At 32.8% G+C, this 115,343-nt stretch carries 102 protein-coding genes and 7 tRNA genes (1 of these 109 only partly in view); 43 read left to right on the top strand and 66 right to left on the bottom strand.

Annotated features, from left to right (window positions below; all coding sequences use genetic code 11):
* Positions 1-1,522, bottom strand: partial view of a TonB-dependent receptor gene (locus ACKTTV_RS10310; protein ID WP_408030764.1) — the 5' portion only. The gene continues 710 nt to the left of window position 1, outside the view; only the first 1,522 of its 2,232 coding nucleotides appear in the window; the start codon lies at positions 1,520-1,522; the stop codon falls past the left edge of the window.
* Positions 1,523-1,636: 114 nt separating this feature from the next.
* On the opposite strand from ACKTTV_RS10310, the gene ACKTTV_RS10315 reads away from it, so the two are divergent.
* Positions 1,637-2,305, top strand: coding sequence for a metal-dependent transcriptional regulator (locus tag ACKTTV_RS10315; protein ID WP_408030913.1), 669 nt, complete (start codon positions 1,637-1,639; stop codon positions 2,303-2,305).
* 18 nt (positions 2,306-2,323) lie between these two features.
* Positions 2,324-3,160, top strand: a complete 837-nt coding sequence (locus tag ACKTTV_RS10320) for a ZIP family metal transporter (protein ID WP_408030765.1) — start codon at positions 2,324-2,326, stop codon at positions 3,158-3,160.
* A gap of 117 nt (positions 3,161-3,277) precedes the next feature.
* Here the strand turns inward: ACKTTV_RS10320 and ACKTTV_RS10325 are convergent, their stop codons facing one another.
* A complete protein-coding gene (locus tag ACKTTV_RS10325) occupies positions 3,278-4,231 on the bottom strand; it encodes a carbon-nitrogen hydrolase family protein (protein WP_408030766.1) in 954 nt (317 codons plus the stop codon).
* Positions 4,232-4,435: 204 nt separating this feature from the next.
* On the opposite strand from ACKTTV_RS10325, the gene ACKTTV_RS10330 reads away from it, so the two are divergent.
* From ACKTTV_RS10330 to ACKTTV_RS10355, 6 genes are all read left to right on the top strand, one after another.
* A complete protein-coding gene (locus tag ACKTTV_RS10330) occupies positions 4,436-7,567 on the top strand; it encodes a UvrD-helicase domain-containing protein (protein WP_408030767.1) in 3,132 nt (1,043 codons plus the stop codon).
* Between the two features lie 49 nt (positions 7,568-7,616).
* Positions 7,617-8,810: a glycine C-acetyltransferase gene (kbl, locus tag ACKTTV_RS10335; protein ID WP_408030768.1), complete on the top strand. Its 1,194-nt coding sequence runs from the start codon at positions 7,617-7,619 to the stop codon at positions 8,808-8,810.
* 120 nt (positions 8,811-8,930) lie between these two features.
* Positions 8,931-10,289, top strand: a complete 1,359-nt coding sequence (locus tag ACKTTV_RS10340; RefSeq protein ID WP_408030769.1) for an OmpA family protein — start codon at positions 8,931-8,933, stop codon at positions 10,287-10,289.
* A gap of 179 nt (positions 10,290-10,468) precedes the next feature.
* Entirely contained in the window at positions 10,469-11,980 is a 1,512-nt protein-coding gene (gene atpD / locus ACKTTV_RS10345) for a F0F1 ATP synthase subunit beta (protein ID WP_408030770.1), read from the top strand.
* A gap of 39 nt (positions 11,981-12,019) precedes the next feature.
* The gene (locus ACKTTV_RS10350) at positions 12,020-12,313 is read left to right on the top strand and encodes a F0F1 ATP synthase subunit epsilon (RefSeq protein WP_408030771.1); all 294 of its coding nucleotides are present in this window, start codon (positions 12,020-12,022) and stop codon (positions 12,311-12,313) included.
* Positions 12,314-12,410: 97 nt separating this feature from the next.
* Positions 12,411-12,692, top strand: coding sequence for a Sec-independent protein translocase subunit TatA/TatB (locus ACKTTV_RS10355; RefSeq protein WP_408030772.1), 282 nt, complete (start codon positions 12,411-12,413; stop codon positions 12,690-12,692).
* Between the two features lie 11 nt (positions 12,693-12,703).
* Here ACKTTV_RS10355 and ACKTTV_RS10360 read toward each other — a convergent pair whose 3' ends face one another.
* The 5 genes from ACKTTV_RS10360 to ACKTTV_RS10380 all read right to left on the bottom strand — a co-directional run bounded on the left by ACKTTV_RS10360 (position 12,704) and on the right by ACKTTV_RS10380 (position 15,710).
* On the bottom strand, positions 12,704-13,345 hold the full coding sequence (locus tag ACKTTV_RS10360) for an O-methyltransferase (protein WP_408030773.1): 642 nt from the start codon (positions 13,343-13,345) through the stop codon (positions 12,704-12,706).
* Between the two features lie 113 nt (positions 13,346-13,458).
* Entirely contained in the window at positions 13,459-13,719 is a 261-nt protein-coding gene (locus tag ACKTTV_RS10365; protein ID WP_408030774.1) for a hypothetical protein, read from the bottom strand.
* 3 nt (positions 13,720-13,722) lie between these two features.
* A complete protein-coding gene (locus ACKTTV_RS10370; protein ID WP_408030775.1) occupies positions 13,723-14,295 on the bottom strand; it encodes a sigma-70 family RNA polymerase sigma factor in 573 nt (190 codons plus the stop codon).
* A 15-nt stretch (positions 14,296-14,310) separates the two neighbouring features.
* Positions 14,311-15,234 carry a TolB family protein gene (locus ACKTTV_RS10375; RefSeq protein ID WP_408030776.1) on the bottom strand — a complete coding sequence of 308 codons (924 nt, stop codon included), beginning with the start codon at positions 15,232-15,234 and terminating at the stop codon, positions 14,311-14,313.
* Between the two features lie 2 nt (positions 15,235-15,236).
* On the bottom strand, positions 15,237-15,710 hold the full coding sequence (locus ACKTTV_RS10380) for a nuclear transport factor 2 family protein (protein WP_408030777.1): 474 nt from the start codon (positions 15,708-15,710) through the stop codon (positions 15,237-15,239).
* 126 nt (positions 15,711-15,836) lie between these two features.
* On the opposite strand from ACKTTV_RS10380, the gene panB reads away from it, so the two are divergent.
* The 6 genes from panB to ACKTTV_RS10410 all read left to right on the top strand — a co-directional run bounded on the left by panB (position 15,837) and on the right by ACKTTV_RS10410 (position 19,337).
* Positions 15,837-16,655 carry a 3-methyl-2-oxobutanoate hydroxymethyltransferase gene (gene panB / locus ACKTTV_RS10385; RefSeq protein ID WP_408030778.1) on the top strand — a complete coding sequence of 273 codons (819 nt, stop codon included), beginning with the start codon at positions 15,837-15,839 and terminating at the stop codon, positions 16,653-16,655.
* A 39-nt stretch (positions 16,656-16,694) separates the two neighbouring features.
* Positions 16,695-17,627 carry a 2-hydroxyacid dehydrogenase gene (locus ACKTTV_RS10390; RefSeq protein ID WP_408030779.1) on the top strand — a complete coding sequence of 311 codons (933 nt, stop codon included), beginning with the start codon at positions 16,695-16,697 and terminating at the stop codon, positions 17,625-17,627.
* 30 nt (positions 17,628-17,657) lie between these two features.
* The gene (locus ACKTTV_RS10395) at positions 17,658-18,122 is read left to right on the top strand and encodes a DUF1801 domain-containing protein (RefSeq protein ID WP_408030780.1); all 465 of its coding nucleotides are present in this window, start codon (positions 17,658-17,660) and stop codon (positions 18,120-18,122) included.
* Positions 18,119-18,508, top strand: a complete 390-nt coding sequence (locus ACKTTV_RS10400; RefSeq protein WP_408030781.1) for a VOC family protein — start codon at positions 18,119-18,121, stop codon at positions 18,506-18,508. Before ACKTTV_RS10395 ends, ACKTTV_RS10400 begins: the two co-directional genes overlap by 4 nt.
* Before the next feature lie 19 nt (positions 18,509-18,527).
* Entirely contained in the window at positions 18,528-18,839 is a 312-nt protein-coding gene (locus tag ACKTTV_RS10405) for a TM2 domain-containing protein (RefSeq protein WP_408030782.1), read from the top strand.
* 63 nt (positions 18,840-18,902) lie between these two features.
* Entirely contained in the window at positions 18,903-19,337 is a 435-nt protein-coding gene (locus ACKTTV_RS10410) for a hypothetical protein (protein WP_408030783.1), read from the top strand.
* Between the two features lie 67 nt (positions 19,338-19,404).
* Here the strand turns inward: ACKTTV_RS10410 and ACKTTV_RS10415 are convergent, their stop codons facing one another.
* From ACKTTV_RS10415 to ACKTTV_RS10435, 5 genes are all read right to left on the bottom strand, one after another.
* Positions 19,405-19,887 (bottom strand): acyl-CoA thioesterase, encoded by a 483-nt coding sequence (locus ACKTTV_RS10415; RefSeq protein ID WP_408030784.1) that lies wholly within the window; start codon positions 19,885-19,887, stop codon positions 19,405-19,407.
* A 51-nt stretch (positions 19,888-19,938) separates the two neighbouring features.
* The gene (locus tag ACKTTV_RS10420) at positions 19,939-20,538 is read right to left on the bottom strand and encodes a TetR/AcrR family transcriptional regulator (protein ID WP_408030785.1); all 600 of its coding nucleotides are present in this window, start codon (positions 20,536-20,538) and stop codon (positions 19,939-19,941) included.
* Positions 20,539-20,586: 48 nt separating this feature from the next.
* On the bottom strand, positions 20,587-20,958 hold the full coding sequence (locus ACKTTV_RS10425; protein WP_408030786.1) for a Fur family transcriptional regulator: 372 nt from the start codon (positions 20,956-20,958) through the stop codon (positions 20,587-20,589).
* A 325-nt stretch (positions 20,959-21,283) separates the two neighbouring features.
* Positions 21,284-22,429: a cystathionine gamma-synthase gene (locus ACKTTV_RS10430; RefSeq protein WP_408030787.1), complete on the bottom strand. Its 1,146-nt coding sequence runs from the start codon at positions 22,427-22,429 to the stop codon at positions 21,284-21,286.
* A gap of 135 nt (positions 22,430-22,564) precedes the next feature.
* The gene (locus tag ACKTTV_RS10435; protein WP_408030788.1) at positions 22,565-23,020 is read right to left on the bottom strand and encodes a DinB family protein; all 456 of its coding nucleotides are present in this window, start codon (positions 23,018-23,020) and stop codon (positions 22,565-22,567) included.
* A gap of 48 nt (positions 23,021-23,068) precedes the next feature.
* Here ACKTTV_RS10435 and ACKTTV_RS10440 point away from each other — a divergent pair, with 48 nt between their 5' ends.
* Positions 23,069-23,416, top strand: a complete 348-nt coding sequence (locus ACKTTV_RS10440) for an arsenate reductase family protein (protein WP_408030789.1) — start codon at positions 23,069-23,071, stop codon at positions 23,414-23,416.
* 51 nt (positions 23,417-23,467) lie between these two features.
* Here ACKTTV_RS10440 and ACKTTV_RS10445 read toward each other — a convergent pair whose 3' ends face one another.
* From ACKTTV_RS10445 to ACKTTV_RS10460, 4 genes are all read right to left on the bottom strand, one after another.
* Complete coding sequence (locus ACKTTV_RS10445; protein WP_408030790.1) at positions 23,468-25,900, bottom strand: DUF4114 domain-containing protein; 2,433 nt, start codon at positions 25,898-25,900, stop codon at positions 23,468-23,470.
* 385 nt (positions 25,901-26,285) lie between these two features.
* A complete protein-coding gene (locus ACKTTV_RS10450; protein ID WP_408030791.1) occupies positions 26,286-28,079 on the bottom strand; it encodes a helix-turn-helix domain-containing protein in 1,794 nt (597 codons plus the stop codon).
* A gap of 435 nt (positions 28,080-28,514) precedes the next feature.
* Positions 28,515-28,585, bottom strand: a tRNA-Gln gene (locus tag ACKTTV_RS10455).
* 92 nt (positions 28,586-28,677) lie between these two features.
* Positions 28,678-28,748: transfer RNA gene (locus ACKTTV_RS10460), tRNA-Gln, on the bottom strand.
* A 169-nt stretch (positions 28,749-28,917) separates the two neighbouring features.
* On the opposite strand from ACKTTV_RS10460, the gene ACKTTV_RS10465 reads away from it, so the two are divergent.
* From ACKTTV_RS10465 to ACKTTV_RS10485, 5 genes are all read left to right on the top strand, one after another.
* A complete protein-coding gene (locus tag ACKTTV_RS10465; RefSeq protein WP_408030792.1) occupies positions 28,918-32,040 on the top strand; it encodes a protein O-mannosyl-transferase family in 3,123 nt (1,040 codons plus the stop codon).
* Positions 32,041-32,043: 3 nt separating this feature from the next.
* Positions 32,044-32,682, top strand: coding sequence for a polysaccharide deacetylase family protein (locus tag ACKTTV_RS10470; protein ID WP_408030793.1), 639 nt, complete (start codon positions 32,044-32,046; stop codon positions 32,680-32,682).
* A 143-nt stretch (positions 32,683-32,825) separates the two neighbouring features.
* On the top strand, positions 32,826-34,460 hold the full coding sequence (locus ACKTTV_RS10475; protein ID WP_408030794.1) for a LodA/GoxA family CTQ-dependent oxidase: 1,635 nt from the start codon (positions 32,826-32,828) through the stop codon (positions 34,458-34,460).
* Positions 34,445-35,323 carry a LodA/GoxA family CTQ-dependent oxidase gene (locus ACKTTV_RS10480; RefSeq protein WP_408030914.1) on the top strand — a complete coding sequence of 293 codons (879 nt, stop codon included), beginning with the start codon at positions 34,445-34,447 and terminating at the stop codon, positions 35,321-35,323. The genes ACKTTV_RS10475 and ACKTTV_RS10480 overlap by 16 nt, the downstream gene beginning before the upstream one ends.
* A gap of 129 nt (positions 35,324-35,452) precedes the next feature.
* Positions 35,453-36,481 carry an NAD(P)/FAD-dependent oxidoreductase gene (locus ACKTTV_RS10485; RefSeq protein ID WP_408030795.1) on the top strand — a complete coding sequence of 343 codons (1,029 nt, stop codon included), beginning with the start codon at positions 35,453-35,455 and terminating at the stop codon, positions 36,479-36,481.
* A gap of 19 nt (positions 36,482-36,500) precedes the next feature.
* Here ACKTTV_RS10485 and ACKTTV_RS10490 read toward each other — a convergent pair whose 3' ends face one another.
* Positions 36,501-36,794, bottom strand: coding sequence for a thioredoxin family protein (locus ACKTTV_RS10490; protein ID WP_408030796.1), 294 nt, complete (start codon positions 36,792-36,794; stop codon positions 36,501-36,503).
* Between the two features lie 84 nt (positions 36,795-36,878).
* Entirely contained in the window at positions 36,879-38,102 is a 1,224-nt protein-coding gene (locus ACKTTV_RS10495; protein WP_408030797.1) for a metallophosphoesterase, read from the bottom strand.
* Between the two features lie 159 nt (positions 38,103-38,261).
* Between ACKTTV_RS10495 and polA the strand changes: the two genes are divergently transcribed.
* Entirely contained in the window at positions 38,262-41,090 is a 2,829-nt protein-coding gene (polA, locus tag ACKTTV_RS10500; RefSeq protein ID WP_408030798.1) for a DNA polymerase I, read from the top strand.
* 25 nt (positions 41,091-41,115) lie between these two features.
* Here polA and ACKTTV_RS10505 read toward each other — a convergent pair whose 3' ends face one another.
* The 11 genes from ACKTTV_RS10505 to ACKTTV_RS10555 all read right to left on the bottom strand — a co-directional run bounded on the left by ACKTTV_RS10505 (position 41,116) and on the right by ACKTTV_RS10555 (position 51,689).
* Positions 41,116-41,688, bottom strand: coding sequence for a uracil-DNA glycosylase family protein (locus tag ACKTTV_RS10505; RefSeq protein WP_408030799.1), 573 nt, complete (start codon positions 41,686-41,688; stop codon positions 41,116-41,118).
* A 338-nt stretch (positions 41,689-42,026) separates the two neighbouring features.
* Positions 42,027-42,389, bottom strand: coding sequence for a Na(+)-translocating NADH-quinone reductase subunit F (locus ACKTTV_RS10510; protein ID WP_408030800.1), 363 nt, complete (start codon positions 42,387-42,389; stop codon positions 42,027-42,029).
* Complete coding sequence (locus tag ACKTTV_RS10515) at positions 42,389-43,747, bottom strand: DEAD/DEAH box helicase (RefSeq protein ID WP_408030801.1); 1,359 nt, start codon at positions 43,745-43,747, stop codon at positions 42,389-42,391. The genes ACKTTV_RS10510 and ACKTTV_RS10515 overlap by 1 nt, the downstream gene beginning before the upstream one ends.
* Positions 43,748-44,543: 796 nt before the next feature.
* On the bottom strand, positions 44,544-44,927 hold the full coding sequence (locus ACKTTV_RS10520) for a hypothetical protein (protein ID WP_408030802.1): 384 nt from the start codon (positions 44,925-44,927) through the stop codon (positions 44,544-44,546).
* A complete protein-coding gene (locus ACKTTV_RS10525; protein WP_408030803.1) occupies positions 44,924-45,133 on the bottom strand; it encodes a hypothetical protein in 210 nt (69 codons plus the stop codon). The genes ACKTTV_RS10520 and ACKTTV_RS10525 overlap by 4 nt, the downstream gene beginning before the upstream one ends.
* 436 nt (positions 45,134-45,569) lie before the next feature.
* Positions 45,570-46,877, bottom strand: a complete 1,308-nt coding sequence (gene nqrF, locus ACKTTV_RS10530) for an NADH:ubiquinone reductase (Na(+)-transporting) subunit F (protein WP_408030915.1) — start codon at positions 46,875-46,877, stop codon at positions 45,570-45,572.
* Between the two features lie 2 nt (positions 46,878-46,879).
* A complete protein-coding gene (nqrE, locus tag ACKTTV_RS10535) occupies positions 46,880-47,650 on the bottom strand; it encodes an NADH:ubiquinone reductase (Na(+)-transporting) subunit E (RefSeq protein WP_408030804.1) in 771 nt (256 codons plus the stop codon).
* A gap of 69 nt (positions 47,651-47,719) precedes the next feature.
* On the bottom strand, positions 47,720-48,364 hold the full coding sequence (locus ACKTTV_RS10540) for an NADH:ubiquinone reductase (Na(+)-transporting) subunit D (protein WP_408030805.1): 645 nt from the start codon (positions 48,362-48,364) through the stop codon (positions 47,720-47,722).
* 2 nt (positions 48,365-48,366) lie between these two features.
* Positions 48,367-49,107, bottom strand: a complete 741-nt coding sequence (locus ACKTTV_RS10545; RefSeq protein WP_408030806.1) for a Na(+)-translocating NADH-quinone reductase subunit C — start codon at positions 49,105-49,107, stop codon at positions 48,367-48,369.
* 2 nt (positions 49,108-49,109) lie between these two features.
* Positions 49,110-50,333, bottom strand: a complete 1,224-nt coding sequence (locus ACKTTV_RS10550) for an NADH:ubiquinone reductase (Na(+)-transporting) subunit B (RefSeq protein WP_408030807.1) — start codon at positions 50,331-50,333, stop codon at positions 49,110-49,112.
* A 3-nt stretch (positions 50,334-50,336) separates the two neighbouring features.
* Positions 50,337-51,689, bottom strand: a complete 1,353-nt coding sequence (locus ACKTTV_RS10555) for a Na(+)-translocating NADH-quinone reductase subunit A (RefSeq protein WP_408030808.1) — start codon at positions 51,687-51,689, stop codon at positions 50,337-50,339.
* 160 nt (positions 51,690-51,849) lie between these two features.
* Here ACKTTV_RS10555 and ACKTTV_RS10560 point away from each other — a divergent pair, with 160 nt between their 5' ends.
* From ACKTTV_RS10560 to ACKTTV_RS10580, 5 genes are all read left to right on the top strand, one after another.
* Positions 51,850-53,076 (top strand): type IX secretion system plug protein, encoded by a 1,227-nt coding sequence (locus tag ACKTTV_RS10560; protein ID WP_408030809.1) that lies wholly within the window; start codon positions 51,850-51,852, stop codon positions 53,074-53,076.
* A gap of 53 nt (positions 53,077-53,129) precedes the next feature.
* Complete coding sequence (gene apaG, locus ACKTTV_RS10565; RefSeq protein WP_408030810.1) at positions 53,130-53,516, top strand: Co2+/Mg2+ efflux protein ApaG; 387 nt, start codon at positions 53,130-53,132, stop codon at positions 53,514-53,516.
* On the top strand, positions 53,516-54,631 hold the full coding sequence (locus tag ACKTTV_RS10570) for a DUF3667 domain-containing protein (protein WP_408030811.1): 1,116 nt from the start codon (positions 53,516-53,518) through the stop codon (positions 54,629-54,631). The genes apaG and ACKTTV_RS10570 overlap by 1 nt, the downstream gene beginning before the upstream one ends.
* Before the next feature lie 18 nt (positions 54,632-54,649).
* Complete coding sequence (locus ACKTTV_RS10575; protein WP_408030812.1) at positions 54,650-55,450, top strand: DUF6597 domain-containing transcriptional factor; 801 nt, start codon at positions 54,650-54,652, stop codon at positions 55,448-55,450.
* A gap of 146 nt (positions 55,451-55,596) precedes the next feature.
* Positions 55,597-55,977 (top strand): VOC family protein, encoded by a 381-nt coding sequence (locus ACKTTV_RS10580; protein ID WP_408030813.1) that lies wholly within the window; start codon positions 55,597-55,599, stop codon positions 55,975-55,977.
* A gap of 25 nt (positions 55,978-56,002) precedes the next feature.
* Here ACKTTV_RS10580 and ACKTTV_RS10585 read toward each other — a convergent pair whose 3' ends face one another.
* From ACKTTV_RS10585 to ACKTTV_RS10605, 5 genes are all read right to left on the bottom strand, one after another.
* Entirely contained in the window at positions 56,003-57,508 is a 1,506-nt protein-coding gene (locus ACKTTV_RS10585) for an alpha/beta hydrolase (RefSeq protein ID WP_408030814.1), read from the bottom strand.
* Between the two features lie 64 nt (positions 57,509-57,572).
* Positions 57,573-58,895, bottom strand: coding sequence for a hypothetical protein (locus tag ACKTTV_RS10590; RefSeq protein ID WP_408030815.1), 1,323 nt, complete (start codon positions 58,893-58,895; stop codon positions 57,573-57,575).
* Positions 58,896-58,902: 7 nt separating this feature from the next.
* Complete coding sequence (locus ACKTTV_RS10595; RefSeq protein WP_408030816.1) at positions 58,903-60,615, bottom strand: hypothetical protein; 1,713 nt, start codon at positions 60,613-60,615, stop codon at positions 58,903-58,905.
* A 97-nt stretch (positions 60,616-60,712) separates the two neighbouring features.
* Positions 60,713-61,384, bottom strand: coding sequence for a hypothetical protein (locus ACKTTV_RS10600; RefSeq protein WP_408030817.1), 672 nt, complete (start codon positions 61,382-61,384; stop codon positions 60,713-60,715).
* An 88-nt stretch (positions 61,385-61,472) separates the two neighbouring features.
* Positions 61,473-62,183: an NRDE family protein gene (locus ACKTTV_RS10605; protein ID WP_408030818.1), complete on the bottom strand. Its 711-nt coding sequence runs from the start codon at positions 62,181-62,183 to the stop codon at positions 61,473-61,475.
* Between the two features lie 127 nt (positions 62,184-62,310).
* Between ACKTTV_RS10605 and pruA the strand changes: the two genes are divergently transcribed.
* Positions 62,311-63,936, top strand: a complete 1,626-nt coding sequence (gene pruA / locus ACKTTV_RS10610; protein ID WP_408030819.1) for an L-glutamate gamma-semialdehyde dehydrogenase — start codon at positions 62,311-62,313, stop codon at positions 63,934-63,936.
* Between the two features lie 67 nt (positions 63,937-64,003).
* Here pruA and ACKTTV_RS10615 read toward each other — a convergent pair whose 3' ends face one another.
* From ACKTTV_RS10615 to ACKTTV_RS10625, 3 genes are all read right to left on the bottom strand, one after another.
* Entirely contained in the window at positions 64,004-65,107 is a 1,104-nt protein-coding gene (locus tag ACKTTV_RS10615; RefSeq protein ID WP_408030820.1) for an Omp28-related outer membrane protein, read from the bottom strand.
* Between the two features lie 175 nt (positions 65,108-65,282).
* The gene (trhA, locus tag ACKTTV_RS10620; RefSeq protein ID WP_408030821.1) at positions 65,283-65,909 is read right to left on the bottom strand and encodes a PAQR family membrane homeostasis protein TrhA; all 627 of its coding nucleotides are present in this window, start codon (positions 65,907-65,909) and stop codon (positions 65,283-65,285) included.
* An 82-nt stretch (positions 65,910-65,991) separates the two neighbouring features.
* A complete protein-coding gene (locus ACKTTV_RS10625; protein ID WP_408030822.1) occupies positions 65,992-67,062 on the bottom strand; it encodes an Omp28-related outer membrane protein in 1,071 nt (356 codons plus the stop codon).
* 159 nt (positions 67,063-67,221) lie between these two features.
* On the opposite strand from ACKTTV_RS10625, the gene ACKTTV_RS10630 reads away from it, so the two are divergent.
* Both ACKTTV_RS10630 and ACKTTV_RS10635 read left to right on the top strand, forming a co-directional pair.
* Entirely contained in the window at positions 67,222-67,701 is a 480-nt protein-coding gene (locus ACKTTV_RS10630) for a TlpA family protein disulfide reductase (protein ID WP_408030823.1), read from the top strand.
* 22 nt (positions 67,702-67,723) lie between these two features.
* On the top strand, positions 67,724-69,376 hold the full coding sequence (locus tag ACKTTV_RS10635) for a DUF6029 family protein (protein ID WP_408030824.1): 1,653 nt from the start codon (positions 67,724-67,726) through the stop codon (positions 69,374-69,376).
* Positions 69,377-69,412: 36 nt separating this feature from the next.
* Here ACKTTV_RS10635 and rsmG read toward each other — a convergent pair whose 3' ends face one another.
* The gene (rsmG, locus tag ACKTTV_RS10640) at positions 69,413-70,042 is read right to left on the bottom strand and encodes a 16S rRNA (guanine(527)-N(7))-methyltransferase RsmG (protein WP_408030825.1); all 630 of its coding nucleotides are present in this window, start codon (positions 70,040-70,042) and stop codon (positions 69,413-69,415) included.
* Between the two features lie 144 nt (positions 70,043-70,186).
* Between rsmG and ACKTTV_RS10645 the strand changes: the two genes are divergently transcribed.
* On the top strand, positions 70,187-71,278 hold the full coding sequence (locus tag ACKTTV_RS10645; RefSeq protein ID WP_408030826.1) for a fatty acid desaturase family protein: 1,092 nt from the start codon (positions 70,187-70,189) through the stop codon (positions 71,276-71,278).
* Between the two features lie 26 nt (positions 71,279-71,304).
* On the top strand, positions 71,305-72,510 hold the full coding sequence (locus ACKTTV_RS10650) for a pyridoxal phosphate-dependent aminotransferase (RefSeq protein ID WP_408030827.1): 1,206 nt from the start codon (positions 71,305-71,307) through the stop codon (positions 72,508-72,510).
* A gap of 54 nt (positions 72,511-72,564) precedes the next feature.
* Here ACKTTV_RS10650 and ACKTTV_RS10655 read toward each other — a convergent pair whose 3' ends face one another.
* From ACKTTV_RS10655 to ruvB, 6 genes are read right to left on the bottom strand one after another with little or no spacing between them, the layout of a single operon-like run.
* Positions 72,565-72,831 carry a heavy-metal-associated domain-containing protein gene (locus tag ACKTTV_RS10655; RefSeq protein WP_408030828.1) on the bottom strand — a complete coding sequence of 89 codons (267 nt, stop codon included), beginning with the start codon at positions 72,829-72,831 and terminating at the stop codon, positions 72,565-72,567.
* 10 nt (positions 72,832-72,841) lie between these two features.
* A complete protein-coding gene (locus ACKTTV_RS10660) occupies positions 72,842-73,222 on the bottom strand; it encodes a rhodanese-like domain-containing protein (RefSeq protein WP_408030829.1) in 381 nt (126 codons plus the stop codon).
* A gap of 4 nt (positions 73,223-73,226) precedes the next feature.
* On the bottom strand, positions 73,227-74,636 hold the full coding sequence (locus ACKTTV_RS10665) for an MBL fold metallo-hydrolase (protein WP_408030830.1): 1,410 nt from the start codon (positions 74,634-74,636) through the stop codon (positions 73,227-73,229).
* Positions 74,637-74,658: 22 nt separating this feature from the next.
* Positions 74,659-76,383, bottom strand: a complete 1,725-nt coding sequence (locus ACKTTV_RS10670) for a SulP family inorganic anion transporter (RefSeq protein WP_408030831.1) — start codon at positions 76,381-76,383, stop codon at positions 74,659-74,661.
* Between the two features lie 21 nt (positions 76,384-76,404).
* A complete protein-coding gene (locus tag ACKTTV_RS10675; protein WP_408030832.1) occupies positions 76,405-77,706 on the bottom strand; it encodes a hypothetical protein in 1,302 nt (433 codons plus the stop codon).
* Positions 77,707-77,720: 14 nt separating this feature from the next.
* Positions 77,721-78,743: a Holliday junction branch migration DNA helicase RuvB gene (gene ruvB, locus ACKTTV_RS10680; RefSeq protein WP_408030833.1), complete on the bottom strand. Its 1,023-nt coding sequence runs from the start codon at positions 78,741-78,743 to the stop codon at positions 77,721-77,723.
* A 328-nt stretch (positions 78,744-79,071) separates the two neighbouring features.
* Here ruvB and ACKTTV_RS10685 point away from each other — a divergent pair, with 328 nt between their 5' ends.
* Positions 79,072-81,750: a GEVED domain-containing protein gene (locus ACKTTV_RS10685; protein ID WP_408030834.1), complete on the top strand. Its 2,679-nt coding sequence runs from the start codon at positions 79,072-79,074 to the stop codon at positions 81,748-81,750.
* 39 nt (positions 81,751-81,789) lie between these two features.
* Here the strand turns inward: ACKTTV_RS10685 and ACKTTV_RS10690 are convergent, their stop codons facing one another.
* From ACKTTV_RS10690 to ACKTTV_RS10730, 9 genes are all read right to left on the bottom strand, one after another.
* Positions 81,790-82,164 (bottom strand): hypothetical protein, encoded by a 375-nt coding sequence (locus tag ACKTTV_RS10690; protein ID WP_408030835.1) that lies wholly within the window; start codon positions 82,162-82,164, stop codon positions 81,790-81,792.
* Between the two features lie 95 nt (positions 82,165-82,259).
* Positions 82,260-84,029: a cytochrome c oxidase subunit I gene (locus ACKTTV_RS10695; protein WP_408030836.1), complete on the bottom strand. Its 1,770-nt coding sequence runs from the start codon at positions 84,027-84,029 to the stop codon at positions 82,260-82,262.
* 33 nt (positions 84,030-84,062) lie between these two features.
* Positions 84,063-85,070 (bottom strand): cytochrome c oxidase subunit II, encoded by a 1,008-nt coding sequence (locus ACKTTV_RS10700; protein WP_408030837.1) that lies wholly within the window; start codon positions 85,068-85,070, stop codon positions 84,063-84,065.
* A 34-nt stretch (positions 85,071-85,104) separates the two neighbouring features.
* Positions 85,105-86,724, bottom strand: a complete 1,620-nt coding sequence (locus ACKTTV_RS10705) for a quinol:cytochrome C oxidoreductase (protein WP_408030838.1) — start codon at positions 86,722-86,724, stop codon at positions 85,105-85,107.
* A gap of 22 nt (positions 86,725-86,746) precedes the next feature.
* Positions 86,747-87,295 carry a c-type cytochrome gene (locus ACKTTV_RS10710; RefSeq protein WP_408030839.1) on the bottom strand — a complete coding sequence of 183 codons (549 nt, stop codon included), beginning with the start codon at positions 87,293-87,295 and terminating at the stop codon, positions 86,747-86,749.
* Between the two features lie 10 nt (positions 87,296-87,305).
* A complete protein-coding gene (locus ACKTTV_RS10715; protein ID WP_408030840.1) occupies positions 87,306-87,833 on the bottom strand; it encodes a DUF3341 domain-containing protein in 528 nt (175 codons plus the stop codon).
* Positions 87,823-89,223, bottom strand: coding sequence for an NrfD/PsrC family molybdoenzyme membrane anchor subunit (nrfD, locus tag ACKTTV_RS10720; protein WP_408030841.1), 1,401 nt, complete (start codon positions 89,221-89,223; stop codon positions 87,823-87,825). Before nrfD ends, ACKTTV_RS10715 begins: the two co-directional genes overlap by 11 nt.
* A 26-nt stretch (positions 89,224-89,249) precedes the next feature.
* The gene (locus tag ACKTTV_RS10725; RefSeq protein ID WP_408030842.1) at positions 89,250-92,408 is read right to left on the bottom strand and encodes a TAT-variant-translocated molybdopterin oxidoreductase; all 3,159 of its coding nucleotides are present in this window, start codon (positions 92,406-92,408) and stop codon (positions 89,250-89,252) included.
* 32 nt (positions 92,409-92,440) lie between these two features.
* Positions 92,441-93,748: a c-type cytochrome gene (locus ACKTTV_RS10730; protein WP_408030843.1), complete on the bottom strand. Its 1,308-nt coding sequence runs from the start codon at positions 93,746-93,748 to the stop codon at positions 92,441-92,443.
* A 218-nt stretch (positions 93,749-93,966) separates the two neighbouring features.
* Here ACKTTV_RS10730 and ACKTTV_RS10735 point away from each other — a divergent pair, with 218 nt between their 5' ends.
* On the top strand, positions 93,967-94,329 hold the full coding sequence (locus tag ACKTTV_RS10735) for an SPOR domain-containing protein (protein ID WP_408030844.1): 363 nt from the start codon (positions 93,967-93,969) through the stop codon (positions 94,327-94,329).
* A gap of 40 nt (positions 94,330-94,369) precedes the next feature.
* Here ACKTTV_RS10735 and ACKTTV_RS10740 read toward each other — a convergent pair whose 3' ends face one another.
* Together ACKTTV_RS10740 and ACKTTV_RS10745 are read right to left on the bottom strand one after the other, a co-directional pair.
* Positions 94,370-94,900 (bottom strand): CvpA family protein, encoded by a 531-nt coding sequence (locus ACKTTV_RS10740; protein WP_408030845.1) that lies wholly within the window; start codon positions 94,898-94,900, stop codon positions 94,370-94,372.
* A gap of 160 nt (positions 94,901-95,060) precedes the next feature.
* The gene (locus tag ACKTTV_RS10745) at positions 95,061-96,239 is read right to left on the bottom strand and encodes a T9SS type A sorting domain-containing protein (RefSeq protein WP_408030846.1); all 1,179 of its coding nucleotides are present in this window, start codon (positions 96,237-96,239) and stop codon (positions 95,061-95,063) included.
* A gap of 294 nt (positions 96,240-96,533) precedes the next feature.
* Here ACKTTV_RS10745 and ACKTTV_RS10750 point away from each other — a divergent pair, with 294 nt between their 5' ends.
* The 3 genes from ACKTTV_RS10750 to ACKTTV_RS10760 all read left to right on the top strand — a co-directional run bounded on the left by ACKTTV_RS10750 (position 96,534) and on the right by ACKTTV_RS10760 (position 98,686).
* Positions 96,534-96,893 carry a hypothetical protein gene (locus tag ACKTTV_RS10750; RefSeq protein WP_408030916.1) on the top strand — a complete coding sequence of 120 codons (360 nt, stop codon included), beginning with the start codon at positions 96,534-96,536 and terminating at the stop codon, positions 96,891-96,893.
* 195 nt (positions 96,894-97,088) lie between these two features.
* A complete protein-coding gene (locus tag ACKTTV_RS10755) occupies positions 97,089-98,468 on the top strand; it encodes a TlpA family protein disulfide reductase (RefSeq protein ID WP_408030847.1) in 1,380 nt (459 codons plus the stop codon).
* Positions 98,469-98,497: 29 nt separating this feature from the next.
* Positions 98,498-98,686 carry a hypothetical protein gene (locus tag ACKTTV_RS10760; RefSeq protein WP_408030848.1) on the top strand — a complete coding sequence of 63 codons (189 nt, stop codon included), beginning with the start codon at positions 98,498-98,500 and terminating at the stop codon, positions 98,684-98,686.
* A 49-nt stretch (positions 98,687-98,735) separates the two neighbouring features.
* Here the strand turns inward: ACKTTV_RS10760 and ACKTTV_RS10765 are convergent, their stop codons facing one another.
* The 3 genes from ACKTTV_RS10765 to ACKTTV_RS10775 are packed head-to-tail and all read right to left on the bottom strand — an operon-like array spanning position 98,736 to position 100,527.
* Positions 98,736-99,095 carry a YraN family protein gene (locus tag ACKTTV_RS10765; protein WP_408030849.1) on the bottom strand — a complete coding sequence of 120 codons (360 nt, stop codon included), beginning with the start codon at positions 99,093-99,095 and terminating at the stop codon, positions 98,736-98,738.
* A gap of 2 nt (positions 99,096-99,097) precedes the next feature.
* Complete coding sequence (locus tag ACKTTV_RS10770) at positions 99,098-100,084, bottom strand: S66 peptidase family protein (RefSeq protein WP_408030850.1); 987 nt, start codon at positions 100,082-100,084, stop codon at positions 99,098-99,100.
* Positions 100,084-100,527 (bottom strand): GNAT family N-acetyltransferase, encoded by a 444-nt coding sequence (locus tag ACKTTV_RS10775; RefSeq protein ID WP_408030851.1) that lies wholly within the window; start codon positions 100,525-100,527, stop codon positions 100,084-100,086. The genes ACKTTV_RS10770 and ACKTTV_RS10775 overlap by 1 nt, the downstream gene beginning before the upstream one ends.
* A gap of 288 nt (positions 100,528-100,815) precedes the next feature.
* Between ACKTTV_RS10775 and metG the strand changes: the two genes are divergently transcribed.
* Both metG and ACKTTV_RS10785 read left to right on the top strand, forming a co-directional pair.
* Positions 100,816-102,879, top strand: a complete 2,064-nt coding sequence (metG, locus tag ACKTTV_RS10780; protein WP_408030852.1) for a methionine--tRNA ligase — start codon at positions 100,816-100,818, stop codon at positions 102,877-102,879.
* On the top strand, positions 102,873-103,775 hold the full coding sequence (locus tag ACKTTV_RS10785; RefSeq protein WP_408030853.1) for a histone deacetylase family protein: 903 nt from the start codon (positions 102,873-102,875) through the stop codon (positions 103,773-103,775). The genes metG and ACKTTV_RS10785 overlap by 7 nt, the downstream gene beginning before the upstream one ends.
* A 1-nt stretch (position 103,776) precedes the next feature.
* Here the strand turns inward: ACKTTV_RS10785 and ACKTTV_RS10790 are convergent, their stop codons facing one another.
* Positions 103,777-104,346, bottom strand: coding sequence for a hypothetical protein (locus tag ACKTTV_RS10790; protein WP_408030854.1), 570 nt, complete (start codon positions 104,344-104,346; stop codon positions 103,777-103,779).
* A gap of 149 nt (positions 104,347-104,495) precedes the next feature.
* Between ACKTTV_RS10790 and ACKTTV_RS10795 the strand changes: the two genes are divergently transcribed.
* The 5 genes from ACKTTV_RS10795 to ACKTTV_RS10815 all read left to right on the top strand — a co-directional run bounded on the left by ACKTTV_RS10795 (position 104,496) and on the right by ACKTTV_RS10815 (position 111,657).
* Positions 104,496-105,980 (top strand): hypothetical protein, encoded by a 1,485-nt coding sequence (locus ACKTTV_RS10795; protein ID WP_408030855.1) that lies wholly within the window; start codon positions 104,496-104,498, stop codon positions 105,978-105,980.
* Between the two features lie 93 nt (positions 105,981-106,073).
* Positions 106,074-108,197 carry a Tex family protein gene (locus tag ACKTTV_RS10800; RefSeq protein ID WP_408030856.1) on the top strand — a complete coding sequence of 708 codons (2,124 nt, stop codon included), beginning with the start codon at positions 106,074-106,076 and terminating at the stop codon, positions 108,195-108,197.
* Positions 108,198-108,347: 150 nt separating this feature from the next.
* Complete coding sequence (locus ACKTTV_RS10805; protein WP_408030857.1) at positions 108,348-110,411, top strand: PAS domain-containing sensor histidine kinase; 2,064 nt, start codon at positions 108,348-108,350, stop codon at positions 110,409-110,411.
* A 106-nt stretch (positions 110,412-110,517) separates the two neighbouring features.
* Complete coding sequence (locus tag ACKTTV_RS10810) at positions 110,518-110,982, top strand: hypothetical protein (protein WP_408030858.1); 465 nt, start codon at positions 110,518-110,520, stop codon at positions 110,980-110,982.
* Between the two features lie 168 nt (positions 110,983-111,150).
* Positions 111,151-111,657, top strand: a complete 507-nt coding sequence (locus tag ACKTTV_RS10815) for a hypothetical protein (RefSeq protein ID WP_408030859.1) — start codon at positions 111,151-111,153, stop codon at positions 111,655-111,657.
* 104 nt (positions 111,658-111,761) lie between these two features.
* Here ACKTTV_RS10815 and ACKTTV_RS10820 read toward each other — a convergent pair whose 3' ends face one another.
* From ACKTTV_RS10820 to ACKTTV_RS10850, 7 genes are all read right to left on the bottom strand, one after another.
* Positions 111,762-112,856: a slipin family protein gene (locus tag ACKTTV_RS10820; RefSeq protein ID WP_408030860.1), complete on the bottom strand. Its 1,095-nt coding sequence runs from the start codon at positions 112,854-112,856 to the stop codon at positions 111,762-111,764.
* Positions 112,857-114,163: 1,307 nt separating this feature from the next.
* Entirely contained in the window at positions 114,164-114,658 is a 495-nt protein-coding gene (locus tag ACKTTV_RS10825; RefSeq protein WP_408030861.1) for a ribonuclease H-like YkuK family protein, read from the bottom strand.
* A 12-nt stretch (positions 114,659-114,670) separates the two neighbouring features.
* A tRNA-His gene (locus tag ACKTTV_RS10830) sits at positions 114,671-114,741 on the bottom strand.
* Positions 114,742-114,800: 59 nt separating this feature from the next.
* Positions 114,801-114,874, bottom strand: a tRNA-Leu gene (locus ACKTTV_RS10835).
* 5 nt (positions 114,875-114,879) lie between these two features.
* Positions 114,880-114,952 (bottom strand) — tRNA-Lys (locus ACKTTV_RS10840).
* 90 nt (positions 114,953-115,042) lie between these two features.
* A tRNA-Pro gene (locus tag ACKTTV_RS10845) sits at positions 115,043-115,115 on the bottom strand.
* Between the two features lie 78 nt (positions 115,116-115,193).
* Positions 115,194-115,265, bottom strand: a tRNA-Asp gene (locus ACKTTV_RS10850).
* Positions 115,266-115,343 lie beyond the last annotated feature (78 nt).

A 115,343-nucleotide genomic window follows, 5' to 3' on the forward strand; every position in this document is an offset into this window, starting at 1 on the left:
TTCCTGTTAAAGCCGCATGATCTTCCGTAAAAACATTTGCAACTCTAAATCCGTTCCCTAAACTTAATCTTATTACGTCAGCATTATTCTCAGAATTCCATTTATAATTTATTCTTGGAGAAAAAATTCCTCCATGTACGCTGTTATAGTCGTATCTAGCTCCTAATAAAAGCTTATTATTCGCAGCTAATGTTATTTCATCCTGAACAAATACACCTGGTAAATGTGTAATTGAAGGTTCATTATTTATATCATTCGCTGTTGCTGGTGTATTATCATCATAATAAGTATATCTATATGCTGCTCCAAAAAGAAGATTATGACTTTTACCTATAGAAGTATCCCAAAGTAACTGACCAAAACCAATATATTGATCTGCTTTATAAAAAGTATCTCCATAGTAAGAGTTTTGAGCATGACCATTTGCACTAAACTGAATACTTAACTTTTCATTTGTAGGCAAGTCATAGGTTCCAAAAGTTTCCCATCTACTTGTATAAATACTCTCTCCGTAAACTTCAGTTCCTCCTCTAAATTTAGGCGCCCAATTCATTTGACCTCCCCATCTATCTTCATAAACATAGCGTCCGGCAACTGTAAATACTTTATTATTCTTTCTGGGAAAAGAAAACTTATTAAATAATGAAATTCGATCTTGTAATGTCAAATCTGTAAATCCATCACCATTATTATCAATCGGGTTTTGGTAATTGAAATAATTAACACCTAATAAACCATTTGTTTCTCCTAAATTATATTTAAATCCTAGATCAGTATTAATTTCCCCCCATGAACTTCCAAAAGACTCCAATGCCAATTTAGGTGCTGTTTTAGCAGTTTTGGTAATGATATTAATCACACCCCCAACAGCCTCTGAACCATATAAAGTTGAAGCTGGTCCTTTCACTATCTCTACTCTTTCTATTAACGACTGTGGCAAACCCGTTAAACCATAAACTGTAGACAAACCACTAACAATAGGCATTCCATCAATTAATACGAACGTATAAGGTCCTTCCAAACCATTTATATGGATATCTCCAGTGTTACATACGCTACAGTTTACTTGAGGACGAACTCCATTAACGTTTGCCATAGATTCAAAAACAGAAGGTGCTGGGTTTTTCTTAAAAAAAACTGGTGAATACACTTCAACTGGAACTGGACTATCCAATTTTTTAACAGGCTTCATAGTTCCCGAAACGACTACTTCCTCTAAAGCCGAATTAGCCTCACTAAGTTGAAAGTTTAGATTCAAAGTTTGTCCTTTCTTTAATTCTATTCTTTTAATCCTAGTATTAAATCCAATTGAAGAAATCTCGAGCTTCTGTTTACCCGAAAGGTTCGTTTTTAAGTAATAATTCCCATTTTTATCAGACAAGGTTCCAACACTTGTTCCTTTTAGTATAATATTAGCCATCTCCAAAGGCTCTCCATTAAACGTCACCTTCCCTTTTATAGTACTCTGAGAAAACATGACACTCGAAGCGCACAGTAGCAGTAGTAGCGATAAACATTTCATTCTATTTGTTTTATTCTTAATTTTTGAGCAAAGGTAAAATAATTTTTAGATAAACCTAAAAATATGTTTATGTAAAACAAAATTTGTATGTTTGCATCAACCCAACAAAGCATAATGTTTAGTCAGTCTGAAGAAAATTATATAAAAACGATATTTCATTTAGGAGGAATATCAACCAAAGGAATTAGCACAAACGCCATTGCCAAAAAACTAAATACAAAAGCATCTTCTGTTACAGATATGGTTAAAAAATTATCTGAGAAAGAAGTCGTTCTTTATAAAAAGTATCAAGGAGTAAGTCTTACCGACTTAGGCAAAAAAACTGCAGTGAATATTATTCGAAAACATCGTCTTTGGGAGGTTTTTTTAGTGAATAAACTTAATTTTTCCTGGGATGAAGTTCACGAAGTTGCTGAGCAATTAGAACACATTAACTCTCCTAAACTTATAAATGAACTTGATGCCTTTCTCGACTACCCAAAAAGAGATCCACATGGCGATCCTATCCCTGATAAAGATGGAAACCTGCAAGTTGTTGAAAAAAGTTTATTAGCTACTTTAAATATCAATGAAAAAGGCATTTGTATAGGTGTGGAAGATAGTTCTTCTGAATTTCTTCAATTTTTAGACAAACATGAGATAGCATTAGGAAAAAGCATTGAAATTATTGAAAAGGAACCTTTTGACGGTTCATTTACAATAAAAATGGATGATAAGCTACTCAACATTTCAAATAAAACAGCAAACAATTTATACATTCAAAAAACACAAAAACAAGGTTAAATACATTAGTAAATATTTATGGACTTATTTGATCAAATAGTTGCATTTTGTAAAGAACACCCTATCCAAGGGGCACTTTATGCATCATTATTTACATGGGGACTTACTGGTCTAGGGGCTAGTTTGGTTTTCTTTTTTAAAAAATTAAATCGCGCTGTACTCGATGGAATGCTAGGGTTCACGGGAGGAGTTATGGTTGCTGCCAGTTTCTGGAGTTTACTTTCTCCTGCTATAGACAATAGCCCAGGCGAAGGTTTTATAAAAGTAATTCCCTCAGCCATTGGTTTCGCTCTCGGAGCTTTAGCATTATTCGGCATGGACAAATGGTTGCCTCACTTACATATTAATTTTCAGGACAACGAAGCTGAAGGTGTTAAAACCAATTGGCATAAAACTACTTTATTGGTATTAGCAATTACTTTGCACAATATACCAGAAGGACTAGCTGTTGGAGTTTTATTTGGAGCTGCTTCAACTTTAGTTGGTGTTGAACAAACTGAAATGGTAATCGCCGCAATTTCTTTAGCCATTGGTATTGGAATTCAAAATTTCCCAGAAGGTTTTGCCGTAGCAATGCCTCTTCGTCGTCAAGGAGTAAGTAGAAGAAAGAGTTTTTGGTACGGACAACTCTCTGCTATCGTTGAGCCTTTTGCTGCGGTATTAGGAGCAGTAGCTGTATCTTTTTTCACTCCAATTTTACCTTATGCCTTAGCTTTTGCAGCTGGAGCTATGATTTTCGTTGTAGTTGAAGAAGTTATTCCGGAAACGCAAAGAGATAAATATACCGATATTGCCACCTTAGGGTTTATCGGAGGATTTATTGTTATGATGTCTTTAGACGTAGGTCTTGGATAAACAATAAATCAAAGACAATAAAAGTTTAATTTTTTTAGAAAAATCATTCTGCATAGATTCTTATCTATAGGAATGATTTTTCGCTTTTAGGTATATCTGTAATAACTAAGCACCTTCTTAACTTTTAGAAATATCCAATATTGATTGCCTTTCAGTGTTTAGCACTAATTTCGTAACATCTGGTCTTGAATAATGACCAACACAATCGAAATTTTGACGCTCTTCTAATACTTTTTGATAATCTATAATTCCCGTAAACAATCCTTCTTTCCCAGTAACAGGTGGCACTACCCACTCTCCATCGGGTCCTGCTATACACGATCCTCCATTCGCTAGAACCCCAGGTGCATTCGCTACTATTTTCTCAATATGAGGAGTGTCTTTTGGAAAATCTTCAATAGACATAAATCCACTAACCGAAACTACAAACGACCTACTTTCTTTTGCAATAAACTTTGTAATATCAAAGGTATTCCTTTCAGCACCAGGCCAAACGGCAACATGTAAATTTTCCCCTTGGGCATACAATGCTGTTCTAGGCAAAGGCATCCAATTCTCCCAACAGTTCAATCCTCCTACTGTAAACGCTTTCAACGGATGTACTTGCAACCCATTCCCATCTCCTGAAGACCATGTTAAACGCTCTTCATACGTAGGCTGTAACTTCCTATGAACCGATTTTATTTCACCATTTTCATTTATGTAAACCAAAGAACAATACAAGCTATGTCCCCCTCTATTAAACGCTCTTTCGATTATTCCTAAATAAACAGCTATTTGATTTTCTTTAGCTATTTGACAAATTTCATCTAATTCTCCACTTTCTATTTGTATCGAATTTTTTACATAATGTGCATGGATTTCTTTTTGAACATTGGAGTTAAATTCTGCTCCATTGGTAATGGACAACCAAAAGGGATATCCAGGCAACAACCCTTCACCAAAAACCACCAAATTACAATCTTCATCACTAGCTTGTAAAACATATGATTTCACCTTCTCCAGAGTCTTTTCTTTATTAAGCCATACAGGAGCTATTTGCGCCATCCCTATTTTTAGTCGAGTACCCATTTTGTTATTGATTTTTAGATAAATATATAGAAAATGAGTCGATTTAATATTGAATGCTTACGACAACTATTCTTAATTAAACATATCGTTAATATATGTGATTTTTAAAACAATAGTAATTTAGAGGTCAACTCCATTAATCCTTTTTATTCATACATGGAGGAAAGAACAATAAAATAAGTTACTTTGCATAAAACTTACAGAATGCAAAACTCTTCGTCTTTTCAAATATATAATGCTTCTGCTGGCAGTGGAAAAACCTTCACTCTAGTAAAAGAATATTTAAAGATACTTTTATCTTCTGAAGATATTTTTCTATTCCAAAAAATTCTAGCAATTACCTTTACAAACAAGGCTGCAGGAGAAATGAAAGAAAGAGTTTTAAACAATCTTCAATCCTTTGCTGACCAAAACGAAAGTGATATTTTAACGATAATTCTGGATGAAACCAGTTTAGATAAAGAAACTATTCAGAAACGCAGTAAAAAAATTGTCGATGCCATTCTTCAAAACTATGCAGGTTTCTCTATAACAACAATTGACAGTTTTACACATAAAATAATTAAAAGTTTTGCCTTTGACCTTGGGTTAAGTCTTAATTTCGAAGTTGAAATGGATGCTGTTTCATTATTAAATGAAGCCGTAGACGTTTTGGTATCAAAAATTGGAAGTGATACAAACATCACAAAACTTCTCATACATTTTTCGCTAAGCAAAACTGACGATGATAAGTCATGGGATATTTCAAAAGAATTGAATGAGATTGCTAAAATTTTACTCAATGAAGATGACGCAAAACATGTAAACCTCTTAGCTTCAAAAGAATTAAATGATTTCAACAGCTTACAAAACAAGTTATCAAAAAATAAAATCGAGCTTTTAGAAGAAATTAAAGACAAAGGAAAACTAGCTCTTGGAATAATTGAAAATGCTAACCTTGAAGCAAAAGATTTCTCTCGTGGAACATTCCCAAAGTTCTTGAAAGATTTGAGTGAATTCACCTCTTCTTTTGATTTCAAAAAAAGAAGCGAAACAATTGATAAAGCTATCGAAAATCACAATTTCTATACTAAAACGGCAAAACCTGAAATCAAAAATTCTATTGAGGGAATCCTACCTGAACTGATTACCCTTTTTCATAAAAGTAAAGAAATATATGGTCAACTAATTTTATGTGAATTAGCCTTAAAAAGTTTAATTCCGTTGGCTGTACTAAACAATATTAATACCGAACTAAACACGATTAAAGACGATAATAACATTCGTTTAAATGCTGAATTTAATCAGTTAATTGCAAATAATATAAAAAACCAACCAACTCCTTTCATTTACGAACGTATAGGTCAACGTTTTATGCATTATTTTATTGATGAAATGCAGGATACTTCCACGTTACAATGGAAAAACTTAATTCCATTAATTGATAACGCCTTAGCCCAAGAGAATAGTAATCTCTTATTGGTAGGTGATGGAAAACAGGCCATATATCGATGGAGAGGAGGAAAAGCAGAACAATTTATTAGTTTAGGTTCTAATGATGAAAACTCGGTAAACCCTTTTCAAATACCTAAAGCAGCAAAAACACTTGAAACCAATTTTAGAAGTTATAGTGAAATCATAAATTTCAATAATAACTTCTTTCAACATTCGGCTAACTTTCTACAAAACACTAGCTACAAGCAACTATTTATAGAAGGAAATAAACAGTTAGAAAATAGTAGAAAAGGCGGTTGTGTATCAATAAACTTTCTGGAAAAAGAAAAGGATAGAGAAGCCGAGTCTTTAAAATACCCAGTTAAAGTTCTTGAAAAAATAAAAGAATTACAACTGCAATTCAGACTTGACGAAATATGCATATTGGTTAGAAAAAAAAGCGATGGAATTGCAATTGCTAATTACTTATCAGAAAATTCAGTTCCAATTGTTTCTTCTGAAACATTGTTATTAAAAAGCAATACAAAAGTAAGTTTTATAATAGATATACTTCAAGTTTTACAGCACCCTACGGATAAAGAAACACTTACTAATGTTTTGTACTTTCTTCATAGCCATTTAAAAGTTCAAGATAAGAAACACACCTTTATCGCTGAACATATTAACTTAAGCAATCATAACTTGTTTGAAAGTTTAGCTTCCTACAGCACCTCTTTTAATCTTAACGATTTTAACCTACTTCCGTTTTACGAAAAAATAGAAAACATTATAAGAGGTTTTCATCTAACCATCTCCTCAGATGCTTATCTCCAATTTTTTCTGGATGTAGTTTTAGAACAACAGAGAAATGATACCGATATACAAAACTTTTTAGATTATTGGGATCGTAAAAAAGACAATCTCAGTATTGTAGCTCCAGAAAGTACTAACGCGGTTCAGATAATGACAATACATAAATCAAAAGGATTAGAATTTCCCGTAGTTATATTTCCTTGTGATTTGGATATTTACCAACAGATAAACCCAAAAGTATGGCTCAATAAACTTCCTGAAAGCTATAATCCTTTCAACGAATTACTTCTTCCTTTTAATAAAGATTTAAATTTTATTAGCGAAAAAGGAAAAGAAATTTACGAACAACAAAGAGAAGAGTTAGAACTTGACAACCTAAATCTTTTGTATGTAGCTTTAACAAGGCCTGTGGAACAATTACATATTATTACAGATAAGAGAATTTCGAAAACTGGAGAAAACACCAATTATTACTCTGGAATATTTATTAATTACCTTAAGAAAACAGGTCTATGGAACGACAATGATCTTACCTATATTTTTGGAAGTAATGAGAGAATAAGTAAAGTAACAATGCTTGAAAGCAAAGCAAAAATTCAAGACCAATTTATATCCTCTCCATGGCAGGATCATAACATATATATGTTAGCAAGTGCTTCGAAATTATGGGACACTAAACAAGAAGAAGCAATACAATATGGTAATCTTATCCATGAAATGATGTCTAAAATCAGAACAATAAAGGATATTTCTGATGTTCTAGATGAATATACTAGCCAAGGAATCATTCAAAAAAAAGACACTTCTCTTATAAAAGAAACCATGACTAAAATAGTTAAGCACCCCGTTTTAGAAGAATTCTTCTCGGAAGGCGTTGCTATTTTTAGTGAACGAGAAATTGTTACTATAGATAACCAAATCATTATTCCAGATAGGTTAGTTATTAAAAATAACAATGCCACTATTATAGATTACAAAACAGGAAAAGCCTCTTCTCAGCATCATCAACAAGTCTTAAAATATGCTAATGCTTTAAAAGAAATGAATCTTCAAATTCACAAAAAACTATTGGTATATATTGATCAAGAAATTTTGGTTGAAGAAGTTTAACCTACTAAATTTGACCCTAACAAACATTCAACTTAATAAACACGATAAAATGTACGGAAAAATAAAGGAACATTTAGAAAAAGAAATCCAAGATATCAAAGATGCTGGTCTATATAAATCAGAACGAATTATTACTTCATCACAAGATGCCGTAATTAAAATATCTACAGGTGAAGAAGTAATCAACTTTTGTGCTAATAACTATTTAGGACTATCAAACAACCCTGAAGTTATTCAAGCAGCTAAAGATACTATGGACACACACGGTTTTGGAATGTCTTCTGTACGTTTTATTTGCGGTACTCAAGATATTCATAAGCAATTAGAAAGTAAGATTGCTGAGTTCTATCAAACAGAAGACACCATATTATATGCAGCTGCATTTGATGCAAATGGTGGTGTGTTTGAACCTCTTTTAACAAAAGAAGATGCTATTATTTCAGATAGTTTAAACCACGCTTCTATTATCGATGGTGTGCGCTTATGTAAAGCTGCTCGTTATCGTTATAATAATAACGATATGGCTTCCCTAGAAGAACAATTAATTGAAGCCAATAAGCAAAACCATAGATTCAAAATCATTGTTACAGATGGGGTATTCTCAATGGACGGAATTGTTGCGGAATTAGATAAAATTTGTGATTTAGCCGACAAGTACGATGCTATGGTTATGATCGACGAATGTCACGCTGCAGGGTTTATAGGTGAAACAGGAAGAGGAACCTTAGAACTTAAGAAAGTAATGGGGCGCATTGATATTATTACTGGTACCCTTGGAAAAGCCTTAGGTGGTGCCATGGGTGGATATACTACTGGTAAAAAAGAAATCATTGAAATTCTACGTCAACGTTCTCGCCCATATTTATTTTCAAACTCTTTAGCACCAGCAATTGTAGGTGCCTCATTAAAAGTATTTGACATTTTATCTAATGATACTTCTTTGAGAGATAAGCTCGAATGGAACACCAAATATTTCAGAACTGAAATGGAAAAAGCTGGTTTCGATTTAGTTGGAGCCGATGCCGCAATAGTACCAGTAATGCTCTATGATGCTAAACTTTCTCAAGTTATGGCAAACAAACTTTTAGAAGAAGGTATATATGTTATCGGATTCTTTTACCCAGTTGTTCCAAAAGAGCAAGCAAGAATTCGTGTTCAATTATCTGCTGCACATGAAAAAGAGCATCTCGACAAAGCAATTAATGCATTTATTAAGGTAGGGAAAGAACTGAAAGTGATATAGATGATTGCAACAAAAAACTTGCTTTTCTAGGAAGTTTTTGTAGATTTGTTTTTGTAAATAAGTTTTAACAACTTACATTTGCGTTATATATAAACGAACTTTTAATTTAAATTTTTAATAATGAAACAATTAAAATTAGCTGTGATGGCTTTGTTTGCGTTCGCAACAGTGGGAACGGTAAGCGCACAGGATTCAGACAACCCATGGGTAGTTGGTTTCGGAGTTAATGCTGTTGACTTTAGAATTCCTACAGAATTTGGAGAATACGCAAAAGACTATATCGGTACTAGTGACTGGAATATCTTGCCTTCAGTTTCAAGAATTTCTGTTGACAGATACTTAAACGACGGATTCACGTTACAAGTAGCGGGTTCTTTAAACAAAATCGAAACTTTCAGTAAAGAAGACGATATGGACGAGCTTTACTGGGCTATCGATGCTAACGTAAAGTATGACTTAAACAACTTGTTTGGTGATACTGCTTGGTTCGATCCATATGTATATTTAGGTGGTGGTTACGCTAACTTAGGTGATGCAGGTGAAGGAACTTTAAACGCTGGTTTAGGATTCAACACTTGGTTTAACGACAACTTAGGTTTAAACTTCCAATCTGGAGGAAAGAAAGAGTTTGCTGACAAAGTTCAAGATCACTTTCAACACTCTATAGGTTTAGTATTCAAATTCGGAGGAAAGGATACTGACGGTGACGGTATATATGACAAGGAAGATGCTTGTCCAGAAGTTGCTGGTTTAAAAGAGTTCAACGGATGTCCTGATACTGATAACGATGGTATTAAAGATTCTGATGATGCTTGTCCAGAAGTTGCTGGTTTAGCTGCATTAAACGGTTGTCCTGATGCTGACGGTGATGGTATTGCTGATAAAGATGATGCATGTCCTTCTAAAGCTGGTTTAGCTTCATTAAACGGATGTCCAGATGCTGATAGCGATGGAATTGCTGATAACAAAGACAAGTGTCCTAACACTGCTGGTCCAGCTGCTAACAACGGATGTCCTTGGCCTGATACTGACGGAGACGGAGTATTAGACAAAGACGATAAGTGTCCTAACGTTAAAGGTGTTGCTTCTAACAACGGATGTCCTGAAGTTGTAATCAAGGAAGAGGCTGTTAAGAAATTAGAGAACTTTGCTAAAGCTATTTACTTCAACTCAGGAAGAACTTCTTTCAGACCAGGAGTTAAAGGTAAATTAGATTTAATGGCTGGTATCATGAAAGAGTATCCTAAAGCTAACTTTAGCATCGAAGGACACACTGATAGCCAAGGTAGAGAAGCTTCTAACTTAAGATTATCTGAAAAAAGAGCTAAAGCTGTTGTTGACTACTTAGTTAGTAAAGCTGGAATCTCTGGAAACAGATTAACTTCTAAAGGATTTGGTGAAGCTTACCCAATCGCTTCTAACAAAACTAGAGACGGAAGAGCTCAAAACAGACGTGTTGAAATCAAAGTTGTAAAATAATTTTACTTCAACCATATAAAATTAAAGCCTCACCAAGTGTGAGGCTTTTTTTATTTCAATAAAAAACTAAAAATAGTTCGAAACATTTTTAAAATTGGCTTTAAAAATTTACCTTTGCGCCTTGAAAAAATGAGTTAATTCTCACTTAACAAAATAAATAACTTTAATTACATATAGTAATGTCTACAATAACAGGTAAAGTTTCTCAAATTATTGGTCCAGTTATCGATGTTGAGTTTAATACAGAAAACGCTGAACTGCCAAAGATTTATGATTCATTAGAAATAAATAAAGCCGATGGTTCTACTTTAGTTTTAGAAGTTCAACAACATATTGGTGAAGATACAGTTCGTACAATCTCAATGGATGCGACTGATGGTTTACAAAGAGGGCAAGAAGTAATTGCTACTGGTAACCCTATTCAAATGCCAATAGGTAATGATATTTACGGACGTTTATTTAACGTTACAGGTGAAGCTATCGACGGATTAGGTGACTTACCTAAAACTGGAGAAGATGGTTTACCAATTCACCGTTCTGCACCTAAATTTGAAGACTTATCTACTTCTACTGAAGTATTATTTACCGGTATTAAAGTAATTGACTTAATTGAGCCTTATGCAAAAGGAGGTAAAATTGGTTTATTCGGTGGTGCTGGTGTAGGTAAAACTGTATTAATTCAGGAGTTAATTAACAACATTGCAAAAGGACACGGAGGTTTATCTGTATTTGCTGGTGTAGGAGAAAGAACTCGTGAAGGAAACGATTTATTAAGAGAGATGTTAGAGTCAGGAATTATCAAGTATGGTGATGACTTTATGCACTCTATGGAAGATGGTGGATGGGATTTATCAAAAGTTGATAAATCTGGAATGAGAGATTCTAAAGCTACTTTCGTATTTGGTCAGATGAATGAGCCACCAGGAGCACGTGCACGTGTTGCTTTATCTGGATTAACAATTGCTGAATACTTCCGTGATGGTGCTGGAGAAGCTCAAGGTAAAGATGTATTATTCTTCGTTGATAATATCTTCCGTTTTACACAAGCTGGTTCTGAGGTATCTGCACTTCTTGGACGTATGCCATCTGCCGTAGGTTACCAACCAACATTAGCAACAGAGATGGGGGCAATGCAAGAGCGTATTACTTCTACTAAGAAAGGTTCTATTACTTCTGTACAGGCAGTATATGTACCTGCGGATGATTTAACTGACCCTGCTCCTGCTACAACATTTGCTCACTTAGATGCAACAACTGTATTATCTCGTAAGATTGCTGAGCTAGGTATTTATCCTGCTGTAGATCCATTAGATTCTACGTCTAGAATTCTTACTCCAGAAATTCTTGGTGATGAGCACTACGGATGTGCACAAAGAGTAAAAGAGTTATTACAACGTTATAAAGAATTACAAGATATTATTGCCATCTTAGGTATGGAAGAATTATCTGAAGAGGATAAATTAGTAGTACACAGAGCACGTCGTGTACAACGCTTCTTATCTCAACCATTCCACGTAGCTGAGCAGTTTACTGGTATCCCAGGTGTTTTAGTTGACATTAAAGATACAATCAAAGGATTTACTATGATTATGGATGGTGAATTAGATAAGTATCCTGAATCTGCATTCAACTTAAAAGGATCTATCCAAGATGCTATCGATGCAGGAGAGAAGATGTTAGCTGAAGCGTAATTCAATTAACAATTATTAATTAAATAATCAATTGAATTTATGTTTTTAGAAATTGTTACTCCAGAAGCGATCTTATTTTCATCGGATGTTGATTCTGTAACTGTACCAGGGATAGATGGTGATTTTCAAATGTTGAATAATCACGCTCCTATAGTTTCTATCTTAGACAAAGGAACTGTGAAGATTCATGTGCACACACAAAATCATTTATCTTTTGATGACTTACATGGTAGCATTGAAAAACTACCAGCGGATGATAAAGTTTTAACTTTGGACATCAAGTCAGGAACAATTGAAATGAAAGATAATAAAGTAATTATTCTAGCCGACTAATTGCTTTCTACATAAACTAAAAAAGCCAAACCTAATTTAACATGGTTTGGCTTTTTCTTTTACATAAAAAATAAGTCTTTTTAATTATCTTTGCTTTATGAATACTACTTTTTTATTTATCGGAGGCCCTGAAATTTTTATTATACTATTGATTGTAGTTATGTTTTTCGGTGCTGACAAGCTCCCTGAAATCGCAAGAGGTTTAGGTAAAGGAATGCGTCAAATAAAAGATGCAACCAACGATATTAAAAGAGAAATAAATGAGAGTGCTCAAGAGCACGGCTTAGACACAAATATTGTCCAAGATATTAACAAAGAAGTTAATGATGTTAAAGATAACATTGACGATTTAACAGGACCAATTAAGAGAAATAGGTAAATAAAAAAATTCTACTTCACTCTACTTATTGTTAATCCATCTCTAATAGGTAATAACACCGTTTCTAAGCGACTATCTTCATTTAATAGGCGATTATACTCTAAAAGGACTTTTGTGTCAATATCTCTAGGATTTAACTCCTCTACAACCTTACCACTCCATAATACATTATCAGAAAGGATGACTCCTCCTGAATTCATCTTATCAATAATTAAGTCAAAATAATTTAAATAATTAGACTTATCAGCATCAATAAACACCAAATCAAACTTCTCATCAATTTGAGGTATTATTTCAATAGCATTGCCCACATATTGTTTAATCTGATCTTTATATTCAGATTTATCAAAATACTTTCTTTGCAACTCTTCTAATTCTTCATTTTTATCAATGGTAAACAAAGTTCCACCATCTCTTAGCCCTTCCGCTAAACAAAGTGCTGAATAGCCAGTATAAGTTCCTATTTCAAGTATTTTATTAGGTTGTATTAGTTTGGAAATCATTGACAAGACTCTTCCTTGAAAAGCCCCGCTAAGCATTCTAGGGTTTAAGACTTTTTGCCATGTTTCTCTACTCAACTCTTTTAAAAGAGTAGGTTCTACTTGTGAATGCTCTACGGCATAATTATCTATGGAATCTGGTAAAAAATGCATACTATCTATTTAATTGCAAAATTAAAAAAACGGAATTCATCCTTACAACAAATTCCGTTTCAATCTAACAAAAAATCAAAAAATGGTTTTTTCAAAAAAAACCTAAAAGCTCTTTATATTATTTCTTTAATTTTTTCTTTCAAGGCCAACTTGTCCTCGTCAGTCATTAAATGCTTCTTTGCTCTACATTCTGTAGCTTTTTTCTTATAAAATCCTGTTAATATGCCATTTTGCTTTGAATATAATCTACATATCTTACAAAACATAACATGCATATTAAGCTTAATTTTTTCTAATGTAGTAGCCTCTCCATACTGTGCCTTATCACAAATCGTTGTTGCTTCGTCACAAGATATTTTAAACTTTCCAAACATAAATTAATTATTAAACCAGTTCTTTTCCAAACAACCTCTTAATTGAGTTCTAGCTCTGTGGATAATCACCCAAAGATTAGACGGTGTAATTTCTAGTGCCTTACAAATTTCCTCAGTCTCAAACTCCTGCATAGTTTTCATCCTAAAAACCATGGCATATTTTTCTGGTAAATTGTCAATACATTTATCTATTTGTTCCTTTAATTCTTCGTTTTCAATATCTTCTTCAGCTTCGTTTTTCCATGTTTGTGGAACTCTCTCTTCTATCCAATTCCCCTCATTATCTCCTCCATCATAGAAACTCATTTTCACCTCGGCCTGTCCTTTTTTCGAGTTTATCTTTCTGTAATGATCTATTACTTTTCGTTTCAAAATAGAAACAAGCCATGTTCTTTCTGTTGATTTCCCTTCGAAATTCTTAGCTGATTTTAAACCTGCAAAGAAAGTTTCTTGAACTAAATCTTTAGCTAAAGCCTCGTTATTAACTCGCACAACAGCATAGTTAAACAAATAATCGGCATAATTATCTACCCACTGGTCAGGGGATAAACTATTTTTCTCTTTGTTTGGGTTCATTACGTCAAATATACACTAAATTTTATTTAATGGCGTACAGTAAATTCGACTTAAACCGTTAGGTAAAACCTCTATTTTTTTTAGCATGCCCTTTAGATTTTTTTTTGGTTCTAAAACATCAATTGTTTCAGTTCTCACTGACGTAAAATACAGCATTTTATTCTTATAATCAACAAACGGGCAATATTCTTCACGCTTTGTATTAATATAATTTCCCATGTGTTGAGCGGGCATCCAAATTCCTAAATCATTCTTTTTACTTACATACATATCTCCTCTACCTAAATCATCCTTTCTTCCATATGAGGTAAAAATGATACAATCTTCATCCGGAGAAACAAAAGCATTATATTCAAAATTTTCACTATTTACCGCCTCACTTAACGATTCAGGCTTTGTATACTTTCCATTGACTATTTTGCTAATATAGATGTCTTCTTTGCCTTTGCTATCCTCTCTTTCTGTAGTAAAAAAAAGATTTCCTTTTTTAGAAACAGAAGGATAGAATTCATTTTTATCTGTGTTTATAATTTCTCCTAGCCAAATTGGTGAAGACCATTCTTCTAACAATTCGCTTCTTTCTACATACCATATATCCATATCTTTTTTTGCTCCTGTACCATCTACCTTACGATTAGAAGCAAAAAATAACTTCTTCCCATCTGGAGATAGGAAAGGTTCTAAATCTCTAATTCCTTTCTGTCCGGAAAAACTAACAATTTCAAGTACCTCCCAATTTCCTTTAATCTTTTTTGATGAAACAATGTATGAATACTCCTTCAAGTATCCTTGAGCCGTAAAATAAATTTCGGTCCCATCGTTACTTATTGATAAGTCCCTAACATGACCAAAATCACGAAATAGTTCTGGTAAAAATAACTTCGATTCCTGCGCATAAATACTACTTGCTATGAAAAGCAGACAAACAACATATTTCATTTTTAATTCTCTGATGTGTTACATCCTTTCCTTCTCCTTGTATCAACAATATAAATAATCTCCCATTTTCCGTTATTATTAAACAATTGAAACGAATTTGCTCCACAATGACTTAATTTACCATTGTAATAAAACTCATACGGAGTCCAAACTGAAGCTAAATTGGCATCAACATGAATTTCCATAGAAAGTAACTTCTCGAAATAGGTGTCTTCCTTTTTTTTGCTGGCAATCGCCTTCAATAATTCGTCCTTCAATTGAGTTCTTATTTGTGTTTTCGACTCCCTATCCGTAAAGGTAGTTTGAAGCTTTAACGACTTATGAATAGAAGAACTTACAATTGCACTATCCCCTTTGTGTAACCCATCAAAAAAAGTATTAATGGTATTTTTTATTTTATTTTCTTCGGAAGAAGTTTGAGCCCTAACCACCGCCGAAAGTGTTAAAACAATAAGGATAGTAATTATTTTTTGCATATTTATTGAGTTTGGATGCCTAAAACTATTAAAAATTAATATTCAAAAAATTTAATTAACAGAAGATTAACGACATATTAATCTGTCTAAAATGTCTATTTTTACATCATACAAATAGATTATAAAATGTCAACAGCAAAAAAACAGTACAAAAGAGTAACGGTAAAATCGTTGGTTGAAATGAAAGCCAATAATGAAAAGATATCAATGCTTACCGCCTATGATTATACCATGGCGAAAATTGTTGATGGTGCAGGAATCGATGTTATTTTAGTTGGAGATTCTGCCTCAAATGTAATGGCAGGACATGAAACCACATTACCTATAACTCTTGACCAGATGATTTATCATGCCAGTTCAGTTATACGTGGAATTGATAGGTCATTAGTAATTGTTGATCTCCCATTTGGTACCTACCAAGGGAATTCAAAAAATGCTCTTGAATCTGCCATAAGAATTATGAAAGAATCAGGAGGGCATGCTGTAAAACTTGAAGGGGGAAGTGAGATTTCAGAATCAATTTCTCGAATTTTAACTGCTGGAATCCCCGTTATGGGACATTTAGGTTTAACACCTCAATCAATCTATAAATTTGGAACATACACTGTAAGAGCCAAAGAAGAAGAGGAAGCTGAAAAATTAAAAGAAGATGCTAAACTCCTAGAGCAACTCGGATGTTTTGCTATAGTCTTGGAAAAAGTACCAGCCAAACTTGCACAGGAAGTAGCTGAAAGTTTATCTATTCCTGTTATTGGTATTGGAGCCGGAGCGGGTGTCGATGGTCAGGTATTAGTTACTCATGATATGATTGGGATGACTCATGAATTTAGTCCAAGATTTCTAAGACGATATCTTGACCTTTATTCGGAAATGACAAAAGCTTTTCAGCAATATATAAGTGATGTAAAATCTCAAGATTTCCCTAACGAAAAAGAACAATACTAATTAACGACTTCTCAGAAGTACTAACTTAAATATATTGGTATGAAGGTATTGCACTTGGATACTAATCATTCAATTCTCATAACTCAACTTAACGAGCTAGGTTTTATTAATGATGAAGACTTTTCATCAACCAAAGAAGAAATCGAAAATAAAATTCATGAGTATGATGGAATTGTTATCCGCAGTCGATTTACAATTGATTCTTCTTTCCTAGATAAAGCTACAAACTTGAAGTTTATTGGACGAGTTGGTGCTGGTTTAGAAAATATAGACTGTGATTATGCAACATCAAAAGGTATTCATCTTATTTCTGCTCCCGAAGGTAATAGAAATGCTGTAGGTGAACATACTTTAGGTATGTTACTTTCTTTATTTAATAAACTAAATAAAGCAGATAAGGAAGTTAGAGAAGGAAAATGGCTTCGTGAAGACAATAGAGGTATTGAACTTGATGGCAAAACTGTTGGAATTATTGGTTATGGTAATATGGGGAAGGCTTTTGCTAAAAAATTAAGGGGATTTGATGTAGAAGTGATTTGTTACGATATAAAAGACAATGTTGGAGATATAAATTGCAAGCAAGTTAGTTTACAAGAATTTCAAGAAAAAGCCGAGGTAGTGAGTTTACATACACCTCAAACTGAACTAACAATAAATATGGTTAATACTAGTTTTATTGATAGCTTTAAGTATCCGTTTTGGCTTTTGAATACCGCTAGAGGAACTTCGGTAGTTACAAAAGATTTGGTAGAAGCAATAGAAAACGGGAAGATTTTAGGTGCTGGACTAGATGTGCTTGAATACGAAAAGAAGTCTTTTGAAAACTTGTTTGCTTCTGAACTCCCAGACGCGTTTAATTACCTTATCAATTCTGAAAAAGTTTTACTTTCTCCTCATGTAGCTGGCTGGACAATAGAAAGTAAGGAAAAACTGGCTCAAACAATAGTGGATAAAATCAAAGAAAAATTTTAGTAAATTGTAGCTTCTAAATTCATCATTAATATGAAATATGAAGCTACTTCTCCAGAAGATTATATCTCTCAAGTTCCAGAAGAGAGAAAAGATGCTCTGGAAAAATTGAGGAAAACTATTAAAGAAAATCTTCCTGATGGGTTTGAAGAGGGTATACAATATGGCATGATTGGATATTTTGTGCCTTTAAGTACTTACCCTGATGGTTATCATTGTAGCCCCAACGAACCACTTCCTTTTATGTGTTTTGCTTCGCAAAAGAACTCTGTTAATCTTTATCATAGCGGAATTTATGCCATTCCTGAAATTCATGAGTGGTTCGTAAATGAATATCCTAAACATTCATCAAGAAAGTTAGATATGGGTAAAAGTTGCGTTCGTTTTAAAAAAATGAATGATATTCCATATGAACTTATTGGTGAATTAGTAAAAAAGATTTCCGTTGATCAATGGATTTCAGTATACGAAAACAACGTTAAAAATCGAAGAAAATGAAAAAGGGAAAAGTAACAGGTATTGGTGGTGTTTTTTTTAAAACAGATAACCCCGAAGAAACTAAAGAATGGTATAAAAAAAACCTTGGGTTGAATACTGATCAATGGGGCTGTACATTTTGGTGGAATCAAGAAAATGGAAAGAAAGGATCAACTCAATGGAGTCCTTTTGATAAAAATACCGATTATTTCAATCCATCAGAAAAGGAGTTCATGATTAATTATCGCGTAGAGAACCTTGTTGAACTGTTAGCTGAATTAAAACAAAATGGAGTTACCGTTATGGATAAAGTTGAAGAGTATGACTATGGTAAATTCGGGTGGGTTATTGATTTAGATGGAAACAAAATTGAATTGTGGGAGCCAAAAGACGAGGCTTTTTTATAAATTTAAAAAAATATTATATATGGAAATTGTCGATGAACATGGAAAACCAGTAGTACCTCAACAGGAAGAAAGTAAAAGAATATTAGCCGGAATTCTCGCTATTGTTTTAGGAGGACTCGGTGTTCATAAATTTGTATTAAATTATAATAAAGAGGGGATAATTCTGTTATCAATAACCTTAGTCTCATTCTTACTTACTTGTCTGATCATTGGCGCTTTTACAATGTGGATTCCAGGTATTATAGGCTTTATTGAAGGAATTATTTACTTGACAAAAAGTGATCAAGAGTTCATAGAAACCTATCAGAAAAACTATAAACCTTGGTTTTAATTAAATCTAAAATACAATTTCATTTAACTAAAATTATTAACCAATTCTTAAATTAACTTAGCCATGTCAGAAGAAAGTAAAAAACCACTGGAAAATCAAGAAGCAAATAACGAGAACGCCAGTAAAGAGAACGATTTTGTAAAAAAAGCTGAAGAAAAGGTTCAAGAATTTATAAATAGTGAAGAGGTTGAAAACATAAAAAATAAGGCCTCTGAAGTTATTGGTGATGCTAGCGAAAAATTGGCTGACTTTACCGAAGGTGCAAAAGAAAAAGTTAATGATTTTCTTGAAAGTGAAGAGGTTCAAAATATCAAATCAAAAGCCAAAGAGCTTGCTGAAGATGCCAAAGAAGGTCTTGAAGATGTAACCGAAAAGGCTTCGGAAATTGCCGGAAAAGCAAGTGAGCATATAGCCGACTTTGTTGAAGAAGCTGAAGAAGAAATCAAAGAAGCTTCAAAAAAGACGAAAGGTTTTTTTCAACGCTTATTTGGAAAATAATAAAAAGAGGTTAGAAGCTATTTTCTAACCTCTTCTCTATTCTTACAACTCTATAAGAATAGGCTACTTACACTTTTTGAAAACGTAAACTTTGCGTTCTTTCTTCGAAAGTTGTTTGTTTCACCGGCAGAACGACATTTTCAAACAATGTAAGCAAGTCTTCAGGATGTTTATCCGAAGACAACGTTAACAAATTAAAATATACAAAAGAGCTCCACATTACTGCTTTTAGCTCCGTTTTAGTTTCATCGAACATTCTAACTTCAACTAATAAATTTTTATTTCCGTAATTAATCAATTGAGATTCGATTGTAACCGTTTCCATTAGAGTTGCTGGTTTTAAATAAGCAATTTGATGAGAACCAACCACCCAACTCCTTCCAGTTTCTTTTCCATGATTATAAACATCAAGGTTATAATTCGCTAAAATTTGATCTTCTCGGGCATTTATTAAATAGTTAAAATAGGCTGCGTTGTTTAAATGATTAAAAGGATCACAATCTTGAAATCTAATTTTTGTTTTACTTTCTAAAATTTTTGATAGTTCCATGGCTTTAAGTTTTAAAATATACCGATCGGTATATTTTAGGTTAAAAAAATATTATTTTGTTTTTTCTAGTTCGTTTTTAATAATTTTTATGATGGTATCACTTACATCAATCAAATATGAGTCGTCTCTCATAATATGCGACATATATACGGCTCCTTCGATCATATAAAAAAATCGCTTTGCATAAACCATACTGTTAATCGTATTCTCAACTTCGTCACTCTCTTTTGCCTTATCAATTAATGCCGCGAATTTTTCCAAAATTCTATAATTATAACTTCTTACTAAATCTGAAATTGAACCATTTTGATGATCTGAATCCACTCCTATATTTAATATTGGGCAACCACCAAACTGCTTGTTGTATTCATAATAGTTCCTATAAAACTCTGGAATATTCAATAGCATTCCTAATGGGGTTCTTCCCTTATTAACAACATCATTTAAATCTTTCAAGACTCTTCTCACAGAATACCGAAAAGCCTCTTGAGCCAATTCTTCCTTATTCGCAAAATGTCCATAAATTGCCCCTTTTGTTAATCCTGTTGCCTCAGTAATTTTAGACAAGCTCATTGCGGAATAACCATTCTTATTAAAGATGGGAGCCACAGTTTCAATAATGAATATTTTGGTTCTTTCAGACTTCAACATCACTTCAAAGATATAAAAAAATATACCGATCAGTATATTATTTTTGTTTTATTGGCAATTTTTACACAATCCTACTAATAAAACTCTTGCTTCTTCCACTATAAAACCATCTGTTTCTGGGGTCTTTAACTCAACTTCAGTACAGGATAACTCTCCACATTTCTTACATTGTTTATGCACATGATTATGATTGTGGTGATCTTTACTACAAGTTGAGCTACAAGTAGCATAATAAGTATTGGCATCATTTCCCAAAACCGAGTGTATTTCGCCAACATTTTCTAATCTACTAAGAACACGATAAATGGTTGTTTTATTAAATCTATCAGAAAAATGATCAACCAGTTCAACGGCGCTTATCGCTACGTCTTTTTTTTGTAAGTAATCTCTGATAGCCAATAATGAAGTTGTATTTCTCATGTTAAGTGTTTTATCAAGAAATGAAAATTATACCATTTACGTGAATAAATTGCCAATACTAATACAAAAATACTAATTCTATTTTTTTATAAAAAAATAAAAGTGCCGACATGTCGGCACTTATATAAGACAATAAAATTTAATAACTTCAAACCCAAACAAAGCTAATTAATGAGGTGCATTGTCTTTTAAAAAACATTAAATTAAATGATTGCAATTAATGCAACACGGTTGCAAGATATAACTAATTTTCAAATATCGCAAGTAAGTTGCAATAAAAAAGACATGCAGTTTTGCATGTCTTCCCATTATATGTCTTAACTATTTAGTTTAAAGCCTGTTCTATATCAGAAATAAGATCTTCGATGTCTTCAATACCAACACTTAACCTTATTAAAGAATCAGTAATTCCAATTTTTTCTCTCTCAGGTTCAGGAATTGAAGCATGTGTCATCGTACTTGGATGATTTACCAAGCTTTCAACACCTCCTAAAGATTCTGCAAGAGTAAATACTTTGGTACTTTCTAAAAACTTAAAAGCAGCCTCTTTACTTTCATCTTTTAATCTGAAAGAAACCATTCCTCCAAAATCATCCATTTGCTTTTTAGCAATATCATGATTCGGGTGATCTTCCAAACCAGGGTAATATACCTTCCCAACCTTTGGGTGATTCAAAAGGTACTCTGCTATTGCCTTCCCGTTTTCACAATGACGTTGCATTCTAATGTGCAATGTTTTCACACCTCTTAATGCTAAAAAAGAGTCCATTGGACCTGCAACAGCTCCACCAGCAAATTGAATAAAATGTAACTCTTCAGCTAGTTTCGCATCTTTTACCATTAAAGCTCCCATTACTAAATCAGAGTGACCTCCTAAATATTTTGTTGCTGAATGCATAACAATATCGGCTCCTAAATCTAACGGTCTTTGTAAATAAGGTGTTGCAAACGTATTGTCTACAGTAACTAAAATATTTTGATTTTTATCTTTTACCGCCTTCGTAATTTCGGCTATATCGGCCACTTTCATTAAGGGATTTGTTGGTGTTTCTAACCAAATTAACTTGGTAGATTCTGATACAACATTCGTAACGTTTTCAACATTGTTCATGTCTACAAACTTGAACTTTAACCCATATTTACCGAACAATCTTGTAAACATTCTATAAGTACCTCCGTATAAATCATCTCCCGCAATAACCTCATCACCTGGTTCTAACAAACGTAAAACACAATCTATAGCAGAAAGTCCTGATGAAAATGCAAAACCATGCGAACCATTTTCTATAGATGCAAAAGCATTTTCTAGAGCTGTTCTTGTTGGGTTTGCAGCTCTTGAATATTCATACCCTTTATGCACTCCTGGGCTTGACTGTGCATAAGTTGATGTTTGAAATATTGGAGGCATAACAGAACCCGTTGCTTCTTCATGCTTTTGACCTCCATGAATTGTTTTTGTATTAAACTTCATGCTCTTTAATTTTTATTCTTTACATGTCGTGTTATTTTCATACACATTACATGTCTTTTAATTTACTCTTGTAAGACATAACCGACTCATTTACAAAACTAATAAACCAATTAAATCAACACAAATCTACAAAAGTTACACTAATTTTCTCAGTGCCATGATTACTCCTAAATGTATGCCTTCATGTAGGTTGTTAAAAGCAATAGCATGCTCAAAAGAACGCAAAACAAAACCTGTACTTGTTTCATATTCCGTGTACTCTTTAAAAATACCAGCCTCGTAATCTTCCTTTAACGTATCAGGCAATCCTATAAGTAATTCCTTTACTTCTTCAAATTCCTCTTCCGAAAAAGTTTCAGCGGGCTTCGTCCCTTTTCTGTAACCGTCAACTAATTCGTCAGAAACTAAACATTGTAATCCAGACAATTTATAATGTAATAACTGCTGCGTTACAACAAGGTGAGCAACATTCCAAGCAATATTATTATTAAACCCTTCAGGTATTGTGTGTAATTGCTCAAGGGTTAATCCATCAATAAATTTTAAAACTAACTCTCTAGATTTTTTTAACGCTTCAAATTGTATATTCATTTTTCTGGTTATTTTAGCTCAAAGATATTATTAAACATTGTATATAAAATGAAGAAAGTTTATTTTTTACAAACTTGTGATACTTGTAGAAGAATTTTAAAAGAAGTTAATATTGAAGGTTTTGAAAAACAAGAAATAAAAACAGAGCCTATAACCGTTGAACAATTGGAACACATGTATTCATTAAGTAACAGTTATGAGGCATTGTTTAATAAAAGAGCGAAGCTTTATAGAGAAATGCAATTGAACACCTCTGAATTGTCTGAAACGGATTATAAACAATATATATTAAAAGAATACACTTTTTTAAAACGCCCAGTTTTTATAGTTGATGAGGAAATTTTTGTAGGTAATAGTAAAAAAGTTATACAAAGTTTGAAAGAAAAAATAGGATAAAATAAAAAGGGCTCACCAAAGTAAGCCCTTTTATTTTGCTATAATATTCTTTTAGTTCTTCAAAACAAACTTTCCTTTAAAGATATTATCATTCTCATCTCTTATTACGTATAGATAGATACCTGAAACTATTGTTGGCGACTGATATTCAAATGATTTTCTATTTGCAGATGTTTGCACATATTCATTAAATATCGTTCTACCTAAAACATCGTATACTTCGAACTTAACCTTACTTGATTCTTTTGGTAACATAAAGGTTGTACTCGTATTAAATGGATTAGGATAGTTAAACACCTCATTAGTATTTAATGTGATATCGTCTGTAGATAATGTAGCCGATGGTTTAAAAGCTATTTCTTTTACATCTAAACTAAAATCTACTGGATTTCCTTCTTCTCCTACAACAGAGAACATAATCGTTTTTACTTTTTCAATAGTTCCATCATTAGCTCCACTTGTACTAACAAATTCATCAAAATTAATAGATACTAAACTCTCCTCATCATTTTCTGTGAGCTCAAATGTCCATCTATCGTCCCAAGCCATATCGGGAGGTACAATTGAAACTGTAACTGGTGTATTGTTTTTAATATAAAACTGAATTCCATCAAATTCTTGAGTATCTAAAGACAAATCTCCAGGCAAAGGATATCTAAATAAATTAAACGCTCCTTCTGTTGTTCCTGACACCGAAGCACTTCTTTCCAACTGATACATTTCAGAACTTAAATCTTCTACCTGTTCGTTTACTGTATATACATTTAGCGTTGAGTTATCAGAAGAATAATCTATTCCCCAGGTACCATCAGCCAAATAAACATTATCACTTGTGTTATTACTTGTGTTTATAAGGGCAAAACCACCGTCGAACATAAATCCAGTTTCTATTTCTACTGAATCATAAAACTCGCCTGTTAAGCTTATAGGCATTTGAATATTGTTGAAATCCATTTGCTCTGTTTTTCTAACATTTGCATTTAATGTGATTTCAGTATTTCCTGATTTATTTATGAAATCAATAGTAAGTTTTTGATCTCTATAAACCGCTGAACTAACAAATACAGTAGGTATATATCTCTCTATATCTGGATCAGATGTTAACTCTTTCTCCGCTTGCAATTGTCCAATAACGTAACTAACTAAATGAGCAACTTGTCCCATTGACTTACCCCATATTTGGAAATTCAAATAATCTCCTTCGGGATAGTCTCCGATATTCCAACGACTTACTAACTCATTTTCTGCTTCACCTTTTTTAATGGAAAAACTAATTGTATATTCTATATATCCATTATCTCTCTCAATAATTGAAAAGATCATTCGATGATTGTTAATCATTAAAGGCCTAACATCTTGCAATACCGATCCATTTAATCGATCGCATATATGCTTCGAGTGATCATAGATTCTTTCTTCAGTTACGGTAAGCAAAGCTGCGGAAACTCTTTCTTCCTGCAAGTAATAATCAATTGAAAATACATCAGACGCATTTGAATAATTTACTGGATCGAGCGATGTTGATATAAATGCTTCCTCTATTTCAAACATTCCATGTTCTGGAAAATAATGAGCTAACTCTTCATTTGTTCTAGATCTGGATTTAAACGACTTTTGCATACTTTTTGAAGACGCTTCATTATTAAACTTCAAACGATTGATGTTTTTTAAAGCCATTTTTCCTGTTAAATCTCCCTTGCTCTCAAACCCTCCTAAATTTGCTGAGTAAACATCTGTTGATGTATTTGAGCTGACAATATTTGTAGTTGTTATGTCTGTGTATTCTGTAGCTGTAATATAATAGAGTGCATCGTTAAAATCGTGATCACACCAAGAGTGCTCTCTATGAATATCTTCAAATCCCATGATAACTAATTCGTTCGCATCATCTTTAATTAAAACATTATGATGTCTTTTCGAAATATCTGATTCTGGGTTAAAATTTGGGTTCGAATGTAACCTCCAATATCCATTTGTAACTTGACTTCCATTCCAACCGTTACTGAGTAAAACAAATCCGATTCCTGTTCCTGCCGTAAATGTTCCTAACTTAACTTTATCGCCTGCAACCAATCCTCCTCCACTACCGAGCTTGGAATTATTAGGGAAAATAACCGTAATATCCTCATCTGCTGGAGCTGAGACTGGTGGATTATTTAAATCGTATGTATAAAATCCAAGCACATTTCTAAATCCTGCTCCTTCATCTACAAACGTCATGTAAACATCTGTTGTTACATTTACAAAAATATCACTATCATAGCCAGATGTTATATAATGAGGATTATAAGATGGTACCTGAAATGTTTCAGGTAACGCGCTATTAATTAGTTCTAATGTTGATACTGGAATGTTATCGCCTGGGCTTTCTAAATAATCAGGGGTTCCATTTGAACTGTAAGTTCCTAAGTAGTTAAAGTTTTGAGCTAATGTTGTTATGGACATGATAAATAACATTAGACTTGAAAGTAATTTTATCTTCATAATAAACTGGGGGTTTGGTCGTTATAAAATTACAAGCTAACCCTACTTACTATATTAACTTTCGTTGAGTTGTTGTATTTCTTCTTTAAAACGCTGAAAAATTAAGCTAAACAACTAAAAAACAATGAATTAAACTCAATAAAACCAGTGTAAGCCCTTGTTTTCCCTTAAAAAATAGCTTACATTATGAATGGTTTTCATGTTAAATTAAATGGTATTTAGACCTTAGTTTATTGGATAGTTGATAAACTTTATAGAATAATTTCTATAATCTTCATATTAAAAGAAAATACCAATAAACTCGACTCCGTGCTGAAGTGTAGCAAATAAGTTAAAATGATTCCTAATTCTTGAGTAACTTAAAACATCACTTGGAAAACAAGAACTATAGTTCCATGTATTTTTTGTTTTTAATAAATTCTGATGGAGTTATCCCTATAAGATTTTTAAAAGCTCGAGTAAAAGAAGATGCATTTTTATAACCTACTTCATTCGCAATACTTACAATGGAATACTTGGCGAATTTGGAATCGGTTTTTAGCTTGTGAATAACATAATTAATTCTTAACTCTGCTAAGTACTGCTTAAAACTTTTTTGCTTATAACTATTGATTATCATTGAAATATAGGTTGAATTAGTACCTAAGTGATTAGCTAATTCGTTGATATTAAATTCTGAACTCAGATACAAATCTGACTTTTCAAATAACAAGATTCCTTCTAATATTTTTTCCTCAAATTCTTTGGGTAAATTCTTTTTTTCTTCAGTCTTGTGTTTTTTTGTGGGTTTCTTTAAAAAATATATTATAAACACAACACTGGTAAAAACAAGAGAGATTAGTAAATAATAACCAGTCTTAGAATCGGAACCTCTTTTCTCTTCTTGATGTTCTTTGTTTTTAAAGTCCCGCTTTTCAGAATCATGAACTCCTATTAAGGTATTTACTTTGATTTTATCAATTTTCTTTAAGTTTTCAAGAGCTAAATTAGAATATTTTAATGCACTATCCGCCTTACCTTTTTCTTGATATATTTTCGCAACATTTGAATAAATCGATGTTAAATTATCTCGATTAATTTCTTCAGAACCAAATAACCCTATGTACTTTTTTGAAAAATATAACGAAGAGTCATTATTTCTATTGTTTCTTAAAGACATTGCCTTTATCCGGTAATATGTTTTATTGATATAACTAGGATAATTTTTAAATAATGAATCGTATTTTCTCAAATTATCTAAAGCCATTTCATAGTTCCTTTTTTCAAACAACACATTAATCTCTCTCATTCTATAGACTGCTTCAGTATGACTACTTCTATCAGTTAAAACATTGGAATATTCGAATGCTTTTTTATAATAATATTCAGCAGAATCAAGTAAAATTCGAGTCTTATTTTTCTTACTTAATGATAGAAAAACATCTCCTGTAGCATTTAAAACGTGAATTTTTCCATGAGCAAAATTACGATCTATTTCATAGGATGGATTTAATAACCTAAGACTCTCTGACAATTTGTAGGATTCTTTTAATAGGCCCAATGATTCTTCATACAATCCAAGTTTTATTTTTAAAATGGCCTCACTATTTTTTGTGTAAAATATATTTCTTTGATAATATTCCTCTTTTGGATTAAAGGTTTCTAAAACCTCTTTCCTTTTTAACAAATAAAACAACGCCTTCTCATAATTCCCTTCATTCTTGTAAATATAGAATAGCCTTCTATACCCATCCACTAAATTTTTACGATTACAATCGTCTTCAGAACCATTTAAATCATTTACCACTAACAAAACAATCTTTTTACATCTATTAAGATTATTTTGAATATACAACCCTCGAGCCTCATACAATAAACCTTTCATTCGATCGCATTTATTATCTGACAATTGTATTTTTTTTGCATAAAAAATCAAGCTATCGCTATTGCTGTGAGAAAATTCAATTGCTTTGGAATAATAGTATTCTACCTTTTGGTTTTCTGTAGTTTGAGCAAAGGATGAAAAAGGAGTTATTCCCCAAAAAAAAGAGAAAACCACACCTCCAAATGACGCAAAATTTCTGTGCTTTTTAGAAAAAGCATGTAAAATCCAAAAAAACAAAACATTAATAACCAGCGAAATAACTGACAAAAGATATGCTTTACAGGTAAAGCACAGAGTACTCTTAGCTATTTTCATTCTTACGAAATATATTTGCATCAGAATGCAATATAATTGATTAAATATAGAAGTACAAAGATGGAGTTCATACATTTTCAAACACTAATTATAGCTTCCTAATTCTCAACTATTTTATCACTTTTTATTTGCTTATTTTCTTTAGCCATTTAAATGTTTAGAACAGGCTTAATTCAAATATTCATTTGCAAAGCCCTTTGTATATTTACTAAGCATACAAACGTCAGGGGAAATTACTATGAAAAAAACTCCCCTTTGTTTGAACAAACCTCATACAAGGGGACGTTTACTTCTTACCCATTTTTTATTCATTAAATATGTTATACTAACTCATTAAAAAGTTGCCCCTTTTTATAAAATTTCCGAAAGGAATACATTTTAGAAAAGTTTTAAGCACAAAAAAAGTCTCAATAAATAAATACTGAGACTTTTTTGTTGGCCTACAAGGACTCGAACCTTGAATATCGGTACCAAAAACCGGTGTGTTACCATTACACCATAGGCCAATAATACTTTTGCAAAGATAAAACTTTAAATTAAAACTCCCAAACTTGTTTTTACATACAAATCAAAGGACATTGCATTAAAGTTTTTTTTGTTGGCCTACAAGGACTCGAACCTTGAATATCGGTACCAAAAACCGGTGTGTTACCATTACACCATAGGCCAATTGCTTATTGCGGGTGCAAATATAAAACAGAAATTTATTTTGACAAATTTTTTTTCATATTTTCTTTTAACAGAACTTTATCCTATAATAAAAAATCAAAATTATATTTTTGCTATACTTAAAACACACTAGTTATTAGTACATTCGCAACAACTTATTAAAACTAATATGAACGAATTCAACTACAAAAAATGGAATGTTATTTTAGGATGGGTTTCATTTGCCGTGGCTTTAATTACTTATACTCTAACTTTAGAACCTACTGTGAGTTCTTGGGATTGTGGAGAATATATTTCTACCTCAGTTAATTTAGAAGTTGGACACCCTCCTGGAGCTCCTCTATTTCAAATGTTAGGAGCCTTTTTCGCTATGTTTAGTAGTGACCCCAGTCAGTTAGCCATTATGGTTAACTTCATGTCTGGTTTAGCGAGTGCTTTCACAATACTTTTTATGTTTTGGACCATTACCAATTTGGCAAAAAGAATTGCTGAAAAAAATGGAAAATTTGGCACGAATGAAGCTTTTGCTGTTTTAGGTAGTGGATTAGTTGGTGCATTGGCCTATACTTTTTCTGATAGTTTCTGGTTTAGTGCTGTTGAAGGTGAAGTATATGCAATGTCATCTTTTTTAATGGCACTTCTTTTTTGGCTCGGACTCAAATGGGAAAGTGAATTAAACTCTCCTCGAGGAAATAAATGGCTAGTAATTATAAGCTTTGTTGTTGGGTTGTCTTTCGGAGTCCATATCCTTTCACTTTTGGTTATACCTTCTATTGTGATGCTGTATTTCTTTAAAACTTACAAAAACATCACTTTAAAAACGACTGCAATAGCTACAGTAATATCAATTTTTGTCCTTGCTTTTGTGTTCAAACTTTTGTTCCCATATACTCTGAAATTTTTTAGTGCCTCAGAATTGTTTTTTATAAACCAAATTGGTTTACCTTATAACTCAGGGACAATTATTGCTGGCGTTATTTTGATAGCTTTGTTTTATTTTGGTTTATCATTTACACGTAAAAAAAACCTAGTTACAGTAAATACATTGATTCTTTCTGTACTATTCATAATGATCGGTTTTTCATCTTGGTTAATGCTTCCAATAAGAGCAAATGCCGATACTGTTATCAACGAAAACAACCCTTCTAGTGCAAGAGAATTATTAGCTTATTATGAACGTGAACAATACGGTGATGCCAATGTTTTTTATGATAAATATTATTCTTACGCTTTTAAACAAGAAAGAGACAGAGTAAAACCACACAAAGATGATAAGCCAAAATACGAGAAAAAAGATGGTAAATATGTTATTGTAAATAAATACAAGAATGTTTTACCAAACTGGTCAAGTAAACATAAAGGATTCATTCCTAGAATGGTTGATCCAGGATCTCAGGAACACTACAAAAGAATCGCTGGAATTCCTGCCAATAGTAGCAGAAGACCAACATTTGGAGAAAATATTAAGTTCATGATTGATTTCCAGTTTGGATATATGTATGGACGTTATTTTATGTGGAATTTTGTTGGAAGACAAAATGATATTCAAGGTCATTTAGATATTGAAAATGGAAATTGGTTAAGCGGTATCGATTTTGTGGATGAGATGCGTTTAGGCTCTCAGCAAAACTTACCTGACGATGTTAAAAATAATAAAGGTAGAAATACCTACTATTTCCTTCCGCTAATTTTAGGGTTAATAGGTCTATTCTATCAAGCTGGTAAAGACCAAAAGAGTCTTTATACACTTGCATTATTTTTTGCTTTTACTGGTTTTGCCATTATATTTTACACAAATCCAAAACCTTTTGAACCTAGAGAACGTGATTATGCAGTTGTAGGATCTTTTTATGTATTTGCCATTTGGATAGGTTTTGGTGTACTTGCTTTGTACGACTACTTTAAAAAGTATGCCAACGGTAGAATAGTTGCTCTCGCTGTATCCGCAGTTTCTCTACTTTTGGTTCCTGTTTTAATGGGAGCTCAAAACTGGAATGATCATGATAGATCTGATAGATATTTGGCTCAATTAAACGCACAAACTTATTTAGAAAGTTGCGACCCAAATGCTATAATATTTACTATTGGAGATAATGACACTTTTCCTCTTTGGTACATGCAGCAAGTTGAAGGTGTTCGAAAGGATATAAAAATTGTAAATACAAGTCTTTTCCAAACTGATTGGTACATCGATCAAATGAAAAAGAAAACATATGATGCCGATCCTATTCCTTCAAAATTAACTCATGATCAATACAAATATGGCACACTCGATCTTGCGTATCATATTCCACATCCAAGATTCAAAGATTCAATTATCTCTATTAATAATTTTATGAGATGGATAGAAAGTGATCATGATGCTACCTATTATATCGATGAAGAAAATGATGTAAGAGAAAAGTTTTATCCAACAAATCATATTAGAATTCCCGTTAACAAAGAAAATGCTTTAAAAACAGGCTTGGTTGCTGAAAAAGATGCTGATAAAATTGTTGATTACATAGATATCACTATTGATGATCAAGGCATTTCTAAAAATAGAATTCTAATGCTTGATATTCTAAACAATTTCGATTGGAAACGCCCTATATATTTTACAGGTGGTGCTAGTGCAGATGAAGAATATATTTGGTTAAAAGATTATCTTCAGTTAGACGGTATGGCCTATAAGTTAGTTCCTATAAAAACTCCAAACAAAGGAAAATCGATGTTTGAAATGGGACGAATCAATCCAGAAAAAATGTATGAAAACATTAAAAAGTGGAATTGGAAAACTATTAATAATGGAGAAATTTACTTAGATGAACAAAGCAAACGTAATGCTATTTCACTAAGAAATAATCTAATGAGATTATCAGAAGAATACCTTGCTCAAAAAGATAGTTTAAAAGCAAAAGAGGTTCTCGACTTATCGTTAAGTAAAATGCCTATTAGAGATTTTGATCATTTCAGCTTATCATTGGGTTATCCAGAATTATACTATAGAATTGGAGATATTGATAAAGCTAGGGAAACTGCTGAAACTTTAATAGATATTTTCCAACAACATTTAAAATACTATAGTACGTTTTCTGAGGCTGATATTGACCTAGTAATTGAAAACATTGATACAAAACTCTACATGTATCAAAATGTAGTTAGACAAATTAGTGAATATGATTCTAAAGAATATTCTGATGAAATTTTTAAAGGTTTTGTTAACGTAGGTAGATTATTCAGACACTTAATGCCTGATGAAGAGGAAGACTTAAATCCTTTTATTGATGAATTAGACACTATAAAACCTTAACTAGTGAGGTTTTACCTTATAAAAACACCACGTATTATCAAGAAAATATTTTCGAGATATACGTGGTGTTTCAGTTCCAATAACCCCGAAGTTTATCTTACTTTCGATGATGGACCTATCCCTGAAGTTACTGAGTTCGTTCTCGAGCAACTAAAAAAACATAATGCGAAAGCTACGTTCTTTTGTATCGGTGATAATATTCAAAAACACCCGTCTATTTTTAAAGAAATTATTGGAAATGGACATTCTATCGGAAACCACACATTTAATCATTTAAATGGGTGGAAAACTACTTCTAAGGACTATATAACTAACACTCTTAAAACGGAAGAACTCATAAACAAGTTTCATAGTAAAAACACAAAACTATTCAGACCTCCTTACGGGAAAATTAAACACTCTCAAACGTCCCTTCTTCTTAAAAAAGGATATAAAGTTATAATGTGGGATGTACTTTCTGCAGATTTTGATGCTAGGACCACTAAAGAACAATGTGCTCAAAATGTTCTTAAAAAAACAAAAAACGGAAGCATTATTGTTTTTCATGATAGTATTAAAGCAAGAGAAAAACTATATTATGCATTGCCAATTGTTTTAGAAAAACTGAGTAAAAAAGGATATAGTTTCGTTGCAATGCAATAACCCTTGTTATTAACTGAATAACAAAAACACAATCAAGCATAACTAACTGACACTTATACCTAAATAACCATCACTTAAAGATATTTTAACCAAATAAAATCAAAGTTTCAATAACTTAGTTTAAACCTTAATATCCTAAAAAAATGAAACTTCGAATTTACCCCTCAATAGGGATTGCCCGTTTAGGTAATGGCCCTGCAACTAAAGAAGATGTTGTTTTTACTCCTGAAGTACCTTGGAATAATTTATTCGATGAAAATCTCGAATTTAGAACCAAATCTGGTGCTTTAAAAAAACAAGCACAACGTTTTTACATTTACGAATGTAATGACAACGGAATTCCTATCAAAAAGATTGACCCTGGGAAATGTGACAAAATTGAATGGACCGTTGAAGTTGCTAATAAAAAACCATTTTGGTATGACTTTAACAATAGTTTAGATCTCTCAGTTCAAACCGACAATCTAAATTTGAGCCCGAGATTCTTTGAAGATAAAATAGCACCAGGGATTGATGCTTTGCAAAGAAATCCTAATGTTCTTAATAAAAAGAAAAGCAATCCTAAAAGTGAAAACTTTAGAAAAGAATTAGTCAATAGCCCTGCTCCAGTGACCGTTTCATCAAGCGCCATTGAACAGCGTAAAGTTATTTCAGGAAAGTTTCCATTCCCTATCGAAGACCATGGAAAAGAAAGTTTGCTTGCAAAAGTGTTGGGAACAGATTCTAAAACAGTCAATTTAGGAACTGTTGAATACCATGATGGAACATTAATTTTTTATCCTGCAGATGGTATTTCAGCTTCTCTAAATCCTTCCGATTTAAATACCGACTTCGCTGACAACTCAAACTGGTACGATGATATTTGTGATGGTAGAGTTACAGCTAAAGTTACTATTGGATCTAAAACCTATGAGTTGAATGACGCTCAATCTTCAGCTTGGATTGCTACTGCTCCACCAGATTATGCTCCACAAATCCAGCCGCTATCTACTATGTACGATTTGGTTTGTGGAACTGTAAATAGAAGCTATCAAACAGATTTCAGTCTAATTTTCCCTGTATTATATCGTCTTTATAGAATGCAATGGGTTAATTTAAGTGATTTTTTATCTCCTTCATTTCGAGAAGTTATAGATCAGTTAACAACTGCTGAATTTGAAATGTTATATAGCAATTCTAATGAAGCTCTTCCTCTTAGAGAGAAAATATTTAATCTATTTAGAAATCCTATTTACGCTCCTGAAAACGAACCCATTATACCAAGTAAAACCAAAACAGACATCACTAATTTAGGCGCTGGAACACAAGCAATTAAATTTCCTTCATACCCAGGCGATGGAATTAACTACCCTGGAAGTCCTGCTCAATGGTTTGCTATTCCTCCGATACTATACAATGAATTAAAAAAATGGAGAGATGGTAATTTCACTAGCCTGGATGGAAATTATACCTCTATGGATGAACTTGGAAAATATTACCAAACTCAGTATGAAATTGCTGAAAAAGATCCAGCAAAAAGTGCACTTTTAAAAACTCGAGCTGCTTTAGAAACTCTTTACGGTGGCGGTTTTCATCCTGGAGTAGAACTAACATGGCCTATGAGACATGCCCAAATGTATAAAGAAAATACAATTATATTTGATGAAGTTACAGAAGGAAACTCTTTCTTTGGACTTAGAGAAATACGTTTATCATCTGCTAACAAAGAAGAACAAGAAGGATATTTTTACAAGGACTTTGGTTATGAAATAAACGCAATGACATTCGTAATTCTTTAGAAGATGATTCGCATTGGCTATGGAAAACTACCCCGGGCGATTTAACGAAATGGATGGGAATTCCTTGGCAATCTGACGCGGGAAGCTGTCAAAAAGTATTCTTAGATAGTCAATATCCAATTCCTGCTTGGTGGGCAGCAAATCTTCCTGTTGATATTTTAACAGAAGAAAGTTTAGTTGCCATGCGTAACAAAAATATTTCTCCAGAAACTATTCAATATTTATATGCCAACCGAGAAGCTTGGTTGTCTACAACAGACACAGGGTTTGTTGGCTACCATGCTGAAGGAGGATATTTGAATGGTTTAATAAACATGGTTTACAAATGGAAAGATATCGGCGTGGTAGCCGCAAGAAAATCCAATGTAAACGGAGTTCCTTCAACAGTTTATGTTGGTACAACAAGTGTTAATAAAAAAGACCTCACCTATGTTTCCTTAGGAGAAGAAATATCGAAAACCGTTGGCTCATCACCTCTACCTAACGTATTCTATTCCAATGTAAGAGATATGATATGGATACCTGCCGACAAAAAGATCATCCTAGCCTCTCCACCTAATAACAACCTAGATGTTTTCGTTAGTGATACCTTGGTCTTAAAAGTAAACGGAGAGATAATACTAGAGATTAATTTCCAATTAGACAGTGAAGGAAAACCTATTCCTCAAAAACCAGAAGACATTACAAGTTTACTAAAAAAGCACTTTAACTCTTTTGTTACTATAGAAATTAGCTATGTACTAAAGCAAAGTAAAACCGAATATGATGTAAAACAATCCTCGTCTGGATTTGGTTTATATTTTAATCCATTAAACTCAAGTGATCCTGTGGTACACAGCGACTCTGATTTAATTAATGCATAGATAAGTTTAGCTATACCGAAATCAACAATTATCTGATCTAAAAAGAAAGTAAAACTTTAAAGATCAAAGTAAAAAATGAAACACTGAATAAATAATTGTTGATTTTGGTATTTAATTGCTAGCAAATTAATGAAAACAGACGTTCTAATAATAGGCAAAGGAATCTCAGGACTCTTATTAAGTTTATTCCTAAAACAACATGACATCGACTCTATAATTGTCAATAAATCGAAGCCTTCAAATCCGATTTTAGCAGAAACGATACCACCTTCAACATTAGAGATTCTTTCTAAGTTTAATTTACTAAAAACGTTTGAAACGAACTCCAGCAAAACATATGGTTATGAATCGTTATGGAAGGGTAATTATACTGATCAGTTTTTTTTTACTGATTCACATTCAAGTTATAATTATGGTCTAAAAATCAATAAAACCTCCTTGCTTAAATCATTAGAAACCCAATTAAAAAATAGAATAATCAATGATGCCTATTTAAACAAAACAGAAACTAAAAATCATATTGTTCACTCAACTATTAATTCTATGAACAATGAAATTAACATTAAAAGTAACTTCGTTATAGACGCCACCGGTAGACAAAGAATTCTGTTGAAAAAGCTAGGTGTTAAAACAATACACCATGACTATTCAATTGCCTTTATCTGCTACTTACCAATATTTGGTCCCCGTTTAAAATATGGCTTTTTCACCGAGTCTTTTTCGGAAGGTTGGGGAACTGTTTCTGACCTAAATGAAACCACAAGAATTGTAACTTTATATACTTCAGAAAAAAATGCGGATATTCAACGTTTTCGTTCCTTTACTCATTGGCATGAATTACTTTCTAAAACTCAACTATTAAAGAAATGTTTACCTCAATCAGGAAACTTTAAAATTATTGGTAAGCAAGCAAACTCTTCAATTCCTGAATACCTTGTTGGTAAAAACTGGCTTGCCATAGGTGATGCTGCATTAGCATTTAGCCCAATCTCATCACATGGTATTTCAAATGCCATATATTGTGCTAAAAAAGCCTCAGAAGCAATTATAGATTATTCCAAAAACAAAGGGAAAAGTCTTAAAGACTATGAACTTGCTTTAAAAAATATTTTTAACGCATATAAGAAACATAAAAATACGTTCTTCGTTGAAGTATAAGTCAAAAAGAGATTATTCTCTAAAAATATTGTTGTACTAGACCTATAAGTGTATTAGCATCTTGTTCACCTGTCTGGCGCCACTTCATTTCCCCATTTTTATAAATCATAAAAGTAGGGTTACCTTTTACACGCAATGCTTCAGCTAAGATTTCATTTTTTCTAATGTCAATCTTAATAACCTTGGCCTTATCTCCTAGAGCAGCCGCTACATCTCTCAAGGTCTCTAAACTAGGTTCAGAGTCACTCCAATCCGCATAAAAGTCAATTAATACGGGTTTGTCGATGCTTATTATTTCGCCAAATTTTGTCATAAAAACAATATTTTTCTATAAACTGCTTAAAAATACGAATTTTTATTATTAATAATGTGATATCCCTAATAAAATCAGTTAATCTCACGCTTTTTTCAACTCTATCACTGAAATTTCAGGCCAAATTCCAACTCTACCAGGAAAAGCATGGTACCCAAAGCCTCTATTTACATTTATATATCTTCCAAATTCTTCATATAAACCAGCCCATTGTTTATACACATATTGAGAAGGGCTCCATCTGAAAAATCCTGGGATTTCAATTCCAAACTGAAGTCCATGCGTATGCCCACTTAAGGTAAGGTGATAATTAAATTCGTCATTTTTTACTTTGTATTCCCAATGACTTGGATCATGACTCATTAAAATTTTAAAATCTTCCTTTTTTACTCCTTCTGAAGCCTTTTTAAGATCACCCGCTTTGTTAAAACCTTTACCCCAGTTTTCAACACCAACCAAAGCTATCTTCTCTCCATCTTTTTCGATATACCTATTCTCATTTAATAATAAATCAAAACCTATTCTAGGATGAATGTTTTTTATCGCGTCGAAGTTAGCCTGTTTCTCCTCCTTATTTTTCCATTCAGAATAATCTCCGTAATCGTGGTTCCCTAAAATGGAAAACTTCCCCATAGGAGCTTTTAATTCAGAGAACACAGGAATCCAATCGTCCATTTCACTCGCAAAATTGTTTACAATATCTCCTGTAAAAAGTATGATATCTGAATTTTGCTTATTAATTAGATCAACGCCATACGCTATTTTCTCTTTATTATCGAAACTTCCCGAGTGAATATCGGTAATCTGAGTAATTTTAAATCCATCAAAAGCATCAGGTAAATCTTTAAAAGTTAACTGATATTTGATGACTTTATAATTGTATTTCCCTTTAAAAATACCATATAAAATACCAGCAAAAGGAAGTGAAGCTAAACCTAAAGCTAGTTGAGATACAAATTTTCTTCTCCCTCCTAAACTCTTCGTTTCACCAGAAGAAAAGTAGGAAATCCCTTTTTGCCCCCACCTTACAATGTCTTCTCCCAGCATGAAAATCAACATAATTAATTTAGGAAGTAAAACCAATAGCAGTAATCCAAAAGCCCATTGAAACTGTCTTGTTTGCCCTGAACTTCTATCAGAACTTAATATGACATAGAAGAAATTAATATAGGCTAGTGCTCCTAACAAAAGCCATCCATAGCGAATAATTTTACTTTTAACTAGCATTTTAATTGTTTGAAATGCGTATACTTCAAAAACAATAATTAATGCCGATATAACCAACAGCGCAAATAACCAACGAGGCATAATTTCGATTTAAATAACAGGTAAAGATACACTTATTAAAAAAAATCAATTTTTAACTTCTTGTTAAAGTTTTGTAATTTTACCTGCTGCGATCCTAATACATTATACTTGTAAACATGTATTTATAATTGCACTTAATTTAAAAGACTCTTTCAGAAAATGGCAAACAGAAAACGACTTTTTTTACTTGATGCATATGCTTTAATATTCAGAGGTTATTATGCTTTTATAAAAAACCCAAGAATTAATTCAAAAGGACTTGACACGTCTGCTATTTTAGGTTTTACAAACTCTTTGTTAGATGTTATAAAAAGGGAAAAACCTGATTATTTAGCTGTATGTTTTGATAAAGGAGGGAGTGTTGATAGAGTTGAAGTTTTTCCAGAATATAAAGCTAATAGGCTAGAAACTCCGGAAGCAATTAAAATAGCAGTTCCTTATATAGAAAAAATATTAGAAGCAATGAAAATTCCTGTTATTGTTAAGGAAGGATATGAGGCCGATGATATTATTGGAACTTTAGCTAAAAAAGCAGAACAAACAGGACTAGATACCTATATGGTAACTCCAGATAAGGATTATGCCCAATTAGTTTCAGAACATATTTTTATGTTTCGTCCGCCAAGAATGGGGAATGGATATGAAAAATGGGGTATTGAAGAGGTAAAAGCAAAGTTTGAAATAGAAAGACCCGAGCAAGTAATTGACTTCTTAGGTATGATGGGAGACTCTGTTGATAATATTCCTGGTTTACCTGGTGTTGGTGAAAAAACTGCGAAAAAATTCCTAGCTGCTTATGGTAGTATGGAAGGTTTGTTTGAACACACGCACGAGTTGAAGGGAAAAATGAAAGAGAAAGTTGAAGCTAATAAAGAGTTAGGTTTACTTTCTAAGAAACTGGCTACAATCATGTTAGATGTTCCTGTTGAGTTGGAGGAAGATAAACTTATTTTCGAGCAACCAGACATTCAAAAAACTATAGAAATTTTTGATGATTTGGAGTTCAGAAGAATGGCGGATAATTTTAAAAAGACTTTTGCTGTTTCGAATGGTGAATCTCAAACGGAAAATTCGCCTAAATCTTCTACCAAAACTAACCCGCAACAATTTGATTTATTTGCCACTCCAGGAAGCGGTAGTGCTCAATCAAACGATAATGAAAGTATTAATGGGTACAAAACTATTGATAATACCAATCATCTATACCAAGTTATTAATACTCCTTTAAGTAGAAAGTTATTACTTTCAAAACTATTGCAACAAACATCGGTTTGTTTCGATACGGAAACTACTGGATTAAAAGCTCTGGAAGTAGAGCTTATTGGAATTGCTTTTTCATGGGAGGTTGGGAAAGGTTATTATTTAGTGCTTCCAGAAAATCAAGAGGAAGTTCAAGAGATAATCAACGAATTTATACCATTCTTCGAAAACGAAAAGATCGAAAAAATAGGACATAATATAAAGTATGATATTAAAGTACTTTCAAACTATAACATAGTTGTAAAAGGAAACTTATTCGATACCATGATTGCTCATTATTTAATTAATCCTGACATGAGACATAACATGGATGTTTTAGCTGAAACCTATCTAAATTACCAACCTGTTTCCATAACGGAACTTATTGGTAAGAAAGGGAAGAATCAACTATCTATGAGAGATGTTGCTCTAGATAGACAAAGTGAATATGCCGTTGAAGATGCCGATATCACATATCAATTAAAAGAACATTTCACCAAAGAACTTGAAAGTGGAAATGTTACCAAGTTATTCAAAGATGTTGAAACTCCAATGGTATCTGTACTTACCGCTATGGAAATTGAGGGTATTAATTTAAATACTGATTTCTTAAAATCTCTTTCAGGAGATCTCTCAACTGACATTAAAGAATTGGAGCAACGCATTTACGAACAAGCCGGTGAAGAATTCAATATTGCTTCTCCTAAGCAGCTTGGTCCTATTCTTTTTGAAAAACTAAAATTAGTCGACAAGCCGAAAAAAACAAAAACAGGGCAATACTCTACAGCTGAAGATGTGTTATCATACTTAGCTAATGATCACCAAATTGTAGCCGATATACTTTTATACCGTCAGTATAAAAAATTACAAAGCACTTACGTTGATGCCCTACCGACTGAAGTAAACCCTAAAACGGGAAGGGTTCATACTGTGTATGCGCAAGCTGTAGCTGCTACAGGAAGATTAAGTTCTAATAACCCTAACTTACAAAACATTCCTATTAGAACGAAGCGAGGTCAAGAAATTAGAAAAGCTTTTGTTCCAAAGAATAGTGATTATGTTTTACTTGCAGCGGACTATAGCCAAATTGAATTAAGAATTATTGCGGCATTAAGCGAAGAGGAAACAATGATTGAAGCTTTTAAAAATGGAGAAGATATTCATGCTTCGACTGCTTCAAAGGTTTTTAAAGTATCAATTGACGAGGTAACGCGTGAACAAAGAAGTAATGCTAAAACGGTAAACTTCGGAATTATTTATGGTGTTTCTGCTTTTGGATTGAGTAATCAAACCAGTTTAGATAGAAAAGAAGCTAAAGCTCTTATTGAAGCTTATTATGAAACCTATCCTAAACTCAGAAATTTCATATCCAAACAAGTAGACTTTGCAAGAGAAAATGGATATGTTGAAACTGTATTAAACAGAAGGCGTTACTTAAAAGATATTAACTCTCGAAATGCTATTGTTCGTGGTGCTGCTGAAAGGAATGCGGTAAACGCTCCTATTCAAGGAAGTGCTGCAGATATTATTAAGTTAGCTATGATTAATATTCATAATCGATTTAATAAAGAGAATTTCAAATCGAAAATGCTATTACAAGTGCATGATGAATTGGTATTTGATGCGCACAAAGATGAATTAGAAATCATTAAACCGATTATTAAAGAAGAAATGGAAAATGCCTTTAAACTTTCTGTTCCACTTGATGTAGAAATGGGAATTGGGCAAAATTGGTTAGAGGCTCATTAAACTGACCTTTAACAAAATGAAATAATTAGTTTTCTAAGATGATTTGATGAACTCTTTTTTGTAAATCAGGAACAACATGTTCTTCAAACCATGGGTTTTTAGATAGCCAAAATCTATTTCTGGGCGAAGGATGTGGTAAAACAAAATGTTTGGGTAAGTACTCCTCATAGTGATTTACCGTTTCTGTCAGTGTTCTTTTTGCCTTATTTTTAAGGTAATAGTTTTGGGCATACATTCCAATGAGAAGTATTAACTCTAGGTCTGGCATTTTTTCAAGTAATGGTAAGTGCCATTGAGGCGCGCATTCCTTTCTTGGAGGTAAATCTCCTGATTTACCTTTACCAGGGTAGCAAAACCCCATGGGTACGATTCCGAAATTTGAAGTATCGTAAAAATCGTCATTAGAAACATTCAACCATTTTCTCAATTGTTTACCACTGGCATCATCCCATGGTATCCCAGATGCATGAACTTTTGTTCCAGGTGCCTGACCGACAATTAATATTTTAGATTTTTCGCTCGCAAAAACAACTGGTCTAGGATCAATATGTTCAATACAGATCTTACACTTCCTAATTTCTGCTAGAAGTTTTTTCATAAAATAAAGCTAATAAAAAAACACTCGCCTTTTCTTAAAAACGAGTGTTTTTCTTCAAAATCTTTTATTTGATATTTTAGTGATTGATTGCGTATCCCGCGCCTTTACCAAATTCAGCTAAAATTAATGATACATTTTTGAAAAGATTCTGAATCCCCTTAAGTAGTTTTTTTCCCATCTTATTTATATTAAAATTCCCAATTACAAATTTAGCACATAAAGCACTGAAAATCACTATGTTTTGTGCTGTTTTGTATTTTCGGAAGGGAATTCTATATAAATGGTATTAATTAGACTATAAAAAAGCTTAAAAATAGAACAACTGGTCTAAAAAAAGCTTACAAAACCTCTGTAAAGCCTTCAAAAGCAAGATAATAAGGCTTGTTTTTAAACACAGGAAGCTCTGTACTTTCTGCATTTGCTATTCCAATTCCAGCAAACCAAACCTTAGCATTTTGTTTTTTTGCATGTTCTTTAAAGGTTTCCATCCATAAAACATCGTACTCTTGAGGTGTTTGGATATTACCCGTAACTTTTACTAAAACGAAAATTGTAGGCTCTCCTTTTTTAAACAACACAAATTGCGGATGTTTCTTTAAAGTACTATTAACTGCAACAAACTCATACCCCATTTTTTGTAGCTCTTTCCCAGCTATATTCATCCCTAAATTATGCAGTTCTTGTTCGGTAAGCACTTCCATTATTTTCGCTTCTTATTACGTTTATTAAAGTTTTTGTCTCCTCTAGTTTTTGGCTTTTTATATTTTTTCGTAATCTCTCTACGATATGAACCTCCTAGATTTACCTTTTTATTTTTAGCTTTTTTCTCATGAAAAGCCTCTCCTGGTACATATTCTTGTGAAGTTCTATTTGCAGATTGTTGCCTATCTTCTTTTGGTCTTTCTTCCTCTGTTAATTGCTTTGAAATCTCAACTCTCTCAGGAATGTCAACCATGGGTATTTCAAAATTCATCAATTCTTCAATACTCTTCTTAGCTTCTTGCTCTTTTTCAGTTGCAAATAGGATTGATTTTCCTTTTTTCTCTGCCCTACCCGTTCTACCAATTCTATGCATGTAATTTTCTGGGTACTGCGTAGGGTTAAAATTGACAACATGTGAAATTTCATGCAAATCTAAACCTCTTGCGATAACATCAGTCGCAATTAAAATTCTATGATTTCCATTGTTGAATTCCTCAATCGATCGTAAACGATAGTTTTGGGTTTTATTCGAGTGAATTACACATACTTGGCCTGGAAACTCCTCTTCTATTAGATTAAAAATCCTATCAGCATTTCTTTTATTTGGAGCGAACACCAATACTTTACTAAACTCAGATTTGTCAAATAATAAATCATTCAACAAGTTCATCTTCGTATAAAAGTTCGGCACATTATAAGCAGTTTGATCGATATTCTCAAGAGGAGTACCGCTAACTGCAATTGCAATCTTTTTAGGCGCTATAAAATAATCATCAATCAAAGCCTCTACATCTGCTGTCATCGTAGCGGAAAACATAATGTTTTGCCTTCTCTGAGGTAATAAATCGAAAATATTCAGTAATTGGAATCGAAACCCTAAATCAAGCATCACATCGACTTCATCAATAACCAACTTTTGTATCGATTTTAACTTAAGAACATTACTTAATGCTAAATCATACAAACGTCCAGGTGTTGCCACTAAAACATCAGAACCCTGTGCTACTGCTTCTTTATGTCGATTTAAATTTACACCTCCATAAACTCCAATAACACGTAGCGTGATATACTTTGCTAATTTTTCGATCTCATCAACAACTTGAACAACCAATTCTCTTGTTGGCACTAAAATTAAAACTCTAGGATGTTGTTGTTTAGAGAATTTTAAATCTCTTAAAATAGGTAAAAGATAAGCAAATGTTTTACCTGTACCTGTTTGTGCAATTCCGACCATATCCTTCCCAGAACGTACCACTGGAAACGCCTGTTGTTGGATTGGTGTTGGATTTACCAATTCGAGCTCTTCTATTGCATTACGCAATGGATTCGATAAATCTAAATCTTGAAAAGAAACCATTCAATCTAAAATTTGCACAAAGGTACGGTTTCTATTTTTTAGAAAGATAAAGTTTCTTTCTTATGATCTTAGTTTAAATTTCTTATTTATAATTCCTACATACAAAAATGTAATCCGACAGTGATAACATTTATATTTTTTACTCGAAACTATGAGTCGTTGCAGCATTGATCTCTTTTCCCTTCTGACTTGTTGAAATTGGCAATTTGGACAATTCATATTTATTAGTTTTTACCCCCACTAAACTATTATCCTTATTTATTCGAAGAAACTCTAATATTGATTCCTCAAAACAATTAAGGTTTAAATACTTTGACCTATTTATTAGTTTGGCTTAATATTTCACTTAACACCAATATACCTTTTATAAGGTTACCAAAAAGTTTTCAAATTGTTATGTTTATGTTACGTAGATAAAACAGAAAATAAGATAAAATTGCCTAATTCAAGACTTTAATTCGAAACAATTAGCCCCCTTATGATATAAATCAAAAAGCGCAAAACCAAGGTTGTGCGCTTTTTATATTGTCAATATATTTAAATAATAAAAACTAAATAAATATTTTATCAATTACTCTTACTCTCTTTTTTATGTTGAACAACATAAGCATAGATATAATATAAACCTAAGCAGAAAAATAGAGTTGCCAAATGTAGCTCTTTCATTAAGTTTTTTCCTTCAAAAACATTAACCCAATTAACTTTTTGATATAAAAAACCAGATATTAACCCCATTATAATGGATATAATTAAAAGGATTTTTTTAGGTATTGCAAACATAATATTTTATTTAAATTTAACAATTATCTGCTATTCCATACCCTGCATTTACAACTAATAAATACGCAACTCCACAAGCTACAATAGATATACAAGACCCTACACTTGCAATTGCAGCAGTCATCGCTACTACGGCTAAGGCACATCTCCAAGCACTTCTGGATTGAAGTTCAAAATTACCTTTAAATAAATCAGGATTTTGATAATTTACACTTTTTATCCCATTTATAAAAGCATTATGTTTAGAAAATTCGTCATTCGATAGTTTCATTTTTAAAACTTTATTTTCATAATTATTAATGGCTTTGTCTATACCGACTTCTTTTAAATCATTAGTAAATGTATTAGTTAAATCAATTTGAGATTTACTCATGAATCCTTTTTCTAAACTTATCTTCATAATCTCGTCATAATCAAAGTTGTCATTAAAATTGATATTTCTGATAAGCTCATCTGGAAGTTAAAATCTGTGTTCATTTCTCTATTGACTTCCTTAATAACAGCGCTAAATTTATCATAACCTGAAAATTTACCTGACGCTTTCTCCATCAAATTATTGTATAAATCGTTATTATTCAATTTGACCTCCTTAAATTTATTAAACATTTCATAATTAAACTTTTGACTGACTCCTAAAAGGTCAGTATCATATTGTTCACATGAAACAAATAAGATCAAAAAAGATAAAAATAAAGACAATTGCGGTTTTCTTAAAATACTTAAATTCATAAACTAATTTTTTTATTGTTAATAGTATATAAATTTAAAAACTTAAAAATTAAAATCGGTAAGTCATTGACTTACTGATAGTAAGCCACTAACTTGCTTTTTTGTTATTTAGATATATATTTTGTTTTAAAAAAAACACAACAGACTGTATTAGGCAAAATTAAAACACATTGTTTGGAAATATAACAAATTGAGTATTTTTAGATTTTACGTTTTCTTGCGCTTTTGTATAAAAAAATACAATTTGTATGAAGCAAAAAAACCGATGCATTTTGCAATGCATCGGTTTTTAATATTATAAATTGGTAAGATTTTATCCTCCGAAATCGTCGAAACGAATATTTTCATCTGGAATACCAAAATCTTCTCCCATTTTTTGAACGGCTTTATTCATTAATGGTGGTCCACAGAAGTAAAGCTCAATATCTTCAGGAGCGTCATGTTTGCTTAAGTATTGCTCGATAACACAGTTATGAACAAACCCTACAAATCCATCTCCTTCTGCATCAATGTTTTCTTTTACTTTCCAGTTATCTTCCTCTAACGGTTCAGATAATGCGATGTGGAATTTAAAGTTAGGGAATTCCTTCTCTAATGCCCAGAAGTGCTCTAAGTAGAATAACTCACGTTTAGAACGACCTCCGTACCAATAAGAAACTTTTCTCCCTGTTCTTAATGTTTTGAATAAGTGGTATAAATGAGAACGCATTGGTGCCATTCCTGCTCCTCCACCTACGTATAACATTTCTGCTTCAGATTCATTGATAAAGAACTCTCCATAAGGTCCAGAGATTGTTACCTTATCACCTTTCTTACGCGAGAATACATATGAAGAAGCGATCCCTGGATTTACATCCATCCATCCGTTTTTAGCTCTATCCCATGGTGGAGTAGCAATACGAACATTTAACATGATTTCTCTTCCTTCTGCTGGGTAAGAAGCCATAGAGTAAGCTCTTTCTACTAACTCATCATTCTTCATTACTAATGGCCATAATCCGAACTTATCCCATTCCATTTGGAATTTATCCGGAGTCTCGTGCTCTTCAGGGTGTGCTGTAATATCCATATCTGCGAATTTTACTTCACATTTAGGAATTTCAATTTGAATATACCCTCCAGCTTTATAGTTCATGTCCTCTGGGATTTCAACTACAAACTCTTTAATGAAAGAAGCTACATTGTAGTTACGTACAACAACTGCTTCCCACTTCTTAATTCCAAAAATCTCTTCTGGGATAGAGATTTCCATATCTTGTTTTACTTTTACCTGACAAGCTAAACGAGCACCATGTTGTAACTCTTTTCTTGTAAAGTGTGGTGTTTCTGTTGGTAAAGCTTCACCTCCACCAGTATGAACGTGACACTCACACTGAATACAAGATCCACCACCACCACATGCAGATGGTAAAAATATTTTTTCGTTTCCTAAAGTTGATAACAATGTTCCTCCTGAAGCTACTTCAATAGTTTTATCACCATTTACCGTAATCTTCACAGGACCAGACGGTGCCAACTTTTGCTTTACAAATAATAATAAAGCTACTAATAACAATGTTAATACTAAGAATGCTATAACTGTAATTAGTACTGTTCCTCCTGTACTTGCTGCTAATGCTATCATTATTCTGTTATTTCTTTTGTATTATTAGCTAATTCTTTCGACGCTGCTTTAGCCTCTTCCTCTTTATCAACTGCCTTTACTTCCACTACATCTTCTTTTACAGTTTCAATAACTTCAGTAGCTGCACTTTCTTCTTTCTTACCAGCGTCATCTCCTCCAGTAAGCATTCCTCCAAAACTCATAAAACCAATAGCCATTAAACCAGTGGTAATAAAGGTTATTCCTAAACCTCTTAATGCAGGAGGTACTTGTGAATAACGGATTTTCTCACGAATAGCAGCAATTGCTAAAATCGCCAAGAACCAACCGATACCGGAACCAATACCATACACTAATGAAAGCCCTAAAGTTGGAATTTCACGAGACTGCATAAATAATGATCCTCCTAAAATCGCACAGTTTACTGCGATTAGCGGTAAGAAAATACCTAAAGAGTTATATAAGGCAGGTGCAAATTTTTCAACTATAATTTCTACTAATTGTACCATAGTTGCAATAGTTGCAATGAACATGATAAATGATAAGAAACTTAAGTCATAATCAGCATATTCTGATCCTAACCAAACCAACGCTCCAGGTTTTAATATATATTGATCTAACAACCAGTTTACCGGTACAGTTACAGCTAATACGAAAATTACTGCAGCTCCTAAACCAACAGCCGTAGATACTTTTTTAGATACAGCAAGGTAAGAACACATCCCTAAGAAGGTTGCGAATACCATGTTATCTATGAATATCGACTTGAAAAATAATTCTAAATGTTCCATATTTCTTCAGTTATCAGTGGTCAGTTATCAATGATCATTGTTTATTGATAATTGAAACACTGTTATTGATTAATCTTCAATTAATGCTTTGTTTCTACTACGTTGTATCCAAATTATAATTCCAACTACAATTAATGCCATTGGAGAAAGTAACATGAATCCATTGTTCTCGTATCCTAAAGCATACAATCCAGTTTTTTCAATTGGATCACCTAATACTTTAAATCCTAATAACGTACCAGAACCTAATAATTCTCTAAAGAATCCTACAATAATTAATATTACTGCGTATCCTAAAGCATTTCCTATACCATCTAAAAACGATTTCCAAGGTCCGTTTCCTAAAGCAAATGCCTCAAAACGTCCCATAATAATACAGTTTGTAATAATTAACCCTACGAATACCGATAGTGTTTTACTTAACTCGTACGCAAAAGCTTTTAGCACTTGATCAACGATAATTACTAAAGCTGCTACAACGATTAACTGTACAATAATTCTAATTTTAGAAGGAATGATATTTCTCATTAAAGAAATAACAACATTTCCTACTCCAAGTACAAACAATACAGAAATAGACATTACGATTGACGCCTTTAATTCTGCAGTAATTGCCAAAGCAGAACATATACCTAATACCTGAATTGTAATTGGGTTGTTATCCGCTAATGGATCTTTTATTAACGCTATATCTTTTTTTGATAATAATCCCATAACTATTTTAATGTTTTAAAGTAAGGTACATATAATGCTAACTCTGATTTAATCATTGCAGCTACACCGTCACCAGTAATTGTTGCTCCAGCAATTGCATCAACCTCATTATCATTTTTATCTTCATTCTTAGGATCAGCATTCGATTTAGAAACAGTGATTCCTTTAAATACACCATTACTCATTAAATCTTCACCTGTAAAATCATCCATAAAGAAACGTTGCTTGATGTTTGCTCCTAAACCTGGAGTTTCACCTTTGTGATCAAAGAATACTCCTTGAACCACCATGTTTTTATCCATGGCAACATATCCCCAAATAGCATCCCAAAGACCTTTACCTCTAATTGGAGCTATATAAAAAGTTTTACCTTCTTTTTCTCCAATAAACAACGGTAATCTTCTTGTTTTACCATCTTTAGCATTTGCTTGCTCTTTTTTAACGTCAATTAAATAAGCTTCATTGCTTTCTTTAACATCAGCCCCTTCAATAACAAGTTGCCTTTTAATATATTTTGAAAACTCGCCTCCAACTTTATCTTTTGAAATAAAAACTGCACTAGTTTCATCATTTTCATTTACCCCCATAGCATACAAAATATTCTGCTGCTTTTCAATCTCTCTGTTTTTTTGAATCATTGGGCTAAGAGACGATGCTGTAAAAGCTAATAACGCCCCTACTACTAATACCATACCTATGGCAAATATTAGCGTATATCCATTACTATCTGTCTTTTTACTCATAATTAGGCAGTTTTAGCTTTTAAACGTTTTAATCTTTTCTTCACATTTCCTTGAACCACGTAGTGATCAATTGTTGGAGCGAAAACATTCATTAACAAGATTGCTAACATTACTCCTTCTGGATATGCAGGGTTGAATACTCTAATCATAATTGAGATAAATCCAATTAAGAATCCATATATCCATTTCCCTTTGGTAGTTTGAGCAGCTGTTACTGGATCAGTAGCCATGTAAACTGCACCAAAAGCAAAACCTCCAATCATTAAGTGTTTCCAGAAATCCAAACTCATTAATCCGTAGAACTTACTAGTTTCAGTAATCCATCCCATATCTACCACTTGGTTGAAGATGAATCCCATTACTAAAGCTCCAATTACAGATGAAAGCATAATTCTCCAGCTACCGATTTTGGCAAAGATTAAGAATAATGCTCCTAATAAAATTAACAAGGTAGAAGTTTCTCCTACTGAACCTGGAATAAATCCAAAGAACATATCAGAAACTGAATAATTTAAAGGTTGAGATTGGGCTAGACTTCCTAAGATAGTTTCTCCAGAAATTGCGTCAGGTATTCCATCTTGACCTAACATACCAACACGAGGATCTGCTCCATGTACCCATACTTTATCTCCTGACATCCATGTTGGATATGCAAAGAATAAGAAAGCACGGATAGTCAATGCTGGGTTTAAGATATTCATTCCTGTTCCTCCAAAAACCTCTTTACCTATTACTACTCCAAATGCAACTGCAACTGCAAGCATCCAAAGTGGTAAATCAACAGGAACAATTAAAGGCACTAACATTCCAGTTACTAAGTAACCTTCTTCAATTTCATGACCTTTAATGATACAAAATACAAATTCTATAGCTAAACCAACAACATACGATACTATTACCAATGGTAAAATTTTCACTAGTCCAACTAAAAAATTATCAAGATTCCAGAAATCTCCACTAAAGAAAGACATTCCTTCTGTAAATCCGTTAATTGCTGCATTATGTTGATAACCTGCATTAAACATACCGAATATTAAACATGGTACTAAGGCCATGATTACAGTATTCATTGTACGTTTTAGGTCATCTGCCGATTTTATATGAGTACCACCGTGAGTCGTCTCATTTGGCATATATAAGAATGTATGGAAACCATTAAATAGCGGAGCCATTTTAGTTCCTTCATACTTCTGTTTTAAATTATCTAATTTTTGTTTTAAGCTCATGTCTTATCCTAATTCTGCTCTCATTAAATCTAATCCTTCACGAATGATTTTTTGATGAGGCTGTTTTGAAACACAAATAAATTCGGTTAATGCAAAATCTTCTGGGGCAATTTCGTAAGCTCCAAGACCTTCCATTTCATCAAGGTCTTTATACATACATGCCTTTAATAATTGCATTGGATATATATCTAAAGGAAATACCTCTTCATATGATCCAGTAACTACGAACGCTCTATGTTCACCATTCGTATTAGTATTCAAATCATACTTTTTCTTAGGGTTTAACCAAGAGAATGTTAAGGCTCTAGTTGTTGAAACCTTGTTAAACACAGGCTTATTCCAACCAAAAAGTTCATAATCATTACCTTCAGGAATGGCTGTAAACTGATTGTCATAGTATCCTAAGAAACCATCTTCTGCTACCTGAGTTCCCGATAAAACATTTCCGCTTATAACACGACTGTTGTCTGAATCTAAATTACCCTTTACTACATCACTAACTTGTGCTCCTGCAATGGCTGTAACATACTGAGGTTTCTCAAATTTAGAACCCGCTAAAGCAACTGTTCTTGTAATATTGAAGTTTCCAGTTAATAACAACTCTCCAATAACCACTAAGTCCTGCGGAGTAACAACCCATACAACCTCTCCTTTATTAATAGGATCGATATGTGCAATTTGAGTACTTACATTACCAATTGGATGTGGTCCAGAAACCTTGTGTAATTCAACTCCTTTCACATTGTTAAATGGCGATAAATTTGAGCTTTTAGCTACAGAAACATGAACTTTACCAGATGTTAACTTTGTTAACGCCGTTAAAGCTGCTTGTAACTCAGCCTCTTTTCCTTTCAACGCGTAATCGTAATCAGCTGCTAGAGGTGCACTTGCATAAGCAGAAACAAAAATTGCTTTTGGTTCTTGATTTGGATTGGCTACCACATCATAAGGACGTTGTTTGATAAATGGCCAACATCCAGAAGCAAAAAGGTGATTTTTCACCTCTTCTCCTGACATTGTATCAACGTCTTTTTTACCAAAATCTTTGTATTCCTGCTTTCCATCAGCAGTGATTTTAATTGCTAAAACTTTTCTTCTTGCTCCACGAACGATTTCAGAAACTTTTCCGCTTACAGGACTAGGAAATAACATACGCTCATCACTTTTGTTATAAAAAAGTGCTTCTCCAGCTTTTACTTCAGTACCTTCTTTTGCTAAAATTTTTGGAATTACGCCGTGAAAATCATCTGGTCTAATTGCAAAAACACTACCTAAAGGAAGTTCGGTAGTTACTTGTTCTGCTTCACCAACAAGCCTGATATCCAGACCCTTTTTAATACGGATGTCTTTTGACATAGTAACAGATTAATTTGATTTTCTTAAAAAACATGCAAATTTAAAAATTTTGAAATCCACTTAAGAGCAATTCCTTTTTTATCTTTCTTAAAAACGTTTATTTATATCTGTTCTAAATAAAATAAAGGGTTTTGGCGTATATTTTGATATTTTTGTAATCATGAACAAGATTATACTTTATTTTTTATGCTTTGGTTTTACCACCTTTTTGAATGCTCAAAATGTAAAAAGCATACTATTAAGACCTGCGAATAATCCAAAGCAATACAATTCAATTGTTAAACTTGGTAATGTCTTAGAATTATCTTTTGATGATTTAGATGCTGATAATAAAGACTATTATTATAAAATAGAGCATATGACTCATGATTGGAAACCTAGCAACTTAACCAGTAGTCAATACATTGATGGGTTCGATCAAAACTCAATTATTGATGTTACCAATTCATTTAACTCATTACAAGCCTACACCCATTATTCTGTGCGTTTACCTAATGTAAATACGGTTATTACAAAAAGCGGAAATTATTTGATATCTGTTTTGAATGATGATTATGAAACGGTTTTTACTAGACGTTGTGTTTTTTACGAAGACAAAAGCATTGTTGGAGTGGCAACCTTAAGAAGTAGAAGTACAAACACCAGCCAAACAGACCAAACAGTGCAGTTTCGCGTAAGCCATCCTGGTATTATTCTGAACAACCCTAATCAGGAAATTAAGGCAGCCTTAATTCAAAATAACGACTGGAATTCAGTTATAAATGATATTCCACCCTTATTCATTCAACCGAACCTTCTAGTATACAACCATATAAATTACACGAATTTCCCTGGTAACAATGAGTTTTACTTCTTCGACACAAAATATGTTCGAAACACAAGTTTAAACATAGCTAATGTTGTAAGAGATAACATTTATCATACTTATTTATTTACAGATGAACCTAAAGCCAACAGGTCGTACACATTTAACCCTGATATCAATGGCCAATTTGTTATTAACTCTTTAGACCCTAACACTAGCGACTCAAGAACAGAAGCAGACTACAGTATGATTCATTTCTCTTTAAAACTTGATACTCCTATAAAAAATAAAGAGGTTTATGTATATGGTGCCTTTAATGATTTTGAACTTTCAGATGAAAATAAAATGACATATAATGAAGAAGCTGGAGCTTATGAAACTTCTATTTTGTTAAAACAAGGCTTTTATAACTACACTTATGCAGTGGTTGACAACGAAAACAATATCGACTTAAAAACTATTGGAGGTTCATTTTTTGAAACTGAAAATGAATACACTGCCCTTATTTATTACCGCCCTATTGGTGGTTTTTATGACAGAGTTATTGGTGTTGGATATGGTTTTTTCAATCAAAACAGGTAAGAAAACCTCAGTATTTCTATAAGAATTCAATTTTTATAAGTACTTTTATTTTCATGTTTCAACAAATAACTAAAGGAATAAAGATTTCGGTCAAGACCAAATACAATGGAACTAGATATAGAGGTCATACGACATACTATGCGTTTAGTTATTTTATTTCAATTGAAAACTACTCTTCCCAAACGGTTCAATTACTCGAGCGCTTCTGGGTTATTTTTGACTCTCTTAATAACGTAGAAGAAGTTAATGGCAAAGGAGTAGTTGGGCAAACGCCCACTCTAAAACCTCGCGAGGTATACAATTACCAATCGCATTGTTTTTTAGTTTCTTCAATTGGTGCTATGAGCGGAAGATATAAGATGATTGACACCTCCTCCCTAGAGGAATTTTTTGTTACAATTCCAACTTTTCAACTAACAACAACTCCGAGGCTTAATTAATGATTAAGAAAAATAAAGCATTAAAAGTAAAAGACCCTAATTGTTTAAATTGTGGGTATCCATTTTCTGGACATGAAAAATTTTGCCCCGAATGCGGGCAAGACAACAAAGGAAGTAAAATTACTTTTGCCAATTTCATGACTGAAATGTTTCGTGGTTTCTTCTCTTGGGATGCAAAATTTTGGAGGACTTTGTTTCCATTACTAGTAAGTCCTGGAAAAGTATCTGCTGATTATATTTCTGGAAAAAGAAATCGTTACTCTAATCCATTTCGATTTTATTTAACCATTTCAGTTTTGTTCTTTTTATTATTGAGCATTAACGAAACCTATAAAAAATTCAATGAGCTGAACTCTGCTGAAACTAATGATAAACAAACTTTTAACATAAATCTAAATCCTAATATTAATAAAGACTCTCTTACACAAGCAATCGTTCGTGATATTGAGAATCAAAAATACATCCCTGTTTCAAAGCAAACTACCAAGGAAATCAAGGACACTTTGAAACAAGCAGATAGTATTACGCGAAACGTATCCAACAGTTCAGGCATTTTCACTAGCTCTAAATTCATGGAAAACATGCTGCAATACAGCAAGTACAACCCAGAAGTTAGCACAGATCAGGCCCTAAAAAATATTGGATTAGAAACCAACTTTACAAATCGTTTTTGGTATACTAGAGCGAAAAAAATCAACAAAATAACAACAGACAAAGACGAAAGACGCAATTTATTTCAACAAATAATTTCAATGGGGTCTATTTCTTTATTTATACTTCTCCCGTTATTCACATTATGTTTGAAGTTAATTTACATAAGAAGGAAATACACCTATGTTGAACATTTAATTTTTGTATTTCATGTCCAAACGGTGTTTTTCCTTTTACTGACTATTTTCTTATTAATAAGTATGGCTAGCTCTTCCGAATTAGAAGATATAAGCTACATTTTCCTAATACTTTTTGGCATCTATTTATACTTAGCAATGAAAAGATTTTATAAGCAAGGGTATTTCAAAACTTTTTTCAAATACATCATAGCTAATTTCTTTTTCACAACATTAATAACTCTAGGAATATTAACTATTTCGGCAATTGTATTTTCAACCTACTAGGCGTAAAAAGTTTGTTTGATGGAAAAGCTTTCACTTATAAGAGATCGTTTTAAGCCCATTCAACCAAGCGTAAAAGATGAAAACACGATTTCATATACAGAATTTGAGCCCTCTGTTTTTCTAAGAAATCATATTCATTGTTTGTGGCAATTAAAAACAGAAAACACCCTAGTAGCTCCCTTTAATTATCGAGTTGTTTCTGACGGCTGTATTGATGTTTTTTTCGACTTAAACAATACAGAAGACAACTTTATCATGGGATTCTGTAAAGAATTCAAAGAGTTTCCTATTGGAACTAAATTCAATTATGTTGGTATTCGTTTTTACCCATCTATTTTTCCAACTTTATTTAAAATCGCAGCAAAAGAACTAAGTAATTCAGACATTCCTTTAAATCATATTGAAAAGGATTTTTCTTCATTTATATCAAACCTACAAAACAACAATCTAGAAAAATCTATTAGTAAAATAGACGATTACCTTACTTCAATTATTAAGAATTCTGAAACTACAATAGACATGCGTTTTTTTAATGCGTTTATAGTGATACTTGAAGCAAATGGGAATATAGAAACTGAAAGTCAATTAAACACTGGACTTAGCCCAAGACAATTAAGAAGGATGTTCAATTACTACATTGGCACCACGCCAAAATCATTTAGTCTCGTGGTTCGATTTCAACATGTTTTAAACAAACTAATAAATTCAAAAATTACTAATAGTGGTATTTTCTTAGATGCCGGATTTTACGACCAAGCTCACTTCATAAAAAACTTCAGTCAGTTTTATGGAATTTCTCCGATGAAGGTATTTCTTTAAAATGACCGATTTTTACAATACTTCCCTTATTTCCTGATCTAGATTTGCCTTCAAATAATAGATACATTATGAAATACACATTAATACTTATAAGTACTTTATTCACCTTAATTAGTAACCACCCTAGAAATATTAAAAAAAGACACATGAAACTAAACGCAGGAATTATTACCGAAAACTTCAATGAAACAAAGAAATTTTATATTGAAACCTTAGGATTTGGTATTTCTTTCGAAAATGACTTTTATTTATTGTTACACACACCAAATCATGAGGCAGAAGTAAGTTTTTTAAAACCAAATCATCCAAGTCAAAAACCAATTTTCCAGCCTGCTTTTCAGGGAAAAGGTGTTTATTTCACTTTAGAAGTAGAAGATGTTGATTTGATTTATAAAAAGTTTCAGAAAAAGAACATCAAAATCACAGTACCTATACGAGATGAGCCATGGGGAGATAGACACTTTGCCATTGTTGACCCTAATGGAATTGGAATTGATATTGTTACATATCGTAAACCCAATAAATAAAAAAAGGTGCTAAAAGCACCTTTTTTTATTTTAAAGACAACTTGTCTAAAAATTCATTTGTTACTCTATCTACCTGTCTAGAATGTTCTCCAAACCAAATAAAATGATTTGCTCCTTTTACTATATGTAGTTGAACATCATTTCCTCTTTTTTTCATTTCATCATAAAAATACTGAGCAGTCTCAAGCTCACATCGTCGATCTTTTTCCCCATGAATTAACATGAATTTAGTTGGCGTTTTTGCTACTAAATGATTAGGCGAAATCAATTTTACCTCATCTTTATTTTCGAGTTTTTCACTTACCCATCTATTATTTCTAGTAGTTAAATCATACACGCCTCCATTTACAATTACAGCGTTAGGAATAGCACTCACACTTAAATCATCCGTTGATGCGTTCAAATCTTTATTCAACACAGTTGCCATTGCTAAATGTCCACCCGCAGAATTTCCTGTTACTACAACTTTATTTGGATCGGCCCCGTATTTTTTAGCGTTTTTCCTTAACCATCGTAAAGCAGATTTAGCATCTTTAACCGCTTCAAAAGGATAGGTTCCATGCCTTCCTTTTAGACGATACTCTATCGCTGCCACAACCCAACCATTGTTTTTATATTCCTCTGCAGCACCAAAAAACCAATCGGGCTTACCATAACCCCAGCTACCTCCATGAAAATGAACCATTAAAGGTTTTAACTCATTTGTATTAGACTTTGCTGGCAAAAACAAATGCATTTCCAATTGATGATTATCTACCGTTTTATAAATTTCTATTAAATGCTTTTCTCTTCCCTTCTTATGATTATCATACAACTCTTTCACTTCATTCAGATAGTCATTATTCTGACATGTTGAAATAAAGTCTTTATAAACACTATCAATATTTTCTATACCAAAATCTCCAATTTGTTTATTCAAATATTCTTTTCGCCAGTAATCTCTAACCTTATTATCTTTAAATAATCTATTAATTAGTTTCCAATTCGCTCTTAACTCCTGATTATCCAATCCAGCGAATTCATCTGTTCTAAGAATCTTATCAACCTCAATTTCCATGTATTCTCTAAAATACCTTTGAAAATCTTGGTTTTTAATAGAGTTAATTTTATCGAAATCAGCTAGATTATTAGCTATTCTTAGTTGATTCTTTTCTGATAATACTACTCGTTTTCCCGTTAAGTTATAATGAAGATTTGGATATCTTAAAATAAACCAATCAAAAAGAGATCGAATTCCTAGCTCTTCATTTGTATAGAGCTCTTCACTAATAATGCCTTTATTCAACTTCCGATGATTTTCATAAACCTCTCTTAGAGAATCTACCTTGAATGTAAAATCATTTTGATTTGAACTATATAAACTCACAAAATCCTTCCCTAAAAAATTATCAACCCCCCGAACGAACTCTGACTGTTCTTTTAAGAAGGTTTTATCGTTTAAGAGATAATCGGGTGATTTTTTCTTACATGAAATAGCAACTGCCAAGAATAATATTAAAGCAGTTATTTTTTGAATGGGTAAGTTATTCATTTTAGGGTTATTAATTCACACTAAAATAAACATTATTCTAATACCGAAGACCTCCGCAGAAACATTAAAATAAACCTCCACTAAGAATTGAATTAATAGGAGCTTTAGAAAAGAACAAGTTTAAAGTAAAGTGATTATCCATTTCTATTTGGAGAGATCCTTTTTTTAGATTCTTAAGAAGACTATTTTTAAAATAAAAACGTTTACCAAAACTTTCAAAATTAACTTTAAGTATAAATTTCGTTTCAGGGAGTGTGTTTTTTTGAAATACCCCCAAATTATCATCACCTCCGGAAAACATCAAAACTCCGTCATCAAACGATTTTACTTCAGTTTTAAAAAATGGATTTAATGTTAATACTTCCGAATCTTCAACGTTCTTAATGAATGATTTCCTTTTCAAGTATGAATAAAACGCTCCCCCTCCTAAATAAATTTTGGAAACAGGTACTTTCTTTTCCTTTATTTCCTTCTTTTCTATTTTATTAAAATCATCATCATAGTCATAACTGACGATTGTATCTTGTTTTACTTTTACATCTAAAACTTGAGCTCTCAACTCTCCATCCCAATACTTTTCAATAGAATCCAGCTCTATTGTTGCTATTTTTTTCAGCTTCTTTTTTTGTTCTTCAGAAACTAAACCAATAACTTCCTTTGCATTTATTTTACCATAGAGACTAGCTATGGATTTTTCGGAAGCTTTAAACATTTCTGGAAGCAATAAGTTTTCAAACTTCCACCATTTTCCGGTAAGGTTGAGAGTACTTTCTTCTTTTGTTAACTTCAAAAAATCTCCTTCTGTTGTTCCTCCTAAAACCAGCGCATTATTATCTTCAATGAAGGTTATCAGTGCATCATTTTTACTTAGATAATCCTTTTGATTTACGAGCTTTTCTAAAACTAGTTTTTCATCTTTTTCTTGGGTAAAAACAAACACCAGTTTATTTTCAACAACGGTGTAAATAAGGTTCTTCTTTCTAAAATACAGGATATTTTTATAAACGTTTTCTGGTAAGTTTTGTTCTTTAAAATACAATTTCAATTCATCATAATCTTTAATAGCGACTTCACTACTATACCATGCATCATTTAAATCATCTGAAAAACTATAAAGAAATAAATTTGAAGGAATCTCAATTTGCTTAAATAATGAAACCCTTTTTTCTTTTCCTGCTTCTCTTTCTTTGGATTGAAAGATAAGAGATGGGTTAAAAACATATTCCTTTAATACGATATATTCTAACTCACGTAAATTCACACGAACTACTTTTTTAGCAGTTTTTGGTATCGTATTTACAAAATTTACGGTTGGATTATATCTAAAATATCCAACCGTAAATACTATTATAATTATAACAAGTAAAGTATATACTATTTTTTTCACTATTGACTTATTTGGCTATCTGATTGATAAACTCAAACAACAATTTCAAAGTATTCTCTTCTCTTCCCATTGTATTTAGCTTTAACTCTGAAGAAATGGTGCTTCCTTTAATTCTAGAAACTTTAAATACCGCATCCTTTAGATTTTCACTCGAAAAGTTAAGCATCCTCCTCTCACTCTTGCCAGCATATTTTTTTGGAAATTTATCTAACAACGCGTTTACATTGGCATATAGTACAGAAGTGTTATTTCTCATTAATTTTCCATACTTATTAGACTTACCTAATGATCTTCCAGCGGCAAAATTAACAGCTTCTGTTTTTGATGTAGTTACATAAAGAATATCATTATTAACCACTGCATATATAGGAAAAGGCAATTCTTTTGTTTTCTCTACAAACTCATATACACGGTTATTAGCACTTAACACCTTATACTTTTCTCCTATTTTTAAAGCCTTTTTCCAAATACCTTGTTCCTTAGAACCAATCATTAACGTAAAATCAGGCACAACAGTTTCTTTCTTCTTGGTTACTTCTTTTCTCTTGTAATTTTCGTCATAGTCATAGCTTTTGTAAGACACCTCTTTTTTACCAAAATCATTCAATACAAATAACGCATCACCAGTGATTAACTCACCTACCGCCTCTTCATCAATTAAGATTGCTAATAAATCTCCAACAATATTAATTTCATTTTTAAAAGAAGGAATCATCCCTCCATACAAATTAGTAAGCATATCTGGATACTGAACTAACATTTCTTCAGTATTAATTGACATACTCCAAAATGCTAAAGCTTTATCATGATTAAAACTATTGATTAGCTTTTTATCCAATCTTTTATTATAAATCTTTTTCATGTACTTCTTCATGTTATCACTTACTTCCATGTCTAAAGAAATACGAGCATTATCTTTATCAAAAAATAGATTTGCCGAAACCTCATCTATTCCGTACACATTTGAATTATTGAAATTAATCAAACCATTCGAAAGAAGCTTATCGTATGATTTCATGAAGCTCCCCATTAAAGAGCCGTAACTAGGTAACCACAATGTTACTGCCGAGTTTTTCTTCTTACTCTTTTGAAAAGAAGAATTTGAGCTTAGGTTATTACGAATATTCCCATTAAAAACATGCTCAGCATAGTCTTTTGCCCATCCATTGGCAATTCTTCTCTTAAATTTATAACTAGCTTCTCCTTCTTCCTTTTGCTTTTCTAAACGTTCCTTATGCTCATTGAAATAAGAATAAGAACGATCACCATTGACCATTAAAAGTACATCTTCATTCCAAATGGTTATATCACTATACCCTTGAAGAATGTTATATCCATTTTTTCTTACTATTTTTTTTAGCTTCGACTTTCTTAAATTGGCTTCAAACTGCTTTCTATCTTTTAATTCAACCATAATGTTGTGATAAGAAATACTGTCTGTTTGCTTAAAGAAATAATAAGCATTTGACCCTAAATCAATCCCTATATCTTCAACTGAATTAATTTTATTATTATCTTCTCTTTTCCTATTTGCATCTTTTAATATTTCTTTTCCTAAAGCACTTGAATTGATATCTGAAAAGCTAATTAATTTAAATACATTCTTAGCATTTCCAGCAACAACCACACTCGAATTGCTTGGTATTCTATTTTCTATTTTTTGAGCTTTTCCAGTTAAAAATGCACCTAGTAAGGCCAAGGTGGCTAATGATTTTTTCATTTCTATTATTTTTTCGGTCTGATTTAGCTTTTATTTTAGTTTTATTAAGGGGTTGTGCGATCAACTAAAACATAAAGACTTTGATTGATTTTTGTTTTTAATTATATAATTGAATACTATTTTTAATAGTCTGTTTATTCGTTATGATATCTTGCGCCATTACTCTTAACATTACGGCTTTTTTGTTCTTTGAAACCCTTGCCTGATCATTTGAACAAGATTCTACTGGGTTTGAAAAACGATATATTCCAGTATAGCTAGCATTTTCAAACACTTCTCTATCTTGAGATTTTGTTTTTTGAAATTCTTTTCCAATGTTAAAATGATGGCTTCTTACAAACTTCTTTTCAGCCCTATTGAAACTAAAATGTCTATGCTTTTTAATTTTTTGAGCTTCAGCTTTCGAACTAAAACTCTCTAATACTGAATTGATGGATTCTACATTTTTAAAGTCACATGAAATAGTAACTATAAACTCCTTAAAATCTATTGACTTTTTTACATTGCTAATCCCTGAAGTTTTCTTTATTTTCTCAACGGCCTTAGATACATGCTTCTGAATATCTAATTTTGAAGGAACCTTATATCCATTAATACTATCTAAAAGCATTATTGAAGCCAATTTTGTTTTACTCTGACTTAAATTAACGGTAATTACAGCACTTCCTGAACCATCATTATTAAAAGTAATTTCCTCAACAAACTCAAAACAGCTTGTAAATAGTAATAAGGTTAAAACTGAGATTATAGTTAATTGTTTGTAACTCATAATAATTTTTTACAAACATACCAAAATTTGAAATCATAACCTCAATAAACCTATAAGTGTTATTTAAAGTTTATTATTCGTTAATAAATTATATCTGAAACTCTTTCTCAAGTAGTTCTGAGTTCACTTCTGAAATGTATTCAAGAGAAATTTTAGTTTTGTTTTTGACAATACATGTTGTACTTGTAGTTTCGACAAACTCTCGTTTCATTTTAACTGCCGTTTCAGGAGTTCCTTTAGTATCATTTCGGTGAAAAGCGATAATATTTTCTTTTTCAAAAACGCTGTTTTCATTAAGCCATTGAGCAAACCATTCCTTTCGTTCTTCTTTCATTACTTCATCATATAATGTTGATGAAGACCATATATGGGGTTTATTATCAATTTTCTTGAAATGTTTCTTCTCTCCATCCCAAACCAATTCATAAATCATTAGCTCTTCTAACCATTCTACTAAAACAATTGTAAAGGGCTCTACTCCCTCAAAGGAAAAATGGTTTATTTCGTTTACTGCACTTTCGGTAGTAAGTAGAAGTTTTACAATAATACCGCGGCTCATCTTATATGATTTTTCCCTTTTATGCTTTTTAAAACCTCCGTTTAATAGACAAATTAATCGATGTTTTTCACTTACCCCAATCCATGTACCACCAGCAAGTTCATCTTTTGGATATGTAAGCTTAACCCCACTTTCAACATAGTCTTTTGGAGCTATTGTTTTCCTTTTAGGGTTTTCATCTCTATTTGAAGTTAAAATGAAATTATTGTCTCCTAAAGGCAAAAAGGTTACTGTGCACATATTGTATTGTTTTTGGGTAAATAAGACGTAAAAACCACTCAATTATTACTAAAAATAACCGTAACTTTGTACTTTCTAAACAGAATACAAACAAAGGAATAATTTTAATAACAAACAACACATAAAAATGGGAAAAGGTTTTTTTCATGTACCAACTGCCATTAATGAGCCTGTGAAAGGATATGCTCCAGGTTCTCCTGAAAGAGAAGCGGTTTCAAAACAATACAAAGAATTTTTTAACGGATCAGTGGATGTACCAATGTATATTGGTAGTGAAGAAGTAAGAACTGGAAATACCCAAAACATGACTCCTCCGCACGACCATCAACACGTTGTAGGTCAATATCACATAGGAGATAGAAGTCATGCTGAAAAAGCTATTGAAGTTGCTTTAGAAGCTAGAAAAGAATGGGCTCAAATGCCATGGGAACAAAGAGCAGCTATCTTTTTACGTGCTGCTGAGTTAATTGCAGGTCCTTACCGTGCTAAAATTAACGCAGCTACGATGATTGCTCAGTCAAAAACTGTTCACCAGGCTGAAATTGATGCAGCATGTGAGTTGATTGACTTTTTACGTTTTAACGTAGAGTACATGTCTGATATTTATAATGAGCAACCAAATTCTGATGAAGGAATATGGAACCGCGTTGAGTACAGACCATTAGAAGGTTTTGTTTACGCTATTACTCCATTTAACTTTACTGCAATTGCTGCTAACTTACCAGCATCTGCTGCTATGATGGGTAATGTTGTTGTTTGGAAGCCATCTGACAGTCAAATTTTCTCAGCAAAAGTAATTGTTGATGTATTTAAAGAAGCTGGAGTTCCTGACGGAGTAATCAACTTAGTTTATGGAAATCCTGTTGAAATTACCGACGCTGTTTTAGCTTCACCTGATTTTGCTGGAATACACTTTACTGGATCTACTTACGTATTTAAAGAACTTTGGAAAAAGATTGGTGAGAACATCCACACTTACAAAACATATCCAAAAATTGTTGGTGAAACTGGAGGTAAAGATTTTATCATTGCTCACCCTTCTGCAAATCCTAAGCAAGTTGCTACAGGTATTTCAAGAGGAGCTTTTGAATTCCAAGGACAAAAGTGTTCTGCTGCTTCAAGAGTTTACCTTCCTAAATCTATTGCTAATGAAGTGTTAGATTTCGTAAAAGAAGATGTTGCTTCTTTCAAAATCGGATCTCCTGAAGATATGAGCAATTTTATTACTGCTGTTATCCATGAAGGTTCTTTCGACAAGTTAGCTAAGTATATTGACCAAGCTAAAGAGGATGCTGATGCTGAAATCATTGCAGGTGGTAACTATGATAAATCAAAAGGATATTTTATTGATCCAACAGTTATCTTAACTACAAATCCAAAGTATACTACTATGGAAACTGAATTGTTCGGTCCTGTAGTTACTATTTATGTATATGAAGATGCCGAATGGGCTGAAACTTTAAAGTTAGTTGACGGTACTTCTGAATATGCTTTAACTGGAGCTGTATTCTCAACAGATAGATATGCTGTTACTGAAGCTACAAAAGCTTTAGAAAACTGTGCTGGAAACTTCTATATTAATGACAAGCCAACAGGTGCTGTAGTTGGACAACAACCATTTGGGGGAGCAAGAGCTTCAGGAACAAATGACAAAGCAGGATCTGCTCAAAACTTATTACGTTGGGTATCTCCACGTTTAATCAAAGAAACATTTGTTTCTCCATCTGATTATCGTTACCCATTTTTAGGTTAAGATATTTTTCTATATAAGAAAGCTGCTCATTCCTGAGCAGCTTTTTTTTATGTAAATAACTGATGAGTTAATTTATAAACTCAAATTCGTTGCTTTGACCTGCCTTAACTAATCTTGCATTCAATATTTCATTTGTTTCAGAATCTAACACCATAGCCACAAAACTAACTTTGGAAATATTATTAATGTTTAACGGAACTGCTATTTGAAAATCTCTTTCATATAAATTACTACTTATAAATTGCGAACTATTCATTTCTTCTCCCCTAACATCAGTAAGAGCATACCTTAAAACATAATCATGTACAAAGTTCTTAGCTACACCGTCTGTAGTAATTTCAGGATAATACTCTGTATAATTTGCTTGATCTTGTACAACACCATCTTCCGTTGCAAATACTACCAACTTCGTTTTATTCGGATACATGTTACCAAACATTGCTTTTACATTTAAAAGAATATTATTTCCTTCTAATCTTGAAACAAGTTTGAGTCCAAGAAAGGCTTTTTCTTCTATCCTATTTGTTATTTTATCTAACATAGTTCCTTCATCAATATCACCAGCTTCTCTCCAAAACCTTTTCCTATCAATCATTGCTGAAGGAAATGCCGTAATATCGAAATACCTTGTGAGTTGATTAGCATATGCATTGGTCATAATATCATTAGTATGAACAGCAACAGGAATGAATTGATTCGTCTTAGATTTTAATAATTCTATTGCATGAGATACTCTCGGACAAAATCCGCACCAATCACCTGTATAATCTTCAATAACTATATTTTTCTTGAAGGCTCTATTCCCTCTATTTTGAGTTTTTAATTGCAAAACTGGACTTTCCTGCCCTTCATATACTGCCTTTACTCGATAAGTGTTAACACTTGCAGGAATAAATGTATTTCCATCAATCTTTTCATCATTTACATAAATAATCGCTTCCCTAGAAATATCTCGATCTTGATAATATGGAGAATTCCCCTGAGGACTTATATTTACTTTCTTTTTCACCTGCAGCACAACCTCTTCTCCCACAAAAGCAATGGTACCAGAATTGTAATTTGTTACCTTTAATTCGACTTTATCTTTTAGAGTGTTTTCATTAGAACAAGAAAACATAAAAATCATAATAGCAATAATTGCTAAACCTCTATTTTTTTCAAAGAATTTCATACTAATTTATTTTTGGTTTATCAAAAACAAACATAAAAATCAATTATAAGTGAAGTAGTTAACAATATTTTAATTACTCTAAAGAGATTCATAAAAAATTCAAACTAATCAGAATTTTAGTTAACAAAATTCCGTTTTACGATTACCACGTCAGTAAAAACCAACCACTAAAAAATTATCTAATTACGTAATTTAATATCATGAAGTAATGACAAATGGCTCCACCCAAAACAAAGAAATGCCAAATAACATGGTGAAATGGAATTTTCTTAATTGCATAGAAGATAATTCCAATAGTATAAAAGGCTCCTCCTCCCCATAAAAGTTGAATTCCTTCAGGATTCATAGCAAGTTTTAACGCCTGAAAATCCAATACAATTAACCACCCCATTACCAAGTATAAAAGTGTAGATAAAAAACCAAACCTGCCTGTAAAAAAAAGTTTTAATATTGCTCCCACTAACGCTATTCCCCATACTAAATAAAACAATAACCAGCCTTTACTTTCCGCTAACAACAAAAGAACAACAGGAGTATAGGTTCCTGCGATAAGAAGGTAAATGCTAATGTGATCAACAATTCTAAATTTTCTCTTTTTCTCTTCTGTTTTTGCTGCATGATACAACGCCGAGGCGCTAAATAAAACGATAATCGAAATTCCATAAATAACAATACTAAATATACTCCAAGGTCTATTTGTATTATACATCAACAAGGCTACCAATCCAAATACTCCCATAAAAGCACCAACTGCATGGGAAATAGTGTTCCATTTTTCTTCTAATGGTGTTTGAAAATCCATAAAAACAAAAATAAAAAAAAGTGCGTATTACCATAATGGTATACGCACCTTATCTCATTGTTTAGATGAATTTGACTAAGAATTATTTTAATTGGTAGTCGTTAGTCTGATTTGCCTTAACACTTCTTGCATTAACTGATTCCTTATTTTCAGCATAAGAAACAATTGCTACAAAACTTAACTTTGTTTTATCAGCGATTGAAGCTGGAATATCAGCTCTAAATTCTTTTTCATATGTATTTCCTTTTACAGTTTCAGCACTTCCTATTGCATCTCCAAGTACATTTGTAAAAGAGTGTCTTAATACATGATCATGAACAAAATCATTGATTTCATCAACTCCTCCATAATAATCAGTATAGTTGGCTTGTTTTAACACGATACCATCTTCCAAAGCAAACACCGTAAGTTTTAAGTTTTCTCTAACAGAGTTTCCAAATTTCACAGATACCGTAACTTTCATTTCGGTATCCGTAACCTCAGATGCCAATTTAACTCCAAAAGGAATTCCTTTTTCTACTAAATCAGTAACTTGAGCTAAATTTTGCGGCTCTGGATACGTCCATTTGTTTTTTCTATCAACATAAGCCGTAGGGAAACCATCAACACTAAAAGCATTTGCTAAAGCTCTTGAGTAATCATTTTCCATTGGATCGTTATTTGCCAAATGAGCTGCTACTGTAACCACATTATCAGTTTGTTCGTACACTTTTTCAATTGCATACGATACTCGTGGACACCATCCACACCAATTACCGGTGTAGTCCTCGATTAAAGCAACCTTTTGAAATACATCTCCTTTTTCTTCAGAATAGAATGTAATTCTATTACTACTTTCAAAACCTTTGTAAATTGCTTTTACCACATATTCTTTTTCAACAGCTGGAGTAAATGCATTTCCTGTAATCCTTTCATCGTTAACATAAAATTCTACTCCTTCTGACAATTCAGTGAAAGAGTTTACAATCGCTGTAAATTTTACTTCTTCACCAATGAACACCAAAGTTTTATCAACGTTCATAGTAAGGACTAATGAATGAACCGTAGTTTCACCACCCCCCTCAGATTCTGAACCTGAACAGGATACGAAAAACACAGTTAAAAAAACTAAGATTAACTGGCTTAAACTTCTTTTTTTAATAGTTTTAATCATATTATTGCTTTTTTTAAATTAAGTTAATTAGTTGAGTTAAAATAAAACAAAATAACACAACTTTACCCTAAAAAAAATAACAAAAAAACAAAAAGAAACTTTAGGGAAAACTCTTTGCTTTTTGTTACAATAAATAGAACAATTAAAACTATAGAAACTATGAGATCTTTTTTTATTGGTTGTTTGTTACTTACAACCATCAACGCTTTTTGTCAAAAAAAGCTTCCAAACAAAAACGTTTATCATTTAAATAACACCTCTGTCAGCATTTTAGACGAAATTGATAATAGTAAAATAACCATTGTTAGTTTTTGGGCTACTTGGTGCGTTCCTTGTCTTAATGAACTTGATACGATAAGTGAAGTGTATGAAGAGTGGCAAGATGAACTAAATGTTGAATTAATAGCTGTTTCAACAGACGATTCAAGGTCTCAAAAAAGAGTAAAAGCATTAGTCAACGGAAAAGGTTGGCCATATAAAGTTTTATTGGATAAAAATCAAGAGTTAAAAAGAGCCTTGAATATTCATACGATTCCTGAGCTTATTATCGTAAAAGAAGGAAAGATTATCTATCGACACTCTGGATACTCTCCAGGTTTTGAAGATGAACTTTATGAAATCATAAAAGAAAACTCTTAACCAATAAAACACTTACTACTTAATGAAAAAAATATACATAACGCTTTTGAGCTGTTTTTCATTCAGTTTTATATTAAAAGCACAAGACGATCATAACCTATCTATAGGTTTTGAATCGAACTCACAATACTATGTTGATGATTCGAAAACCGGTCCATTTATGGAACCTGAAAGATTTAGATCAAACAACTATTTAGCTGTACTTTATGAGTACAAAGACTTTTATGCTGGAATTCAAGCTGAAAGTTATTCTCCTATGGCTTTATTGAATTACTATTCTGGATTTGAAAAAACAAACCTTGGTTTGTATTACGCAGGATATAAAAACAAGAAGTTTGAGGTTACACTAGGTCATTTTTATGAACAATTTGGTAATGGTTTATCATTAAGATCATGGGAAGATCGTCAATTAGGAATCAACAATGCACTACGAGGCGCAAGAATAAAATATTACCCAACCGATTTTATTGAGTTGAAAGCCATCTATGGTAAACAAAGAGCAGGCTTCGAGCACTCAAAAGGAGATATTTTTGGATTCGATTCAAATATCGGTTTATCTGATCTTCTTAATCTTGAAAATTCATATTTATCATTTGGTTTAAGTTATGTCGGAAGAAACGACAAAACTGCTGTAACAAGTTTTGACTTGCCTGAAATGACTAATATTTTTGGAGGAAGAATTGATTTTTCTTCTGGTAACTTTTACTCTGGTGTTGAATTCTTAACTAAAAATGACGATGCCATTTATGTTATGAATCAACCAAGAGGTGCTGAAAAAGGGAATGCCTTTTTCTTAAACTTTGGATATACAAAAAAAGGACTCGGTGTTGATGTAACTTTAAGAAGATTAGAAAACATGGGCTTCTATTCTGACAGGGAGGCAACGGGAAATGTATTCAATCAGTATATCATAAACTATTTACCTGGGTTAACCAAACAACATGACTATTTGCTTACTAATATATATGTTTATCAAGCTCAAGCTCAAGGAGCTTTTAGTCCTATTCCTAAGTTCGGAGAAATTGGAGGTCAAATAGACTTCTTTTACAAATTTAAAAAAGGATCAGCTTTAGGAGGTAAATATGGAACTAAGGTCGCAGTCAATGCTTCGTATTGGGCAGGACTTAAAGGTGAAGCCGACTTAAGTAATTCTTCTAGATTTACTTATAACGCATCAACATTTGGCTTTGGTGAAAAATACTTTTCAGACTTTAGTTTAGAAATTCGTAAAAAATGGTCAAAACAATGGAGCAACATATTCTATTTTGTAAATCAGTACTACAATAAAAGATATATTGAAGAAACAGCTGGAGATGTTAATGCCAATATCTTAGTTGGAGAAACAACCTATAAAATGGGTGGTGGAAAATCTTTGAGATTTGAAGCTCAACACCTATGGACTGAAGACGATAGAAAGAATTGGGTTGGTGGAACTATCGAATATAATCTTTCTTCTCGATTAGGTTTCTATTTAAACGATATATACAACTACGGTAGCGATGATCCTGATGAGAAAATTCACTACTACAATTTTGGAGGTAATTACACTTACAAATCGTATCGTTTTAGTTTAAATTACGGTAGGCAACGTGGTGGACTTATCTGTGTAGGCGGTGTATGTAGAAATGTACCAGAAAGTACAGGACTTACCGCAAATATCAGTATGAGCTTTTAAAAACTAAAAAAGCGAGCTTCTAAAGCTCGCTTTTTTTTATCCTTTATATTTTATTGGTAAATGAACTACCTTTTTGGTTTCAAAAAATTCTTCATCAAAATAATTCGGTAAATCATAAATAGTGGCTTTTGGAAATTTTGCCAATTCTTCGCTTAAATCTCCTCCTTTCAAGTACAAAATTCCATTCTTTAGTTCATGATTTTGTTTTTTATGAACCTTTCCTTTAATCCATCTATGAAAGGTTTCCATTTGAGCTACAGCTCTGCTTACAATGAAATCATAAGTATCTTTAACTTCTTCAACCCTTCCATGCGTAGTTTTAACATTTTCCAATCCTAAACCATCAACTACCTCATTCACTACTTTTATTTTCTTCCCAATTGAATCAACCAAATGAAATTTAGTCTCAGGAAATAAAATCGCCAATGGAATACCAGGAAAGCCTCCTCCAGTACCAACATCCATGACTTTTGCTCCTGATTCAAATTGCATTACCTTAGCAATCCCCAATGAATGCAATACATGACGTAAGTAGAGTTCATCTATATCTTTACGAGAAACCACATTAATTTTTAGGTTCCAATCTTCATACAGCTCTTGCAATTTAGCAAACCTACTCTCTTGTTCATCAGAAAGGTTTGGAAAGTATTTTTTTATGATTTCCATCGATAATATTTTCTCTGCAAAAATAAAAAACTAAATTGGTATTGTTAATTTTTACTTGAAAGATATTATTCTAGTTAAAAAGTCGTTTTATACGGTAACAGTAACATAAAAAAAATTATTTTTGCTTTTCTTAACAAACAACAAATGAAGACAATAAACTTCTCCCGAATTGACAAACAAAAGTTCTTTAGAACTTTAAATAAACGAGTAAACAATTACTTCAAAGAAAACGATATTAAACGTACAGGTAATTGGAAGCTTTACAGCAAAGCTATTATTATGTTTGCCATATTCCTTATCCCTTTTGTTCTAATCTTAACAATTGATATGTCTCAATGGATTAAGTTAGTATTAGCTGTTGTTATGGGGGTTGGCATGGCTGGTGTCGGTATGAATGTAATGCACGATGCAAACCACGAATCTTTTTCAAGTAATAAGTGGGTTAATAAAATAATGGGTAGTAGTATTTATATTTTGGCAGGAAATGTTTACAACTGGAAAGTTCAACATAATGTACTTCACCATACGTACACAAACATTAAAGACCATGATGAGGACATAGATGCAGGAAGAATTATCCGATTTTCTGAACATTCAAACTGGTTATGGATTCATAAGTTTCAAAAGTATTACTCTTTTTTCTTATATGGTTTATTAACCATTAACTGGGCTATTACTACTGATTTCAAACAAATGAGAAGTTACCTAAAAAGAAAGTTATCGTATGGTAAGTTTCCAAACCCTGCGACAGAATGGACGAAATTAGTTATTTCAAAACTTGCATATTATGCACTATGGATTGTACTTCCAATACTTGTACTTAATATTGCCTGGTGGAAAGTTTTAATTGGTTTCTTTGTTATGCATTATACGGCTGGAATTATATTGAGTGTTATTTTTCAGTTAGCACATGTTGTTCCTAAAACTGAAATGCCATTGCCTGACGAAAATGGAAATATGAAAAACACTTGGGCAATTCACCAATTATACACTACGGCAAACTTTGCTCCAAAAAACTGGTTAATCAACTTTTATACAGGTGGCTTAAACCATCAAGTTGAACACCATATTTTCCCTAACATTTCTCACATTCACTATAATAAGTTAGCGAAAATTGTAAAGGAAACTGCAAAAGAGTTTAACCTTCCTTACAATGAGTACCAAACAACGAGAAGAGCTATTATTGAACACTTTAAACATTTAGCGGAATTAGGAAAAAAACCGCAATTAGCATAGAATCAACAACACAATTTATACAAACAATGTCAAACGAACTATCAAACAGAATTAAAAGCTTACCTGTTTCACAAACTTTAGCCATGGCTGCAAAAGCTAGAGAGCTAAAAAATGCAGGTAAAGACATTATAAGTTTAAGTTTAGGAGAACCAGATTTTAACACTCCTGATTTCATTAAAAATGCCGCAATTGAGGCCATTAACCAAGATTATAACTCTTATACTCCAGTTGACGGTTATGCAGAGCTTAAAGATGCTATTTGTGCAAAATTTAAGCGTGATAATAATTTAGAGTACACTCCAAGTCAAATTGTAGTTTCAACAGGAGCAAAGCAATCTATTGCGAATATAGCTCAGGTTTTATTAAATCCTGGAGATGAAGTTATTTTACCTGCACCTTATTGGGTTAGTTACTCGGCAATCGCAACACTTTGTGAAGCTAAGTTCGTTGAAATTCCTTCGAGTATCGACAACGACTTTAAAATTACTCCTGAGCAATTAGAAGCTGCAATTACGCCAAAAACAAAAATGATTTTCTTCAACTCACCAAATAACCCAAGTGGATCAATTTACAGTGAAGAAGAATACAGAGCTTTGGCAGCTGTTTTAGAAAAGCACCCACAAATTTATATCCTTTCGGATGAAATTTATGAACACATAAACTATGGTAGCAAATTATTTAGTTTTGCAGCTATTGAAAGTATGTTTGACAGAACCATTACTGTAAATGGTTTGGCAAAAGCTTTTGCTATGACTGGATGGAGAATTGGATATATTGGTGCTCCTGAATGGATTGCTAAGGCTTGTACTAAAATGCAAGGTCAAATTACTTCTGGAACTAATTGTATTGCTCAGAGAGCAGCGATAACGGCTGTTTCGGCTGATCCTTCAGAAATCAAATATATGGTTGAGGAGTTTAAGAATAGAAGAGATTTAGTACTGCAGTTATTAGGAGAAATTGAAGGTTTTAAATTAAACGTTCCGGAAGGTGCTTTTTATGTATTCCCAGATATTTCAGCTTTCTTTGGAAAAACATTAAAAGGAAAAGAAATCAAAAATGCGAACGATTTCTCAATGTTCTTGTTAGAGGAAGCTAATGTTGCTACTGTAACAGGAGATGCCTTTGGAGCTCCAGATTGTATTAGAATGTCTTATGCTGCTTCTGAACTACAATTAAGAGAAGCTATAAAAAGAATTAAAGAAGTATGTAAATTAACATCAGAACTAGTGTAATCGCATTAGTTTTTATAAATAAAAAAAAGCGAGATGAATTCATCTCGCTTTTTTTTATTTACTCATTTTACCAGTAGCACAACTTACAAACGATTTTGCTTTATGTAGTACTGTATTTTTGTCTCCAACTTCAGGATAACCTAGTTTCGATAACTTTTCTTTAACTTGAGTGACAATACCACTAGATGCAACAAATGTTACTAATGATTCGTCAACACTAATTTCTACATTGTCAACCCCTTTAATTGAAGAGATTCCTTTTTTTATTGTGTTGGCGCATCCTCCACACTTTAAATTCTCTATATATATTTCTTGTTTCATGTGTTTTGATTTATTCATTTTCTTTTTTCCAGTTCAAATATCCACCTTCCAAATTATAAACTTTAAATCCTTTTTCTGTTAACATTTCCGCGGCAATAATACTTCTACCTCCTGATCTACAATATAAATACACCGGGGTATCTACTTTTAAAAGTTTAAGAGCTTTTTCCTCAAAGTTATCAGAAGTAACATCAATATTCATCGCTTTATTGATCATTCCTCTTTTACATTCCTCGGGAGTTCTCACATCCACTAATTGGATTTCTGAATGTGTGCTTAAAACCGTTTGTAAATCCGATACTCTTATATCAACAATATTCTGGCTTTGTTCTTTACATGCTATTATTAAAAGTACAAATACCACAGAAAACACCTTTATCAGTTTCGCCATACATTTATTTTAATGTCGAAGGACAAACATATTCTGTTCTTGGTATAGAAGTCTCTTTAATATCTTTATATCCACCAGCAACATCAATAACATGATGATACCCTCTTGCTTTCAATATAGATGCTGCAATTACAGAACGATACCCTCCCGCACAATGTACATAAAAATCTTGATCTGTTGGGAATTCTTGAATATGATTATTGATAAAATCTAATGGAGTGTTTGGTACATTTTCAATGTGCTCACTTTGGTATTCTCCTGGTTTTCGCACATCAAACACAGGTATGTTCCCTGACAATCTTTTTTCCAACTCTAAGGCCGAAATAGACTCTAAAGAATCTATTTCTTTTCCTGATTCTTTCCACTTATCGAAACTACCATCTAAGTACCCTAAAACATTGTCAAAGCCAACTCTTGACAACCTTGTAATTGCTGTTTCTTCTTCCCCTCTTGGAGCAACCAATAAAATAGGTTGAGAAACATCTTTTATTAAAGCGCCTACCCAAGGAGCAAATGTTCCTTTTAAACCAATAAAAATAGATTGAGGTATAAATCCTTTAATAAATTCCGATTGATGCCTTACATCCAAAATTATCGCGTTCGTTTCATTCGCTCTTTTCTCAAAATCATCTGCTGAAAGTCCTTTAGTACTATCTTTTATTACATCATCAATAGATTTGTATCCTTCCTTGTTCATTTTTACATTTAACGGAAAGTACTCTGGAGGAGGTAATAAGCCATCAGTAACTTCTTTGATAAACTCTTCTTTTGTCATATCATGACGTAAAGCATAATTTGTTTTCTTTTGATCACCAATGGTTCCTACCGTTTCCTTGCTCAAGTTTTTACCACATGCTGATCCAGCTCCGTGCGCAGGATATACGATAACATCATCTTCTAAAATCATTATTTTATTTCGAAGACTTTCATAAAGCAATCCAGCCAATTCCTCTTGCGTCAAATTTGCCGCTTTCTGCGCTAAATCTGGTCTTCCCACATCTCCTAAAAACAAAGTATCTCCACTAAAAATAGCGTGGTTATTTCCTTCTTTATCTTTCAATAAATAGGTTGTACTTTCCATAGTGTGTCCAGGAGTATGTAATACTGATATTGTGATATCTCCTAATTGAAAAACTTCTCCATCCTCAGCAATGTGAGCGTCAAATTTTGGCGCTGCTGTAGGACCGTAAACAATTGTTGCGCCTGTTTTTTCAGCTAACGTAACATGTCCACTTACAAAATCGGCATGAAAATGCGTTTCGAAAATATACTTGATTTTAGCATTATTTTCATTGGCTTTATTTATATAAGATTGAACTTCCCTCAAAGGATCTATAATGGCAACCTCTCCTCCACTTTCAACATAATATGCTCCCTGAGCCAAACAACCTGTATAAATTTGTTCTATCTTCATAATGTTATTCTAATCTATTGTTTTATCTATACGCCTGATGAATGTATTGTGCGTATTTCTTTTGATTTAAATTATCTCCTGTTTTAAAATAATGTACTGCGCCATTTGCTCTCATAAAAAAGTGATCAATAGAAATTTCATCTAAAACCCCTCCTCTGAACAACGCATCTCTGACTGGTCCTTTTACACCAGCTAAATAAAAAGTAATTTCTTTTTTCTTATAAAATCGAATTCGTTCTATAAGCATATCAACTCCAGTACTATCTACTCTGTTAATACTTTCTGCATCCAATACAATCAATTTTAATGCCTTTCCTTTTTTTCCTGTCATTTCCTCCAATTTATCTCTGAAATATCCAGAATTGGCATAAAAAAGCTGTGCGTCAAATCGAAAAACTAATACTTCATCTTCAATAAGAACCTCTTTAAATCTATTTTTATTCCTATAGAAATCAGAGTCAGGAACTTTTCCCAATTCCGTAACATACGGTCGAGATGTTCTAAAAATTAGTAAGATTAACGACAGCCCTACCCCTATTATAATTCCATATTCAATTCCTAAAAGTAATGTTGAAAAAAAGGTAGCAACAAGTAGCCAAAAATCAAGATTGTTTGCCTTCCATAACCGTTTTGCTTCCTGAACATTTACCAAATTAAATACTGCTACAATAATAATGGCTGCAAGTATAGTTTTTGGCAGGTAATAAAAAATAGGAGTTAAAAACAGCAATGTTAGCACCACTAAAATGGCCGATACAATTGCAGAAACACCAGTTTTACCCCCCGATTCAGCATTAATAGCTGATCGAGAAAAACTCGATGCTGAGGGATACGCCTTAAAAAATGACCCCAAAATATTACTCAACCCTAAAGCTATTAATTCTTGATTTGGTTGTACTCTATACTCATCCTGTTTTGCCTCTAATGTTTTTCCTATTGAAATCGTTTCGAGGTAACCTACCATTACAAGTGTTAATGCTATTGGCATTAGCTCCTTAATTAAGGGAATATCAATAGTAGGTATTGAAAAAGCAGGTAATCCTGATGGAATATCTTTTACAATGGCAACTCCAACCCAACTCTCTCCAAAATACTTTATTAAAACAATTCCAAGAGTTACTACAATTAAGGCATTTGGAATTTTTCTATTCAATCTTCTAAAGAAAATGATAATACCACAGGCCACGACACCAATAATAGTGGTATTTCTATTGAAGAACTGAATTCTATTAAAAATATCTTCAAGTAGAATATGAACTTGGTCGCTTTGAAGAAACTCAACCCCTAACAGATTTTTGAATTGATTTAAACCAATAATTAAAGCTACAGCTGATGTAAATCCAGTAATAACTGGTCTTGACAAAAAGTTAACTATAAAGCCCAATTGAAAAATTCCCATGAGAAATTGTATACTCCCTACTACCAACGCTAACAATATTGCTATTGAAATATAACTTTCGGATCCAACTAATGCTAACGTCGAAACTCCAGTGGCTACAATTAAAGAATCCATTGCTACTGGTCCAATTGCAACTTGTCTTGAAGAACCGAAAATTGCATAAACAACTTGAGGAATTAACGCTGAGTATAAACCGTAAATTGGAGGTAACCCTGCGATAAGTGCATAAGCAATACCTTGTGGAATTAGAACAATTGCGACTGTAACACCTGCAATTATATCATTTTGCAAGTATTCTTTTTCGTAATTGGGTAACCAACTAAAAATGGGTATTAACTTTTTAATCATTTTCATTTTAACCTAACTACTTTAATTTTTAGGTTGATAATAAAAAGGAATATTCCAATTTAAAAAAACTCCTTTATCGCTTACCTTTTCTATTTTAATCTCATTTAATCCAATGGGTAATTTCGATATATCAATAAAAGAAACAATCCCAAACTGATTTGTTCTATGATGATTATTATATCGTATAAATGTTACCTCAATCTTTTCTCCATTTAAAAAAATACGATGATATTTTTTATAACATTCTTTTAAGTAAAGCGCTCGATACTTTCTTTTATCCTTTCGTGAATTACTAGATGTTTCTTCATATGTTCCACATACAGTTTCCCTCAAAGAATCCTCATAATCGAAAATTGGAATAAAAACTTCTAAAGTATTGCGTTCAATAAAATCTGATTCAATTTCGGGGCTTAGTAAAAAATCTACTTGTTGGTTGCTATCTTTGTAATAATCAGCATAAGTTTTATGAACATCATAATTAGCCGAAAGACGATGTTTAACAAAGTATAAAATGTTGGTTTTCGGAAGTTGAACTACAGCCACCATCATAGCAGAAACTAAAAAAACGAAAACTAAATATACCAATGATTTTTTCTTCTTAAAGTTTGAACCAAAAATCATAGAAACCTGCAAAATATTCTTATAAATTGGTCCAAAAGAAATCATGGATACAAATTTGACAACCTTAAAGTTTAAAAGCTGTAAATTCTCTTTTTCTTTATTATTCTTAAAGTTGGCAAAAACTGACACAACAATTTGAACAATTAAGCTTAAGGCAATAAACATTCCTGGAATCATCAATAAATAACTATTGACATATTCAGAAAGAATGTTGTAAAGCAACAAATAAACACTTGAAAACACAGCTATATAACCATATAACAAAAGAAATGTAAAAGCAATTGAAAATATAACACTACATAATTCATCTACTTTTTGAATTGAATCTTTTAATTTTGGTAGTATTGATAAAATTTTCTCAGTATATATTTTGGAATAAGCACTATCTTCAAGGCTATAATCGGGAAACACAGAATTTAATCCGACTAAACCTACCCAATAAGCTCTTAAAAAAAAATGGATAACAAACATTGCGGCTAAAGCGCTCACTGCTATTAATCCAAAAAAACAGATGAAGTACGCTGTAAAATATTGATTTGGATTAACAGTATCTATAAAGAAGTTGGTTATCCAATTGATACCATCAAAAAGTTGAAATGTACCAAAAATTGCAACCGCAGAAACTAAAAGCTCCGCTTCCCAGCTTTCATCCTTTAGCCTTTGTAGCCAATTTTTAACTTCGTTATTTTTTTCACCATCCATAACGTTATTTTGTGTTAAAACAATTCTCCTTGTGAAGAGCCTTTTATGCGACCTAAATGCTTATAAGCTAAATCAGTTACTTCCCTACCTCTAGGAGTTCTCATAATAAACCCTTGTTGAATCAAAAAAGGTTCATATACTTCTTCAATGGTTTCTGCATTTTCAGCAACAGCCGTAGCCAAAGTAGTTAGTCCAACAGGACCGCCTTTAAACTTATCTATTATTGTACTCAAAATCTTGTTATCCATTTCATCCAACCCATGAGCATCTACATTTAGGGCTTTCAAAGCATACTTCGAAATTTCAATAGTAATACTTCCATCACCTTTAATTTCAGCAAAATCACGAACCCTTCTTAGTAAGGCATTTGCAATACGTGGTGTACCTCTACTCCTTCCTGCAATTTCAATAGCCGCTTCTAATGTGATAGGAACTCCCAATATGTAGGCACTTCTCTCAATAATAGTACTTAATAGTTCTGTGGAATAATAATGTAATCGGCTACTAATACCAAACCTTGCCCTCATTGGAGCAGTTAACAACCCAGAACGAGTTGTAGCTCCGACTAATGTAAACGGTTCTAAATTAATTTGAACTGTTCTTGCGTTTGGTCCAGACTCTATCATAATGTCTATTTTAAAGTCTTCCATCGCTGAGTACAAGTATTCTTCCACTATAGGACTTAACCGATGAATCTCATCAATGAATAAAACATCTCGTTCATCCAAATTTGTCAATAAACCAGCCAAATCACCAGGTTTATCCAGAACTGGTCCAGAAGTAACCTTAATTCCAGCATTTAACTCATTTGCCAAAATATGTGCCAGTGTAGTTTTACCTAGTCCAGGTGGACCATGAAATAAAGTATGATCCAAAGCTTCCCCTCTTCTATTAGCCGCCTCTACAAAAATTTGCAAATTTTCAATTGCCTGATCCTGCCCGGTAAAGTCACTAAAAGAGAGTGGACGCAGTTTCTTTTCTACATCTAACTCTTCATTAGAATAATTATTCTTATCTGGATTTAAGTGTTCGTTCATACTCGTACAAATATACTTCAAATATCGTCTTCACTTTGTAATAAATGTTACTCTGATATATCGAGTTATCTTTTTCCCTCAATTCTTACATTTTAACGATTAGCAGCAAATTACTTATATATTTCTTAAGTATATTAACGTTTTAATCATTATTAAACCTGAAAACCAACCAGTTCAAATGTAAATATACAGAAACAATATTTTAACTATAATTCATAAAAAAATAACATTTTGCCAATTTTTGTGAATAAATTTTTAACTTTACTCGAAAATTACACAATAAGAATAATATTGTAATTTTTGGGAATCATACAAACTAACCCTAATAATGAAATTAAAATACATACCCTTCGCGGTGGCACTGTGCTTTTCTTCTCTACTATTTGGTCAGAAAAGCAATCAGGACGGCCCTCAAAAAGCAACATGGAATGGACAGCTGAAATATCGTTTTGTTCCAAGTATTAAAGAACAAATGAAAAACGGGACTTTTGTTCGTGCAAAAGTCGATGAAAGAAACCTTTATGCCAAGGATAAAAGAGCTAAAGGTAACAAAGTAGTTCCTGGAAAGGGGCTTCCGAAAGGACGTGATCCTTTATTAGATACTCAAAAAAGATCAACTTCTAGAAGAATACAATCTACTAGTCTTACATTCGAAACAACAAATCAAACATCTACACCTTCTGATCCAACGGGTGCGGTTGGTAGAGATTATTATATTGCTGCTTGGAATACAGCATTTAGAATTTTCAATAAAGATGGGACTCCGGCTACTGATGCTGCAAGTTTAGCTACGCTATTTCCTGGTGGTGCGGACGGCGACCCGATTGTTCTTTATGATGCACAAGCTGATAGATATATTGTTACTGAATTTGAGAATGATCCTAATGGTTTTCACGTTGCAATATCGCAAACTAATGACCCTATAAACGGAGGTTGGCATACGTACAGCGCGGACTCGTTTCAAACGGGTACTTTCCCAGACTACACCAAATTTTCAATTTGGTCAGATGGTTACTACGTAACAGCTAACATTTCGGCAAGTAGTGGTGGTAATACAAGAACTGGTCAGGTATGGGCTTTAGAAAGAGACAAAATGCTAGCTGGAGATACTACTGCTAGCATCCAAGCGTTTACGTTAACCGGCATGGTTACAAATGGTTTCTACAGTCCTCAAGTTTTTAATGTAATAGATGACAATCTACCTGCAACAGGGAATGCTACAATAGTATATATGCAAGATGATGCTTGGGCAGGTGTTACAACTGACCATTTAAAATTGTGGGATCTTGATGTTGACTGGACTACCCCAGCGAACTCAACAATATCTGCTCCTACTGAAATACCTGTTACTGCATTTACTGGAGTATTTGATGGAGGTAGTTTCTCAAACTTATCTCAACCTTCTGGTCCAGATATCGATGCAATGCAGGCAACCATTATGAATCAAGCTCAATTCAGAAAGTTTAACACTCATAACTCGGCTGTGTTTAATTTTGTTGTAAATACAGATACAAATAATGAATTAGCTGGTATTAGATGGTACGAATTAAGGCAAACTGGTGACGGTCAACCTTGGTCAATTTACCAAGAAGGTACTTATACTGCTCCTGAAGGAAGACATGCTTTTGGCGCAAGTATGGGGATAGATGGTGCTGGTAACATTGCTATTGCTTACTCTTCGGTAAGCACGAATGAAAGTATATCTCTGAGATACACAGGAAGATTCCATGATGATCCTTTAAATACAATAACTGCGTTAGAAGAACTGATTGTATTAAGTACTTCGGACAATCCAGCAAATAGGTATGCTGATTATTCACATTTAACTGTTGACCCATCAAACGACTCAGATTTTTGGTTTGTGAGTGAATATTTTAATAATGGTGCTCGAAGCAATATGGTTGGTGTTTTTCAGTTATCTGAACCATTACCAAACGATATTGGTATTACTGCTATTACGGCTCCAACGGATGGGAGTCTTACAAATTCGGAATCAATTACAGTCAGACTCCGTAACTTTGGTTCGAATGATCAAACGAACTTTCCTATTAGTTATACCTTAGACGGTGGAACGACGATTACTGAAACATACACAGCTACATTAGGGGCTGGTGCGAGCGCTGAATATACATTTAATACTACAGCGGATTTTTCAGTACTTAATAGAACTTATGAATTGGTTGCTGCCACGGAGCTTAGCACAGATGAAAATGAAAGCAACAATAGCAAAACAGTTAACATTACCACCTCTATTCAGCATTGTATACCTACTGCTACCGATGGATGTAATATCGATGGTATTAAACGATTTGTTTTAGGTACTATAGATGCTGATGACGGTGCTAACGGTTGTAATACAACTGGAGATGTTCGTGGGTATGTTAATCGTAAAGATCTAATGACAGACTTGGATAGAAATGACGAACATACAATGCAAGCTCAACATAATTGGGGAACAAATCCTGATGGTGAATCTTTATCCGCTTGGATTGACTTAGATGATAACGGAACATTTGAAACGGGAGAACAGATTATAACAGGAAGTGTTTTCTCTGTGGCGAATGCTCTTGAAAACTTTACATTCACCCTTCCTCAATCTTCTAATTTAGGAAAGCACGTATTAAGAGTAAAAGCAATTGATAATACTGGAGCTGGAGATATCAATGACCCTTGTAGTGATTATGCTTATGGAGAGGTTCATGATTATCTTGTAAATATTATTGATAGAACTTTAAGTACGGACAATATCACATTAAATAATGCTGAGTTAAAAGTTTTAACGTTACCGAACAAGCAATTTAAGTTTCAGTTAACTACTGATTACTCTGATATATTATCATTTAGAGTATACGACATCTTAGGAAAAACTGTTGTTTTCAACAATATTTCTAAGAATGGTAATAAATATGAATATTCATTAGACATGTCATATGCCAGCGCAGGAACTTACATTGTTAAGATTGGAGGAAAAACAAATTACAAACAATATAAAATACTAGTTAAGTAAATTGTAACTCACAAAAGAATAAAAAAGAGAGGGTAATTATTACTCCTCTCTTTTTTTTATATCTACAATATCTACTGGTCTTGCTTCGTCACATCTATTTTTCATCCTTAAGGAAGTATATTTCACCCATATTTTAGAATTCTTTAATTCCAAATACTTCCCATCGATATTTATAGGATCTAACAACTCACTACTTTTGGTATTAACCAATTTGATAACAGTTGAGCATACATCACCCTTAGACTTGCTATTATCTATTAATTCAGCTTCTAAATACCCTTTATTAATAAGTTCCTTTGCTGTTTCCTTAGTGGACATTTCATTTTCTTTAGAAGTTACTTGTTTAGTGCTATTACATCCCATTAAAATACATAGAAATGCTCCTGCACTAATTTTAAAAAACTTTCGTATCATACTTTAATAATATTTTGAAACAATATAGGCAATTATAACAAAAAAACCTTCGCAAAAATGCGAAGGTTTTTTATATCGTTTTGTAAACTAAATCTTTACGAAGGCTCTTCACCGTCTAATAATGGAGTATCTTGAGACACGAAATCTTTTCCATGTACATACTCTCCATTTTCATCAGTTTTACTATAGTCATATGCCCATCTATGAACCTCTGGAATAGCGCCAGGCCAGTTTCCATGGATATGTTCAACTGGTGTAGTCCACTCTAATGTATTAGAATTCCAAGGGTTTTGTGTAGCTTTTTGTCCTCTATAAATTGAGATAAAATAGTTTGCCAAGAAAATTAACTGAGCTAAACCTCCAATAATAGCCATAACTGTAATAAATACATTAATATCAGCTAAATCATCAAACATTGGGAAGTTAGTATTTGTATAATAACGTCTTGGTAAACCAGCTAAACCAATAAAGTGCATTGGGAAGAATACTCCATATGCAGAAATAATAGTGATCCAGAAGTGCCAGTATCCTAATGTTTTATTCATCATAGTTCCATACATCTTAGGGAACCAATGATAAATACCAGCAAACATTCCAAATAAAGCAGATACTCCCATTACTAAGTGGAAGTGAGCCACTACGAAATATGTATCGTGAACATTAATATCTAATGCAGAATCTCCTAATACAAGACCAGTTAAACCTCCAGTTACGAAAGTAGAAACTAATCCGATAGAGAATAACATTGCTGGGTTCATTTGCAAATTACCTTTCCACAATGTTGTCACGTAGTTGAACGCTTTTACTGCAGAAGGAATTGCAATTAATACCGTAGTAAAAGTAAATACCGATCCTAAAAATGGGTTCATTCCTGATACGAACATATGGTGACCCCATACAATCGTAGATAAGAATGCAATTGCTATAATAGATCCAATCATTGCGCGGTAACCAAAAATTGGTTTACGAGCATTTGTTGAAATAATCTCAGATGTTAATCCTAAGGCTGGTAATAAAATGATATATACCTCAGGGTGTCCTAAGAACCAGAATAAGTGCTCAAATAATACTGGTGACCCTCCCTGATAATGCAATACTTCACCTGAAATAAAGATATCAGAAAGATAGAATGACGTTCCAAAACTTCTATCAAAGATTAATAATAATGCAGCAGATAAAAGTACTGGGAACGAAATAACACCGATAATAGCAGTGATAAAGAAAGCCCACATAGTTAAAGGCAATCTCGTCATCTTCATTCCTTTTGTTCTTAGGTTTAAGACAGTAACAATATAGTTCAACGATCCAATTAGCGATGATGCAATGAAAATCGCCATAGATACTAACCATAATGTCATACCTGCTCCTGAACCAGGAATAGCTTGTGGTAAAGCTGATAAAGGCGGATAAATAGTCCAACCTGCTGATGCTGGTCCAGCTTCTACGAACAATGAAATAACCATTACTACAGATGAAAGGAAAAACAACCAATATGAAACCATGTTTAAGAAACCTGACGCCATATCACGAGCTCCAATCTGTAACGGAATTAATAAGTTAGAGAATGTTCCACTTAATCCCGCAGTTAAAACGAAGAATACCATAATAGTACCATGGATTGTTACCAAAGCAAGGTACATATCTGGGTTCATTACCCCGTCTGTTTGATGATGACCTAAGAATGCTTCAATAATTGAAAAAGAAGTCTCTGGCCAAGCTATTTGTAAACGGAATAACATTGACATAAACACTCCAATAATTCCCATAAACATACCAGTTATTAAAAACTGTTTTGAGATCATTTTATGGTCTGTACTGAAAATGTACTTCGTTACAAATGTTTCTTTGTGATGATGATCTGACATAATCTATATCTTTATATATATTTTAAAAATATCTTACTTAATAACTTGAGCTAAGGTTTTTTGCTCTGACAACCACTTTTTGTATTCCGCTTCTTCTACAACTGTAATTTTCATTTGCATGTTGTAGTGAGATGCTCCACAAATTTTGTTACATAACAATAGGTAGTCAAACTCATATGGATCTTCACCTTTAGCTGTACGAATTTTGTTAATTCCTTTAGTTTTAGCAATCACCTCAGAATTTTGACGCATTTCCTCAGTAGTATACTTCGGAGTAAACGCAAATTGAGTAACCATCCCTGGAACACAGTTCATCTGTGCTCTAAAGTGTGGCATGTAAGCTGAGTGCAATACATCTTGAGAACGGAACTTGAATAATATCTTTTTACCTTTTGGTAAATACAATTCAGTAACCTGCTTGTCATCTTTAGAGTTAGGATCTGACATATCAACTCCCATCGTGTTAATTCCTTTGATGAAATTAACATTTCCAAGACCTAATTCGTTGTCTTCTCCAGCATAACGTGCATCCCATCTAAATTGTTGAGAATATACTTCTATAACAATAGGATTCTCATCGTCTCCGATAGACATTACATTATTCCATTGCCATAATCCGTAACCAATTAATAATACAATTGTGATCGCAGGAATTGTAGTCCAAATTAATTCTAATTTATGACTATCTGCGAAGAACAATGCCTTCTTGTCTTTACGTCCTCTATACTTATAAGAAAAGTAAAAAATAAGAAACTGCATTGCAAACTGAACGATACCTATTAACCAAAACGTAATATTGAATAAATTATCATCATGTTCTCCTTCTATCGAAGCAGACTCAGGTAATAAATAAACATTCATTCCAATTAAACAATATATCATCATTGCGTATAAGAACACTAAAAATCCTATAGCGATCTTACCTTGTGTATCGTTATCTTTATCTGTAGCAATTACAGAACGAAAATTCATAATACGAGTTATCTGCCAAAAGCTAACCCCTATTGCAACTGCTATAAAAATGTAAAATAAAGCGAGCATAATATCTTAACTATTATTGTTTTTAATTTATTAATTAATGATGACTGTTGTCTTCTCCTCTGTGTTCGATCACATAGTAATGGTGTGTTTCACTCTCATGAAGGAAAGGATTTCCTTTTGGTAAAACAGCAGCTTTACTGACCGCGTTAAAGGTTGCAAATATAAATAAACCGATAAAGAATAATATCGCGCTTATCTCACCAATTCCGAATCCCCATTGACCTCCAACAGTACCAGGCATAATCATTACGAATAAGTCTACGTAGTGTCCAACTAATATTGCAACACCTCCTAAGATAACTAACCATGGAATACTCTTGAAATCACTGTTAATTAATAATAAAACAGGGAATGCAAAGTTTAACACAACCATTCCTAAGAAAGGTAACTTGTACTCGTTAAAACGTTGTGCAAAATATGTAGTTTCTTCAGGCATATCAGCATACCATATTAACATAAACTGAGCAAACCATAAGTACGTCCAGAATACAGAGAAACCAAACATAAACTTCGCTAAATCGTGAATATGACTATCATTTACAAATGGTAAAGTTCCTTTTGAACGTAAGTAAATAGTTACCATAGCAATCACAGTTAATGCAGATACTAAGAAGGTAGCTAATACATACCATCCAAATAATGTAGAGAACCAGTGAGGGTCAATTCCCATGATCCAATCCCATGATGCCATAGACTCAGTAACCATAAAGAACACGATGAATCCAACACAAATGTTGTATAAGTTTTTGTGTAACTTTAAGTCACCACCATCTTGTTGAATAGATTTTCTTCTAATGATAAATCTGAAAACATTCCATCCAGTCAAGTAAACAATACTTCTAATTGCCCATCCTGGAACATTCATCCACCAATGTTTCTTATCTACGATAGGATCGTAATTAGGACTTTGAGTATCAAAAACTCCTTCCGCCATCCATGGGAATAAGTGGTTTTGGTGCATCACTGTAAGTATTATGAAAATAATCATAAAAATACTTACATAATGAATATTACTTGTGATAGCCTCCATTACTCTAAAAAGTACTACAGACCATCCTGCGTGAGCAACTCTCTGAGCTGCGTAAAATGCTAATACTAATAAACTAACTCCTAATGAGAACAACATTGCTACATAAAATGCAGACCAAGGTCTATTTTGCATTTGATGAAAAGCGTGTTCCGCATGGTGATCACCGTGGTGGTCTCCATGAGCATTGTCATGATGAGCCACTGGAGCTTCAGCATGCTTCTCTTCTTTATGAGCTTCTTCTTTTGTTTCGTGCGCTACATCTGCAACTACATGCGTAGAATCAACTTTTTCAGTGTGAGCTTCTGCACTATGATCTTCTTCTTTATGCTCTGTAGTAGCTGCTTCACTATGATCAGCAGTTTCAGCATTTGCATGCTCTTCAGACTTGTGTTCTTCTTTATGCGATTCAGAATGAGCGTTACCATCATGATGAGCATCTTCACCATGTGATACAGCTTCACCATGATGACCTCCATGATGTGCTGCAGCAGCTTGTTTTGCTAATATTTCCTTTGCTTCTTCAAGAGTACTAGGAGCTGACATAAAATTATATACAGTACCTAACAAACCTACTACCATTAAAGCAAGCGCAAATATTTTTAATTTTCCTGTAAACTGATACATATCTTTAAATATCTATATAGACTTATTTTAATAATTCGCTTCTTAAACTTTCAACGTACTGTACAACTTGCCAACGCTCTTTGTACCTAAGTTGTGATGCATGGCTTCCCATTACCCCTTTTCCATACATAATCACATGGTAAATATTACCAGCATTTATGTCTCTATCCTTGTAATTTGGAATACCATTGAACTTATCTCTTTGTGATAAAATTCCATTACCATCACCTTTTTTACCGTGACATGCTACACAGTAAATAGTGTACAATTCTTTACCTTTTGCTAAATTCTTTTCGTTAGCTTCTAACGGATTCTTAAGCTCAGCTTTCGCCTTTTCATATCCTTCATTTGTATTAGGAATATCGTAAGCTATTACTCCATTTCTACTAACAGTACCAGCAACTGGTTGTCTGTTTACAGGAACTCCTCCAGCAGAAGTTACTCCATTTGCATCATAAGGAACCGATACATACATATCTGGCATGTATTGTACTTGTGGTTTCCTTTTATCCTTACAAGAAACTATACTAGCACCTACTAATAAAGCTAAAACTATTTTTAAACTTTTCATACTTTCCTTATTAATGCTTTTCTACTACGTTAATTTCAACTGCTCCAGTAGATGCTAACAAAGCCTTTAATTCATCTTCATTATTATTTACTGCTACTTCCATTAAGAAGTGATCATCTGTTGTTCTTGGATCTGGGTTTTCAGCTTCTTTAAAAGGCCATAACTTACTACGCATGTAGAAAGTGATTACCATTAAGTGAGCCGCGAAGAAAACCGTTAATTCGAATAAGATTGGAACAAATGCTGGCATATTTTCAGCCCAAGAAAAACTTGGCTTACCACCAATATCTTGTGGCCAATCAGCAATCATAGTGTACCAAGTTAACCAAACAGCAACTGCAGTACCAGTAATTCCATACAAGAACGCTGTGATCGCTAAACGCGTTGGAGCTAACCCCATTGCCTTATCTAAACCGTGAACTGGAAAAGGTGTATAAACCTCTTCTATATGATGATGTTCTGTTCTTACTTTCTTAACAGCATCCATTAAGATATCATCATCATTGTATAATGCGTGAATTACTTTACTAGTGCTCATTGTTCTTGTCTCTTAATTTTTTAAAATTCTCTCCAGATGATTTCAAGATTGTTTTAACCTCCGCAGTTGGAATTACAGGGAAGGTTCTTGCATATAACAAGAATAAAACACCAAAGAAACCTATTGTTCCAATAAAGATACCTACATCAACGAAAGTAGGCTCAAAACGCCACCAAGTAGATGGTAACTGTCCTTTACTTAATACGATTGCAATAATATCAAAACGCTCAAACCACATTCCAATGTTAATTGCGATAGAAACTAAGAAAGAAACAACGAAACTTCTTCTTAATTTTTTAATCCATAAAATCTGAGGAATGATAATGTTGAAAATCATTAACGACCAGAATGCCCATCCATAAGCTCCAGCTTCTGCACCAAATGATAAGTATGTGTAATTTTCATATGGAGACCCTGTATACCAAGCAATGAAGAACTCAGTAGCATAGGCAACAGCAACGATACCTCCAGTTAAAATAATTACGATATTCATATACTCGATATGTAAACGAGTAATGTATGCTTCTAAATTAGTTACCTTACGCATTACACCTAAAAGTGTTTGTACCATTGCGAATCCTGAGAAGATCGCCCCAGCAACGAAGTAAGGAGGGAAAATTGTAGAGTGCCAACCTGGGTTTACAGATGTTGCGAAGTCAAACGATACAATTGTGTGTACCGAAAGTACTAAAGGAGTAGCTAAACCAGCTAATACTAAAGATACTTCTTCGAAACGTTGCCAGTCTTTAGCTCTACCTGACCATCCGAATGATAATAATGCGTAAATTTTCTTTTGGAAAGGCTTCACAGCTCTATCACGAATGGTTGCGAAGTCAGGTAATAAACCAGTCCACCAGAATACTAATGATACCGATAAATACGTAGAGATCGCGAATACATCCCATAATAAAGGTGAGTTAAAGTTTACCCATAATGATCCGAACTGGTTTGGAATAGGTAATACCCAGTAACCATTCCAAGGACGTCCCATGTGAATAATTGGGAATAAACCTGCCTGAAATACCGCGAAAATTGTCATGGCTTCCGCTGAACGGTTAATTGCCATTCTCCACTTTTGACGGAATAATAATAATACAGCCGAGATCAGGGTACCTGCGTGACCGATACCTACCCACCATACGAAGTTGGTGATATCCCAAGCCCAACCGATGTTTTTACTTAATCCCCATACACCGATTCCGGTTCCAACGGTGTAGAAAATACATCCAAATCCCCATAACATACCTGCTAAAGAAATATAGAATGCTATATACCAATTTTTGTTTGCCTTCCCTTCGATAGGTCTAGCAATATCCTCTGTAATGTCATGATAACTTTTGTTACCTAACACTAAAGGTTCTCTATAAGATGATTCGTAATGAGACGACATAATCTATATACTTGTTTATTTTATTATTAAGCTTCGTTTGTATTTCTTACTTTCACTTGATACACTACATTTGGTTTTGTACCAATATAGTCTAATACATGGAAAGCTCTCTTATCTTCAACTAACGGCGTTACTGGATCTTCTGGATTATTTACATCTCCAAATACCATAGCTCCTGAAGAACATGCCGCAGAACAAGCACAAGCATCATTAAACTCGTCTTTTCTTACCGCTCTACCTTCTTTCTTAGCCTTTAAGATAACTGCTTGAGTAGATTGAATACAGAAAGAACATTTTTCCATAACTCCTCTTGAACGAACAACTACGTCAGGGTTTAATACCATTTTACCGTACTCATTGTTCATATTGAAATCAAACTCATTATTATCAGCATAATTAAACCAGTTGAAACGACGCACTCTATATGGACAGTTGTTTGCACAATAACGAGTACCGACACAACGGTTATATGCCATTTGGTTTTGACCTTGACGACCGTGAGAAGTTGCAGCTACTGGACATACTGTTTCACATGGTGCGTGGTTACAGTGTTGACACATCATTGGTTGGAAAGATACCTGAGGGTTCTCAGCTGGATTTTCCAATGCATCAAATAAATCTCCTTTACTTAGCTTTAAAACTTTTTCGGTATAAAGTCTTTCAACTTCTTGATTCGCAACATTAGGATTTTGAGCTTTAAACTCTTCAAGAGTCATTTCAGCTTGCTCCTTATCGTATTGCTTATCTTGAACTGTAGAAGAATAGTAACGATCGATACGTAACCAAGCCATATCTCTACCTACTCTTAATTCATCTTTACCAACAACAGGAACGTTGTTTTCAGCGTGACAGGCTACAACACATGCCCCACAACCTGTACATGAAGTAAGGTCAATAGATAATTTAAAGTGGTGTCCTAATTCTCTATCATGCTCATCCCATAAATCGATAGTACTACCTTCAACTTCTTGGTGATCGTATGATACCATGAAAGGCTTGTTCCAAGTATGTTTTGGGTCTAAGCTCTTATCATTAACTTCTTTTAATGACGCTTCTCTTAAAATATCATGACGTCCAGCTAATGTACTTTGAACCTGCATACAAGCGAACTTGTGCCATCCTGCAGCCTTTTCAATAGTTACATTGTACTGTACATTATTTCCATCTTTATAGAATGGGTAAGCATTTACACCTACCTGCATTTCTTCTTTCATTCCATGCTTTCTACCATATCCTAAAGCTAGTCCGAATGAACCTTTTGCTTGACCTGGTTGCAAAATAACTGGAATGTTGTTAATAGTTACTCCGTTTACCGTTACGTTAGCGTAGTTACCATCAATTGCCCCTGTATCTTTAACTGGATTTTCGAAACCTAATTCTTTAGCATCAGATAATGATACCGTTAAATAGTTATCCCAAGAAGCACGTGTAATTGGATCTGGCAACTCTTGTAACCACGGGTTATTCGCTTGTTTACCGTCACCTAACGCAGTAGAACTAAATAAGTTTAATTCATATTGAGAAGGCTTCGTTGCTTTTAATAAATCAGCGGCAACTACGGCTACGTCAACTGTAGATTCGAAAGCCGTTGCTTCTTCAGCTTCTCCAGCCTCCACATTGAAATATCCATCATGCAATGCTTGATTCCATGACTTTCCTCCTAATATATTTGTTGCCCAAAACTCTTTTAACGTATCATAGTAGTTTACTGTACTACCAGACCACTTTAATAAAATATCTTGAACCTGACGTGTATTAAATAATGGTTGGATTGTAGGTTGAACTAATCCGTAGTTTCCTTCTGTTACTTTAACATCTCCCCAAGACTCTAAGTAATGTGGAGTTGGTAAGCTATATTGTGCTAAAGCAGAAGTATCATCATTTTGAGTAGATAAAGCTACTGATAATTTCAACTTCTTAACTCCCTCAGCAAAATCGGCAGCGTTTACATGAGAGTAAGCAGGGTTTACATTATAAGTAACTAATCCTGAAACCTTACCAGCTTTCATATCAGCTACTAATTGAGCAACCTGAGCATCGTTACCTTGTCTTGTATTTAAAGGCTTTTTAACGTCGATAATCTCACTACTTAAAGCTTTGTTAATTGCTAAAGCAATGATTTGAGCATTCTTATCATTTAAACCTGTAACAACAACACCTTTCGATCCCGCTTTCTTTAATGCTACAGCTAATTTCTTAACCTCTGCATCAGCTGGAGTAGCTTTTGAAGGTAAGTTACCTCCAGTTACCTCGTTGTATAGGTTGATTAAAGCAAACACCTGATCCGATGGTTTAATTACCACACGTTTATCAGCATTTGCACCAGTTAATGAAAGGTTACTTTCTAACTGAACATGGTAAGACATTTTACCAGAATTCACTCGTCTTCCATCTAAGTAACTCTTTTCAAAACCTCCATGCCAATCTCCTAAGAAATCAGCACCAATAGAAGCTATTACTCCCGCTTTTGAGAAGTCATAGTTAGGTAAAGCTCTTTTACCATACATTGCTTCAAAAGCTTCTAATGCTCCATTTTCAGAAATTGCATCATAAACTACATGCTTAACATTTGGATAAGCTGTAATGAAATCAGCGATTACTTTTTCAGTTGAAGGACTTGCCAAAGTACCAGTTAATAAAACAACAGGCTCGTTAGCGTCTTTTAACTTCGTAAGTTTTTCAACAATTTCTTTATCTAAATCATTCCAGGTGATATTTACTTCACCTTTCTTTGGTTCTTTTAAACGTAATTTATCATCATATAATGATAATACAGAAGCTACAGTTCTTGCATTAATATCAGCACCTGCTTCCTTGTTAGGCATAACCAAAATTGGTCTACCTTCTCTAGTTTTAACTAAAACGTTCGCAAAATCAAATCCGTCTGCCATCGTAGTTGCATACCAATCTGCTATTCCAACTACCACATCATTAGGTTGCACTACATAAGGAATTGATTTTCTAACTGGACCTTCACAGGCAGCTAATGAAGCTGCTGCAGTTGTGAATCCAACATACTTTAAAAAATCTCTACGCGAAGTTGACGAAGTTTCTAATGTTTCTTTATCCCCTAAAAACTCATCAGTAGGTATTTCTTGAACGAACTCTTTATTACGTAGCGTTTCAACAATAGAACTATTATTTAGTTCCTCAACACTTTGCCAGTATTTTTTGTTTGAAGCCATTTATATACGTGTTTTTCTACTTTCTAATTTGATTAATAGTGGCACTTACCACACTCTTTTCCTCCTAATTGAGCAATTGTTACTTGCTCTACTCCGTACTTCTCAGCTAATTCTTTGTGAATCTTAGCGTAGTACTCATTACCCTTTAAGTCAACCTTAGTTTCCTTATGACAATCGATACACCATCCCATAGTTAAAGGAGAATATTGATATACTTCATCCATCTCTTCGACAGGTCCATGACATTTCTGACATTTTAAACCTGCTACAGTTACGTGTTGAGAGTGGTTATAATATGCAAAGTCTGGTAAGTTGTGAATTCTCACCCACTTAATTGGCTTTGTGTTTCCTGTATATTCTAATTTTTCAGCATCCCATCCAGCAGCATCATAAATCTTTTGAATCTCTCCATCTAAATCTTTCTTAGTTAAAGCGATTCCATCCATAATTACTTTAGTATCTTCTGCTACCTCAGAAATATTCTTATGACAGTTCATACAAACATTTACAGAAGGAATTCCTGAATGTTTACTATGCTTAGCTGCAGAGTGACAGTATTGACAATCAATCTTGTTGTCACCAGCGTGAATTTTATGTGAAAATGCGATTGGCTGAATTGGTTGATATCCTGTATCAACTCCAACCTTAAATAAAGTACCGAATAAGAAATAAGCAGTCATTAATGCTGCAAAGATCACAAACAATACGTGTAAGAAAGTGTTCTTTTTGATTCCTGCCCATAACTCAGCTGCATTACCTAATAATCCAGGAGTTTTTGGAGCACCTTTTAGCTCACTAATTGTTTTTAATAAACTTCCAATAATTAAGAAAGCAACAATAATTGCAGCCGCTAAAATGTAGATCAACCATTTTGGAGCATCACCTTCTGTACTTCTCTCTCCATTAGGACCATCCTTTTGATCTACCACTTTTTTAACTGGGCCAACAGTCGTATAATAAAGAATATCATCAATATTCTTATCAGTTAACTGAGGAAATGCGGTCATGTTTGACCCCTTATACTCTTCATAAATAGCAATCGCATCCTTATCGCCTGTTGCTCTTAAAGCTGCATTGTCTTTAATCCAAGCCTTTAACCAATCATTCTCTCTTCTTTCTTCAACACCTTTAAGGTTAGGACCAATTAATTTCTTCTTTAAATTAAGGTCATGACAAGAAGCACAAAGAGATTTAAATAATTTTCTTCCTTCCTTTTGACGAGCTTCATCAACTCCACCATCTTGCGAGTAGACTGAAAAACTAACTAAAAAAACTAAAAAGAAAGCTAAACCCTGTAAGAGTGTTCGAGTTAATTTACTGTGATGATTCACACTTTTCATACTATAAAATATAAGTTTTGTATCGATTTTGGTACAATTCTTTCTGCAAACCGCACAAAAAACAGGGATTACAGAAAGTTGCACAAAAGTACTACTTCTGTCTAAATTGTGAAATGTTAAGAGATTTGTAATTTGTAATTTATATCAATTCTAAATAAATAAAAGAAACAATGTATTATTTCACAAGTCGTTACTTTTGTAGAAAGAATATTAGCCACATGAGAAACATTAAAACCATTCTCTTTTTAGTTGTTTTTACGTTTATAGGCGCATTCCAAATGAATGCTCAAGAAGCTTATAACAACACCGAAGCTATAAAAAAGCTTATAGAGAAGAAAAAAGAATATAACAAAACCAATAAAAAAGGATACCTAATTCAATTATATAACGGCTTAGAACGCACTGCTAAAAGCACTCGTTATCGTTTTAAAATTGAATTTCCTGGAATACCAACTGAGCTAGAATACAAGGCTCCAGAATGGAAGGTACAAGTAGGTAATTATAAAACGCGACTTGAAGCCGACAGAGCTCTTAACAAAATAAGGGAGAAGTTTTCAGGAGCTATTGTTATACCTATGTAATATTTGGAATAACATTTACAAAACCAAAAGAGCAGGTAGTTTAAACTACCTGCTCTTTTGGTTTTTCAGCGTCATCTTCCTTTTTCTCTTCATCCTTTATAATAGACGGGAAAATCGTTGGCGCTATTTTCTTTACTGGTTTATACAAAATTGACTCTTCAAGATTTTCTTGCTTCACAAATGGAATAACACTATTCATTTTTCCAAAGAAGATAAAAATCACACTTAATATCAACCCTATTTTTAAGGCTCCAAATACACCTCCTAATATTTTATTTAGAATACCCAATGAAGCAAAATCGGCTATTTTGGTTAAAATCTTACCCAATAAAGCAATAAGAATTATTATCACAACAAAGGTTCCTGCAAAAGCCGCTAAAGAAACATACTTTTCATCCCAATTAACACTTTCTTTCAACCAGTCTCCAATGAAGTAAGAAAAATGAATCGCCCCATAAACTCCTGCAACTAATGCAACTAATGACGCAATTTCAACAAAAAGACCTTTCATTAGTCCTCGAACAAACCCAAACAAAAGGAGTGCTGCAATAATAATATCGAATGTATTCATCTCTGTTAATTTTTTATCTAGATAAGCAACAAAATACTAATATATACATTCGAAACGAACAAACGCAAATACTTAATGTGCATTTAGAAATAAATTCTGATTCCAAAACAGTTCTTGATACATTTCTTCACCCATCAAAATTTCCAAATGCACAAAAAAGTTACTTCTTAAGTATTTTTTTCTTTATAAGCTTTTCTCCTACTTTTATCTCACAAAAATACACACCAGATTTCCATGAACTGGTAGCAACCTTAAATTCAGTCTGACTATAGGTTTTATTTAAAACTTCATTTCCTTTACTATCAACAATTCTAATACTCGTTGGTATTGTTGTATTCGACTTTTCATTAGAAACAGTAAATTGATTACCGACTGGGTTAGGATATAGCTTCAAACCATCCAACACATCAGAATCATTATCTGCTCCGAAATTCACACTCTCTTCTAATTCCTTTGGAACAATTTCTTGACCTATATTTTCAATAATACCATTGGGGCTTCCAGGAAAACACTCTTGAACTCTGAAAAATTGTAGCGGTGCTGTCTTCCAAACGGGGCCAATTGACAATGAAACCATATATAATTTACCTATTTGAAAACTATACCCATTTTCATTAATTAATGCGTTCAAGCTAATATAGGAAGGTGCCGTACCACTACCTACCCAATCATTGTAATAATTCGTACCAATAGTCCAACTACTTAAATCAAACTCTGCTATTCGTATATGATAGCCTTTTTCAAATTGACTACAACTTCCATTTATTGCTACAGCATTTTTACATATTGTCTTAACTTCTTTAGATCCGTATTTAGAGTTTTCATTGTGTGTATCTTTAATGTTATACATAGTAAAACATGGTTTAGGCACACCTATTACCTTTGCTGTCCTCGTAGGGGTGTAAACTGTTTTACTACCTCCATCAACGGGTTTAAAAACTATTTTGACTTTGTACTGATATTCTGTTCCTTGGTATTGTAATACTTTTGCCGTACCAGAATAAACAGAAGAAGGGGTTCCACTATATCCAGTATTTGGAAAACCCGTTACATTGGGCACGAAACTTCCCCAACTTCCCCAAGAACCATCAGCTTTCTTTTTACGTCTTCGAGGGTACAAATAAAACCTACCATATTCATGAGTGTTTACCGAGGCAGTTACCCTCATATTAACCTCGTAATGCCCGGGATACGCGTCACTATCGGGATAGGCTGTAATATCGAACCCCGATGAACTTAAATCCAAGTCTAAATTTCTAGTGATAATTTGTGCATGGTTTTTTTCTGCAATTCCTAAGAATAATACCATGAAAATCAATTTAAAAATGTTTTTTTTCATTATAAATTATTTTAAGTTATTTTCTTAGTTGGTACAAATCCTATTTTTCATTACCCAAAAAAAATCTTTTCCTATCTCTCTATCCTACACCTTCGGAAAAACGAAATAATCCAATAAGTAAACCTCAACTGAAACGTATAAGACATGTATTCAATAATTACAACTATTTCTAACTTACTTGGTTTTGATGTTCTTATTCAATCAAAACTTATACTATCTTCACAAACAAGTTTTAGATTTTTCGAAATAGACAATTGGTTTAACTATCCTTCGTATCTTTGCGAATTTAGAGAAATGAGTAAAAAAGAAGATTTAAAAGAAAAATGGGATATAATTGTTAACAGATTATCATCTCAGTTTGCCGAAGGTGATGTTTTAGATGTAGATGCTATTATTTATTTAATAGGTATACAAGAACTTGGAAAAGGTCATCAAACTTTTAAAAAGGACGAAAAAATAAACTTAATGCATATTGCCATATGCAAACTTTTAGAACCTTATGGCTATTATGAATTTGAATATTTTGACGAGGATGGCTGGCCCCATTACAAAACCATAAACGAGTTACCTAATTTAAAACCTGGCGAACAATCAGTTCTAATGAAAGAAGCCATAATTAATTATTTTAATAACCTTGGTTTTTTTAATGATTAAAAATGACTGTCAAATTTGTCTTAATTATAAGATCAATTCTATTGTTTTTCTGATAAACTGTTATATATTTACTGAGTAAATTTATTGTTTTAAATTGGAAACTTAATAGATTGTCAACTTTGGTACACTTCTTGAAATGAAGTTATTAGACAACATATTTTGACCCCTTATAATAACTTTATCAAAACACTTATGATGAAAAAATTTCTAAGTTTAATCGTATTAATAAGTTCAATAGCAAATGCTCAGTTTTCGGTTAAGGGAACTATGACTCCTCCAGAAGATAGCGATTGGGTAATGCTTCATAAACTTCAAGGTATAAAACCTAAATACATTTCAAACGCAACTATTCAATTTGACACTATTGCTGTAGGTTCTGACAAACAAGTTTTAGGAAAATTCGCATTTGAATTACCTAGTGATACTGAACCTGGCGTATATAGAGCAACATACCGAACTAAAGGTGCTGGTTTTGTTGACTTCATATTTAACAAAGAAAATGTTGAATTCATTTTCAATCCAAAATACCCTGAGCAATCAATAGTATTTACCACTTCTCGTGAAAACAAGCTTTATTCAGAATACCTAGAATTGTATGCCAAAGCACAAAATAAGGTGAATGAACACCAAATGGAATATTTAAAAAATCCTTCGAAAGATGTTAAAAAAGCCTATAAGAGGGAAATAGGTAACCTTGAAGATTTGCAAGAAAAATATGAAAACAAGTCGGAAGGAATGCTTTCCAACAATTTTATAAAAGCTTCTCAACGTTATAACACTTCTGGAGTAGTTGATGAGATGACTGAATATGTATCGGAAACAGTTGACAACTTCTTTGAGTATGTCGACTTTGATAATAAAGCATTGTATAACTCTTCATTTTTAATTGATAAGGTGAACTATTTTGTTTTTCTATTGAATTATTCAGATGATCAAGTTACGCAACAAAAACTCCACAAAGAGTCTATAGAAAAAGTAATGGAGATTATTTCGAATAAGAAAGTTAAAAAGGAAATAATCGAATTTTTAGCTACTAGCTTTACTGATAAAAGAAATTCAGAAATAGTAGATTGGTTATTTACTGAATTTTACGATAAACTTTCGAATAAGGATGATGCATTTAAAACGAAAAAACTTGATCAATTAAGTGTTTCCGTTGGAAGAGATGCTCCTGATTTCTCTTGGAAAGAAGCTGACCAAGAATACAAGCTTTCGGAACTATCAGATGGCGAAAACTATTTATTAATCTTTTGGAGTACTGCTTGTCCTCACTGTACAAGAGAAATTCCAGAAGTGCATGAATTCATGAAGGATTTCAGTACAACTTCAGTAGTGAGTTTCGCTATCGAGAATGACGATGTTGAATTTAATAAGTTTAAAGAAAGATTAGGTGGATGGCATAATGTTATGGGAACACACCCAGAATATAAATTTGATAATGAAGTAGTAAAAAAATACAAAATTGATGCTACTCCAACATACTTCGTGTTAGATCAAAACAAAAAGATTATTGCGATACCAAATACAATTGACGACGTACACAAGTTTTTTGAAAATCTTGAAAAAATAAAATAAGACACACAAATTAAATTAAATCTAGGAAAATGAAAAATATCTTAAAAAATTTTAAAGCTTTATCAAAAGAAGAACTGCGCTCGATTAATGCAGGTTCTGATGAATGCGAAAGACATGCTCACCGATTAAACATGCCTCCTTATCGTAGAATGGGTGGTTATAACGATCCTTGCTTTTGGATGCTCATTAGAATTGCTCAAGCTCAAAGAGATAATTAAAATTAAACTATTTGTTAAGAAGCCTGCTTAAAGCAGGCTTTTTCTATTATTAGAAGTGCAGGAAAGCATCTTCGATATGTTCTATTGAAAAACCTTTTTTTTCAGATACTATCGCAATAATATCAAAACGAATTTCCAAATCAATATCATTTTCCTCTACATATTTATTAATAGCTTGAACTAATAATTTAATCTTTTTCTCATTTACAAAATCCTGAGGGTTTCCAAAATAAGCCGAAGTTCTTGTTTTTACTTCAACAACAACTAACAAATCGTTAATCTGAGCTACAATATCAATCTCAGCCTTTTGAAAACGATAGTTTCTACGGAGAATTCTGTAACCTTTATCTGTTAAAAAATTACATGCTATTTCTTCTCCTTTTTTTCCAAGCTCATAGTGATCTGCCATGTCTAGTCAAATACCACTTCTGACATCCCTTCCTTTTTTATATTTACCTCAATGCTCCTTCCCATTATCAAAGCTCTGTTGTCTGGTTCATGACCTGCTGGAAAATCAAAAACTATTGGAATATCTTTTGGAACAACTTCTAAAATTAATTGTTCAATTGAACTTCCCCAAGGGGTTGTATTTCTCTTAACTTTAGTCATGTCGCCAACAACAACGGCTTTTACTTTATTAAAATAGCCAGCTCTTTTTAAACTTTGCAACATTCTATCTATTGAATATTTGTACTCCCCTATTTCCTCTATAAACAACACCTTCCCTTCTGTAGAAATTTGACTATCCGATCCAAGTATTGAAGCCAATATTGCAATATTACCTCCTACTAATTGTCCATTTACGTCACCTTTTCTATTATATTTTGATGACGGAATTTGATAACTCAAGGATTCTCCAAAAAGGACTTTTTTAAAAGTAGCAATCGTATGTGGAATATCTTCTGGCTTGTCTTGCATGCTCGTTCCCATCATAGCGTGCAATGTTTCTACTCCTAAATTATGAACATGATTGTGAAAAGCAGTAATATCAGAATATCCAATAATCCATTTTGGGTTCTCTTTAAATTTTGAAAAATCCAATAAATCCAAAATTCTTACTGAACCATACCCTCCTCTAGCGCTCCAAATAGCTTTAATATTAGGGTTATCCAAAGCATCCTGAAAATCTTGGCAACGTTCTTCATCTGTACCAGCAAAATGATGGTTTTGATTGAACATGTTTTTTCCATACACCACCTTAAGCCCCCAGCTTTCGACAAGTTTTTTGGCCTTATCAATTACGTGCTTCCTGTTTTTTAAAATTCCAGCTGGCGCCACAATCGCAATTGTATCTCCTTTCTGTAAAGCAGGAGGAGTTATTAATTTTGAAACTTCTGTTTGACTCTGAACCATTATACTGATACTTATTAAAAATAAAGTGATTAATTTCTTTCTCATTATTCGATATGTTTAGACAATAAAAGTACTTTTTTTGTGTAACCAGCAAGAGTATTACACCATAAATGTTTTTCTGAAATAGACTCTGGAGGTGTAACTTTAGGATTATCAAAACCAAACCCATGGTAAAAATTGTTTAAATCCTCGAATGGTAAACACCAAATATTTTTGTAAGACAAATCAGTTTCGCTACATAAATAAGAAACTATGGCTCTTGCCACTCCTAACCCACGGTAGTTATCATTAACAAAAATCCCTCCTAACTCCCAATTCTCTTCATCTATTTTTACCAAACGTCCTAAACCACATTTTTGATTCTCAAACTCAGCAATGACTATAAACTCATTAGAAAACTTAGAACTTTTAAATCCTATTTTCTCATAACATGAATTTACCCAAGGCAATTCATCTTCTGAAATTCTTCTAATCTTAACAGTATTCATAGTAATTATTAAATTGAAAATTAATCAAAATTTTAAACCTCGTTAACACCAAAATTTTCACAAAAAACAATAGATATTGATCACGTAAATTTATGAATAAATATAAATTTCGTTCCCTAAATTAACCACCCTAAGAGAAGCCTTTGTAGCATTGAAAGGAAATCGTTAAAATTTCGACATAAGGGTTGAAATATTTAAATCTCACTTAATGAGTAAATGTATTTAATTTTGATGAGTAAAAAAATAGCTTTTTTGTACTTTTGCATTTAATTTTTTAGCGTAACATTCATGAACAAACCAAAAAGATATACAATAACAGCAGCATTACCCTATACTAATGGTCCTATTCATATTGGTCATTTAGCAGGTGTTTATGTTCCTGCTGACATATATGCACGTTTTTTGCGTGCAACGGGTAACGATGTAGCTTATATATGTGGCTCTGATGAACATGGTGTAGCCATACCAATGCGCGCTAAAAAAGAAGGAGTTTCTCCTCAAGATATCATTGACAAATATCACGGTATTATTAAAAACTCTTTTGCTGACTTTGGAATTTCATTTGATAATTACTCTCGTACCTCTGCTGAAATTCACCATAAGACAGCTTCAGACTTTTTTCAGAAACTATATAAAGATGGAGAGTTTATTGAAGAGGTAACTGAACAATTATATGATGAAGAGGCTAATCAATACTTAGCTGATAGATTTGTTATTGGTACTTGTCCTAAATGTGGTAACGAAGAAAGTTATGGAGATCAATGTGAGAAGTGTGGTACTAGTCATAATGCTACCGATCTAATTAACCCTAAATCTGCTATCACTGGAAACATTCCAACTTTAAAAGAAACAAAACACTGGTTCTTACCTTTAGATAAACATGAAGACTTTTTAAGAGAATGGATTTTAGAGGGGCATAAAAACGATTGGAAACCAAATGTACTTGGACAAGTAAAATCATGGATTGATGATGGTTTACGCCCTCGTGCTGTAACCCGTGATTTAGATTGGGGAATTCCTGTTCCTGTCGAGGGTGCTGATGGAAAAGTATTATATGTTTGGTTTGATGCTCCTATCGGATATATTTCTTCTACTAAAGAATGGGCAGAAAGAGAAGGTAAAAATTGGGAAGATTATTGGAAGAAAGACGATACCAAGTTAGTACACTTCATAGGCAAAGATAATATCGTATTTCACTGTATTATTTTCCCTGCAATGTTAAAAGCACATGGGAATTATATTTTACCGGAAAATGTGCCAGCCAATGAGTTTTTAAACTTAGAAGGAAATAAATTATCTACTTCTAAAAACTGGGCTGTTTGGTTACATGAATATTTGGAAGAATTCCCAGGACAACAAGATGTATTACGTTACACATTAACAGCGAATGCTCCTGAAAATAAAGACAACGATTTTACCTGGAAAGATTTCCAAGCCAAGAATAACAATGAATTGGTTGCTGTATTCGGTAACTTTATCAATCGTGTTGTTGTATTAACCAACAAATACTATAACGGTATTGTTCCTACTCCAGCTGATTTTTCGGATATTGATCAGGATGTTTTAGATCAGTTAAAGGAATTTCCAAATAGTATTGCAAAATCTATTGAGCGTTATCGTTTCAGAGAAGCATCTCAAGAAATGATGAATTTAGCTCGATTAGGAAATAAATACTTAGCTGACGAAGAGCCTTGGAAAGTAATTAAGGAAGATGAAGAACGTGTAAAAACTATTATGTATGTAGCGTTACAAATAGCTGCTGGTTTGGCAGTAGTTTCTGAACCGTTTTTACCATTTACTTCATCAAAATTGAAAAATATTTTAAACCTTAATACGGCCGAACTAAACCATAAATGGGTTGATATTTCTGAGAAAAATGTTCTTCTTCCTGCCAATCATCAAGTTAATAAAGGGGAGTTGCTATTTGCTAAAATAGAAGACAAAACTATTCAAATTCAGTTAGACAAATTAGAAGCTACCAAGAAGGCAAATGAAGCTGCAAATAAGGAAGTAGAACCTCAAAAAGAAACTATTCAATTTGATGATTTTACAAAAATAGATATCCGTGTAGGGACTATTATTGAAGCTGAAAAAGTTGCAAAAACTAAAAAGCTTTTAAAACTTACCGTTGATGTAGGTATTGATACTCGTACTATTGTATCAGGAATTGCTGAAAGTTTTAAACCTGAAGATATCATTGGTCAACAAGTTACCGTTCTTTGTAATTTAGCTCCAAGAAAGTTACGTGGTGTAGAAAGCCAAGGAATGATTTTAATGACCGATACTCCTGAAGGGAAATTAGCCTTTATGGAACCCAAAGGAAAGGTCATAAACGGATCTCAGGTGTGTTAAAAATAGCTTATCACGAAATATACAATCATCCATTACCTGACAACCACAGGTTTCCGATGATGAAATATGATTTATTGCCTCAACAATTGCTCCATGAAGGAACTTGCGTTGAGGCAAATTTCTTTACCCCTGAAATTCCGAATAACAAACACTTTTTTACGGTTCACACTCCTGAATATTTCTTTGATTTATTAAATATTACGCTCTCAAAAAGAGATGAACGTAAAATTGGTTTCCCGCTTACAGAACAACTTGTTGCTAGAGAAATGATTATTGCCGATGGCACCATGAAAGCTACTCATTATGCTTTGGAAAATGGCATTGCTATGAATATAGCCGGAGGAACACATCATGCGTTTTCCGACAGAGGTGAAGGTTTTTGTTTATTGAATGATCAAGCAGTTGCAGCAAAATACCTACAACAACAAAAATTAGCGAACAAAATTCTAATTGTTGATTTAGATGTGCACCAAGGAAATGGTACCGCTGAAATTTTCAACAATGACGATTCTGTATTCACCTTTTCTATGCATGGAAAAACCAACTATCCTTTCCATAAAGAACAATCGGACTTAGACATTCCTTTAGAAAATAATACTTCCGATAGTGAATATCTTTCTATACTAAAGAAAACACTTCCTGAACTGATCAAAAAAGTGCAACCCGATTTTATATTTTACCAATCAGGTGTTGACATTTTGGAAAGCGACAAACTCGGAAAATTGAGTCTATCTATAGAAGGCTGTAAAGAAAGAGATTATTTTGTTTTACAAACTTGTCATGACGAAGAAATACCTGTTGTTTGCAGTATGGGTGGAGGTTATTCTGAAGACTTAAAAATTATTGTGGAAGCCCATGCGAATACCTATCGATTGGCACAGGAGATTTATTTTTAAACTACTCTAATCTCACATAATTTACTTTCTTTAAATCAAATCCATCAAACGACTCAATACCAAAGAAATCATCAAACTCCTTTTCAATTTTGACACATTCTTCTATTGAGTACTTATGGTGAAAATCGTCCAAACTCATATTTCTATTACGTAAATAACTTTCAAAATTATCCTCAAAAAAATCAGCACTTAAAACATACCTATTAATTTTGAGGTAAAACTTCTCTAAATCATCAAGTAAAAAATCTTTTATCCGAAATTCTTGTTTGTATAAATACTGCTCAAACACTTCAGGTAATTTTAAATTATGCTTTTCAACATAGTGAGTTAAATTCGTATTCCAACTCCAAAACCCATCTGTGGATGTATTTCCATATTCTCGAATGCTTTCGTTGCAAACGACGCATTTTTCTTTCATTAATACTATGGCTCCTCGATACGATTTATTGAAATACCTTAATATCTCTGATTTATAATTTGCTTCCAAGGGACTAACATTTTTTTCTATATAAGTTTCTGAAAAGTGGTAAATCGTTATTGGACTTAACCGACCATCTATTAAATAAAGCATCTATGTTTTTTCTTTTATAATTAAGTACAAATTCTTGCACATATTAACCACTCAGAATATTTATTTTTAAAAGGCTTCATTCTCACTCCTTTTTTTCGGTAATTTCGCATTCAAAGAAAAATAATTGTTATTCTTCAAATTATCTAGTTATGAAAAAAACACTACTTATAGTCTTATTGACTTTATATTCTTCAATTAATAATGCACAGGAACTTATTTCCGAATTTAATCACTCTCTTAAAACCTCTCGTTCTAAGCAAAAGGATATTTACCCTTTAGTAAACACCAAAGATAATTCTTTCAGTATTTTTATTGCTGATGCAAAAAAAGCATATTGCTATAAGTTCGACAATAATTTCAGATTGACACATCAGCTACAATTTGATAATAAATTAAGAAAATACAAGCAAATTATAGGTTATTCATTCTTAGAAAACGGAGACTATAAGGTATATCTCAAAAACAAAAAGAATGATTTCTTGGAGGTTTCTTTTCTTTTCGAAGAAAAACGTTCTACTTCAAAAGAGTTCAAACTACTAACTGATTATGAAACGTATTTACAATCATTTACATTAAATAATAAGTTCTATCTTGTTTCCAGCGCTAAGAAAGTTAATGGTTTGTATTTTTATACGTTCGATACAGAAACACCCAAAAGAAATAAAATTGATTTAACCAAAATAAAGGCTCTATCAATAGATAACCAAAAAGTAGATTTGATGTCTGCCTTATTGGAATCCAAAGAACCATTGCTTAAATTTGATCAGAGTTCGCCTCAATCAATAGTTACTTCCTCTACTAGTTATAAAATGTTCCTTAATGATCGAACTGTAACTTTTCTTTTAAACAACAACTCTAATTTTACACAAATATTAAGAGTAAATATAGATGACTTTTCGGCGAATTTCGAGAAAATCAATAATCCATTAGAAACTACAAAAAGGCGACATAAAAAATCAAATGCATTTTTAAACAATGACCACCTTTTTTCTTTAGCTGTATCAAAAGATTCCCTAAAATTAAAAATTACGCCTTTTAATGATAGAGAAAATTTCACGGAGTACTCTGTTTCTAAAAAAGACTCTATTGATTTCAAGAACTCTTCGATAAGATATTCCGCTGGTGGAAAATATAAGAAAAACACTAGTAAAAACTTAATAAGACAAATGAGGTATGGAAAACCTTCCATTAACGTAATATCTAATAACAATAAATATAACTTAACTATTGGATGTGTACTTCCCCAAACAACATATTTCGGACCTGCATTAAGGGTTGGTTTTTCCGACGCGGGATTTACTTCTACAAGGCCATCTTATGGAATCCATTTTGGGAGCTTTATAGATTACGCTTTAGCCTCTGACTATCTTTTGTTTTCTTCTATTTTAGATTCGAACTTGAATCACTTAAAAGATGAAAAAACGGATAATGTTTATGAAAAGGTAAAAGACTATTTAGATCCCAATAGAACTGAAGAAACCTTAAAAAAAGTTTTTCACATTGAAAATCCTTTCAAAAGCGATAATCTAGATACCGATGATAGTATTTTCAAATATCTTGATTATTACATTTATATTGACTATAACAAAAAAACAAACTCATATAAACTCTTAAAATTTGAACCTTTTAAGTAATCTCTAGAAGAGATTATACTAATCAAAAACAATATTATTTTATCTTAGCAACCTCGCTTTTTGGCGGGGTTCTTTTTTAAACATTATTTCAATATGCAACTCATTACTTATATTTCTTCAAACGTTCAAATCTCTCAAAAGTCAATTGAAAATACCATTGAGCTACTGAATGAAGATTGTACCGTTCCATTTATTGCTCGTTACAGAAAAGAAAAAACTGGAAATTTAGATGAAGTTGAAATTGGACAAATAGTTCAACTAAAAGAACAATTTGAAACTTTAGAAAAGAGAAAAAAAGCTATTTTAAAAGCAATTGATGAACAAGGTGGTCTAACAGATGAATTAAAGGCTAAAATTGAAAGAACAGACAATTTAACTGCCTTAGAAGACCTTTATCTTCCTTTTAAAAAGAAAAGAAAAACGAAAGCTGAAACTGCCAGAAAAAATGGGTTAGAACCATTAGCTAAAATCATTATGAGTCAACGTAATGATGATTTGGAATATGTGGCTTCAAAATATGTGAAGAACGAAGTGGAATCAGTAGATAAAGCTTTGGAGGGCGCTCGACATATTATAGCAGAATGGATAAACGAACGTACCGATATTCGTAATATGGTTCGTAGAGAATTAGAACGTTATTCAACCATAGCTACTAAAGTTGTTAAAACCAAAAAAGACGAAGCAGAAGCTCAAAAATATAAGGACTATTTCGATTGGTCGGAAAACTTACGAAGAATCCCATCTCATAGAATGTTGGCTATTTTAAGAGCCGAAAAGGAAGGGTTCATTCGTGTTAAGATCGAAATTGATGACACGAATGTCTTAGATAAAATTGATCGTAAACTGATTAAATCAAATAATGAAAGTGGTGCTGAAATTCAACTAGCTATTGATGACTCATACAAACGTTTATTACTTCCGTCATTAACTACCGAAGCAATGAATCTTGCAAAAGCTAAAGCAGACGAATCTGCCATCAATGTATTTGCTAAAAACCTACAACAATTATTACTGGGCTCTCCTTTAGGCGAAAAGCGTATTCTTGCTATTGACCCTGGATTTCGAACTGGTTGTAAAGTTGTTTGTTTAAATGAACAGGGCGATTTATTGGAAAATGAGACTATCTTTCCACATCCTCCTCAAAACAAATCAAGAGAAGCTTCCTATACACTTGAACACCTAATAAAAAAACATCAAATAGAAGCAATATCTATTGGAAATGGAACCGCTTCAAGGGAAACGGAACGATTGGTAAGAAATATTTCATTTTCTAGTCCTATTGAGATCTTTGTAGTAAGTGAGGCTGGAGCGTCTATTTATTCAGCTTCAAAGATTGCTCGAGATGAATTTCCTAATCATGATGTTACGGTGAGAGGAGCCGTTTCTATTGGTCGTCGTTTAGCTGATCCTTTGGCTGAATTAGTTAAAATTGACGCCAAATCTATAGGAGTCGGTCAATACCAACATGATGTTGATCAATCTAGTTTAAAACAATCACTAGATACTGTTGTCGAACATTGTGTTAATAAGGTTGGAGTTAATATAAATACAGCAAGTGCCTCTCTTTTAAGTTATGTTTCTGGAATTGGACCAAAACTGGCTGAAAATATTGTAAACTACCGAAACGAAAACGGAGCTTTCGATAACAGAACTGCAATAAAAAAAGTGCCTCGTTTAGGAGGAAAGGCCTTTGAACAATCTGCTGGTTTTTTACGTATAAAAAATGGAAGTAACCCTTTGGATAATTCTGCAGTGCATCCTGAACGCTATAATTTAGTAAAACAAATGGCAAAGGATGCTGGTAAAAATTTGAATGATTTAATTGGGAATTCCAGTACATTAAAGCAAATTAAATTGCAGCGTTATATTACCGATTCATATGGACTACCTACACTTCAAGACATTATTAAAGAATTGGACAAACCAGGTTTAGACCCTCGATCAAAAGCCAAAGCTTTTAGTTTTAATGAACATATTAAAACCATTGACGATGTAAAAACAGGAATGGTTTTACCGGGCATTGTAAACAATATTACCAATTTTGGTTGCTTTGTTGACATTGGTGTAAAAGAAAGTGGATTAGTACATGTATCGAATCTTTCTAACACTTTTGTAAAAGATATTAATGATCATGTAAGTTTACAACAACAAGTACAGGTAAAGGTGTTAGAAGTAGATTTAGCTCGAAAGAGAATTCAGCTTAGTATGAATTTCTAGTTATCAAGATTAACTTAAAATAAAAATATTTTCTACATTCAATTAGTATAATTAATTAGTTTTCACTATATTAACTTGATTTTTAGAACCCCTATGTCTTCAGCCCCCGCAGCTAAGAGATATTTTTTAACTAAGTCTAACTGACCAAAAATGAACCACAACAAGCGACAATTTTTGGAAGCTTCTCTGGCATATGAAAAAATGGCTCGTAAGGAAACCGAAGTTGCTTTGCAAGAAACCTCAAAAGCTCTCCAAAACAAAAATAAAGAACTAGAAAGTGCCAAAACAAAAATCATAAAACTTGTCAATGACAAACAAATTGAACTTGACAATTTGTTTCGGACCATTATTGATCCCTATATCTTAATGGATCTATTTGGCAATGTGATTAAAATGAATAAAGCCTCAGAAGATTTCTTCGGTGTACCACAAAAGAAAAAATCTTTTAACGTTATGACTACCGTATATGAGGAAGATATTGAACATACCCGCGATGCCTTTCAAGAATTTTTAAAAACAGGTAGTTTCAGAAACTTTCAGGCACGCCTATATAACGGTGAAAAAGAACTTCGATGGGTAGATATTAACTGCAACATTATCTATAATTCTGATGGTAAGCCTCATCTAGCACAAGGAATTATTCGAGATATTACCGAACAAAAAAGACAGCAAGAATATTTTAATGAACAAAAAAAACAACTAGATGCAATAATAGAAAACTCTTCCTTAGGTATCGTATTAACTAAACGAGGAAAAATACTTAAAACCAATAAAGCTTTTCAAGATTTCTTACACTACACAGAAAAAGAATTATTAGAACTTTCAGTTGCTGATATTTCATTAAAAGAAGATAAAGAAAAATCATACGAACTTATGAAAAAACTGGATAATGGAGAAATAGATAGCTTTTCAATTGTAAAAAGATATAGATCAAAAAACAACAAAATTTTCCCTGCTAAAACCAATGTTTCGTTGGTAAAAAATGGTAAAAACAGAGACTACCAAGTTGCTGTTATAGAAGACATCACAAAAGAGTATAAAAATCAGTCTTTATTAAAAGCCTTAAACCTCTTAATGTCTTCAATAATGGGTAAAACCAATATTAAAGAAATTGCTTGGGAGTTAGCAGCAATTCCTGCCAACTTACTTCAATTCGAAAATTCAACCATTTATTTGATGGATTCGAAAACGAAAACTCTGGAACGAATGGCGGCTTACAAGAGTAAAAAGAATTATTCTTTGAATTTGGCCATTACTAATGAAGTACTGAAATCAGGTAAATCTCAAATAATTAACAATGTACTAAAAGATATTCGATACGAAAATGATCAGAAAACTCATGCTTCTGAAATTTTCATTCCTATAATTGATGAAGGTATTACCATTGGCTTAATAAACTCAAAAAACACTAACCAAGGTTTTTTTACAAAAAAGCACTTAAAAACTTTAGAAACCATTGCTAATTTAGCAGCTACTCAGTTAAAAAGTGCCATGAACTTGAGTTTATTGCTAGAAACTAACAAGACCAATAAGGCACTTGTTAGAAACCTTAAAATTAGTAATAAAGAACTCAATGACTTTGCACAGGTTGTCTCTCATGATTTAAAATCTCCTTTGAGAAGTATGAATGCTTTGATTAACTGGATAAAAGATGAAAACGAGGCTAGCCCTAATGCTGTTATAGAAGAATATATTGCCCTACTTTTTAAACAAGTTGATAAAATGGATCACTTGATTAATGGGATTTTGAAATACGCTAGAATTGATCAAGTAAAATCGGCAAGACGAAAGACAAACTTAAAAATATTGCTTCCTGAATTAATTGATACCATTTATGTTCCTGAACATGTTACTATTAAACTTCCAGAAAAATTACCTTTTATAAAGGTAGATAAATTTAGATTACATCAGCTTTTTCAAAACTTAATTGATAACGCCATTAAGTATAGTAACAATGAACGTGGTATTGTTATTATTGACTCTATAGAGCGAGAAACTTGCTGGGAGTTTAGCATTTCCGACAACGGTCCAGGAATACCTCAACAATACCATGATAAAATATTTAAGATTTTTCAAACTTTAGGAGATGAAAACTCTTCAACTGGAGTAGGATTATCAATTGTGAAAAAAATTATTGATTTACATGGAGGTGATATTTGGCTTCGTTCAAAAGAAAACGAAGGAACCACTATTTACTTTACGCTACCAAAATAGTTTTATTAACCATAATAATATCACTTAGTAAATATCTAAGCGTATTTGGAATTTACTTTAGTGTTTCATCTTTTTATAATTGAGTAATCAGCACTAGTCTTTAACCATGAAACTGTTCCCCAAACTTTTAAAACTAGCACTTACTTTACTACTTTTTCTAGCCTGTATCTCAGACGAAGAACTCAATGCTATTCAAAACCAACCAATGTCATTCAATGATCTTTTCAAAAAGGTGTCATCCATGAGTTTTCATGACTCTGATGATACTATTATTTATGTAAACTACGAATATGATAATTTAAATAAGAAAGTAATATTTCTAGATTTGGAAGAAAAAGAACCAGATTTTTTTCTTTTAGGTAATCCTGCCGAAGTTAAAAGCAGAATATTAAACAACAACTATGAAATAGTTTACTCACATGACAAAAGTGAATCATTAATACGATCAAGTAACGAAAAGGATCAAGACCAATTGATCTCATCTTTTACAGAACAAATTGAGAATATCAAAAAAAATAGATTCAGTATTGCTTATACGCCTCAAAGCAGGTCATTTTATTTAATGAAATAGAAGAAACATTATTTTCTTAGACTTGAAAAAACAGATTATCAAATCTGTTTAACTGGTTAAGGTAAGTTTAACCAATAAACTCCGTCTATAATAAAGTGAACAAAAACTGAAAGTAAAAACAAGCGCTTTTATTATTATATTACTTTAGTTTAAATTATATCTGAGTTTATGGAAACAACTAAATTTCATCAATTATGTAGTGCTTTTGGGCATGCGCAAGACAGTTTTGACAACTATCGTAAAGAAAGTCATCTACTTGCTGTTGAGTTAGTAAAACAGCTAAAAGAATATTACCAAATTCCAGAAAGCCAGTTTTCATTATTTAAAATAGATCATAATGGTCAATTTGATTTGGTACAACCTGAGCTAGTTCATGCTATTTCACTTATGCCCGATAGATATTGGCATTTTGGAATCGGTTTAACTGTTTGCAAAGCACCTGAAACATTACCGATTGAAGTAATTATAATTCATTTGAAATTCAAAAAAAACAGTCAAAATAAGTTCTATGTTCAGTATGCTAATAATCCTGAAAAGTTTGAGATTAAAAAGGATAATTCAGCATTATTTATTACTTTTTTCGATTTCCTATTTAGTGAAATTATATCTTCTTACAACAATAGCTTGCAATTGTTTATTGGAGAAAAAACGGAACGAAAATTAGGATATGTTTAAATATATAGATAGATAAAGAAAAAGCCAGTCATGGCTTCATACTTAAATATAACACAACTTTAAGCACAAATTATAACTGACTCGTTCGCTAAAACTATTAACGTTTAATGCGTGAAAATTTCCTTTAATTGTTTGATTACGTTTCCATTTCCTGATACCGTAATTTCACCAATTTTATCGGCAATTTTCTCCACATATTCCATCTCCTTTAATTTGAACAACATTTCGTTGTTTTCCATTAATTTGGCAGTATTTAACAAGCTTCTTGTTGAAGCTGTTTCTTCTCTTCGGGTAATAATATTAGCCTGAGCTTTTTTCTGAGCCACTAAAACTTGATTCATGATCTCTTTCATTTCTCCAGTTAAAATAACATCTCTAATTCCACAGTTTAATACTTTAACACCTAAAGCAGTTGCCTTTTCTTGAACTTCATTGAATACTGAGGTCGCAATATCTTCTTTCTTTTCTAAAAGCTCATCTAAAGTGAATCCACCAACATAAGCTCTTAAAATTAATTGCATAGCAATATATAACTGCTTTTCATAATCTTTATTCGCTAACAACGCTTTTTCAACATCAACAACCTTATATTGAGTATAGAAGTTTATTCTAATGTTTGCTTTGTCTTTTGTTAACAATTCCTGACCTGAAATCTCCAATTGTAACTGACGCATATCAATTTTTGCTAACTTAATAGTGGTATCATTTCTCCAGTATCTGTAAACACCACCCGTTAAGGTTTTCTCATAAACATCATTGATAAGCAATACAGCTTTTTCATAAGCTGCCACTTCAAAAACTCTGATGTTTTTATTTACCTCAAAATTATTAAACAAAGTCTTATCCATATTCTTTGGCATTTCAATTTCTGAAGTGTCAAACAACTCAATCTTTCTGTTCACTAAACCTTTCCAGAAAACATACCTGCCTGCATACAAAACTCTTTTAAAGTTTTTGTTTTCATAAACAAAAGCCAATTGGCCATCTTTTACTTCAACCACTTCTATCAATGTTGCCAAGTATTCATCTTCTAGTAAAATCTCTAAAGCTATTGGAGCGTAAAAATCTCTGGTTAAATCATACACTTTTACTTCATGATTAAACCCTAACCAATACGTACCTTGTGTAATTACTTTAAGATAATCACCATTTTTGAACACCAATCCAACATATCCTTGATTAATTCTTACTCTTCTCATTTGTTTTAATTTTAGTTATACTTCTCCTTTATCAATTTTTAAATTGAATTCTTTAATCTCTTTTATTATAAAAGCATTGAGTGTCCATGCTTACCAGCATACGGAAATACTAAGTCTTTGACGTAATATCGAAATTGTTTATCAAATGGATTATCATTCCTTCCTGAACCATAATTGACTTGCAAACATCAAACGTATTTCATTCAAATAGTTTACTATTTCAAGGCATTTTGACAAGTATTTTTTAATCATTTTAACGAAAACAAAGAGTAAACTCTTGGTATCATCTTGTGATTAAAAAACTCATGTAACACCCATTACTTTTACCATCAGTTTTAAAAGATGATGTGCTTTTCAAAAATAAACCTACGTTATGAGCGTAGTGCTCTACCTAACTGAGCTACACAGCCTAGTTTTGGTGGCTGTGACAGGATTCGAACCTGTGCAAAAAATACAGACGTGAAAGGTCTGTGAGTTAAAGGATTTTCAGTCCTTCGCATTCGACCACTCTGCCATCCTGATTTCTCAGGAGTGGGATTCGAACCCACGAACTCTAATCTATTGCTCTAACCAACTGAGCTACTTCCCCTTTTTTCTTATTTACTTTGCGGGGAAGATGGGATTCGAACCCACGACACATAGAACTTGTGACTGTTTTTTGGCTAACAATCAAAACCTTCAAGTCAAGTTGCACATAAAACACTAATACATTACTGCAAGGTTTTATACAATGGTGTTATACAGAAACACGCAACAAGACTCGCTTGATATTTTAACATCATTATGAATTAACGACGATTATCTTATTTACTTCTGTTATTCAAAATAATTTCATTTGAAATGTTAAGAAAAATTTGTACCCCTTATCAGATTCGAACTGATACTCCTCTATTGAGGCAGATTGGCTCTAAATGCGCTTCCCTACTTAAAATCCTGTTTTGTTCGGTGCTTCTGCAAATTCTATTCATTAACAAGCACATCGCTAACGACATCATCCAATCACTCCATGGTTACGAAACAAGGTCTTTTACCATAGCTCTTCCTTTTAAGCTAAAGAGGTATTTTCTTTTTACAATTCTCCCACTTTTAACGGCGTTCTTTTTCAATTACATTACAAATATTTCACACTATTACGCAGTCTTTTTGCGCAATTATAAATTCTTTATTTTTTATATCAGTTCAAGTGTAATTATGCGTTATAAAACAATATAGTTTCGTATCAATAAGATTTTAAGCTTCGAATTATTAACTAGTTCTCGATACAATTTTTACTCCGTTCCACTTCATAAAAATCACTCGAACTGACATTAAACAACCTTATCGGCACAAGAAGAACTTGCGAATGCATGTGGCTTTGCTTTAAATTCAAATCCCATTCCTAGAATGTATCCCATAGCATCTTTTAAAGCCACATTCGATTGAAACTTAGGATCTGTGTTAATATCCGCATGTACTTCCAATCCTACATTATAGCCATCAAGTAAATCACATATTGTATACGCTACTTCCACAGACATCGTTACTTCTTTTAGCATACGCTCTTTAAGAGATACCTTTTTTGGTCCTTTATCATTTCTAATAAACATAAACCCTCCTTTACCTTCTCTTAAAACAACGATTGCTGTTGCATACTCTACATACGATTTGTAAGCCTGAGAATCAGAACCTACACAAACTTTTAAACGATATCCTTCCTTTTGTTCTTTAGAGATGGCTTTTTCTAACACCTCAACAATAGAACCTTCGAATACTTTTCCACTAAAATTTCTCCATTTTTGTTCCACAATTTCTACTTTTTTCATTTACTTTTTTTGGGTGACTTCGGGATTCGAACCCTGTTCTTCTCAACCACAACGAGACGTTTTACCAAATAAACTAAAGTCACCATTTCAATTGTTCAATGATCATTGTTCAGTGATCACTGATAATTATTTATTGATCTTGTACAGGAAGAGAGACTCGAACTCTCAAGATTCTGATTCTAAATCAGACGCGTATACCATTTCCGCCATTCCTGCAATTGTTGAGGCATTGGGATTCGAACCCAAGACTCCCGTGTTAAAAGCACGGTACTCTACCAGCTGAGTTATACCTCAATTTAAAGACTCAGAACAGTACAATTCTTTTTACAACCATGCGATTTATATTATCCCAAGTCTTTTAAACACACTCCTTTCTAGTTTTAGTCTGGGAAGCAGGACTCGAACCTACAACCTCCTGCATCCAAAGCAGGTAAACAACCAATCGTTATCTTCCCAGTTTTATAATCAACTTTGCAATTATCAGTTGCCGTCAATAATTGATCGCCAATTATTTTATTTATTGATTATATATTAGCGGTTCATACGAGAATCGAACTCGTATCTCCCGAGAGACAGTCGGGAAGGATAACCATTACCCCAATGAACCTTTTTCAATTTTACAATGATCAATTATCAGTGCCCGTTGTTTATTGACCATTGTTCACTAATCATTGATCTTGTACAT

The organism is Tenacibaculum xiamenense (genome assembly GCF_964513065.1).
GTDB classification, from domain to species: Bacteria; Bacteroidota; Bacteroidia; order Flavobacteriales; family Flavobacteriaceae; genus Polaribacter; species Polaribacter xiamenense.

What these genes read in the sequence shown, in the direction of transcription:
- ACKTTV_RS10315 (WP_408030913.1), top strand. Translation starts at nt 1,637, where the DNA reads ATGTTTAGTCAGTCTGAAGAAAATTATATAAAAACGATATTTCATTTA.
- ACKTTV_RS10320 (WP_408030765.1), top strand. Translation starts at nt 2,324, where the DNA reads ATGGACTTATTTGATCAAATAGTTGCATTTTGTAAAGAACACCCTATC.
- ACKTTV_RS10325 (WP_408030766.1), bottom strand. Translation starts at nt 4,231, where the DNA reads ATGGGTACTCGACTAAAAATAGGGATGGCGCAAATAGCTCCTGTATGG.
- ACKTTV_RS10330 (WP_408030767.1), top strand. Translation starts at nt 4,436, where the DNA reads ATGCAAAACTCTTCGTCTTTTCAAATATATAATGCTTCTGCTGGCAGT.
- kbl (WP_408030768.1), top strand. Translation starts at nt 7,617, where the DNA reads ATGTACGGAAAAATAAAGGAACATTTAGAAAAAGAAATCCAAGATATC.
- ACKTTV_RS10340 (WP_408030769.1), top strand. Translation starts at nt 8,931, where the DNA reads ATGAAACAATTAAAATTAGCTGTGATGGCTTTGTTTGCGTTCGCAACA.
- atpD (WP_408030770.1), top strand. Translation starts at nt 10,469, where the DNA reads ATGTCTACAATAACAGGTAAAGTTTCTCAAATTATTGGTCCAGTTATC.
- ACKTTV_RS10350 (WP_408030771.1), top strand. Translation starts at nt 12,020, where the DNA reads ATGTTTTTAGAAATTGTTACTCCAGAAGCGATCTTATTTTCATCGGAT.
- ACKTTV_RS10355 (WP_408030772.1), top strand. Translation starts at nt 12,411, where the DNA reads ATGAATACTACTTTTTTATTTATCGGAGGCCCTGAAATTTTTATTATA.
- ACKTTV_RS10360 (WP_408030773.1), bottom strand. Translation starts at nt 13,345, where the DNA reads ATGCATTTTTTACCAGATTCCATAGATAATTATGCCGTAGAGCATTCA.
- ACKTTV_RS10365 (WP_408030774.1), bottom strand. Translation starts at nt 13,719, where the DNA reads ATGTTTGGAAAGTTTAAAATATCTTGTGACGAAGCAACAACGATTTGT.
- ACKTTV_RS10370 (WP_408030775.1), bottom strand. Translation starts at nt 14,295, where the DNA reads ATGAACCCAAACAAAGAGAAAAATAGTTTATCCCCTGACCAGTGGGTA.
- ACKTTV_RS10375 (WP_408030776.1), bottom strand. Translation starts at nt 15,234, where the DNA reads ATGAAATATGTTGTTTGTCTGCTTTTCATAGCAAGTAGTATTTATGCG.
- ACKTTV_RS10380 (WP_408030777.1), bottom strand. Translation starts at nt 15,710, where the DNA reads ATGCAAAAAATAATTACTATCCTTATTGTTTTAACACTTTCGGCGGTG.
- panB (WP_408030778.1), top strand. Translation starts at nt 15,837, where the DNA reads ATGTCAACAGCAAAAAAACAGTACAAAAGAGTAACGGTAAAATCGTTG.
- ACKTTV_RS10390 (WP_408030779.1), top strand. Translation starts at nt 16,695, where the DNA reads ATGAAGGTATTGCACTTGGATACTAATCATTCAATTCTCATAACTCAA.
- ACKTTV_RS10395 (WP_408030780.1), top strand. Translation starts at nt 17,658, where the DNA reads ATGAAATATGAAGCTACTTCTCCAGAAGATTATATCTCTCAAGTTCCA.
- ACKTTV_RS10400 (WP_408030781.1), top strand. Translation starts at nt 18,119, where the DNA reads ATGAAAAAGGGAAAAGTAACAGGTATTGGTGGTGTTTTTTTTAAAACA.
- ACKTTV_RS10405 (WP_408030782.1), top strand. Translation starts at nt 18,528, where the DNA reads ATGGAAATTGTCGATGAACATGGAAAACCAGTAGTACCTCAACAGGAA.
- ACKTTV_RS10410 (WP_408030783.1), top strand. Translation starts at nt 18,903, where the DNA reads ATGTCAGAAGAAAGTAAAAAACCACTGGAAAATCAAGAAGCAAATAAC.
- ACKTTV_RS10415 (WP_408030784.1), bottom strand. Translation starts at nt 19,887, where the DNA reads ATGGAACTATCAAAAATTTTAGAAAGTAAAACAAAAATTAGATTTCAA.
- ACKTTV_RS10420 (WP_408030785.1), bottom strand. Translation starts at nt 20,538, where the DNA reads ATGTTGAAGTCTGAAAGAACCAAAATATTCATTATTGAAACTGTGGCT.
- ACKTTV_RS10425 (WP_408030786.1), bottom strand. Translation starts at nt 20,958, where the DNA reads ATGAGAAATACAACTTCATTATTGGCTATCAGAGATTACTTACAAAAA.
- ACKTTV_RS10430 (WP_408030787.1), bottom strand. Translation starts at nt 22,429, where the DNA reads ATGAAGTTTAATACAAAAACAATTCATGGAGGTCAAAAGCATGAAGAA.
- ACKTTV_RS10435 (WP_408030788.1), bottom strand. Translation starts at nt 23,020, where the DNA reads ATGAATATACAATTTGAAGCGTTAAAAAAATCTAGAGAGTTAGTTTTA.
- ACKTTV_RS10440 (WP_408030789.1), top strand. Translation starts at nt 23,069, where the DNA reads ATGAAGAAAGTTTATTTTTTACAAACTTGTGATACTTGTAGAAGAATT.
- ACKTTV_RS10445 (WP_408030790.1), bottom strand. Translation starts at nt 25,900, where the DNA reads ATGAAGATAAAATTACTTTCAAGTCTAATGTTATTTATCATGTCCATA.
- ACKTTV_RS10450 (WP_408030791.1), bottom strand. Translation starts at nt 28,079, where the DNA reads ATGAAAATAGCTAAGAGTACTCTGTGCTTTACCTGTAAAGCATATCTT.
- ACKTTV_RS10465 (WP_408030792.1), top strand. Translation starts at nt 28,918, where the DNA reads ATGAACGAATTCAACTACAAAAAATGGAATGTTATTTTAGGATGGGTT.
- ACKTTV_RS10475 (WP_408030794.1), top strand. Translation starts at nt 32,826, where the DNA reads ATGAAACTTCGAATTTACCCCTCAATAGGGATTGCCCGTTTAGGTAAT.
- ACKTTV_RS10485 (WP_408030795.1), top strand. Translation starts at nt 35,453, where the DNA reads ATGAAAACAGACGTTCTAATAATAGGCAAAGGAATCTCAGGACTCTTA.
- ACKTTV_RS10490 (WP_408030796.1), bottom strand. Translation starts at nt 36,794, where the DNA reads ATGACAAAATTTGGCGAAATAATAAGCATCGACAAACCCGTATTAATT.
- ACKTTV_RS10495 (WP_408030797.1), bottom strand. Translation starts at nt 38,102, where the DNA reads ATGCCTCGTTGGTTATTTGCGCTGTTGGTTATATCGGCATTAATTATT.
- polA (WP_408030798.1), top strand. Translation starts at nt 38,262, where the DNA reads ATGGCAAACAGAAAACGACTTTTTTTACTTGATGCATATGCTTTAATA.
- ACKTTV_RS10505 (WP_408030799.1), bottom strand. Translation starts at nt 41,688, where the DNA reads ATGAAAAAACTTCTAGCAGAAATTAGGAAGTGTAAGATCTGTATTGAA.
- ACKTTV_RS10510 (WP_408030800.1), bottom strand. Translation starts at nt 42,389, where the DNA reads ATGGAAGTGCTTACCGAACAAGAACTGCATAATTTAGGGATGAATATA.
- ACKTTV_RS10515 (WP_408030801.1), bottom strand. Translation starts at nt 43,747, where the DNA reads ATGGTTTCTTTTCAAGATTTAGATTTATCGAATCCATTGCGTAATGCA.
- ACKTTV_RS10520 (WP_408030802.1), bottom strand. Translation starts at nt 44,927, where the DNA reads ATGAAGATAAGTTTAGAAAAAGGATTCATGAGTAAATCTCAAATTGAT.
- ACKTTV_RS10525 (WP_408030803.1), bottom strand. Translation starts at nt 45,133, where the DNA reads ATGTTTAATAAATTTAAGGAGGTCAAATTGAATAATAACGATTTATAC.
- nqrE (WP_408030804.1), bottom strand. Translation starts at nt 47,650, where the DNA reads ATGGAACATTTAGAATTATTTTTCAAGTCGATATTCATAGATAACATG.
- ACKTTV_RS10540 (WP_408030805.1), bottom strand. Translation starts at nt 48,364, where the DNA reads ATGGGATTATTATCAAAAAAAGATATAGCGTTAATAAAAGATCCATTA.
- ACKTTV_RS10545 (WP_408030806.1), bottom strand. Translation starts at nt 49,107, where the DNA reads ATGAGTAAAAAGACAGATAGTAATGGATATACGCTAATATTTGCCATA.
- ACKTTV_RS10550 (WP_408030807.1), bottom strand. Translation starts at nt 50,333, where the DNA reads ATGAGCTTAAAACAAAAATTAGATAATTTAAAACAGAAGTATGAAGGA.
- ACKTTV_RS10555 (WP_408030808.1), bottom strand. Translation starts at nt 51,689, where the DNA reads ATGTCAAAAGACATCCGTATTAAAAAGGGTCTGGATATCAGGCTTGTT.
- ACKTTV_RS10560 (WP_408030809.1), top strand. Translation starts at nt 51,850, where the DNA reads ATGAACAAGATTATACTTTATTTTTTATGCTTTGGTTTTACCACCTTT.
- apaG (WP_408030810.1), top strand. Translation starts at nt 53,130, where the DNA reads ATGTTTCAACAAATAACTAAAGGAATAAAGATTTCGGTCAAGACCAAA.
- ACKTTV_RS10570 (WP_408030811.1), top strand. Translation starts at nt 53,516, where the DNA reads ATGATTAAGAAAAATAAAGCATTAAAAGTAAAAGACCCTAATTGTTTA.
- ACKTTV_RS10575 (WP_408030812.1), top strand. Translation starts at nt 54,650, where the DNA reads ATGGAAAAGCTTTCACTTATAAGAGATCGTTTTAAGCCCATTCAACCA.
- ACKTTV_RS10580 (WP_408030813.1), top strand. Translation starts at nt 55,597, where the DNA reads ATGAAACTAAACGCAGGAATTATTACCGAAAACTTCAATGAAACAAAG.
- ACKTTV_RS10585 (WP_408030814.1), bottom strand. Translation starts at nt 57,508, where the DNA reads ATGAATAACTTACCCATTCAAAAAATAACTGCTTTAATATTATTCTTG.
- ACKTTV_RS10595 (WP_408030816.1), bottom strand. Translation starts at nt 60,615, where the DNA reads ATGAAAAAATCATTAGCCACCTTGGCCTTACTAGGTGCATTTTTAACT.
- ACKTTV_RS10600 (WP_408030817.1), bottom strand. Translation starts at nt 61,384, where the DNA reads ATGAGTTACAAACAATTAACTATAATCTCAGTTTTAACCTTATTACTA.
- ACKTTV_RS10605 (WP_408030818.1), bottom strand. Translation starts at nt 62,183, where the DNA reads ATGTGCACAGTAACCTTTTTGCCTTTAGGAGACAATAATTTCATTTTA.
- pruA (WP_408030819.1), top strand. Translation starts at nt 62,311, where the DNA reads ATGGGAAAAGGTTTTTTTCATGTACCAACTGCCATTAATGAGCCTGTG.
- ACKTTV_RS10615 (WP_408030820.1), bottom strand. Translation starts at nt 65,107, where the DNA reads ATGAAATTCTTTGAAAAAAATAGAGGTTTAGCAATTATTGCTATTATG.
- trhA (WP_408030821.1), bottom strand. Translation starts at nt 65,909, where the DNA reads ATGGATTTTCAAACACCATTAGAAGAAAAATGGAACACTATTTCCCAT.
- ACKTTV_RS10625 (WP_408030822.1), bottom strand. Translation starts at nt 67,062, where the DNA reads ATGATTAAAACTATTAAAAAAAGAAGTTTAAGCCAGTTAATCTTAGTT.
- ACKTTV_RS10630 (WP_408030823.1), top strand. Translation starts at nt 67,222, where the DNA reads ATGAGATCTTTTTTTATTGGTTGTTTGTTACTTACAACCATCAACGCT.
- ACKTTV_RS10635 (WP_408030824.1), top strand. Translation starts at nt 67,724, where the DNA reads ATGAAAAAAATATACATAACGCTTTTGAGCTGTTTTTCATTCAGTTTT.
- rsmG (WP_408030825.1), bottom strand. Translation starts at nt 70,042, where the DNA reads ATGGAAATCATAAAAAAATACTTTCCAAACCTTTCTGATGAACAAGAG.
- ACKTTV_RS10645 (WP_408030826.1), top strand. Translation starts at nt 70,187, where the DNA reads ATGAAGACAATAAACTTCTCCCGAATTGACAAACAAAAGTTCTTTAGA.
- ACKTTV_RS10650 (WP_408030827.1), top strand. Translation starts at nt 71,305, where the DNA reads ATGTCAAACGAACTATCAAACAGAATTAAAAGCTTACCTGTTTCACAA.
- ACKTTV_RS10655 (WP_408030828.1), bottom strand. Translation starts at nt 72,831, where the DNA reads ATGAAACAAGAAATATATATAGAGAATTTAAAGTGTGGAGGATGCGCC.
- ACKTTV_RS10660 (WP_408030829.1), bottom strand. Translation starts at nt 73,222, where the DNA reads ATGGCGAAACTGATAAAGGTGTTTTCTGTGGTATTTGTACTTTTAATA.
- ACKTTV_RS10665 (WP_408030830.1), bottom strand. Translation starts at nt 74,636, where the DNA reads ATGAAGATAGAACAAATTTATACAGGTTGTTTGGCTCAGGGAGCATAT.
- ACKTTV_RS10670 (WP_408030831.1), bottom strand. Translation starts at nt 76,383, where the DNA reads ATGATTAAAAAGTTAATACCCATTTTTAGTTGGTTACCCAATTACGAA.
- ACKTTV_RS10675 (WP_408030832.1), bottom strand. Translation starts at nt 77,706, where the DNA reads ATGGATGGTGAAAAAAATAACGAAGTTAAAAATTGGCTACAAAGGCTA.
- ruvB (WP_408030833.1), bottom strand. Translation starts at nt 78,743, where the DNA reads ATGAACGAACACTTAAATCCAGATAAGAATAATTATTCTAATGAAGAG.
- ACKTTV_RS10685 (WP_408030834.1), top strand. Translation starts at nt 79,072, where the DNA reads ATGAAATTAAAATACATACCCTTCGCGGTGGCACTGTGCTTTTCTTCT.
- ACKTTV_RS10690 (WP_408030835.1), bottom strand. Translation starts at nt 82,164, where the DNA reads ATGATACGAAAGTTTTTTAAAATTAGTGCAGGAGCATTTCTATGTATT.
- ACKTTV_RS10695 (WP_408030836.1), bottom strand. Translation starts at nt 84,029, where the DNA reads ATGTCAGATCATCATCACAAAGAAACATTTGTAACGAAGTACATTTTC.
- ACKTTV_RS10700 (WP_408030837.1), bottom strand. Translation starts at nt 85,070, where the DNA reads ATGCTCGCTTTATTTTACATTTTTATAGCAGTTGCAATAGGGGTTAGC.
- ACKTTV_RS10705 (WP_408030838.1), bottom strand. Translation starts at nt 86,724, where the DNA reads ATGTATCAGTTTACAGGAAAATTAAAAATATTTGCGCTTGCTTTAATG.
- ACKTTV_RS10710 (WP_408030839.1), bottom strand. Translation starts at nt 87,295, where the DNA reads ATGAAAAGTTTAAAAATAGTTTTAGCTTTATTAGTAGGTGCTAGTATA.
- ACKTTV_RS10715 (WP_408030840.1), bottom strand. Translation starts at nt 87,833, where the DNA reads ATGAGCACTAGTAAAGTAATTCACGCATTATACAATGATGATGATATC.
- nrfD (WP_408030841.1), bottom strand. Translation starts at nt 89,223, where the DNA reads ATGTCGTCTCATTACGAATCATCTTATAGAGAACCTTTAGTGTTAGGT.
- ACKTTV_RS10725 (WP_408030842.1), bottom strand. Translation starts at nt 92,408, where the DNA reads ATGGCTTCAAACAAAAAATACTGGCAAAGTGTTGAGGAACTAAATAAT.
- ACKTTV_RS10730 (WP_408030843.1), bottom strand. Translation starts at nt 93,748, where the DNA reads ATGAAAAGTGTGAATCATCACAGTAAATTAACTCGAACACTCTTACAG.
- ACKTTV_RS10735 (WP_408030844.1), top strand. Translation starts at nt 93,967, where the DNA reads ATGAGAAACATTAAAACCATTCTCTTTTTAGTTGTTTTTACGTTTATA.
- ACKTTV_RS10740 (WP_408030845.1), bottom strand. Translation starts at nt 94,900, where the DNA reads ATGAATACATTCGATATTATTATTGCAGCACTCCTTTTGTTTGGGTTT.
- ACKTTV_RS10745 (WP_408030846.1), bottom strand. Translation starts at nt 96,239, where the DNA reads ATGAAAAAAAACATTTTTAAATTGATTTTCATGGTATTATTCTTAGGA.
- ACKTTV_RS10750 (WP_408030916.1), top strand. Translation starts at nt 96,534, where the DNA reads ATGAGTAAAAAAGAAGATTTAAAAGAAAAATGGGATATAATTGTTAAC.
- ACKTTV_RS10755 (WP_408030847.1), top strand. Translation starts at nt 97,089, where the DNA reads ATGAAAAAATTTCTAAGTTTAATCGTATTAATAAGTTCAATAGCAAAT.
- ACKTTV_RS10760 (WP_408030848.1), top strand. Translation starts at nt 98,498, where the DNA reads ATGAAAAATATCTTAAAAAATTTTAAAGCTTTATCAAAAGAAGAACTG.
- ACKTTV_RS10765 (WP_408030849.1), bottom strand. Translation starts at nt 99,095, where the DNA reads ATGGCAGATCACTATGAGCTTGGAAAAAAAGGAGAAGAAATAGCATGT.
- ACKTTV_RS10770 (WP_408030850.1), bottom strand. Translation starts at nt 100,084, where the DNA reads ATGAGAAAGAAATTAATCACTTTATTTTTAATAAGTATCAGTATAATG.
- ACKTTV_RS10775 (WP_408030851.1), bottom strand. Translation starts at nt 100,527, where the DNA reads ATGAATACTGTTAAGATTAGAAGAATTTCAGAAGATGAATTGCCTTGG.
- metG (WP_408030852.1), top strand. Translation starts at nt 100,816, where the DNA reads ATGAACAAACCAAAAAGATATACAATAACAGCAGCATTACCCTATACT.
- ACKTTV_RS10790 (WP_408030854.1), bottom strand. Translation starts at nt 104,346, where the DNA reads ATGCTTTATTTAATAGATGGTCGGTTAAGTCCAATAACGATTTACCAC.
- ACKTTV_RS10795 (WP_408030855.1), top strand. Translation starts at nt 104,496, where the DNA reads ATGAAAAAAACACTACTTATAGTCTTATTGACTTTATATTCTTCAATT.
- ACKTTV_RS10800 (WP_408030856.1), top strand. Translation starts at nt 106,074, where the DNA reads ATGCAACTCATTACTTATATTTCTTCAAACGTTCAAATCTCTCAAAAG.
- ACKTTV_RS10805 (WP_408030857.1), top strand. Translation starts at nt 108,348, where the DNA reads ATGAACCACAACAAGCGACAATTTTTGGAAGCTTCTCTGGCATATGAA.
- ACKTTV_RS10810 (WP_408030858.1), top strand. Translation starts at nt 110,518, where the DNA reads ATGAAACTGTTCCCCAAACTTTTAAAACTAGCACTTACTTTACTACTT.
- ACKTTV_RS10815 (WP_408030859.1), top strand. Translation starts at nt 111,151, where the DNA reads ATGGAAACAACTAAATTTCATCAATTATGTAGTGCTTTTGGGCATGCG.
- ACKTTV_RS10820 (WP_408030860.1), bottom strand. Translation starts at nt 112,856, where the DNA reads ATGAGAAGAGTAAGAATTAATCAAGGATATGTTGGATTGGTGTTCAAA.
- ACKTTV_RS10825 (WP_408030861.1), bottom strand. Translation starts at nt 114,658, where the DNA reads ATGAAAAAAGTAGAAATTGTGGAACAAAAATGGAGAAATTTTAGTGGA.